105 protein-coding genes and 2 pseudogenes (2 of these 107 cut by a window edge) are annotated in these 112613 nt (G+C 72.1%); 49 read left to right on the plus strand and 58 right to left on the minus strand.

What is annotated here, in order from left to right:
- From ACWC97_RS00225 to ACWC97_RS00250, 6 genes are all read right to left on the minus strand, one after another.
- Nucleotides 1-32 carry the 5' portion of a hypothetical protein gene (locus ACWC97_RS00225; protein ID WP_450646456.1) on the minus strand. Its footprint begins 2965 nt before the window's first position, so 32 of the gene's 2997 nt are visible here — the first part of the coding sequence; its start codon is at nt 30-32; its stop codon lies beyond the left edge, outside the window.
- Between the two features lie 4 nt (nt 33-36).
- Nucleotides 37-195, minus strand: coding sequence for a DUF6760 family protein (locus ACWC97_RS00230; protein WP_352276778.1), 159 nt, complete (start codon nt 193-195; stop codon nt 37-39).
- Complete coding sequence (locus ACWC97_RS00235; RefSeq protein ID WP_352276777.1) at nt 192-692, minus strand: hypothetical protein; 501 nt, start codon at nt 690-692, stop codon at nt 192-194. Before ACWC97_RS00235 ends, ACWC97_RS00230 begins: the two co-directional genes overlap by 4 nt.
- Nucleotides 689-1129 carry a phage tail protein gene (locus tag ACWC97_RS00240; protein WP_352276775.1) on the minus strand — a complete coding sequence of 147 codons (441 nt, stop codon included), beginning with the start codon at nt 1127-1129 and terminating at the stop codon, nt 689-691. Before ACWC97_RS00240 ends, ACWC97_RS00235 begins: the two co-directional genes overlap by 4 nt.
- A 41-nt stretch (nt 1130-1170) precedes the next feature.
- Nucleotides 1171-2706: a phage tail sheath family protein gene (locus ACWC97_RS00245; RefSeq protein ID WP_352276773.1), complete on the minus strand. Its 1536-nt coding sequence runs from the start codon at nt 2704-2706 to the stop codon at nt 1171-1173.
- Nucleotides 2707-3355: 649 nt separating this feature from the next.
- Nucleotides 3356-4666 carry a COG1470 family protein gene (locus ACWC97_RS00250; protein WP_352276772.1) on the minus strand — a complete coding sequence of 437 codons (1311 nt, stop codon included), beginning with the start codon at nt 4664-4666 and terminating at the stop codon, nt 3356-3358.
- A gap of 203 nt (nt 4667-4869) precedes the next feature.
- On the opposite strand from ACWC97_RS00250, the gene ACWC97_RS00255 reads away from it, so the two are divergent.
- From ACWC97_RS00255 to ACWC97_RS00270, 4 genes are all read left to right on the plus strand, one after another.
- Complete coding sequence (locus tag ACWC97_RS00255) at nt 4870-5598, plus strand: helix-turn-helix transcriptional regulator (protein ID WP_352276770.1); 729 nt, start codon at nt 4870-4872, stop codon at nt 5596-5598.
- A gap of 263 nt (nt 5599-5861) precedes the next feature.
- Entirely contained in the window at nt 5862-8954 is a 3093-nt protein-coding gene (locus ACWC97_RS00260) for a hypothetical protein (protein WP_450647440.1), read from the plus strand.
- Nucleotides 8951-9655: a DUF4255 domain-containing protein gene (locus tag ACWC97_RS00265; RefSeq protein ID WP_352276768.1), complete on the plus strand. Its 705-nt coding sequence runs from the start codon at nt 8951-8953 to the stop codon at nt 9653-9655. The genes ACWC97_RS00260 and ACWC97_RS00265 overlap by 4 nt, the downstream gene beginning before the upstream one ends.
- The gene (locus ACWC97_RS00270; RefSeq protein WP_450646460.1) at nt 9652-11787 is read left to right on the plus strand and encodes an ATP-binding protein; all 2136 of its coding nucleotides are present in this window, start codon (nt 9652-9654) and stop codon (nt 11785-11787) included. The genes ACWC97_RS00265 and ACWC97_RS00270 overlap by 4 nt, the downstream gene beginning before the upstream one ends.
- Before the next feature lie 38 nt (nt 11788-11825).
- Here ACWC97_RS00270 and ACWC97_RS00275 read toward each other — a convergent pair whose 3' ends face one another.
- Nucleotides 11826-12326 carry a carboxymuconolactone decarboxylase family protein gene (locus ACWC97_RS00275; protein ID WP_450646461.1) on the minus strand — a complete coding sequence of 167 codons (501 nt, stop codon included), beginning with the start codon at nt 12324-12326 and terminating at the stop codon, nt 11826-11828.
- 120 nt (nt 12327-12446) lie between these two features.
- Between ACWC97_RS00275 and ACWC97_RS00280 the strand changes: the two genes are divergently transcribed.
- Together ACWC97_RS00280 and ACWC97_RS00285 are read left to right on the plus strand one after the other, a co-directional pair.
- On the plus strand, nt 12447-13412 hold the full coding sequence (locus ACWC97_RS00280) for a pirin family protein (RefSeq protein WP_352276762.1): 966 nt from the start codon (nt 12447-12449) through the stop codon (nt 13410-13412).
- 319 nt (nt 13413-13731) lie between these two features.
- Nucleotides 13732-14100 (plus strand): VOC family protein, encoded by a 369-nt coding sequence (locus ACWC97_RS00285; protein WP_450646463.1) that lies wholly within the window; start codon nt 13732-13734, stop codon nt 14098-14100.
- A 115-nt stretch (nt 14101-14215) separates the two neighbouring features.
- Here the strand turns inward: ACWC97_RS00285 and ACWC97_RS00290 are convergent, their stop codons facing one another.
- Nucleotides 14216-14623, minus strand: a complete 408-nt coding sequence (locus tag ACWC97_RS00290) for an SANT/Myb-like DNA-binding domain-containing protein (RefSeq protein ID WP_352276760.1) — start codon at nt 14621-14623, stop codon at nt 14216-14218.
- Between the two features lie 403 nt (nt 14624-15026).
- Here ACWC97_RS00290 and ACWC97_RS00295 point away from each other — a divergent pair, with 403 nt between their 5' ends.
- Both ACWC97_RS00295 and ACWC97_RS00300 read left to right on the plus strand, forming a co-directional pair.
- Complete coding sequence (locus tag ACWC97_RS00295) at nt 15027-16916, plus strand: ATP-binding cassette domain-containing protein (protein WP_450646466.1); 1890 nt, start codon at nt 15027-15029, stop codon at nt 16914-16916.
- Nucleotides 16917-17137: 221 nt separating this feature from the next.
- Complete coding sequence (locus ACWC97_RS00300; protein WP_450646468.1) at nt 17138-17938, plus strand: GOLPH3/VPS74 family protein; 801 nt, start codon at nt 17138-17140, stop codon at nt 17936-17938.
- A gap of 264 nt (nt 17939-18202) precedes the next feature.
- On the opposite strand, the gene ACWC97_RS00305 is transcribed toward ACWC97_RS00300, so the two are convergent.
- The 4 genes from ACWC97_RS00305 to ACWC97_RS00320 all read right to left on the minus strand — a co-directional run bounded on the left by ACWC97_RS00305 (nt 18203) and on the right by ACWC97_RS00320 (nt 23434).
- Nucleotides 18203-19063: a universal stress protein gene (locus ACWC97_RS00305; protein WP_450646470.1), complete on the minus strand. Its 861-nt coding sequence runs from the start codon at nt 19061-19063 to the stop codon at nt 18203-18205.
- Between the two features lie 119 nt (nt 19064-19182).
- Complete coding sequence (locus tag ACWC97_RS00310) at nt 19183-21585, minus strand: glycoside hydrolase family 65 protein (protein WP_450646472.1); 2403 nt, start codon at nt 21583-21585, stop codon at nt 19183-19185.
- Nucleotides 21582-22355 carry an HAD family hydrolase gene (locus tag ACWC97_RS00315; RefSeq protein WP_450646474.1) on the minus strand — a complete coding sequence of 258 codons (774 nt, stop codon included), beginning with the start codon at nt 22353-22355 and terminating at the stop codon, nt 21582-21584. Before ACWC97_RS00315 ends, ACWC97_RS00310 begins: the two co-directional genes overlap by 4 nt.
- Nucleotides 22352-23434 carry a zinc-dependent alcohol dehydrogenase family protein gene (locus ACWC97_RS00320; RefSeq protein WP_450646476.1) on the minus strand — a complete coding sequence of 361 codons (1083 nt, stop codon included), beginning with the start codon at nt 23432-23434 and terminating at the stop codon, nt 22352-22354. Before ACWC97_RS00320 ends, ACWC97_RS00315 begins: the two co-directional genes overlap by 4 nt.
- Nucleotides 23435-23623: 189 nt before the next feature.
- On the opposite strand from ACWC97_RS00320, the gene ACWC97_RS00325 reads away from it, so the two are divergent.
- Nucleotides 23624-24280: a CBS domain-containing protein gene (locus ACWC97_RS00325; protein WP_450646477.1), complete on the plus strand. Its 657-nt coding sequence runs from the start codon at nt 23624-23626 to the stop codon at nt 24278-24280.
- 221 nt (nt 24281-24501) lie between these two features.
- Here the strand turns inward: ACWC97_RS00325 and ACWC97_RS00330 are convergent, their stop codons facing one another.
- The 5 genes from ACWC97_RS00330 to ACWC97_RS00350 all read right to left on the minus strand — a co-directional run bounded on the left by ACWC97_RS00330 (nt 24502) and on the right by ACWC97_RS00350 (nt 30358).
- Nucleotides 24502-25407 carry a universal stress protein gene (locus ACWC97_RS00330; protein WP_352276746.1) on the minus strand — a complete coding sequence of 302 codons (906 nt, stop codon included), beginning with the start codon at nt 25405-25407 and terminating at the stop codon, nt 24502-24504.
- Between the two features lie 136 nt (nt 25408-25543).
- Nucleotides 25544-26263 carry a pyridoxamine 5'-phosphate oxidase family protein gene (locus ACWC97_RS00335; protein ID WP_450646480.1) on the minus strand — a complete coding sequence of 240 codons (720 nt, stop codon included), beginning with the start codon at nt 26261-26263 and terminating at the stop codon, nt 25544-25546.
- A complete protein-coding gene (locus tag ACWC97_RS00340) occupies nt 26250-26549 on the minus strand; it encodes a DUF1918 domain-containing protein (RefSeq protein ID WP_352276744.1) in 300 nt (99 codons plus the stop codon). Before ACWC97_RS00340 ends, ACWC97_RS00335 begins: the two co-directional genes overlap by 14 nt.
- 303 nt (nt 26550-26852) lie before the next feature.
- A complete protein-coding gene (locus ACWC97_RS00345; RefSeq protein WP_352276743.1) occupies nt 26853-27881 on the minus strand; it encodes a zinc-binding alcohol dehydrogenase family protein in 1029 nt (342 codons plus the stop codon).
- 152 nt (nt 27882-28033) lie between these two features.
- The gene (locus ACWC97_RS00350) at nt 28034-30358 is read right to left on the minus strand and encodes a heavy metal translocating P-type ATPase (protein WP_450646483.1); all 2325 of its coding nucleotides are present in this window, start codon (nt 30356-30358) and stop codon (nt 28034-28036) included.
- A gap of 474 nt (nt 30359-30832) precedes the next feature.
- On the opposite strand from ACWC97_RS00350, the gene ACWC97_RS00355 reads away from it, so the two are divergent.
- The gene (locus ACWC97_RS00355; RefSeq protein WP_450646485.1) at nt 30833-31717 is read left to right on the plus strand and encodes a universal stress protein; all 885 of its coding nucleotides are present in this window, start codon (nt 30833-30835) and stop codon (nt 31715-31717) included.
- Between the two features lie 45 nt (nt 31718-31762).
- Complete coding sequence (locus tag ACWC97_RS00360) at nt 31763-32488, plus strand: response regulator (RefSeq protein ID WP_450646486.1); 726 nt, start codon at nt 31763-31765, stop codon at nt 32486-32488.
- Nucleotides 32489-32527: 39 nt separating this feature from the next.
- On the opposite strand, the gene ACWC97_RS00365 is transcribed toward ACWC97_RS00360, so the two are convergent.
- A complete protein-coding gene (locus ACWC97_RS00365) occupies nt 32528-34249 on the minus strand; it encodes a GAF domain-containing protein (RefSeq protein ID WP_450646488.1) in 1722 nt (573 codons plus the stop codon).
- A 270-nt stretch (nt 34250-34519) separates the two neighbouring features.
- Between ACWC97_RS00365 and ACWC97_RS00370 the strand changes: the two genes are divergently transcribed.
- Nucleotides 34520-34975, plus strand: a complete 456-nt coding sequence (locus ACWC97_RS00370) for a Crp/Fnr family transcriptional regulator (protein ID WP_352276735.1) — start codon at nt 34520-34522, stop codon at nt 34973-34975.
- Between the two features lie 157 nt (nt 34976-35132).
- Here the strand turns inward: ACWC97_RS00370 and ACWC97_RS00375 are convergent, their stop codons facing one another.
- From ACWC97_RS00375 to ACWC97_RS00400, 6 genes are all read right to left on the minus strand, one after another.
- Nucleotides 35133-36275, minus strand: a complete 1143-nt coding sequence (locus ACWC97_RS00375) for a serine/threonine-protein kinase (protein ID WP_450646491.1) — start codon at nt 36273-36275, stop codon at nt 35133-35135.
- Nucleotides 36272-38059 (minus strand): serine/threonine protein kinase, encoded by a 1788-nt coding sequence (locus tag ACWC97_RS00380; protein ID WP_450646493.1) that lies wholly within the window; start codon nt 38057-38059, stop codon nt 36272-36274. The genes ACWC97_RS00375 and ACWC97_RS00380 overlap by 4 nt, the downstream gene beginning before the upstream one ends.
- A gap of 167 nt (nt 38060-38226) precedes the next feature.
- Nucleotides 38227-38478: a DUF6510 family protein gene (locus tag ACWC97_RS00385; protein ID WP_450646495.1), complete on the minus strand. Its 252-nt coding sequence runs from the start codon at nt 38476-38478 to the stop codon at nt 38227-38229.
- A gap of 20 nt (nt 38479-38498) precedes the next feature.
- Nucleotides 38499-39218 (minus strand): FAD-binding oxidoreductase, encoded by a 720-nt coding sequence (locus ACWC97_RS00390; RefSeq protein ID WP_450646497.1) that lies wholly within the window; start codon nt 39216-39218, stop codon nt 38499-38501.
- Between the two features lie 25 nt (nt 39219-39243).
- Nucleotides 39244-39843 carry a sulfite oxidase-like oxidoreductase gene (locus ACWC97_RS00395; protein ID WP_450646498.1) on the minus strand — a complete coding sequence of 200 codons (600 nt, stop codon included), beginning with the start codon at nt 39841-39843 and terminating at the stop codon, nt 39244-39246.
- 33 nt (nt 39844-39876) lie between these two features.
- Entirely contained in the window at nt 39877-40473 is a 597-nt protein-coding gene (locus ACWC97_RS00400) for a sulfite oxidase-like oxidoreductase (protein ID WP_450646500.1), read from the minus strand.
- A gap of 537 nt (nt 40474-41010) precedes the next feature.
- Here ACWC97_RS00400 and ACWC97_RS00405 point away from each other — a divergent pair.
- Nucleotides 41011-41745, plus strand: coding sequence for a ferritin family protein (locus ACWC97_RS00405; RefSeq protein WP_450646502.1), 735 nt, complete (start codon nt 41011-41013; stop codon nt 41743-41745).
- Between the two features lie 193 nt (nt 41746-41938).
- Here the strand turns inward: ACWC97_RS00405 and ACWC97_RS00410 are convergent, their stop codons facing one another.
- A complete protein-coding gene (locus tag ACWC97_RS00410; protein WP_450646504.1) occupies nt 41939-42550 on the minus strand; it encodes an Asp23/Gls24 family envelope stress response protein in 612 nt (203 codons plus the stop codon).
- Entirely contained in the window at nt 42547-43146 is a 600-nt protein-coding gene (locus ACWC97_RS00415) for an RNA polymerase sigma factor (protein ID WP_450646506.1), read from the minus strand. The genes ACWC97_RS00410 and ACWC97_RS00415 overlap by 4 nt, the downstream gene beginning before the upstream one ends.
- A gap of 166 nt (nt 43147-43312) precedes the next feature.
- Between ACWC97_RS00415 and ACWC97_RS00420 the strand changes: the two genes are divergently transcribed.
- The 5 genes from ACWC97_RS00420 to ACWC97_RS00440 all read left to right on the plus strand — a co-directional run bounded on the left by ACWC97_RS00420 (nt 43313) and on the right by ACWC97_RS00440 (nt 47055).
- On the plus strand, nt 43313-43798 hold the full coding sequence (locus ACWC97_RS00420; protein WP_450646508.1) for an Asp23/Gls24 family envelope stress response protein: 486 nt from the start codon (nt 43313-43315) through the stop codon (nt 43796-43798).
- Nucleotides 43799-43853: 55 nt separating this feature from the next.
- Nucleotides 43854-44039: a hypothetical protein gene (locus tag ACWC97_RS00425; protein WP_450646510.1), complete on the plus strand. Its 186-nt coding sequence runs from the start codon at nt 43854-43856 to the stop codon at nt 44037-44039.
- Nucleotides 44036-45016 carry a DUF6286 domain-containing Asp23/Gls24 family envelope stress response protein gene (locus ACWC97_RS00430; RefSeq protein ID WP_450646512.1) on the plus strand — a complete coding sequence of 327 codons (981 nt, stop codon included), beginning with the start codon at nt 44036-44038 and terminating at the stop codon, nt 45014-45016. Before ACWC97_RS00425 ends, ACWC97_RS00430 begins: the two co-directional genes overlap by 4 nt.
- Complete coding sequence (locus ACWC97_RS00435; protein ID WP_450646514.1) at nt 45013-45594, plus strand: hypothetical protein; 582 nt, start codon at nt 45013-45015, stop codon at nt 45592-45594. The genes ACWC97_RS00430 and ACWC97_RS00435 overlap by 4 nt, the downstream gene beginning before the upstream one ends.
- A gap of 420 nt (nt 45595-46014) precedes the next feature.
- A complete protein-coding gene (locus tag ACWC97_RS00440; protein WP_450646515.1) occupies nt 46015-47055 on the plus strand; it encodes an AI-2E family transporter in 1041 nt (346 codons plus the stop codon).
- A gap of 60 nt (nt 47056-47115) precedes the next feature.
- Here the strand turns inward: ACWC97_RS00440 and ACWC97_RS00445 are convergent, their stop codons facing one another.
- Complete coding sequence (locus ACWC97_RS00445; protein WP_450647442.1) at nt 47116-47961, minus strand: glycosyltransferase family 2 protein; 846 nt, start codon at nt 47959-47961, stop codon at nt 47116-47118.
- Nucleotides 47962-48376: 415 nt separating this feature from the next.
- Nucleotides 48377-48667, minus strand: coding sequence for an NAD-dependent epimerase/dehydratase family protein (locus ACWC97_RS00450; RefSeq protein ID WP_450646517.1), 291 nt, complete (start codon nt 48665-48667; stop codon nt 48377-48379).
- A gap of 380 nt (nt 48668-49047) precedes the next feature.
- Between ACWC97_RS00450 and ACWC97_RS00455 the strand changes: the two genes are divergently transcribed.
- The gene (locus ACWC97_RS00455; protein ID WP_450646519.1) at nt 49048-49953 is read left to right on the plus strand and encodes a polysaccharide pyruvyl transferase family protein; all 906 of its coding nucleotides are present in this window, start codon (nt 49048-49050) and stop codon (nt 49951-49953) included.
- A gap of 89 nt (nt 49954-50042) precedes the next feature.
- Here ACWC97_RS00455 and ACWC97_RS00460 read toward each other — a convergent pair whose 3' ends face one another.
- Nucleotides 50043-50372, minus strand: coding sequence for an ANTAR domain-containing protein (locus tag ACWC97_RS00460; protein WP_450646521.1), 330 nt, complete (start codon nt 50370-50372; stop codon nt 50043-50045).
- Nucleotides 50373-50793: 421 nt separating this feature from the next.
- Between ACWC97_RS00460 and ACWC97_RS00465 the strand changes: the two genes are divergently transcribed.
- Both ACWC97_RS00465 and ACWC97_RS00470 read left to right on the plus strand, forming a co-directional pair.
- Nucleotides 50794-51432, plus strand: a complete 639-nt coding sequence (locus ACWC97_RS00465; protein WP_450646523.1) for a Dps family protein — start codon at nt 50794-50796, stop codon at nt 51430-51432.
- 434 nt (nt 51433-51866) lie between these two features.
- Entirely contained in the window at nt 51867-53216 is a 1350-nt protein-coding gene (locus ACWC97_RS00470) for an MFS transporter (RefSeq protein ID WP_450646525.1), read from the plus strand.
- Nucleotides 53217-53428: 212 nt separating this feature from the next.
- Here ACWC97_RS00470 and ACWC97_RS00475 read toward each other — a convergent pair whose 3' ends face one another.
- Nucleotides 53429-53965, minus strand: a complete 537-nt coding sequence (locus ACWC97_RS00475) for a cysteine hydrolase family protein (protein ID WP_352276798.1) — start codon at nt 53963-53965, stop codon at nt 53429-53431.
- A gap of 418 nt (nt 53966-54383) precedes the next feature.
- On the opposite strand from ACWC97_RS00475, the gene ctaD reads away from it, so the two are divergent.
- Together ctaD and ctaF are read left to right on the plus strand one after the other, a co-directional pair.
- Nucleotides 54384-56099 (plus strand): aa3-type cytochrome oxidase subunit I, encoded by a 1716-nt coding sequence (ctaD, locus tag ACWC97_RS00480; RefSeq protein WP_450646526.1) that lies wholly within the window; start codon nt 54384-54386, stop codon nt 56097-56099.
- Nucleotides 56096-56485, plus strand: coding sequence for an aa3-type cytochrome oxidase subunit IV (gene ctaF, locus ACWC97_RS00485; RefSeq protein ID WP_450646527.1), 390 nt, complete (start codon nt 56096-56098; stop codon nt 56483-56485). The genes ctaD and ctaF overlap by 4 nt, the downstream gene beginning before the upstream one ends.
- A 21-nt stretch (nt 56486-56506) precedes the next feature.
- Here the strand turns inward: ctaF and qcrB are convergent, their stop codons facing one another.
- Complete coding sequence (gene qcrB / locus ACWC97_RS00490) at nt 56507-58138, minus strand: cytochrome bc1 complex cytochrome b subunit (protein ID WP_450647444.1); 1632 nt, start codon at nt 58136-58138, stop codon at nt 56507-56509.
- Nucleotides 58139-58404: 266 nt separating this feature from the next.
- Between qcrB and ACWC97_RS00495 the strand changes: the two genes are divergently transcribed.
- Together ACWC97_RS00495 and ACWC97_RS00500 are read left to right on the plus strand one after the other, a co-directional pair.
- Nucleotides 58405-58581: a hypothetical protein gene (locus ACWC97_RS00495; protein WP_352276700.1), complete on the plus strand. Its 177-nt coding sequence runs from the start codon at nt 58405-58407 to the stop codon at nt 58579-58581.
- 22 nt (nt 58582-58603) lie between these two features.
- Nucleotides 58604-58831 (plus strand): hypothetical protein, encoded by a 228-nt coding sequence (locus tag ACWC97_RS00500; protein WP_352276699.1) that lies wholly within the window; start codon nt 58604-58606, stop codon nt 58829-58831.
- Nucleotides 58832-58870: 39 nt separating this feature from the next.
- Here ACWC97_RS00500 and ACWC97_RS00505 read toward each other — a convergent pair whose 3' ends face one another.
- Both ACWC97_RS00505 and ACWC97_RS00510 read right to left on the minus strand, forming a co-directional pair.
- Nucleotides 58871-59962 carry a glutamate--cysteine ligase gene (locus ACWC97_RS00505; protein WP_352276698.1) on the minus strand — a complete coding sequence of 364 codons (1092 nt, stop codon included), beginning with the start codon at nt 59960-59962 and terminating at the stop codon, nt 58871-58873.
- A gap of 74 nt (nt 59963-60036) precedes the next feature.
- On the minus strand, nt 60037-60519 hold the full coding sequence (locus ACWC97_RS00510; protein ID WP_352276697.1) for a hemerythrin domain-containing protein: 483 nt from the start codon (nt 60517-60519) through the stop codon (nt 60037-60039).
- Nucleotides 60520-60825: 306 nt separating this feature from the next.
- Between ACWC97_RS00510 and ACWC97_RS00515 the strand changes: the two genes are divergently transcribed.
- Nucleotides 60826-61152, plus strand: a complete 327-nt coding sequence (locus tag ACWC97_RS00515; RefSeq protein ID WP_352276696.1) for a plasmid stabilization protein — start codon at nt 60826-60828, stop codon at nt 61150-61152.
- A 70-nt stretch (nt 61153-61222) separates the two neighbouring features.
- Here the strand turns inward: ACWC97_RS00515 and ACWC97_RS00520 are convergent, their stop codons facing one another.
- From ACWC97_RS00520 to ACWC97_RS00535, 4 genes and pseudogenes are all read right to left on the minus strand, one after another.
- Nucleotides 61223-61792, minus strand: coding sequence for a type 1 glutamine amidotransferase domain-containing protein (locus ACWC97_RS00520; RefSeq protein ID WP_352276695.1), 570 nt, complete (start codon nt 61790-61792; stop codon nt 61223-61225).
- A gap of 82 nt (nt 61793-61874) precedes the next feature.
- Entirely contained in the window at nt 61875-63353 is a 1479-nt protein-coding gene (locus tag ACWC97_RS00525; protein ID WP_450646531.1) for an aminotransferase class I/II-fold pyridoxal phosphate-dependent enzyme, read from the minus strand.
- 120 nt (nt 63354-63473) lie between these two features.
- Nucleotides 63474-63629, minus strand: a complete 156-nt coding sequence (locus tag ACWC97_RS00530) for a DUF6131 family protein (RefSeq protein ID WP_283850580.1) — start codon at nt 63627-63629, stop codon at nt 63474-63476.
- Between the two features lie 117 nt (nt 63630-63746).
- Nucleotides 63747-63929: pseudogene (locus tag ACWC97_RS00535) on the minus strand (molybdopterin dinucleotide binding domain-containing protein); the annotation flags it as partial.
- Nucleotides 63930-64202: 273 nt separating this feature from the next.
- On the opposite strand from ACWC97_RS00535, the gene ACWC97_RS00540 reads away from it, so the two are divergent.
- Both ACWC97_RS00540 and ACWC97_RS00545 read left to right on the plus strand, forming a co-directional pair.
- On the plus strand, nt 64203-64979 hold the full coding sequence (locus ACWC97_RS00540; RefSeq protein ID WP_450646533.1) for a VOC family protein: 777 nt from the start codon (nt 64203-64205) through the stop codon (nt 64977-64979).
- Nucleotides 64980-65065: 86 nt separating this feature from the next.
- Entirely contained in the window at nt 65066-65953 is an 888-nt protein-coding gene (locus ACWC97_RS00545) for a glucose 1-dehydrogenase (RefSeq protein WP_450646535.1), read from the plus strand.
- Between the two features lie 41 nt (nt 65954-65994).
- Here ACWC97_RS00545 and ACWC97_RS00550 read toward each other — a convergent pair whose 3' ends face one another.
- The gene (locus ACWC97_RS00550) at nt 65995-68067 is read right to left on the minus strand and encodes a catalase (RefSeq protein WP_450646536.1); all 2073 of its coding nucleotides are present in this window, start codon (nt 68065-68067) and stop codon (nt 65995-65997) included.
- Between the two features lie 313 nt (nt 68068-68380).
- On the opposite strand from ACWC97_RS00550, the gene ACWC97_RS00555 reads away from it, so the two are divergent.
- The 5 genes and pseudogenes from ACWC97_RS00555 to ACWC97_RS00575 all read left to right on the plus strand — a co-directional run bounded on the left by ACWC97_RS00555 (nt 68381) and on the right by ACWC97_RS00575 (nt 76833).
- On the plus strand, nt 68381-69565 hold the full coding sequence (locus ACWC97_RS00555; RefSeq protein WP_450646538.1) for an alcohol dehydrogenase catalytic domain-containing protein: 1185 nt from the start codon (nt 68381-68383) through the stop codon (nt 69563-69565).
- 60 nt (nt 69566-69625) lie between these two features.
- Nucleotides 69626-70663, plus strand: coding sequence for an NAD-dependent epimerase/dehydratase family protein (locus tag ACWC97_RS00560; RefSeq protein WP_352276691.1), 1038 nt, complete (start codon nt 69626-69628; stop codon nt 70661-70663).
- Between the two features lie 60 nt (nt 70664-70723).
- Nucleotides 70724-73831 carry an FAD-binding and (Fe-S)-binding domain-containing protein gene (locus tag ACWC97_RS00565; protein ID WP_450646541.1) on the plus strand — a complete coding sequence of 1036 codons (3108 nt, stop codon included), beginning with the start codon at nt 70724-70726 and terminating at the stop codon, nt 73829-73831.
- A 59-nt stretch (nt 73832-73890) separates the two neighbouring features.
- Nucleotides 73891-75699: a thiamine pyrophosphate-requiring protein gene (locus ACWC97_RS00570; protein WP_450646542.1), complete on the plus strand. Its 1809-nt coding sequence runs from the start codon at nt 73891-73893 to the stop codon at nt 75697-75699.
- Nucleotides 75696-76833, plus strand: a pseudogene (locus ACWC97_RS00575) (enolase C-terminal domain-like protein). The gene ACWC97_RS00570 and the pseudogene ACWC97_RS00575 overlap by 4 nt, the downstream one beginning before the upstream one ends.
- A gap of 36 nt (nt 76834-76869) precedes the next feature.
- On the opposite strand, the gene ACWC97_RS00580 reads toward ACWC97_RS00575, so the two are convergent.
- The 7 genes from ACWC97_RS00580 to ACWC97_RS00610 form a co-directional block, all read right to left on the minus strand.
- Nucleotides 76870-77247: a hypothetical protein gene (locus ACWC97_RS00580; protein ID WP_450646544.1), complete on the minus strand. Its 378-nt coding sequence runs from the start codon at nt 77245-77247 to the stop codon at nt 76870-76872.
- A gap of 165 nt (nt 77248-77412) precedes the next feature.
- Nucleotides 77413-79173, minus strand: coding sequence for a complex I subunit 5 family protein (locus ACWC97_RS00585; protein ID WP_450646545.1), 1761 nt, complete (start codon nt 79171-79173; stop codon nt 77413-77415).
- Nucleotides 79170-79520 carry a sodium:proton antiporter gene (locus tag ACWC97_RS00590; RefSeq protein ID WP_352276681.1) on the minus strand — a complete coding sequence of 117 codons (351 nt, stop codon included), beginning with the start codon at nt 79518-79520 and terminating at the stop codon, nt 79170-79172. The genes ACWC97_RS00585 and ACWC97_RS00590 overlap by 4 nt, the downstream gene beginning before the upstream one ends.
- Nucleotides 79517-80257 carry an MnhB domain-containing protein gene (locus tag ACWC97_RS00595; RefSeq protein WP_450646548.1) on the minus strand — a complete coding sequence of 247 codons (741 nt, stop codon included), beginning with the start codon at nt 80255-80257 and terminating at the stop codon, nt 79517-79519. Before ACWC97_RS00595 ends, ACWC97_RS00590 begins: the two co-directional genes overlap by 4 nt.
- A 79-nt stretch (nt 80258-80336) precedes the next feature.
- Nucleotides 80337-81395: an SDR family oxidoreductase gene (locus ACWC97_RS00600; protein ID WP_450646550.1), complete on the minus strand. Its 1059-nt coding sequence runs from the start codon at nt 81393-81395 to the stop codon at nt 80337-80339.
- Nucleotides 81396-81567: 172 nt separating this feature from the next.
- Nucleotides 81568-82242, minus strand: a complete 675-nt coding sequence (locus tag ACWC97_RS00605) for an HAD family hydrolase (RefSeq protein WP_450646552.1) — start codon at nt 82240-82242, stop codon at nt 81568-81570.
- Nucleotides 82243-82303: 61 nt separating this feature from the next.
- Nucleotides 82304-83269: an LLM class F420-dependent oxidoreductase gene (locus ACWC97_RS00610; RefSeq protein WP_352276670.1), complete on the minus strand. Its 966-nt coding sequence runs from the start codon at nt 83267-83269 to the stop codon at nt 82304-82306.
- 144 nt (nt 83270-83413) lie between these two features.
- On the opposite strand from ACWC97_RS00610, the gene ACWC97_RS00615 reads away from it, so the two are divergent.
- The 5 genes from ACWC97_RS00615 to ACWC97_RS00635 all read left to right on the plus strand — a co-directional run bounded on the left by ACWC97_RS00615 (nt 83414) and on the right by ACWC97_RS00635 (nt 86711).
- Nucleotides 83414-83584 (plus strand): CsbD family protein, encoded by a 171-nt coding sequence (locus ACWC97_RS00615; RefSeq protein ID WP_352276669.1) that lies wholly within the window; start codon nt 83414-83416, stop codon nt 83582-83584.
- Between the two features lie 148 nt (nt 83585-83732).
- Nucleotides 83733-84659, plus strand: coding sequence for a Rieske (2Fe-2S) protein (locus ACWC97_RS00620; RefSeq protein WP_352276668.1), 927 nt, complete (start codon nt 83733-83735; stop codon nt 84657-84659).
- Nucleotides 84660-84806: 147 nt separating this feature from the next.
- Nucleotides 84807-85769 carry an iron-containing redox enzyme family protein gene (locus tag ACWC97_RS00625; RefSeq protein WP_352276666.1) on the plus strand — a complete coding sequence of 321 codons (963 nt, stop codon included), beginning with the start codon at nt 84807-84809 and terminating at the stop codon, nt 85767-85769.
- Nucleotides 85770-85807: 38 nt separating this feature from the next.
- The gene (locus tag ACWC97_RS00630; RefSeq protein ID WP_450646555.1) at nt 85808-86497 is read left to right on the plus strand and encodes a HemK2/MTQ2 family protein methyltransferase; all 690 of its coding nucleotides are present in this window, start codon (nt 85808-85810) and stop codon (nt 86495-86497) included.
- Nucleotides 86481-86711, plus strand: coding sequence for a CDGSH iron-sulfur domain-containing protein (locus ACWC97_RS00635; protein WP_352276663.1), 231 nt, complete (start codon nt 86481-86483; stop codon nt 86709-86711). Before ACWC97_RS00630 ends, ACWC97_RS00635 begins: the two co-directional genes overlap by 17 nt.
- Nucleotides 86712-86785: 74 nt before the next feature.
- Here the strand turns inward: ACWC97_RS00635 and ACWC97_RS00640 are convergent, their stop codons facing one another.
- From ACWC97_RS00640 to ACWC97_RS00680, 9 genes are all read right to left on the minus strand, one after another.
- Nucleotides 86786-87616, minus strand: a complete 831-nt coding sequence (locus ACWC97_RS00640) for a DUF1295 domain-containing protein (RefSeq protein ID WP_450646557.1) — start codon at nt 87614-87616, stop codon at nt 86786-86788.
- On the minus strand, nt 87613-88899 hold the full coding sequence (locus ACWC97_RS00645) for a cyclopropane-fatty-acyl-phospholipid synthase family protein (protein ID WP_352276660.1): 1287 nt from the start codon (nt 88897-88899) through the stop codon (nt 87613-87615). The genes ACWC97_RS00640 and ACWC97_RS00645 overlap by 4 nt, the downstream gene beginning before the upstream one ends.
- On the minus strand, nt 88896-90215 hold the full coding sequence (locus ACWC97_RS00650; RefSeq protein WP_450646559.1) for a class I SAM-dependent methyltransferase: 1320 nt from the start codon (nt 90213-90215) through the stop codon (nt 88896-88898). The genes ACWC97_RS00645 and ACWC97_RS00650 overlap by 4 nt, the downstream gene beginning before the upstream one ends.
- Nucleotides 90212-90967, minus strand: coding sequence for a DUF1365 domain-containing protein (locus tag ACWC97_RS00655; protein ID WP_450647446.1), 756 nt, complete (start codon nt 90965-90967; stop codon nt 90212-90214). The genes ACWC97_RS00650 and ACWC97_RS00655 overlap by 4 nt, the downstream gene beginning before the upstream one ends.
- On the minus strand, nt 90961-92268 hold the full coding sequence (locus ACWC97_RS00660) for an NAD(P)/FAD-dependent oxidoreductase (RefSeq protein ID WP_352276655.1): 1308 nt from the start codon (nt 92266-92268) through the stop codon (nt 90961-90963). Before ACWC97_RS00660 ends, ACWC97_RS00655 begins: the two co-directional genes overlap by 7 nt.
- A 239-nt stretch (nt 92269-92507) precedes the next feature.
- Complete coding sequence (locus tag ACWC97_RS00665; RefSeq protein WP_352276654.1) at nt 92508-93257, minus strand: anti-sigma factor; 750 nt, start codon at nt 93255-93257, stop codon at nt 92508-92510.
- The gene (sigK, locus tag ACWC97_RS00670; RefSeq protein WP_450646561.1) at nt 93254-93847 is read right to left on the minus strand and encodes an ECF RNA polymerase sigma factor SigK; all 594 of its coding nucleotides are present in this window, start codon (nt 93845-93847) and stop codon (nt 93254-93256) included. The genes ACWC97_RS00665 and sigK overlap by 4 nt, the downstream gene beginning before the upstream one ends.
- 344 nt (nt 93848-94191) lie before the next feature.
- Nucleotides 94192-94983, minus strand: coding sequence for a hypothetical protein (locus ACWC97_RS00675; RefSeq protein WP_352276652.1), 792 nt, complete (start codon nt 94981-94983; stop codon nt 94192-94194).
- Nucleotides 94980-95813: a hypothetical protein gene (locus tag ACWC97_RS00680; RefSeq protein ID WP_352276650.1), complete on the minus strand. Its 834-nt coding sequence runs from the start codon at nt 95811-95813 to the stop codon at nt 94980-94982. The genes ACWC97_RS00675 and ACWC97_RS00680 overlap by 4 nt, the downstream gene beginning before the upstream one ends.
- A 215-nt stretch (nt 95814-96028) precedes the next feature.
- Between ACWC97_RS00680 and ACWC97_RS00685 the strand changes: the two genes are divergently transcribed.
- Both ACWC97_RS00685 and ACWC97_RS00690 read left to right on the plus strand, forming a co-directional pair.
- The gene (locus ACWC97_RS00685) at nt 96029-98383 is read left to right on the plus strand and encodes an ATP-binding protein (RefSeq protein ID WP_450646564.1); all 2355 of its coding nucleotides are present in this window, start codon (nt 96029-96031) and stop codon (nt 98381-98383) included.
- A 123-nt stretch (nt 98384-98506) separates the two neighbouring features.
- Nucleotides 98507-99112, plus strand: coding sequence for a CBS domain-containing protein (locus ACWC97_RS00690; protein ID WP_352276647.1), 606 nt, complete (start codon nt 98507-98509; stop codon nt 99110-99112).
- Nucleotides 99113-99137: 25 nt separating this feature from the next.
- Here ACWC97_RS00690 and ACWC97_RS00695 read toward each other — a convergent pair whose 3' ends face one another.
- Together ACWC97_RS00695 and ACWC97_RS00700 are read right to left on the minus strand one after the other, a co-directional pair.
- Nucleotides 99138-99698 carry an Rv1733c family protein gene (locus ACWC97_RS00695; protein ID WP_450646566.1) on the minus strand — a complete coding sequence of 187 codons (561 nt, stop codon included), beginning with the start codon at nt 99696-99698 and terminating at the stop codon, nt 99138-99140.
- Between the two features lie 41 nt (nt 99699-99739).
- Nucleotides 99740-100198 (minus strand): Hsp20/alpha crystallin family protein, encoded by a 459-nt coding sequence (locus tag ACWC97_RS00700; RefSeq protein WP_352276644.1) that lies wholly within the window; start codon nt 100196-100198, stop codon nt 99740-99742.
- Nucleotides 100199-100506: 308 nt separating this feature from the next.
- Here ACWC97_RS00700 and ACWC97_RS00705 point away from each other — a divergent pair, with 308 nt between their 5' ends.
- From ACWC97_RS00705 to ACWC97_RS00720, 4 genes are all read left to right on the plus strand, one after another.
- On the plus strand, nt 100507-101580 hold the full coding sequence (locus ACWC97_RS00705; RefSeq protein ID WP_352276643.1) for a DUF2776 family protein: 1074 nt from the start codon (nt 100507-100509) through the stop codon (nt 101578-101580).
- Between the two features lie 105 nt (nt 101581-101685).
- Entirely contained in the window at nt 101686-102024 is a 339-nt protein-coding gene (locus ACWC97_RS00710) for a GNAT family N-acetyltransferase (RefSeq protein WP_352276641.1), read from the plus strand.
- Between the two features lie 52 nt (nt 102025-102076).
- A complete protein-coding gene (locus ACWC97_RS00715) occupies nt 102077-102880 on the plus strand; it encodes an N-acetyltransferase (protein WP_450646569.1) in 804 nt (267 codons plus the stop codon).
- Between the two features lie 283 nt (nt 102881-103163).
- A complete protein-coding gene (locus ACWC97_RS00720) occupies nt 103164-104609 on the plus strand; it encodes a glyceraldehyde-3-phosphate dehydrogenase (RefSeq protein ID WP_352276638.1) in 1446 nt (481 codons plus the stop codon).
- 234 nt (nt 104610-104843) lie between these two features.
- Here ACWC97_RS00720 and ACWC97_RS00725 read toward each other — a convergent pair whose 3' ends face one another.
- The gene (locus ACWC97_RS00725) at nt 104844-106511 is read right to left on the minus strand and encodes an amidohydrolase (protein ID WP_450646571.1); all 1668 of its coding nucleotides are present in this window, start codon (nt 106509-106511) and stop codon (nt 104844-104846) included.
- Nucleotides 106512-106580: 69 nt separating this feature from the next.
- On the minus strand, nt 106581-107996 hold the full coding sequence (locus tag ACWC97_RS00730) for a purine-cytosine permease family protein (protein WP_352276634.1): 1416 nt from the start codon (nt 107994-107996) through the stop codon (nt 106581-106583).
- A gap of 177 nt (nt 107997-108173) precedes the next feature.
- Between ACWC97_RS00730 and ACWC97_RS00735 the strand changes: the two genes are divergently transcribed.
- From ACWC97_RS00735 to ACWC97_RS00755, 5 genes are all read left to right on the plus strand, one after another.
- Nucleotides 108174-108779 carry a TetR/AcrR family transcriptional regulator gene (locus tag ACWC97_RS00735; protein WP_450646573.1) on the plus strand — a complete coding sequence of 202 codons (606 nt, stop codon included), beginning with the start codon at nt 108174-108176 and terminating at the stop codon, nt 108777-108779.
- A 71-nt stretch (nt 108780-108850) separates the two neighbouring features.
- A complete protein-coding gene (locus ACWC97_RS00740) occupies nt 108851-110272 on the plus strand; it encodes an NAD(P)/FAD-dependent oxidoreductase (RefSeq protein WP_450646575.1) in 1422 nt (473 codons plus the stop codon).
- Nucleotides 110273-110690: 418 nt separating this feature from the next.
- Complete coding sequence (locus ACWC97_RS00745) at nt 110691-110990, plus strand: hypothetical protein (protein WP_352276630.1); 300 nt, start codon at nt 110691-110693, stop codon at nt 110988-110990.
- 60 nt (nt 110991-111050) lie between these two features.
- A complete protein-coding gene (locus tag ACWC97_RS00750; protein WP_352276629.1) occupies nt 111051-112259 on the plus strand; it encodes an MFS transporter in 1209 nt (402 codons plus the stop codon).
- Between the two features lie 64 nt (nt 112260-112323).
- A protein-coding gene (locus ACWC97_RS00755) for an NmrA family NAD(P)-binding protein (RefSeq protein ID WP_450646577.1) crosses the window boundary here: on the plus strand, nt 112324-112613 show its 5' end (the start). Its footprint extends 589 nt past the window's final position; the window shows 290 of its 879 coding nt (coding positions 1-290); it begins with the start codon at nt 112324-112326; its stop codon lies off the right edge, out of view.

Consider the following 112613-nt stretch of genomic DNA (forward strand, 5'->3'; position numbering starts at 1 on the left):
TCCGCCCTGCGGAACCAGCTTCCGAACCCCACACGATCACCCGCCTTCGTTGACGCGGGTGTTGATCCGCGCTATCTCCCGCACCCATTCCTGACGCTCACCGTGGGTGAGGTCGAGAATGTCCTCTCGCTGCCAGTGGAAGTGGTAGGCGATGTACGCGATCTCCTCCCGCAGGCGGGGAAGGGCGTACGTCACGATTCCCCCAGGCGCCCACCCGAGAGGTCCACCTCGAACGACCCCTGGCAGAGCGGACAGGTCACCGCCGCGTGGGTGTGGCCCTCGCTGTTGATGCGGCGGTAGAAGTCCTGGAGGAACGCCACGTCCGTGGCGTACATCCGCTCGACGACCCCTGCGTGCACGTCGGTGATGGTGCCGAGCCGGGTGATCACCTGGCTCAGCAGCACCACGCTCAGGTACGCCGGGTTCTCCTTCACCCGCAGATCGATCTGCGGGCGCAGTTCGTCGCGGGCCGTCGCCAGCCGCATGGAGCCGGTCCGGTGGACCTGGCCGTCGTCGTCGACGTATCCGCGCGGGAGCTCGAACTCGAACTCCGTACGCAGGTCCGGCTGGTTCCGGGCGGCGGGAGGCGCGGGCGTCTGGGCCGGCGCCTCCTCCCGCGCGGCGGACGTGGCCGAGGCGAGGCTGTCGAGGACTTCTTCGAGCCCGCCCGACGTAACGGTCCGTCGCCTCATTCGACCACGATCTCCTCGAAGGTGATGGTCACCGACTCGGTGGCGGGGCTGGACTCGCCGGCCTTCAGCGAGGGCCCCTCCCACTTGCTGGCCCAGCCCTGCATGAGCTGGATGCGCCGGACCGTGTCACCCTTCGAGTCCTTGATCTCGATGGTGAGGTTCTGGCGAGCGGTGTCGACCGCCCCGTTGTTGAGCGTTTCCTTGATCCACTTGGTGAACTCGCTGCTCTTGTCGAGCCCGCGGGTGATGGTCACCTCGCCCGCCTGGCGCGCACCGGGCTGCTTGCGGATGATCTGCTTGCCGTCGGAGGTCACCTGACGGACCTCGACGACCTCCTCCTCGACCGTCAGGCCGCTGATCTCCTGGATCGACTCGACGAGATAGCCGCCGAGCTGCACGCCGAAGACGTGAGTGGAAAGAGCATCGCCCTCTGCCATGACTCTGTGTCACCTGTTCCGTTCTTGCGGACCCTGCCGGGTCACTCGTTGACGAGGCTCGTGCTGTCGGAGAACTGCGCGAGGCGGAAGACCACGAACTCCGCGGGCTTCACCGGGGCGACGCCGATCTCGCAGACGACCTGACCGAGGTCGATCGACTCCTGCGGGTTGTTGTCACGGTCGCACTTGACGTAGAACGCCTCCTCGGCCGTGCGGCCGAAGAGGGCGCCCCGGCGCCACTCCTCGGTGAGGAACGCCGTGACGTTGCGCCGGATGCTCGACCAGAGGCGGTCGTCGTTCGGCTCGAACACCACCCACTGGGTGCCCAGGAGGATGGACTCCTCCAGGTAGTTGAAGAGGCGGCGCACGTTGAGGTAGCGCCAGGCCGGGTCGGAGGAGAGGGTGCGCGCGCCCCAGATCCGGATGCCGCGCCCGGGGAAGGCCCGCACGCAGTTGACGCCGATCGGGTTGAGCAGGTCCTGCTCGCCCTTGCTGAGGCGGACCTCCAGGTCCAGCGCGCCGCGGATGACCTCGTTGGCGGGGGCCTTGTGCACGCCGCGCTCGCCGTCGCTGCGCGCCCAGACACCGGCGACGTGGCCGCTCGGCGGTACCAGGGTGTTCTGACCGGTCGCCGGGTCGAAGACCTTGACCCACGGGTAGTACACGGTCGCGTAGCGCGAGTCGTATCCGGCGTCGTCGTTGCGCCAGGTGCGGACGCGCTGGGCGTTCATGCCGGGCGGGGTGTCCAGGACCGCGACCCGGTCGCCCATCTGCTCGCAGTGCGAGATCACCGCCAGCTGCACGGCCTTGACGCCGTCGGCGTCGATGTCGCCGCGCTGGTAGGCGCTCATCAGGTCCGGGACGGCGACCATGGTGATCTCGTCGATCGCTTCGAGGCCGGCGAACCCGGTACGGGCGGTGGCGTCGCCGACGTACTCGGCCGGGTCGAGCCGGGCGACCCCGGCGCCCGGCGCGGCGGCCGGGGCGAGGGCGAGGGTCTGGTTCTCCGGGCGGGCCGGGGTGGCGCCGGGCTGCTCGGTGACCTGGATGAGCTTGGACTGGCGGGCCTGGGTGACCAGGTAGCCCTTGACGTTCTTGCGGCTGGACGCCTCGAAGGTCTCCACGACCTTGCCGGCCTGCCGGACCAGGAGCCGGAACCGGTCCTCCGGGGGGTTCTCGCCCTCGGCGTCGGCCACCTCCACGGAGAGTTCCCCGCTCGCGCCGGGCCGTGCGGACACCTGGAAGCCGCCGAGGACGGTGGCCGGAGCCGCCTCCGCCGCCCGGCCCTGCTCCGTACCCTCGGCGCCCTCGGCCGGGCCGCCGATGCGCACGATGTAGGCCGCGCCACCGCCGTTGGCGAAGTAGCCGTAGACCGCGGGGGTCAGATACGTGTCGGGGGTGAAGGTGCCGAAGGTCTGGACGTACTGGTCCCAGTTGGTCACCAGCGTCGGCTGGTGGAAGGGGCCGGACTCCGCGAAACCGACGAAGGCTGCGACCGCGGTGCCGACTCCCTCGATGGGCCGCGCTCCGGACTGCACCTCCTCCACGTAAACACCGGGGGTGAGGTACGACGGCATGCTCGCTCCTTCGCGTGGTCGTTCGTTCGTCGCCGAGTCTTCCCCGGCGGCCATGGCGGACAGTAGGTCCCAAGGTCCTGGGCACGGGGCAAGTCCGCTGCCTTCCCGGGCACCCGCGCGGCGGGATTCGTTTCCCCTCGCGGACCGTTCGTGGCGTACGCCACATTTCACGGGCCGTCTTTATGACGGCCAGATGTACAACTCATTTCAGCAGGACTTTCTCCGCCGTCACCGGCGTGTTCACCCGCTGAATTGCCGAACGTTCTGCTAGCGCGATTCACGCCGCACCCCACCCCGCCAGCGATTCCCGCGGTTCCCCCGCCGACTCGCGCAACACCCCCGCCCCATAGCCGGACAGACGTAAACCAGCCATATTTCAGAGCGCGCCGAAACCCCCGACCGACCATTCGGAAACCACGACCTCGGCAGGCAGGCGGCCGTCCCACCCAGCCTTCCCGGCACTACCGGGAGGGTCGGGGACCGAAAGTCCCACGCCATCCGGGCGCCGGAATGCAACCGAGAGGTCCAGACCTCCCATCTGACCGGGCGAAAGAAACTGCCACATGCCCGACCAGCCGGGTTTCACTCGACGGGGTTTTCTGCTGTTCTCATCACACTGCGGGAAAGCCGGGGGGCCGACGTTCCGTTTCTACCGGGCGACGTCTTTCAGCTCACCGCTGACATTCAGCACCTGGTGGCACCCGGAAGCCTGGGTTCCGGTCGCGGGCGTGCCCGGCTTGGCGCAGGTCACGGACGCGGTGACCTTCTCGTTCTCCTGGATCTCGATGGGGGTGACCCAGTGGTAGTCCTGGTTGCGGAAGGTCTCCAGCGCGATGGTGGTGATCTTCCGGTCGCCGAAGTAGATCGTCAGCACCCCTTCGTCGCCCTGGAAGTTGGCCACGACGATGTCGGTGACCCCGAAGACCTTGCCCGGGTCGACCGGGTACGTCCCCTTGTTCTCGCCCCCGGCCTTGGTCTGCACGTCGATCGTCGCCGAGATCTGCTCGGGGTTGCCGTTCCCGCCGCCCGAACCCGATCCGCCCGAACCTCCGGAACCGCCGGACGAGTTGCCCTGGCCCTTGCCGTCCCCCTTGTTCTGGCCGTTCCCCTGGTCGCCCGTGCCGCCTGCCGCGGAGTCCTGCTTCCCGCCGGGCGGCGTCTTCTCCTGCGCGGCCTTCGCGACCGCCTGTTCCGCGCTGCTCTTGATCGCGGGGCGGACCAGCGCGAACCAGGCCAGCAACAGCGCCAGCAGCGCGGCCAGCACGATCAGCAACCACCGGGGCAGCACCGGGATCTGGGAGAACTCCCCGGCCACCTTCTCGCTCCGGCCGGGCTCCGCCTCGGCGGCACCGTCCTGGACGGGCTCGGCGGCCTCGATCTCGAACGGCCAGGCGACGGGCTTGCCGAACCAGATCAGCTTCCGGGTCCTGACCTTCAGCCCCACCTCGGCGGACTCGCCCGGTTCCAGGCGCTGTTCGGCCGGGGTGAAGGCGAGCTTCAGCTCCTCCCCCTCCTGCCTCCCGGTCAGTGCCACGTCGACCGCGGTGTTCCCCCGGTTCTGCACCGCGGTCCGGAAGCGTGCGCCGAGCCAGCCGGAGCGCCTGCGCGGATCGAGGTCCGCCCGCAGCTCGTGGAAGGGCTCGACGACCACCGTGGCCTCGGGCACGGCCACCGACTCGGGGCGCTCCGCGGGCAGTACCCGTACGCCCAGGGGGATTTCACCGGCGCGGACTTCGTGGGACCGGGGCGGCGTCAGCCGTACGGTCACCACTTCGGAGGTACCGGGGTAGAGGGAGACCCTCGCCGGCTCGACGGTGCTCCACGCGGCGCAGTCACCGACCACTTCGAGCGTGTACGCCTCGACGATGTCGCCGTCGTTGCGCACGGTCAGTGTGGTCGTCGCTTCGGCGCCGGGCGACACCGTCAGCGTGGTTGTTTCGAGTTCGGCAGATGTGGTCACGATGCGACGTTAGGCCGCGACCGGGGCCCGGCAGCAGAGACGCGAGGGCAACGATCGGGCAGGGGTGGTGCCCCGGGGGCCCACCGGACCGGTGTCCCGCCGACCCTCCCGCGGGCCCGTTCGCCATGCCGGACCCGGTGCGGCCGAGCGCGGCAACAGGGGTACCGAACGGAACATCCGAGGAAGACAGGCACGCAAACGACATGACGATCACAGCAGAGACGATGAACGGGGCGGCGGACCGCGGCCGTTACCGCAGGCCCACCGCGGCGGAACGCGCCGCCGCGACCGGCACCCGGACGACCCCCGGGGACCGGGTCTCGGTGGCCGTGTACGCGGAGGATCTGATCCTGCGGACCGGTGTGGTCCACCAGATACGCCCCCGCCCGGAGATAGAGCTTGTGGACGAGGCAGAGGCGGACCGCGCCCAGGTCTCCCTGGTGGTGGTGGACATGGTGGACGAACGCACCATCCAACTGCTCCAGCGCCTCCAGCGCAACACCGTGACCCGCACCGGACTCGTCGTCGGATTCTTCGAGTCGGGCGCCCTCCAGACCATGATCGAGTGCGGTGTCGCCGCCGTGCTGCGGCGGGCGGAGGCCGATCAGAACAGCCTGGTGCACCTGGTGACGGCGATGGCGAACGGCGAGGGTGTGCTCCCGGGCGACCTGCTCGGAAAGCTCCTCGACCACGTCAGCAGCCTCCAGCGCACCGTCCTCGACCCCCGCGGGCTCTCCCTCTCCACCCTCACGACGCGGGAGGCCGAGATGATCAGACTGGTCTCGGAGGGTTACGGCACCGCCGAGATCGCGCAGAAGACCTCGTACTCCGAACGCACCGTCAAGAACGTGCTGCACGAGGTGGTGACCCGGCTCGAACTGCGCAACCGGGCCCACGCCGTCGGCTACACCATGCGCCACGGGCTGATCTGAGCCCGCCGGCGGGCCTCCCCCGCGGAGGCCCGCCGGTCCGTACGCGGCCGTGCCGGTCCGTACGGTCCCGGGCCGGACGGGCCGCGGGGCGCCGCAAAGGGCAACCGTCGCTTCCCCCGGTCCGGGTACTTGGGACCTGTCCCCCGCCCGGCGCAGCCACGATGCTGTGCTTGGAGAGTCATCGAGAGACTGTGAGGTGGGCCGTGACCGGCACTGCTGGCCCTGCGGGACAGACCAGGCTGGGCCGACTGGTGGGCGCTGTGATGCTGTTGGCCCCGCTGCTGGTGGCGGGCTCCGCGTCCGCCCCGCAGGGTGCGCCGCGGCTGGCCGCCGCGGCGGACGAGAAGCCGGTCGACGCCGGACGCATCACCTACGCCGGGACCGAGCACCGCAGCATCGGCCGGGTCACCGGGAAGGACAACTCCGACCCGCTGTTCGGGGAGGGGCCGACCCACTACGACCAGGACCCGTTCGTACGCGGTGACCGGATGGTCTTCACCAGCCTGCGCGACAGCGTGCGGCCCCAGGTCTACGTGCGCGAGGCGGACGGAACGGTACTCAAGCTCACCAGCGACCGGGACGCGGCACACCCCGAACTCTCCCCCGACGGGCTGACCGTGGTGTTCGACTCCGCGGAACGGGGCGCGGACGGAAAGGTCCAGCGCGACCTGTGGGTCATCGGGGTCGACGGCGACGGACTGCGGCGGCTGACCGACACCCCGAACAACGAGACCTCCCCGACCTTCTCCCCCGACGGCACCCGCGTCGCGTTCTCCTGCGACTCCGGCACCGGCGGCGCCGGGATCATCTACGAGCAGGCCGTGTCCGGTGGACCGGCGAAGGTCGTCAGCAATGCGACCGGCAGCGCGACTGAACCGGCGTGGAACCCGGTGGACGACGATGCCCACCGCGACCAGATCGCGTACACCCTCAACCCCTCCCCCAAGGAGGACGACCCGAGGCTGTGGGTGACCGAGGGGCGTCCCGGCACCGACCGCGCGCTGCTGGGCGGCGGACTGGCGACCTGGCGCACCCGCTCGGCCGCCTGGCTGTCGGACGGATCGGGTCTGCTCTACCTCGGCCGCGACTGCACGTGCCAGTACGAACGTGTCTACCGGGGAACCGCCTTCGACGGGGCCGTGCCGAGGACCGAGCTGGACGAGAACCGCAAGGTCGACTCACCCACCTGGACGGGCCCGTTGGACGGCGGGACCGCCATCGTCTCCCGGCAGACGTCCCGCAGGCCGGGCAACGACAACGACGACAATTCGGTCGTCGCGACGCTCCAGGACGTCCGGCAGGACGGATCGGACCCCCGGGACCTCGGAGTCCCGATCCTGCACGAGGACCCCGATGCCGTCGGCAACGCGAAGCTCCTGTTCAACCCGAAGGCGGACTTCGACCCGTGGAGCGAGCGGCAGAGCTACACCCCGGACGGCCGCCGCATCGTCGTGACCCGGTTCGAGGGCGCCAAGCGGGCCCGCGGCGAGCAGATCTTCCTGGTGGACGCCGACGGCGCCAACGCGGCCCCGCTGCCGCTCGCCGGGCGCGCCCCCGGTGACTGGGACACCGACCCCGCGTTCTCCCCGGACGGCACCAAGCTCGCGTTCGCCAGGGTCTCGCCCGGCGGGACCGGTGGGAACGCGGGACCGAGCAGCGTCCTGATCGCGGATGTCGCGACGGGCGCGATCATCGGCCGGGTCGTGCCGCCGGCCGGTGAGCTGACGGGGCAGGACGCCCAGCCGGCCTGGTCGCCGGACGGCAAGACGCTCGCCTTCACCCGCAATCACGAGATCCGGGGCCTGGGCGGCATCAAGCACATCTGGACCGCGCCGGTGGACGCGCTCGGCCGGCAGAGCGACCTCAGCGCCAAGATCTGCCCCGGCGAGTGCAAGAAGCTCGACGACAGCCCCGCCTTCTCCCCGGACGGCACCAGCATCGCCTTCAACCGCAAGGACGGCGGCAACGACCAGGACAGCGGTCGCACCGGCGTCATCATCACGTCGCTGAACGGCGGCACCTGCCGGGTCGTGCTCCCCGACACCCGGCGGAACGACCCCGACGCCTGCCGCCAGGACATTCCGGAGCCCCCGTCGTACGGCCCCTTCCAGCCCCGTGACGTGGCCTGGTCGCCGGACGGCGAACGCGTCGTGCTGAGTTCGCGCCGCGAGGCCGACGCCAACTCCCCGGAACAGCTCTCCATCCTGGACCTGGCCTCGGGCGCCCTCACGCCGCTCGGCGGGGCGCTCGCGGGACGGCAGAAGGAGCCCGCCTTCCAGAAGTCCGTCGACCTGTCCCTGACCGCGCCGCCCACCGTCCCCTCGATCGAGACCGGCTCCACCGGTGAGACGACGGTCACCGTCACCAACCGGGGCCCCGCCGTCTCGCCCGGCACGGTGCTCACCCTCGACGCTCCGGCCGGGGTGCGCCTGGAGGAGCTCACCACCCCGGTCGGTTCCTGTGCCGCCGGATCGCCCCAGTGCGCGCTGGGGGCGCTGCGACCCGGTCAGAGCGTGACGGTCACCGCCCGGCTGACCGGGGTGACGGCGGGAGACCAGCGGATCGGCTGGTCGGTCGCCGGTTCCGTGGTGGACCCGAACCCCACGGACAACGCCAGCGCGACGACCGTCCCGGTCACGGAGGCCCCCGCGCCCACGCCCTCCCCGACCCCCTCGAAGCCCAGGCCCCCGGCCCCCGAGCCGCCCGCGCCGAAGGCCGGACCGGGCGTCACCGTGAAGGCCCGGCCGAATCCCGGATACGTGGGCGGCCGGGTCGTGGTGACGTACACCGTGCGCAACGGGCGAAACGCCCTGGCCACCGGGTTGCGGCTGAAGCTCGGGCTGCCCGGCAGCATCCCGGCGGGCCCGCTCCCGGCCGGCTGCGCGCGGGGCACGTGCGCGCTGCCCGATCTGGCGCCGGGCGCCTCCACGGTCGTCCGGGTCGTGCTCAAGCCCGACCGGGCGCTGACCGCGACGATCACCGGGACGCTGACCACCACCGGAACCGACGCGGACCGGAGCGACAACGTGTCCCGGCAGAAACTGCGCATCCTCCAGCCCCGGATCATCACGGTGCCCGAGGTCGGCAAGCCGGGATTCGTCACCTCCGTACGGGGCAAGGACTTCCCGCCCGGCGCGCCGGTGAAGCTGACGTGGAAGCCGGGGATCACGGCCGCCGCGGTGCCGACTCTTCCGCGCCGCGACGGCACGTTCATCGCGCAGCTGCTGATCCTGGCGAAGGACGAGACCGGACCGCGCACGATCACCGCGACCGGGCCGGGGTTCAAGGCGGCTCCCGTGGACTTCCTGGTGGTCGCGGGGACCATCGTCCCGCCGGACGAGGTGGGGCGTCGATGATCCACGAAGTGGACGAGGGACTGCGGCTGCTGCTGATCGACTCCGGGCTCCAGGAGAGCGGTGTCGACCTGGTCTTCGACGCGCCGACGAAGGAGTGGTCGGCCCGGCGCAACGCGCCCACGATCAGTGTCTTCCTGCACCGGATCCGGGAGGACGCGACCCGGCGCCGCACCGGAACCGCCGAAGAACACGACGACGAGGGCATGGTCGTCGGCTGGCGGACCCCGCCTCGCTGGTTCGAGCTGACCTATCTGGTGACCGCCTGGACCAACCATCCGCAGGACGAACACCGCCTGCTCTCCGAGGTGTTGCGCTGTCTCGTACGGTCCGACGTACTGCCCGACCGGATGCGGACGGGCAGCCTGGCCGAGCTGGGCCTGTCGGTGGAGATCGAGGCGGCGGGCCCCGGGTTCGACGGGCCGTCCGCCTCGGACGTGTGGTCCGCACTCGGCGGTGAGCTCAAGGCCGCGATCGACCTGCGGGTGTGGGCGCCGCTGGCCGGGGAGCGGACCCAGGCCGGTCCGCCGGTCACCGAGGGGCTGGTGGTACGGACCGCCGCGGCCCGGGACGGCGGGGAGGCGAGCCCGGGGCGCCGGTTGCGCTACGACGGTGTCTCCGACCCCGGCGAGCGCGGTTTCGCCGCGGAGCGCGAGCGGCAGCTGCCGCCGGGCCGGCGCCGCCGAGGGGGCGCCGCCCGATGACCACGGCACGGAGTACGGAGGAGGCGCTCCACGCGACGGCCGACGCCCCGGCGGCGGCCGTCGCGGACCTCTGGGAGCAGCTGGTCCACGTCGAGCAGCGGGTCAGGGAGTCCGTGGCGGTCCGGCGGGCGGCCGACCCGCAGCCGGACGACCCGTTCCGGGGGCAGTACCTCACTCCTGAGGCGGCGGCGCGGATCGTCGAGTCCCGCGACGCGTTCTCCCCGGTCCCCCCGTACGGCGGCGGCCCCGGTCCGGGGATCCCGTCCGGCGGCCGCCTCGGCCGGCTGGCCGACGCCTTCGGGCTGCTTCCGCTCGACGTCGATCTGCTGCTGGTCGCGATGGCCCCGGACGTGGACAGCCGGTTCGAGCGGCTGTACGGCTATCTCAACGACGATCTGACCCGGCGTCGGCCCACCATCGGTCTGGCGCTCGAACTGTGCGGGCTGCCCGCCGCGGGCGGCGGCCGGTTCCGGTTCGCGCCGTCCGCCCCGCTGGTGGCGGGCGGGCTGGTGGAGGTGGTGGAGCCGGAGCGGCCGCTGCTCTCCCGGGTGCTGCGGGTGCCGGACCGGGTCACCGCCCATCTGCTCGGCGACGACGTGGTCGACGGAAGGCTGCGCGGGCTGGTCCGGGCGGCCGGCCCCGGCGCGGGGGCGCACGACGGTCCGCTGGTGCGGCGGGTCGCGGCGGGCCTGGGCACCGGCGGCGGCCTGGTGCATCTGCTGGACCGGGGCGGGGACCCGGGCGGGGTGGCCGTCGAGGCGCTGGTCGCCGCGGGGCGCCGCCCGCTGGTCGTCGACATCGCCGCCCTCACCGCCCTGCCCGAACCGGCGGAGGCCGTGCGGATCCTGGCGGCCGAGGCCCGGCTGGACCGGGGCGGGGTCGTCCTCGGGCCGCTGGAGGCGCTGGCCCCGGAGCAGCCCGGGGGCGCCCGGCTGCTCGGGAGCCTGTGCGGGGCGCTCGACGGCGTCCCGCTGGTCGCGTACGGGAAGAAGCACTGGGATCCGCTGTGGGCGGAGGAGAGCCCCGTCGTCGTTCCCGTCCCGTCCCCCGGTCCCGAGGAGTCGGCGCGCCGGTGGCGCCGGGCGCTGGCCGGGGCCGCTGCGGCGACCGGGCTTCCCGGCGGGGGCGGACCGGACGTCGAAGCGCTGGTGGGGGCCGCCTCCTCGTACCGGCTCGACGCCGCGCAGGTACGCAGGGCCGCCTCGGTCGCCGCCCGGCTGGCGGCGGTGGAGGAACGCGCGGTGGACGTGCGGGACCTGCGGGCGGCGGTGCGGGCCCAGAACGGGGCGGGGCTCGAACGGCTCGCCCGCCGGATCGAACCGGCGGTCGGCTGGGACGATCTCGTCCTGCCCGACACGGCCCGGCGCGAACTGTCCGAGCTGGCGCTGCGCGCCCGCCACCGGGAGCAGGTCCTCGGGGAGTGGCGGATGCGGCCGGGCGGCGGGCGGGGGCGCGGGATCATCGCGTTGTTCGCGGGCGAGTCCGGCACCGGCAAGACGATGTCCGCCGAGGTGCTGGCTTCGGAGCTCGGCATGGAGCTCTATGTGATCGATCTGTCCACGGTGGTCGACAAGTACATCGGCGAGACCGAGAAGAACCTCGAACGGATCTTCGTCGAGGCGTCGGACGTCAACGGCATCCTGCTGTTCGACGAGGCGGACGCCATCTTCGGGAAGCGTTCGCAGGTGAAGGACGCGCACGACCGGCATGCCAATGTGGAGTCCGCCTATCTGCTGCAGCGGATGGAGTCGTTCGACGGGATCGCGGTGCTCACGACCAATCTGCGGGGCAATCTCGACGAGGCGTTCACCCGTCGCCTCGATGTGATCGCGGAGTTCCCGATGCCGGACGCGGCTCAGCGGCTCGCCCTGTGGGACCGCTGTCTCGGACCGGCCCTCCCGCGCGGCGCCGGGCTCGACCTGGAGTTCTGCGCGGAGCGTTTCCAGCTGGCGGGCGGGTCGATCCGGGCCTGCGCGGTGACCGCCGCCTACCTGGCGGCGGAGTCGGGGGAACCGCTCGGTATGGAGCAGATCGTCACGGCGGTGCTCCAGGAGTACCGCAAGCTCGGGCGGCTGGTCCGGGACAGCGAGTTCGGCCCCTGGCTGGAGCGGGCGCGGCCGGGCGGTTCCTAGAGGGTGTCCGACACATGCCTGCGGCGCCGGGGCGGCGCTCAGCGGCCCGGTGCCGGGATCGCGGGCGCCCTGCGCACCGGGTGCTTGCTGAGGATGGAGACCCGGTTGAAGGCGTTGATCGTGATCGCCACCCAGACGATCGCGGAGAGCCCGGTGTCGTCGAACTCCTCGCGGGCCGCCGCGTAGGCGGTCTCCTGCGCGGCGGCGTCCGCGGGGTGGGTGGTGGCCTCCGCGAGGGCGAGGGCCGCGCGCTCCCGCGCCGTGAACACCTCGGTGTCCCGCCACGCGGCCAGTACTCCGAGGCGCTGGGTGGTCTCGCCCGCGCGCAGCGCCGCCCTGGTGTGGACGTCCAGGCAGTAGGCGCAGCCGTTGAGCTGGGAGACCCGGAGGTTGACCAGCTCCACCAGGACCCGGTCCAGCCCCGCTTCGGCGGCGCTCGCGCGGACCGCCTCGGAGGTCTGGACCAGGGCCTGGTACGCCTTGGGGGTCTGCTTGTCGACGTAGACCCGTCGACCGTCCGCGGGTGTGGTGGCGCTCACTCTGGTCTCCTTCTGACCGGGGCGGCCGGGCACGCTTGCGGTGCGCCCCGGACCATGGTGTTCTATGATCCACCATGGTAGTTGAATATCCAACAATAATGGAGCCGAGGGCGGTCCACGATGAGCAACGCTGAGACGGAACCGGCCGAGGTGCGCTGCGCGGCCTCGGTGAGCGAGGAGCCCCGCGTCGAGGTGCTGTCGGCCCGCGACGTCCCGCTGGGCGGTCCGCGGGCGATGACGGTACGGCGCACCCTGCCCCAGCGGTCCCGCTCCCTGATCGGCGCCTGGTGCTTCGCCGACCATTACGGCCCCGACGATGTCGCCGCGACCGGCGGCATGGACGTCGCACCCCACCCGCACACCGGGCTGCAGACCGTGTCGTGGCTCTTCACCGGTGAGATCGAGCACCGCGACAGCCTGGGCAGCCACGCCTTCGTACGCCCCGGCGAGCTCAATCTGATGACCGGCGGCCACGGCATCAGCCATACGGAGGTCTCGACCCCGCGCACCACCGTCCTGCACGGGGTCCAGCTCTGGGTGGCACTCCCCGAGGAGCACCGGCACGCGGAACGCGACTTCCAGCACTACGCCCCCGAGCCGGTCCGGGTGGACGGGGCCCTGGTCCGGGTCTTCCTCGGGAGCCTGTGCGGCGACACCTCCCCCGTACGCACCTTCACCCCGCTGCTCGGTGCCGAGATCGCCCTCGACCCGCACGCGAGCCTCACCCTCGCCGTGGACCCCGCGTTCGAGCACGGCGTCCTCGTCGACCAAGGCTCCGTCCGCCTGGCCGGGACCGCCGTGGACCGGGCGGAGATGGGCTACGCCGGCCCCGGCCGCGAGGCGCTGGAACTCACCAACACCTCCGAAGAGCCGGCCCGGCTGGTGCTGCTCGGCGGTCCCCCGTTCGAGGAGGAGATCGTCATGTGGTGGAACTTCATCGGCCGGTCCCACGAGGACATCGCCCAGGCCCGTCAGGACTGGGCGAACGCCTCCGACCGCTTCGGCGAGGTACACGGCTACCCGGGCGACCGCCTCCCCGCACCCGAGCTCCCCAACACCCGCCTGAGGCCCCGCGGCCTGCGCTGACCTGCACATTCGATGGGCGGGACGTGCGGCGACCGGAGCCTCGCCGCACCCCCCGACCGGCACATCCCACGCAGACCTCGGCCGCCCCAGTCGCCCTGGGGCGGCCCTCACCTCCGCAGCTGGAGCCGTCACAAAGATTGAAGCTCCGCCATCTTGAAGTGGCTGGTCAGCGGGGTACCGTGCCTTCGTTTCGGGGTGCTCGTGCTGGCCGTGGGCGGCAGTCTGTGTTGTGGATCGTCCGGCGGGGTGGACGTGCCGATGAGTTCACCGTCCTCGAACGGTCTACCCGGCCGACACGACCGTTCTCGACAGGAGTGCCATGTCCACCATCCAGCCAGTGATCCTCACCGCTGACCAGGACGTTCTGCTCGGCTTCTATGCGGAACTGTTCGGCGCCGAGGAGACCTTCCGGGTACCGGAGGAAGGTCCGGCCTTCTACATCGGCTTGCGTATCGGCGACACCGACCTCGGGCTGGTGGCCAAGGAGGACGCGGGGACCGGGACGGTGCCGCGGATCCTGCTCAGCATCGGTGTCGACGACGTCGACGAGACGTTCGGCCGGGTGGAGGCGCTGGGCGGCTCGGTCAGCGGCGGCCCCAATGACATGCCGTGGGGACAGCGCGTCGCCCACATCAAGGACCCCGACGGGAACCCGGTGAACCTCACCCAGCCGATCCCGCCTCAGTGACGCCGTAGGCACGGAGAGGGGGCCGTCCCCAGTGGATCTCACTGGGGACGGCCCCCCTTCTCGTCGACAGGCGGCCTCCCTGTTCCGGGCAGGGGTGGCTCCGGTCGGCGGGCGGTCAGTCGACGTACCCCGATTCCGCCGGGAACTCCGGCGGCCAGGGCTGGTCGTACAACGACTGCCACTCACCCATCAACTCGTACTCCGCCTCCCGCCAGCTCGGGTTGCCGCCGACGACGAAGCTGTCGCCGTCCCGCTCCAGCATCCAGGTGTAGGCGGCGTCCTCCGCCGGAATGCCGTGCCGTTCGCTGAGCACGCCGAACTCGTCGGAGGTCGCCCGCCGGATGTGGAGCCCGTTCCGGTAGAGGGGCTTGAGGAACATCAGTTCCACATGCCCGACAGAGACCTCGACCTGCGTCGTGGTCCGGTCCACCAGCGTGGCGTGACTGGTCAGGAAGAGCTGCCGGTGCGAGGGGAGGAACCCGGTGACCCTGAAGAGCCGCCCCTCCCGGATGAAATCCGTCATGATCACCATCTTCCCCTCACTGGTTCACCCGCGTTCCGTTGGCGTAGGTCATCTTCTTCGGGAAAACCTGGATGACCTTCATGCCCTCATCCGCCTCCGGACGAGTGGCCAGGGGCCCCGGTTGGAAAGGTCCGTGGCGTACGGGGAGGCTCGCACCCTACAAGCCGGGCGCGAGCCGGCGCGGACCAACGCGCCCGTCCCGGTCCGTGAAGAGCATCATCGGCGATTCGGCCAACTCCCCGTGTGCGCACACCTGTTGTCGGAGTTGGGTCCATGCATCCTCCACACACCGCCGCCCGCTCCATCCCGGGATTCCAGGACCGACCGAAACACATGTGTTCGATATCCCGACCAGGTCGTTGAACCTCCCGACCACGCTGGACGACCGTCAAGGGAGACCACGTTGACCTCAGCCGCCGCCAACGAACAGCAAGCCACCGCACCTCCCCCGCCGCCACCGGCGGAGATCACCTACAGCGGGCAGTACTCCGTCAACCCGCTCGCCGAGGTGTCCTTCCGACGGATGTGCGGGCAGATCCCGGCCGTGCTGGCCCGGATCGCCCGCCTGTCGTGGCGGACCGACCGGCGCGCCGTCCAGCTGCTGCTGGGCTGCCAGGCCGTCACCGGCATGTCGGCCGCCGTGCTGCTGGCCGCCACCGCCCGGGCCATGAGGCCCGTCCTCGGCGACGGGTCGGCCGGCGACCGGCTGCACGGAGCCGTGTCGGCCCTGGTCGTGGTCGCGCTCGCGGCCGCACTCGGCCGCGGCACGGCGGCGGTGGCCGCGTACGCGGAGCGGCGGATCACTCCGCGGCTGACGACGGAGACGGACAGCGCGCTGGTCGAGGCGGTATGCAGGGTGGAGGCGTCCGCGTACGCGGAGGAGGGGTTCTCCGACCGGCACGAGGCCGCCGAGATGGGAGTGATGCGCACCCAGGTGATGGTCACCGACGCCCAGCGGTTCCTGTCCGCGCTGATCCGGATGGTCTCCGCCGCCGGGGTGTTGTCGGTGCTGAATCCGTTGATGCTGCCGTTGCTCCTGCTCGCGGTGGTACCGGCCGGGGTGGGGGCGGTGCTGACCGCCCGGGTCGACTACGAGATCCACTACGCCAACATCGCCGACCGCAACGTGCGGGGAATGATGCGCTGGTGGGCGACCGCGTCGAAATACGGCGACGAGGTCCGCGCCAACTCGATGACCGATTACCTCGTCCACTGGTACCGGGCCCTGTCCGACCGGTGCGACCGGCGCACTCTGGCCGCCGCCCCGCGGACCCTGCGGATCGCGGTGCTGTCCGCGCTCGCCGGCGGGGTCTTCCTGGTGGCGACCTGGGGAACGCTGGCGTGGCTGGCAGTATCGGGCCGGATCGAACTGGCGGTCGCGGCCACGGCCGTCATCGCCGTGCAGACCACACTCGCCGCACTCTCCCAGGTGGTCGTCAACGGCGCCGCGGTCTTCCACACCAGCCTCTACCTGAGCGACATGCAGGCATTCCTCGACGACGCCGCCGCCCGCACTCCCCAGCGTGGCCCGGGCGGCCCCGGCGACCGGGTCGAGCAGATCCGGCTCGACGAGGTCGTCTACCAGTACCCGGGCAAGGGCAAGCCCGCCGTCGACGGCGTCTCCCTCACCCTGGAACGCGGTCAGATCCTCGCCGTCGTCGGCGCGAACGGCTCGGGCAAGTCCACGCTCACCCGGCTGCTCACCGGCATCTACCTGGCCGACAAGGGCAAGATCACCTGGAATGGCACCGACCTGGCCGAGGTGGACCCCGCCAGTGTGTGGCAGCAGACCGGCCTGGTGCCACAGATCTTCGCCCAGTGGCCGATGCCACTCCGCGAGAACGTCACCCTCGGCCAGCCCCGCACCCACGACGACGGCCCCGTGTGGGAGGCGATCGACGCGGTCGGCCTGCGCGAAGCCGTCGACGACCTCCCCGCCGGCCTGAACACCCTGCTGTCCCGCGAGGTCTTCGGCGGCTCGGAACTGTCCGGCGGACAGTGGCAGCGCATCGCCTGCTCCAGGGCCCTGTACCGCCGCCCGGGTCTGCTGATCCTGGACGAGCCGACGTCCCAGATGGACCCGCGCGGTGAGCACCAGATCTTCGAGCAGATCAAGGCCATCGCCGCCGACCGCATCACCATCGTGGTCACCCACCGTCTGGAGAACACCAAGATCGCCGACCACATCATCGTGATGGAGCACGGCCGGATCACCGAGCAGGGCCGGTACGACGACCTCGTCCACGCCGGCGGAACCTTCGCCGAGCTCCTTCGCCTGTCCCAGGACCGATGAACACTGACCAGGAGACCCTCAAGACGTGGAACACCTACGGCAGCAACCACCGACTCGCACAAGGACTCCAACTGCCTGAACTGGCCCGGTGGGACTGGGGCATCCCCTTGCCTGTGCGTCCGGGCTTGGCCTCCCGGGGGCAGACGCTCCGGTACAGGCGGCACGCTGAGCATCCTGCGGGAGCTCTCCCTTCCGCGGACCGCCGCGCCTACCCTGCAGGCATGACTACGGGGGATGAGCTACTCCTGCTCGCGATAGTCCCAGGCAGACAGCGCATACGCATACGGAGCGACCATCGGCTTCGGTACGCCCTGCGGTCCTCGGAGTTGGCGGATCTGTGCCTGGCGGGACGGATCGCCGTCGGGCGCCGACGGATCGAGGTGTTGGACGCCCGGCCCGTCGAAGACCGTCGCCTGAGCAATGTCCTGCAAGGTCTCGGCGCGGCCACTCCCCCGCCCGACCTCAAGGACTGGCTGCGCCGGACACCGCGATCCCTGACCGTCGAGTACCTCTCCCGACTGGAGGACCAGAAGGCGGTCCGTGTCCGTCGGTGGCGCGATTCCAGCGGCCGTACCCGCAACGACATTCTTTCCGTGGACATGCCGCGCCGCCAGGCGCTGCTGAACCGCCTCGACAGCGTGGTCCGCTCCGGTTCCGCCAAGACCACCGCTGACCGTGACCTCACCCTCGCCGTGCTTGCCCAGGCCGCGGGCCTCGCCCCTGCCGCCTACCCTGGACTGCGCGGCATCACCGACCGCCGCCGTATGGCCGCCCTCGCCACAACGCACCGTCTCACCCCCTCAACCGCCGGAGCGGTCCCGGTCGCCGACGAGGAAGTCGCTGCGGCACTGACCACCGGCGCCGACGTCCTCACCCGCCAACTCCTCGGCGAGCTCAGTGACCTCTACGCCGACTTCACCACCGGTGGCCACGGTCTTGGCCACAGCTTGGACCCCGGCGGTTGGTCCGAGGGCGGCGCAGGCGGCACCGGCCACCACGGCGACGGGCACGCCGGCTGGTGACTCCGACATCGAACCCGCGCGGATGCCGTGGTGTGGTGGAACTTCATCGACCGGCCCCACGAGGACATCGCCCAGGCCCGTCAGGACCGGGCGAACGCCTCCGACCACTTCGGCACCGTTCATGGCTACGACAGTGACCCGCTCCCTGCCCCGAGCTGCCTACAACGCCCCCTGAAGCCGCGGAGGCCGGATTGATGATGCGGGGCGGTGAATCAGGGGTTCGGCGGCCCGGATGAGCATCAGTTCCTCGTCGGCGCGCGGCCGTCAGAGGCCCGGAACCGTGATTACGGGGCAGTGGGCCCGGTGCAGCAGTCCATGGACGACGGATCCGAGCCGCATCCCCGAATAGCCGCCTCGGCCCCGGCGCCCGACCACGACAGCCAGAGCGTGCTCGGAGGCCTCTGCGAGCAGTTCGACGGGCGACCCGATGAGCACTTCGTGGGTGATCCGGGTGTCGGGGTACCTCTCCGACCAGCCAGCGGTGGTCTCCGCCAGCAGGCGGCGCTCCGCGTGGAGCGACGTATCCTCCGGATGCCGGAAGAACACGGGAGGCTGCCAGACCGCGACGGCCCGCAGTTCGCAGCGCCTGAGGTCCGCCTCCTCGAAGGCGAAGGCCAGGGCGGAACGGGACGACTCGCTGCCGTCGACACCGACGACCAGGTACGGCGGATCCTGAGTGCCGTGTTCCGCGTCCCCGACGACCACGACGGGGCACCGCGCCTGCGCGGTGACCGGAACGACCAGGGAACCGGCGCTCAGAAACTCCTCGGTGCGGCTGAGGTGGCGGGAACCGAGCACGACCATGGCGGCCTGCCGCGACAGGTGGGACATGACGGGTGCCGGGGCACCGTCAAGGAGATCGGATGTGGTTCTCACATCCATGTGCCGGGCACGCGCCCAGTCGGCCGCGGTCCGCAACGCCTCGTTTCCCGCGCGTGTCTGCGCCCGATGCCGCGGGGTGTCGTCGACGAGCTGCGCTTCCCGCAGCGGTGGCACGGCGACGACGAGGTGGAGGGTCAGTCTGCGCCGGTGGGCCTCATCCGTTGCCCAGGCCAGGGCGAGAGGCCCGGTGCGGACGGGATCGATTCCGACGACGATGCCTTTGGCCTGTCCGGCTGTGCTCATGGCGTGCTCCCCTCTCGGGTCTCGTTCCTCTCGGGTCTCGTTCCAGTACCGTTCAGGGAGGTGGCGACCTGGCTGCCTGGCTGCGGCCCATCCGGGACGCCTCGCTGAAACGCCGCGGTTCACGACGCGCCGCCCCGCAACCGGAACCACCGTTCCTCCCCCGGTGCGACGGTACGCCGCCCTGTGGGCAGGGCGATGTCGAGTGGCCCCAGCGATGCCGCGGGCACCCGTATCCCCAGACGGCCCGGCAGCATACGCAGACGTATCCCGCGGTGCCCGCCGCAACAGAGCGTGAAGGCGAATCGAGGGAACTCCCGCAACGGCACCGGTGCCACGAGCAGTCCGCCCGGTCCCGCCTCCAGCCCGGTGATCCCGCGTTCGACCAGGTCGATCGTGCCGGCCATGGCTCCCAGGTGGATTCCCTCGCCGGTCGTCCCGCCCTGTACGTCGGCCACATCCGCCATCAGCGCCTCCTCGCAGTACCGCCAGGCGTCGGGGCCCTTCAAACGGGCAAGGACCCAGCCGTGCACCAGGCTGCTGAGGGTCGAACCGTGGCTGGTGCGCCTCAGGTGGTGGTGGACCGTGTCGCGCCAGATCTCGTCGTCCATCCGGTATCCGAGCCGGGCGAACAGCTCGGACAGCTCCTTCGCCCGAAAGAGGTAGCCGAGCATGAGGGTGTCGGCCTGCTTCGACGCCTGGTAGCGGTTGACGGTGTCGCCCTCGGCCTCCAGGATGCGGTCGAGTCGGCGGATGTCACCGTAACGGGTTCGGTACGCCGCCCAGTCGAGCTCCGCCAGCTCTCCGTATCCCGCGAACTGGCTCACGAGGCCCCGGTGGAACGGCACGTGGAGGCGGTGTGACACCTCGGCCCAGTGGTCGAGGGCCGTGGCGTCGAGCGCGAGCCGTTCGCACAGTTCCTCCCGCCGGGCGGCGGGCAGTTCGTCCAGCAGGTCGAGGCCGCGCGCGAGGACCCACGCGGCCGTCACGTTCGTGTAGGTGTTGTCGTCGATGCCCGGCTCCGTCGACCCCGGATATGCGTCGTGGTACTCGTCGGGGCCCACCACCCCGCGGATGCGGTACCGGCCCAGCGGCGCGTCGAACTCCGCCGAGGAGGCCCAGTAGCGGGCGATCTCCAGAAGTATCTCGGCACCTTCGGCATGCAGGAATCCACGGTCCCCGGTGGCCTGCGCGTACTTCCAGACGTTGTACGCGACGGCCGAGCCCACGTGGCGCTGGAGCCGGGAGTGGTCGGGCAGCCACCGGCCCGAACGCGGATTGAGGTGGAGCTCCTGGGTCTCCTCCTTTCCGGAACTCCCGCTCTGCCAGGGGCACATGGCGCCCTGTCGGCCGGTGCGGCGGGCCGCTTCCCGGGCGGCGGGGAGTCGGCGGTGGCGGTACATGAGCAGCGCCCTGGCCACCTCGGGGAAGTGGAGGTCGAGGTAGGGAAGGACGAAAAGCTCGTCCCAGAAGACGTGGCCCCGGTACGCCTCTCCGTGCAGGCCCCTCGCCGGGACTCCCACGTCGAGTTCGGCCGTGTGCGGGGAGACCGTCTGGAGCAGGTGGAACAGGTGCAGCCGCAGGATGCGGCCCGCCTCGCCCGGGACATGCAGTTCCCCCTCCGCCCAGAGGCGTTGCCAGGCGGCGTGGTGGGTGGCCAGCAGGACGGGGAGCTCCGGGGCACGCGCGGCTGCCTCCACCGCCGTCACGAGAGGGGAGCCGGACGGGCGGTCCAGCGACGTGTGCAGGGCCATGGTCTTCACCACGGTCGCCGACCGGCTCCGCCCGAGACGCAGAAGGTACGTCTGTACCGTTCCGGTCGGTGTGGTCACCGACCTGCCACCGCACCGAGGGCTGGTCACCGTACGGACCGCCATGGCGATCAGACGGCCCGGATCGCTCGTGCGGCAGGAGAGGAAGGCGACGCCGTCCGGTTCGAACCCACTTCGGTGACCGGTGAGGTGGCGGCCGTCCAGGGCCCGGTATCGCTCGACCCCGGCGTTGAGGACGGCGCCGTCCAGGACCGACTCGACCTCGATCGTCCCGGCCCAGCCGTACGCGTGGAACGTGGTGAGCTGGGCCGCGATCCCGGGGTCCCCCATGTGCACGATCCGCAGGTGGCTGACGCGCAGACCGCACCCTTCGGCATCCTGGAAGAAGAGGTGCCGGGTGAGCACGCCCCGTTCCAGGTCGAGCTGGACGTCACAGTGCCGCAGCTGGGCGGAGTCGGGCCCGAGCCACTCCCCAGGGGACTGGTCGTCGGGGAGACAGCGGTAGCGCAGGAGCGTCCAGTTCGGCAGGTTGACGAGGTCCTCGTTCTCGACGCGCTCACCGCTGACGTACGACGTACGGCGGTCGTAGCAGCCCGCCAGGTAGGTGCCCGGATAGTGCACGGCGTCGGCGACGCACTCGGGCGTGGAACCCCGGACGGCGAAGCGGCCGTTCCCGAGCGTGCAGAGCGCCTCCACCAACCGCTCCCGGGCCGGATCATACGCGTCGTACCGCCAGTTGGCCGCGGGGGTCATGGGTCCGCTCCCCACACGGCCGTCACGAGTTCCGTGAGGTCGGCGACGACGAGGTCGGCTCCGTGTTCCCGCAGTGGTGCGGTGCGGTGCCGGTCCGTGGTGCGGTCGACGCCGACGACGAGCCCGAAGCGGCCGTCATGGCCCGCCGAGACCCCGGCGAGCGCGTCCTCGACGACCGCGCCGTCCCCGGGCCGTGTGCCGAGCAGCCCTGCGGCCCGCAGGAACAGTGCGGGGTCGGGCTTGCCCGGAAGACCGAGTTCGGCGGCGTCGGCGCCGTCGACGACGACGGTCAGGAACCGGTCGAGTCCGGCTGTGCTGAGCAGCCGCCGGGCGTGCCGGGACGCGGAGACCGCGGCGCACGGCACACCGAGGGAGCGCAGGGCAGTGAGCGCGGGCACGACGTCCTCGAAGGGTGCGACCGGCTTCTCCCCCACCGCTTTCCGGTACTCCCGCTCCTTGCGCGCCGCCACCGCCCAAATCGTTTCACAGCCGGGGGACGCGTCCGCCCGCCCGGGCGGCAGGCGGATTCCTCGGGCGGTCAGGAACGCTTCCGCCCCGTCGTACCGGGACTTGCCGTCCACGAAGCGGCGGTAGTCGGCGTCCGCGTCGAACGGCATCCAGCTCTGTTCCCCGGAGGCCCACCGGGCGAGGCATCCGTCGAACGCGACCTTCCACGCCGCCGCGTGAACGGCTGCGGAGGCGAGCAGCACTCCGTCGGTGTCGAGGACGACGCCCCGGGGCGGTCGGCGTCCGGGACGGTGTCCGCTCATCCCCGCGCCACCGGCTGTGCGGCCTCGACGACCGTGTGCTGCGGGCTGCCGAGCGCGACCTTGACCGCGCCGGTCTCCGCCGCGCGGCCGAAGACGTCGTACGCCTCCTCCATCTGCCCGAGTTCGAAGCGGTGGGTCACCAGTTCCGCGGTGGGGAGCCGACCCGACGCCATCATGCTGAGCAGGACGGGGGTGGACACCGTGTCCACAAGCCCGGTGGTGAGGGTGATGTCCCTGATCCACAAGCTTTCGAGATGCAGGGCCGCCGGGCTGCCGTGGACCCCGATATTGGCGATCCGGCCGCCGGGCCGTGCCATCCGGGTGCACATCTCGAAGGTCTCCGGGACTCCCACCGCCTCCATGACCACATCGGCGCCCAGGCCGTCGGTGAGGTCGGCCACGAGTTGCTCGGGCTCCTCGTCCGCGGTGGCGGTGGCGTCCGCGCCCAGCCGACGGGCGGCTTCGAGACGGTTCGTCGCCAGGTCGACGACCACGATCCGCCCCGGACTGTACAGGCGTGCCGTGGTGATCGCGGCGAGTCCTATGGGACCGGCGCCGACCACCACGACCGTGTCTCCGGGCCGGACACCGCCGTTGAGGACGCCGACCTCGTAGGAGGTGGGGAAGACGTCGGCCAGCAGCACGGCGTCGAAGCTGTCGACGGCGTTCGGGAGCGGGTGGACGGACAGGTCGCCGAAGGGCACTCTCGCGTACTCGGCCTGCGTTCCGTCGATGGTGTGGCCGAGCACCCATCCTCCGCCGCCCAGGCACTGCCCGTAGCGGGACTCACGGCAGAAACGGCAACGTCCGCAGGGGGAGATGCAGGAGATCAGGACACGTTCGCCCGGCACCACGGTCCGGACGTCCTGGCCGGTCTCCACCACCGTGCCCACCGCCTCGTGCCCGAGGACGCGACCGGGCTCGACCTCGGGCACGTCCCCCTTGACGATGTGCAGGTCCGTGCCGCAGATGGTGACGGCCTCGACACGGACGATCGCGTCGGCCGAGTCCCTGATGCCCGGGTCCGGCACGTCCTGCCACTGGACGCGGCCCGTTCCCTGGAACACGAGAGCCTTCATGACAGCCGCCTTCCCGGTGTCAGCGGGTATCGCCCCGCAGGTGTCAACGTCAGGCTGGCGCCGGGCCCGGACACCGCGCATGGGCCGATCGGTCCCCGGAACGACCCCCTCGGGCCCGTCCTGCGCCGCCGTGCGGATGTGAAGGTGGATGCGGGCAGGTGCGTACCCGGCCAGCCGAAGGAGACCGCCATGGCCCGTCCCCCGTTCACCGTCGCGGACGTGATGTCCACGAAGGTCGTCGCCGTCCGGCCCGGTGCGGACTTCAAGGAGATCGTCACTGCCATGAACAGATGGAAGGTGACCGCGCTCCCCGTGATCGAAGGGGAAGGCCGGGTCGTGGGTGTCGTGTCCGAGGCCGATCTGGTTCTCAAGGAGGAACTCCACGATCGCCACCTCGGCTTCGTGGAGCAGCTGCGCAGACCCGGCGCCGTCGCGAAGGCGGGTTCCGGCCGGGCCCAGGACCTGATGACCTCGCCGGCCGTTACCGTCGACCCCGATTCCTCGCTGTCCCGAGCCGCGCGGCTGATGGCCACACGGCACGTCAAACGGCTGCCGGTCGTCGGCCCACACGGTCTGATCCAGGGCATTGTGAGCCGGTCCGACCTGCTGAAGGTCTTCCTCCGGCCGGACGAGGATCTCGCCGCCGAGGTCCGCGGCGAAGTCGTCGACCGGCTCTTCCCCCTGTCCCACGACCGGGTCGTGGTGCGCGTCGAGGCGGGCGTCGTCATCCTGACCGGTGAGGTGAGCGACGGCGCACTCGTCCCCGTGGCGGAGCGGCTGGCGCGCACCGTCGAAGGCGTGGTGGACGTGCGGTGCGAACTCACCGCTGAGGGGACGCAGCGGTGACGCCCCTCCGCGAGCTCGGGCGCCGGAGTTCCGTCGGATCGATGGTTCCCGACCGGCGTACGCGTCCCGCTGTCCGCCAGCGTCCGGTTCAGTCGTTGTCGGTCCGGCTCCGGGCCGCCCGACGGGCACCAGAACTCGGGCGTTCGCGTTTCGCCTCGGCAGTGGCCGGGGACAGTGCGGGACATCCGGGCTCCCGGGATCCACTCCGGGCAGAAGGCCCATCACGGCGTGCCGTCCATGGTCACGAACGCTGCCGGAACGATCTCCACGGGGCAGTGCGCGTGGTGGATGAGCGCGTGGGCGACGCGGCCGAGGGAGGGCCCCAGTCCCGTCGAAGGGTGGCCCCGGCCCATCACGAGGAGGTCGGTGTGGGCGCTCGCTTCGGTCAGGACGCCCGGGGTGCTCGTTCCTGCCTCCACATGATGGCCGACGACCAGGCCCGGGAACCTCTCGCGCACGCGGTCGGCGAGCTCCTTCATCTCCCTCACCCGCTGCTGCGCCATCTCGTCCAGGTCGTCGAGCATGGTCGCGACAGTGCCGACATGGGCGAGCACGTTCCACACGCTGATGATGCGCAGCGCCGCCCTGCGGGCATCCGCCTCCGCTGCGGCGAGCAGCAGCCACCCGAGGTCTGCGGAGTCACGTACGGCCGCGGTCACCGAGCCCGACTCCGGGCTTCCGGTCTCCCCGCGCACCACGACCACGGGCACCTCGGCAGAGGCAGCCACTCCCAGCCCGACGGAGCCCAGCAGCAGGGCGGAGAAGCCGCCGAGCCCCCTGCTTCCGACCACGACCGTTCCCCGGGAGCCGGCGGACGTGAGGAGTGCGGCGACCGGTTCGTGTTCATCGAGCTTCTGGGTGACGGCGAGGCCCGGGAAGCGTTCGCGTACGGCCTCCGCCGTCCCGGTCAGCACCTCATGGGCGGCTTCACGTGCCGTGTGCGCCGATTTCGCGTCGCGGGTGTGGACGCGCCGGCCGGTGTCGATGGCGTGCACGAGACACAGGGCGCGCGAGCGGCGGTCGGCCTCCTCGGCGGCCCAGAGCGCGGCGGTCCGCGCCGAGGGGGAACCGTCGATTCCCACGACGACCTCGGCGAGCCCGAGCGGGGCTGCGGTCTGCTTGTTCATAGCTCCTCCTTCGGTCCGCCCCGGGAGCCTGCGCGCACCCCGTGGCCGGCGATGGGTGTGCCGACTCCGTCGCGGCCTCGACCGCCATGGGCCGTTCGGGTCCCATGGCGTGCGGCCCGACCGCCCGGCCACGGGTTCAGCGCTCCCGCGTACCGGCCCCGTCGGCAGTGCCGGGCGCACCCGGCACCAGGATCCGGCGCCCCGTCACACGGTGCGGCAGGAGCAGAACGGGGGTGTCCCGCCCCTCCCCGGCCCACGACTGCGCCTGCGCCTGCGCCTGCGCGGCAACCCGGAGGGACTGGGACTCGGCCGAGTCCGAGACGATGCGCACCGGGCCGACGAGTAGCACACTCCAGCCCTGGCGGAACGCCTCGTCCACATGGTCCTCCTCGAAGGCGATCTCGGCACCGGCGGCTGCGGCCCGCCCGAGTGCGGACGTGGCCGTGGTCATGAAGAGCACCCGCCCGTCGATGACCCGGTAGTTGACGGGGATGACGTCAAGTGTGTCCGCCACCTCGATGGCGATCCGGCCCACGCCGTGGTCGCCGAGCAGCACCCAGCATTCCTTCTCGTCGATCCTCTCCAGCCTCGGCCGTGCTCCTGCGTGCCCTTCTCCGGACGGGAGGTCGGCCGCCATCCCCATCAGGTCCTGGACCGTGGTCTCCAAGGCGTCCGCGAGCCGGACCAGGAACCCCGTTCCCGGACCGGGCAACCGCTCCTCCACGTAGGTGATGTAGCCGACGGTGGATCCTGCCCGGTCCGCCACGTCCTCCCGGGAGAGGTTGAGCTGCCGACGCCTGGTCGCGACCCGGCGCCCGAAATCGCTCGGGTGCGGCACCTTGTCAACGGTGTTCATCGTCTTTCCTCCTGGACGGCCGACGCCGAGGTCCGGCGGAGGAGTCATCGGCCGGGTAGTGCCGGACCCGGGCGTCCGGGCCGGGGAACACCAGGGTGACCCGGCCGGTGTCCGACCAGCGGACATCGTAGGGCGGGGTGCCGTCCGTGTGGTGCAGTCCGACGATCTCTCCGTCCCGCCCCTCGTCCCCGACGGTGGCACCGCCCACCACAAGCCGGTCGCCCGTTCGGGCCCAGAGCCCCGCACGCGGTTTCACCGAGCCGTCCGGCACTTCGGTCCCAGCCATGACCGTCTCCCGTCGCCGTGCATCTCCGGGCTCCTCCTTGGGCGGCCCGCGTTCCCGAGCCCATGCTGCTCCTGTCCGGAGCTCGCCTCATAGGGGCCACCGGACCCGGAACAGGACCGTTCGGCACTGCCTGTCCGCGGCGCCGGTGCCCCAGGGTGGAATCCGCCGGGATTCCACGCTCCTCGAGGAGGACCGTCATGCAGCACCGCACGGTTTCCGAGGTCATGACCCACAACGTCGTCACCGCGACTCGTCACTGTTCGGGGACGCCTGCGGGACCCGCCGGACAGGGCAGGCCCGACGTCATCCGGGGACGAGGACGGCGGCACCGTCGACCCGGTCGGCGGCGAGGTCCCTGAGCGCCTGGTCGGCGGCGTCGAGCGGATAGGGGCTGGTCGTGACCCGTATACCGATCCGGGCCGCCGTCTCCAGGAAGTCCCGGCCGTCCTGCCGGGTGTTGGAGGTGACGCTGCACAGGCTCCGTTCCTCGAAGAGGTGGCGGCGGTAGTTCAGCACGGGAACGTCGGTGAGGTGGATCCCGGCGACGGCGAGTGTGCCCGAGCGGTCCAGTGCCTCCAGCGCCACGGGGACCAGGTCGCCGACCGGTGCGAACAGGATCGCCGAGTCCAGTGGTTCCGGCGGGCGGTCGTAGGCGCCGCGCGCGGAGGCGGCACCCAGTTCGAGGGCGAGCTCGCGGGCTCGCGCCGAGCGCGTGAGCACGTGCACCGTCGCTCCTTCGGCCAGTGCGACCTGCGCCGCCAGATGGGCCGAGGCCCCGAAGCCGTAGATCCCGAGCCGTCCGCCGGGGGGCAGGGCGCTGCGGCGCAGGGCCCGGTAGCCGATGATTCCGGCGCACAGCAGCGGCGCCAGCAGCGCGGCGTCCTGGTCGTCGGGGAGCCGGTAGGCGTAGTCGGCAGGTACGAGGGCGGCCTCGGCGAATCCGCCGTCCGCGTCCCAGCCGGTGTACCGGGAGTCCGGGCAGAGGTTCTCACGGCCCGCCCGGCAGTACCTGCAACGGCCGCAGGTCCCGCGGAGCCAGGCCCCGCCCGCGCGGTCACCGGCCCGGAAGTCCGTGACCCCTTCACCGACGGCGGCGACCCGCCCGACGATCTCGTGCCCGGGGACGGTCGACGGCCGGTGCGGGGGAAGATCGCCCTCGGCGAGGTGCAGGTCGGTACGGCACACACCACATGCCTCCACCATGAGCAGCATCTCGCCCGGGCCGGGGGAAGGGGCAGCCCGCCGTATCCGCATCAGTGGACCGCCCTCGATCGGGCCGGGGTTCCCTACGGCCCACCCGGTCAGCGCCTCCTCGTCCGGCACGCGCACCATGCTCCTAGCGTCACACCGGGACACCGGCCCGGCAAACGCTCACCGGGGAGGAACCGGCCGACCGCAGCGGGAAAGCGGGCACCCTCCCACGGCTTCGCGTCGTGAGCCCGGGTGAGTCGCATATCGGGTCTCTGCTCCGGCCCGGGAATCTGCTACGGCGCGAGGGAGAAGTAGTTCTCCTCCTCCTGGGTGAAGTGCAGACGCAGGACCGTGTTCAGGCCGTAGAGACAGGAGCGCAGGTCGTCGAGTTGCTCGGGGGCCAGGCCACCACCGCTCCGGGCGAGCTGCAGGTGGGTGGCGATACGGCGGGAGAGACGTTCGATCTCCGTGTGGGCACGGCTCATGGTCGCGGTCGCCTCGGGGCCTCCCAGAGTGGGAGCGAGAGCGGGATAGAGCTGGTTTTCCTCGGCTTGTTCATGGGGCAGGAGTCGTTCGGTGAGCAGGTGATGGGTCTGCTCGACGGCGGCGAGAGCCTTCGGGCCGGTGGTGTCGGAGAGCTGATCGGCGGCAGCACGTACGGCGTCGAGAACGTCCTGGAGGTCGTCGTGTTCCGCGGCGAAGCGGTGGATGAGTGCCTCGGCCTCGGGGGTGAGGGTCGGCCGCGCGGTCCGATCGACGCGCAGGGCACGGAGAGCGTTGACGATGACGGCGATGTCGATGCCTTCCTGCAGCAGCGCGCCGACGGCGGGCGGAAGCAGTCCGACGGCGGCTGCGGCCATCGCGGCGATGGACAGCAGCATGCCCCCGAGAGCGCTCTGGACGGCGATGCGACGCGACCGCCGGGCGATGGCGACGGCATCGGCGAGGCGGTCGAGGCGGTCGGTGGTCAGGACGATGTCGGCGGCCTCGGAGGAGGCGGTGGCGCCCCGTGCCCCCATGGCGACTCCGATGTCGGCGGCGGCGAGGGCGGGGGCGTCGTTGACCCCGTCGCCGACCATCACCGTGACCGCGTGCTCCCGTTCCGCGTGCACGGCGGCGACCTTCTCGGCCGGGCCGAGTTCGGCGTGCACCTCGTCGAGGCCGAGTACCGCGGCGACTTCCCGGGCGGGAGCGGCACGGTCGCCGGTCAGCATCAGCAGTCGATCGATCCCGGCCGTACGCAGGTGGCGCAGGGTGCGTGGGGCGTCGGGCCGCAGGGGGTCGCGCAGCAGGACGGCACCGGCGGGCCGCTCGTCGAGGACGAGCCAGGCGAGTGCCGCACCGTCGAGGAGCGCACGGTTCTCCACCGCCCTGGCCCAGGCGGGACGCACGTCCACGGCCCTGGGGCGGCCCACGCCGACCCTGCGCCCGTCCACGGTGCCGACGGCTCCCCGGCCGGGCTCCTCGACGACGTCCTCGGCGGTCGACAGCTCCAGTCCACGCTCCCGGGCCGCGTCGACGATGGCCCGGGCCAGTACGTGCGGTGAGTACTGGTCGACCGAGGCCGCCAGTCGCAGCACCTCTGCGGGCTTCAGCCCGGGGGCGGCGACGACATCGAGGACACGAGGGCGTCCACCGGTGAGAGTGCCGGTCTTGTCGAGCAGGAGGGTACGGGCGCGCCCGAGATTCTCCAGCGCGCCGCCGTCGCGGACGACCACGCCGAGGCGTGATGCCCGGGACAGCCCCGACACGACGGCGACCGGGGCGGCGAGCAGCAGAGGACAGGGGGTGGCGACGACCAGAACGGCGACCGCGCGTACCGCGGAGCCACTGAGCAGCCAGGCCAGTCCCGCCACCGCGAGGGAGAGGGGGAGGAACCAGGCCGCGTAGCGGTCGGCCAGCCGTACGACCGGCGCGGACTCGGCCCCGGCCTGCTCGGCCAGCCGCACGATGCCCGCGTAGGTGCTGTCCCGCTCGGTGGCGGTGGCCCGCAGTTCGAAGGCCCCGCCCGCGTTGACCACCCCGCTGCGCACCCCTTCGCCGTGGCGATGCTGGACCTGGAGGGGTTCGCCGGTGAGTGCCGACTCGTCCAGGACCGCGACGGCGCTTTCCACCCAGCCGTCGACGGGTACCACCTCACCCGGGCGCACCACGAGCAGGTCACCGACGACGGCTTCGCTCAGCGGCACGGTGTCCACTCCCGTGTCCGTACGGCGATGCGCCGAGCGCGGTGCGTGTTCGAGCAGGGCACGCAGGTCGTGGGAGGCCCGCCGTTGGGCGGCCGTCTCCAGGGCTCGACCGGTGGCGAGCATCAACGCGATCAGGGCACCCGCCACGTACTCGCCCACGGCCAGGGTGCCGCCGAGCGCGAGTACGGCGATCACGTCCACCCCGGCTCGGCCGCGCCGCAGAGCCGCCACCACCCAGCCGACCGCGGGGCCGATGGCGGCTGCGGTGCCCAGCGCCCAGAACAGGTCCGCGAGCGCGGGTGCGTCGGCCAGCCAGGCGATTCCTCCCGCTGCCAAGGCCGTGGTCGTCACTGCCACGAGCATGGGTTCGAGCCGCAGGAACGCGGTCGGGGCAGTCGGGCGGCGTGGCCGTGCCCGGTTGTGGTTCATGGCGTACCTCGGTCCTCGGCGGGGCAACCGTCTGGGTGGTCTCCTGCCATCGCATCACGGAAGCAGGTCGAGCGGCCGGGGCCGCGACCCGTTTGGCGGACCGCACGGTGGCGGGATGTGCTTCTGGCCCCTCGCCCGCTCGGCGGCGATGCGGACGGGGCGCGGGCTCCTGCGGTGGTCATTCCCGTTCCCCGGAGTCGCCCGCCCCGGTATGGCGGCGAATCAGGCACGCCCCGGGTGACATCCACCCGTACGTTCCGGTGGTCTCCCGGGAACAGCGTGCCGAGGACCTGCCGCCGCCCTACCCGTTCGTGCTCGCTCGAAGGCCCGGTGCGGACCGGTAGGGCCACGGAGCCGTCCCCTTGAGGAACCTTCCGGGCCCGGACGGGGGACGAACGGCCCCTACGCACCGGCCGACGAACCGCCCCATGCTGAAGACGGGGCGACGCCTCTTCGAGGAAGGTGGTAGGAGCCATGCAGTTCCCAATAGTCGCCGCGGTGGACGGGTCGGAGGGCAGCCTCCGGGCCCTGGACTGGGCCGCCTCGGAAGCGGCGCGCTCACGGCTCCCGCTGCGCGTCGTCCACGCGTCGTTGTGGGAGCGCTATGAGACCGCGTGGCCCACGTTCGACACCGGGCGCCCGGCCGAGCAGATTCTCGCCGAGCACCTCGTCGCGTCCGCGCAGGAACGGGTGGAGCGCCTCCATGCCGAGGTGAGGACGACCGCCGACGTGCGGCCCGAGGACCCGGTTCACGCGCTGGTGCACGAGAGCCACGAGGCCGCTCTGCTCGTGCTCGGCTCCCGTGGCCGCGGCCGGATCGCCGGAATGCTCCTGGGGTCCGTGAGCCTCGCCGTCGCCGGCCGTTCCCACTGCCCGGTGGTCGTGGTACCCGCCGCCGCACCGGAGATCCCGCCCGAGCCGGCCCGCGTCGTCGTCGGCATCGGCGACGCCGCGGGGCCGTCCGCGGCCGTCCGCTTCGCTCTCGCCCAGGCGGTCTCGCGCCACGGCGAGCTGATCGCCGTACGCGCCTGGCGCTCCCCCGCCCACGAAGCGGCGAAGCATCCGCTGCTCTCCGGCTCTCCGACCTCCGCACATCATCAGGAGGCCGCCGACCACCTGGAAGAAGTCCTGGCCGTACTGGAACGGTCCGGGCACGGAGCCGACATCCACCGGTCCGTGGTCCAGGGCCCCGCCCATCAGGTACTGATCGAGGCGGCCGAGGGCGCGGATCTCCTGGTCGTCGGTGCGCGGCGGGCCGACGGGCACCCCGGCTCGCGCCTCGGTCCGGTCAATCACGCGGTACTGCACTATGCGTCCTGCCCGGTCGCCGTCGTACCCGACGCCCCGGCCCCACAGTGAGGAACCGGGAGAACAGCGCGATCCTTGGAGACGAGGAGGGCCGTCATGGGCAACGGAACGGAGTTCTCCGCACAGAGTCCGATCCGCGTGTTCCTGCTGGACGACCACGAGGTCGTCCGGCGCGGTGTGCAGGATCTGCTCGACGCGGAGGCCGACATCGAGGTCGTCGGCGACGCGGGAACGGCCGACCACGCGCTGGCCCGGGGCCCGGCGCTCCGCCCCGATGTGGCGATCCTCGATGTGCGGCTGCCGGACGGCGACGGGATCACGGTCTGCCGTGAACTGCGTTCGCGCATGCCGGATCTGGCCTGTCTGATGCTCACCTCGTTCGACGACGACGAAGCGCTGCTCGACGCCATCATGGCCGGCGCGGCCGGATACGTGCTGAAGGAGATCAAGGGCACGGACCTCGTCGCCGCCGTCCGTACCCTGGCGTCCGGGCGGTCGACCCTCGATCCTTCGACCACGGCACGGCTGATGAACAGCCTGCGCGGGGAGGGCTCCGGTAGCGGTTCCGCGGAGGGCGACGCGCTGACGGCGCTCTCCCCCCGGGAGAAGGACGTCCTCGCTCTGATCGGCGAAGGACTCACCAACGGCCAGATCGGCAAGCGTCTCTACCTCTCCGAGAAGACGGTCAAGAACCACATCTCCCGGTTGCTGGCCAAGCTCGGTGTCGAACGCCGCATCCAGGCGGCCGTGATCGCCGCACACGCCGCGGACGACCACGCCGCAGGCACGTCCTCGCACACCACCGCACACCACACGGCCTGATCCCCTGTCCCCCGCGCTTCCCCCGCGCTCCGGGTGCTGTCAGGAGAGCCGCAGCGGAACCCGCCAACTCAGCCTGGTGCCACCCCGGTCCGCCTCCCCCACCGTCAACGCGCCGCCGAACTTCTCCGCGCGCCGCGCGAGGTTGTCGAGCCCGCTCCGGGAAGCGATGTGCCCGGGCATGCCGACGCCGTTGTCCGACACGACCAGTTCCACTTCGCCCTCCCCCACCACCAGCGAGATGTCCAGCGCCGTCGCCCGTGCGTGGCGGGCGACATTGCTCAGAGCCTCGCCGAGCACCGCGATCACCTGCTCGGCGATCGCGGCCGGAACATCCGTGTCGATCAGCCCTGCCAGCCGCAGCGACGGCTGGAACCCCAAGGTCCTGGCGGCCTGCTCGACCGTGGCCGCCACCCGGACACGCAGCCCCTGGCCGGCCCGGCCCGAGCCGGTGACGCGGAGACCGAAGATGGTGGACCGGATGATCTTGATGGTCTCGTCCAGGTCGTCCACCGCCCGCAGCAGCCGCTCACTCGCCTCCGGCTGTTCCACCAGGCGCACCACGCTCTGCAAGGTCATCCCCGTGGCGAACAGCCGCTGAATGGCCAGGTCGTGCAGATCCCTGGCGATACGGTCGCGCTCCTCCAACAGAGCGATCTGTTCGGCGGACTCACGTCGCTCGGTGAGCTCCATCGCCAGCGCGGCCTGTCCGGCGAACGTCAGCAGCGGCGTGGTCTCCGCATCGGTGAAGACGGGACGTTCCCGTGTCCGGGCCAGCAGCAGGACTCCTCGGGCCCGGCCCCCTGTGATCATCGGAACCGCGACAGCGGGGCCCAGTCCCGCCCATCGCCGTGGTCCCTCCGTGATCCTCGGGTCGTGTTCGACATCACGGCTGGTGATCGGCTCAGCCGCGTCGAGTGCCGCGCCTGAGAACGAGCCTTCCCGCGGCAGGACCAGCCCGCGGTGCGACTCCGCATCCAGCCCGGAGGCCTCCACCACGCGCAGGTTCTTCTTGTCGGCGACCAGTGCCAGCACTCCGAGATCCGCGGCCAGGATGCGAGCGGAGTGACCGACGATCATCCGCTGGACACGGGTTTGACCCGCCCCGCTCATCAGAGCGGCGACGACCTCGTTGTTGGCTTCCTGCCAGCGTTGGCGGTTACGCGTCTCCGCATGGACGCGGGCGTTCTCGATGGCCACGCCCGCCGCGACCGCCAGCGTGGACAGCACGGCCTCGTCCTCGGCGTCGAAAGCCCGGCCGCCCCGCTTCTGCGTCAGGTACAGATTGCCGAAGACCTCGTCGCGGACCCGGATGGGAACGCCGAGGAACGAGTGCATCGGGGGGTGGTTCGGCGGAAATCCGTATGCCGAAGGGTGCTCGGAGAGCTCCGCCAACCGCAACGGTTCGGGATGGCGGATCAGCTCACCGAGAATGCCGTGCCCCGTTGGCAGGTGCCCGATGGCTTCGTGCTGCTCCGCCGTGAGGCCCACTGTCAGGAACTGGACCAGTCGGGTTCCCTCACCGACCACTCCGAGCGCCCCGTACTCCGCATCGACCACGACAACCGCCGCTTCGACGATACGGCGCAGCACGCGGGGCAGATCGAGTTCCCGGCCCACGGACATGACCGCGTCCAAGAGCTGGGCCATCTCCACCGGCTCCCGCATCACTGCGGCGAGCCGTTCCTGGAGCCCGCCGGGGAGCGAGCCCAGCCGGTGACGTCCCTCTCCGCAGTGGTCACGTGACTTGTCGTTGTCGCCCACGATGCCTCCGTTACGGCCCCCGTGGGACGCGATGGGGCCACACCTTCACGGTAATGGCCGTGAGCCGGGAGGCATCCGGTGGCGGAGTACCGGTCGGACGCCGACGGCACGGGCACACCCCCCGCCCGTGGGGGAGCCGGGCGACGGGACACTGCGCGGCGGGCCGCGTACAGGGGCCGTTGGGCCTCCGAATCGGACCCGGGCGGCCCGTGGTGACGTGGCCCCTGAGCGTTCACCCTGGATGGAGTGATCACGAAGGGAGCCGCTGAGATGACTTCGGCCACCACCATCGGCACCGCGCTGCCCGCCGAGCACCGCGAACGGCTGTTGGGCCTCGCCCGGGAAACCTCCTTCGACGCCGGTACGCGTCTGTTCGAGGAGGGGCGGCACGCCGACCGATTCTGGATCATCCGCACCGGAACCGTCGCCCTCGACCTGCGTGTGCCGGGGCGTCGGCACGCCGTCATCGAGTCGCTCGGCCACGGCGAACTGATCGGCTGGTCCTGGCACTACCCGCCGTTCACCTGGCACCTGGGCGCCGAGGCGATGAGCCCGGTCCGGGCCTGGGAGTTCGACGCCGAAGCGGTCCGGTCGCTCTGCGCCGAGGACGCGGAGTTCGGCCGGTCGATCGCGGTCTGGGTCGGCCGCGTCGTCGCCCAGCGGCTGCACGCCGCCCGAGTCCGGCTCCTCGACCTCTACGCCCCCTACGGCAGCGGCGGAGCATGAGCGCCCATGCGCTTACGGTGACGGCACTCGCGCCCGAGGAGTCCGAGGCCGCTCCGTGGTGCGGCCTCGTGGGAGCCGGGATCGTCTCCGGTGCGGGACGGGAATCGACCGGGGAGAACGGCATGAGCGTGGGGAGGCCGGTCTGCGGAGTTCGGCGTCAGTCGGTGGCGACGGCGACCACGATCACGATCACCGTGGCGAGGACGGCCAGAGCGCCGAGAAGGAACAGGCCGAGGCCCGCGCAGTTCGCGACGAAGCCTCCTGCCGCGCGCCAGCCCCGGGGGGTCAGGCCAACCGTGCGACGGGGGAAGGTTCTGGTGTCCGGGGGGCTCTCGGCGGACATGGCCTCGGCGTCGTGCGGGGGGCTGTCGTCGTATGCGGGTCTATCGGCTCCTGGCACAGGGGCGCTCGCATATTTCTCGGCCAGTTCCCGCCCCTGCCGCTGGTACGCCAGGACGATCCCGGCCCAGCGGTCCGGCATCCGGGACGCGCCCGCTCGGCCCACCGCTTCCGCCCGCTCCCGCAGCTCGTCCGGACGCGGCCGGTCCGCCGGGTCGGCCGCGAGGCAGGCCGACACCAGCCCGAGCAACGGCTCCGGCACCTCCGCGGTGTCGACGGCGCCGCGTGCGACGAGCCCCAGCAGCTGTATGGGGTCGCCGACGTCGGGGTAGGGCGCCCGGCCGGTCGCCAGGGTGCACAGCGTCGCACCGAGCCCGTACACGTCCCCCGCCGGAGTCGCCGGTTCGCCGCGCGCCTGCTCCGGGGCGATGTACGCGAGCGTGCCCAGCGTCAGCCGCGTCCGGGTCAGATCGGTGGCGTGCGAGATACCGAAGTCGATGACCTTGACCCCATCGGCCGACAGCAGGATGTTCTGCGGTTTGAGGTCGCGGTGGACCACACCGGCCGAATGCAGCGCCGTCAGGGCCGTCGCGCATTCGGCAGCCAGCCAGGCGGCGGTCACGGCGTCCACGGGCCCGCCTCGGGCGACGAGTTCGCCGAGGGAGGGTGCCGGTACGTACTCCGTCGCCAGCCAGGGCCTCCGCTCTCCGGGTGCCGCGTCCAACAACCGGGCCGTGTGCCGTCCCGGGACCCGCCGGGCCAGGGCCGCCTCCCGCGCGAACCGCTGCCGGTCGGTGTCGCCGATCTCCTCCACCAGCAGCGTCTTGACCGCCGCCAGTTCGCCCGTGCCGGAGTGCACGGCGAGGTAGACGCGGCCCATACCGCCGACGGCGAGCCGGCCCACGAGCCGGTACGGACCGAGGCCCGTCGGATCGGACCGGTGCAGCGGGCTCGGGGTCACGCCCGGGTCAGGCACAGCAGGCGCCCCCGTTCGGTGAATCGGTACTGCACGACGGCCTCTTCGGGGCAGCCCTGCTCGACCTGCGCGGAGCTGATCACCCGCAGCACCGCCCACCCCCGGGGAGGCGCGTCGGAGCAGCCGACGGTGGTGGCGAAGACGGTGTCCTCGAGGAGGGGTGTGACCTGCAGGACGATGTCGTCCGTGGGCTCGGCCCCCAGTACGCACTCCCCGTCGGTGAACCGGCGCTCCAGACACAGGCTGACCGTGCCCGCACCGCTTTGCCGTGTCCACGCCATCGCTCCGTCACCGCCCATGCACCGCTCGACGAGCCCCCCTTTCTCCCGAGCGATCACCTTCCAGGGCGCGTTCGTCGCGGTGCGGCAATCAGCGGTCCGGGGTGCCTCGTCCGTCCAGCCGTGTTCGAGGTCGAGGTCGGTGGTGACGCAGTCGCCGGTGACGACGGCGTCGAAGGCCCGGTCCGTGGCGTCCGGGTCGTCCGCGTGACTGTACTGGTAGTAGCCGTACGTGGCGCCGACGGCGAGCAGCAGCAGGAGGGAGGCCATGAACACCTGAATGGAGCGGACCAGGATACGGGCGCCTCTGCCCGCGCCGGGCTGGTCGGCGGGTGCGGGGGTGGCGGCTTCCGCACGGGAGGGGGCTCCGGCCTCGGCCGCGACTTCCGCACGGGGCGGCCCTTCGATCTCCGCGTACGCGCGTTCCTCCTGCACGGTCCCGGCAACGGGCGCCTCCTGGAGCATCCGTGTCGCCGCCGTCCTGTCCCGTGTGCTGTCGTGCAGCACCCGCGTCCGTGCCTCGTCCTCCGGCGGCTCGTCACGCGGGTCGGCAGCCAGGGCACGGCCCTGGCGTGCGTAGCCTTCGATCAGCCGCGCCCACGGGCTCGGCAGCCATCCGGATGCGTCCGCGGCCGTCGGCATCTCGGCCAGTTCGAAAGCGAACCGGTCGAGCAGTTCCTCCGCGCTCGGCCGGTCCTCCGGCGAGAGCGAAAGGCAGGCGCGGACCACTGGCCCGAGTTCCTCCGGCAACCCGGCCAGGTCCGTGTCCGCCTCCGCCACGTACGTCAGCAGGAGCAGCATCTCGGTATCGGGCGGATACGGGGAGCGCCCGACGGCGAGGTGGAAGAGGGTGGCGCCGAGCGAGTACACGTCGGACGCTGCGGTGGAGGGTTCGCCGCGCGCCTGTTCCGGGGACGTGAACGCGATCGTGCCCAGGGTGAGCTGGGTACGTGTCAGGTCCGCCGCGTGCGAGATTCCGAAGTCGATGAGGCGCGGGCCGGAAAGCTCCAACAGAAGGTTCTGCGGTTTCACGTCCCGGTGCACGATGCCCTGCCGGTGCAGCTCCACGAGCGCTTCCAGCGCGCCGCGCGTCACCCAGCGGGCAGCCGTTCCGGTCAACGGGCCGGCACGGGAGACGAGTTCGGACAAGGACGGCGCAGGCACGTACTCCGTCGCCATCCACGGACGTTCCGCCTGCGGATCGGCGTCCAGCACCCGGGCGGTACGCACTCCCTCGGCGCGCCGGGCCACCTTGACCTCGCGTGCGAACCGCCGCCGGTCCGCATCACCGATGTGCCCCTCGGCAAGAAGCGTCTTGACCGCGGCCAGCGAATTGTCGCCCCGTGACCGGGCGAGAAAGATCCGCCCCATCCCGCCCGACGCGAGCCGTCCGATCAGTGTGTACGTACCGAGTTGTACCGGATCGCCCTCCTCCAGCGGCTGGATCCTCGCCCCATGGTCGGCCCCGAACATCTCTCCCCCAGCGGTCAACGCCAGTCTCCCCCGGCTCCCCGTTCGCCGCCATCCCCTGGTCGACGCCGCAGTGTAGCCAGGGGCACTCATCCAGCAAAGTGGTCCGCGATCGCGGTCGGCCTTGCCTCCGCACTTGAACGAGGAAACCCGGAGAGCATCTACGCGACAGCGGTGGCCACGGCAGATCAGGAGGTCGGGAAGCGCAGTGCCCCGCCCTGGCCGAAGTCGAACCAGAGCTGGTCGGGGTGGCGGGCGATACGGAAGGCGATCCCGGAGCAACGTGGGCAGCGGGCGACGGCGGCGGGGCCCTGATCGTAGACGTGCAGGGCGGCCAGGGCGGCGTCGGTCCCACATGCGGGGCACAGGCGCAGGGCGGTGGTGGGGTCGGGAAGGAACAGCTCGGACAGCGGACCGGCGAGGGCGTTTCCGTCACGCATGGGGTCTCCCAGGAAAGGTGTCAGCCGAACCGCTCGGTGCGGACGCGGTCGGCGCGATGGCCGAGGTGGACGAGGAGGTTGGCGGCCTTCTCGACGAAGGCGGTAGGGCCACAGACGAAGGCGAGCGCCTCGTCGGCGGGCCGGAAGCGGGGCAGGTCGAGGTCGGCCGCGGTGATCCGGCCGACGGGCCGGGGGTGCCCGGGCGGGGCGTTACGGGAGTACAGGCAGTCAGCAGTGACGGCGGGGTTGCCGGCCGCGGCGGTGCCGTCCAGCAGAGCGCCGAACCAGCGCTGTCCCGGATCGCGCAGCGAGTAGGCGAGGTGGAAGGGCGGTCCGTCGGCCAGGTCGAGCCGGGCGCGCAGCATGGCCGCGAGCGGTGCGATCCCGGCGCCGCCGGCAACCAGGAGGACGGGCTCGGGCCGTCCGGGTTTCCAGACGAACCATCCGCCGAGCGGGCCCTTGACCTCGATCCCGGCCCCGAGGGGAAAGTCCTCGGCGAGGTACGGGGAGACTTCGCCGTACGGGGCGGGCTGGACGGAGATCTCGATGCGATCGCCGTCGGCCGGAGCGGAAAGCGAGTAGCTGCGCACGGCTTGGTAGCCGTCGTCCGCGGTGAGCCGTACGTCGACGTGCTGGCCGGGCAGGTGGCCCGGCCAGTCGGCCGCGCGCAGGCGCAGCGTGCGGGCCGTCGTGCTCTCGGGGGTCCGGGCCTCCAGTTCGGCGGTCCTCCACTGCCCCATCGCGACTCCTCTCCGGTGCTCGGGTTCAGTCGTTCCAGGTGCGTTGCTCGCGCCACGGGTCGCCGCGGTCGTGGTAGCCGAACTGCTCCCAGAAGCCACGGCGGTCTTCAGTGCCGAGAGTGAGGCCGGTGACCCACTTCGCGGACTTCCAGAAGTACAGGTGTGGCACCAGAAGCCGCGCAGGGCCGCCGTGTTCGGCGGCCAGCGGCTCACCCTCGTAGGTGTGCGCGATCCACGCCTTCCCGCCCCGCAGATCGTCCAGCAACAGGTTGGTGGTGTAGCCGCCGTAGGACTCGGCGAGGGCGAAGCGGGCCGTGGTCGCGACGCCGTCGAGCAGGGTGTCGAGGCTGACGCCACGCCAGCAGGTGTCGAACTTGGACCAGCGGGTCACGCAGTGCAGGTCGGTGGTGAGCTCCTGCTGCGGCAGTGCTGTCAACTCCTCCCAGGACCAGCCGTGCCGCTCGCCGGTCTCGGTGGTCAGGGTGAACCGCCAGCGTTCGGTCGGGATGGTGGGAGTGGGCCCGGCGGACAGCACGGGGAAGTCCTCGGTGAGGAACTGGCCCGGCGGCAGGCGGTTGCCGCGGGTGTGGGGGTGGCCGTGGAATCCTGGGGTGAGCGTCGCCATCGGTGGGCTCCTCGTACGTCCGGAGAGTGCGGGTCAGTCCTGCCAGGTGCGTTGCTCGCGCCAGGGGTCGCCGTAGTTGTGATAGCCGGCCGCTTCCCAGAAGCCGGGTTCGTCGGACGTACTCAGGGTCAGGCCGCGCACCCACTTCGCGGACTTCCACAAGTACAGGTGCGGCACCAGCAGCCGGGCCGGCCCGCCATGCTCGGGCGAGAGCGGGAACCCGTCGTACTCGTGGACGATCCACGCCTGCCCGTCGAGGACATCCTCCAGCGGCAGGTTGGTGGTGTAGCCGCCGTGGCAGTCGGCTATCACGAAGTCCGCTGCCGTCTCGGCGTCCGCAAGCAGAGTGTCGAGGCTGACGCCACGCCAGCGGGTGTCGAACTTCGACCAGCGGGTCACGCAGTGCAGGTCCGTGGAGACCTCCCGCTGAGGCAGGGCCATGAACTGCTCCCAGGTCCAGCCGGCGCGCCACCCGGTCTCGCTGGTGACGGTGAACTCCCAGTCCTCGGTGTCGACCTCCGGCGTGGGGCCGGCGGACAGAACGGGGAAGTCGTACGTGGGGTACTGGCCGGGCGGCAGGCGGGAGGTGTCGAAGCCTCGGCGGCCGGAGAAACCGGGTGACGCGCTCATGCGGTCCTCCTCTCGGAACCCACGGGAGAGGGCACCCTCTTCCCATCAAATGCCTGTTTCGCCGGGCCCGCACATCGGCCCCTGGGCGCATACGCCGCGTCTGGCGCCCGGCGGAAGAACAGACCGGTCCGGCGGTGGAGGCCGTGCTGTCCAGCCGACGCCGGACCAGGCGTGGCACCGCGACGCGTGACCACTTTCTGTATTCACCTGGATGGTTGGCGTGAAGGGGCGGTGGTGCGGATGTGCGGGTGGCATGGGAGCGGGTCTGCGCACCCGAAAGGGTGCCCCCGGAAGGAGGACATCGTGATTCACCACTCGAAACGCGCGCTCGTAGCGGGTTTGTGCGCGCTGGTCGCGGCTACGCCTGCGGCGCCGGCACTGGCCGCCCCGGCCGGGGGTGCACCGCGCCCGGCTCCGCTCACTGCCGACCGCGCTCTCCACGCACAGACGCTCGCCGACCTGACCACCACGATGAAGGGCGAGGCATACGCCTAAGCCACCTACAATCTGTTCGCCACCGAGGCCGATCGACAAGGCTTGACGGCTGTCGGCAAGCTCTTCCGGAACACGGCACAGACCGAGCTCGACGAGCACCTGCACGAGGCGGCCGCCCTGGCGGGGACCGTCGGATCAAACGCGGCCAACCTGCGCCAGGCCATCAGCGGCGAGACCTACGAACACCAGGTCATGTACCGCCGCTTCGCCGAGCAGGCCAGTGCGGACGGGGACCTCGAAGCAGCGAAACTCTTCAGCGAGATCGCCGCGGACGAGGGCCGCCACCGCGACGCCTTCCGCACGGCCCTCACGGTCGTGACGACCGGTCACGGCACCATCCCCGCGCCACCGAAGGCCGACGAGGTATCCGTGCCCGCCGGGCCGCCGAAGGTGAAGGCCGCACGAACCAAGGCCAATCTGGACACCGCCCTGCACGGCGAGGCGCTCGCGCACGCCAAGTACATGCTCTTCGCCGCCCACGCCCGGCAGACCGGGAACACGGCGCTGGCCCGCCTGTGGGAGGGCACGGCCAGGGTCGAACTGCTCGAGCACTTTGCCGGCGAGGCGGTCCTGGCCGGGCTGGTCCGCACGACGCGGGAGAATTTGCGCACGGCAATCACCGGGGAGCACAACGAGGCGACCACCGTGTACCCGGAGTTCACCAAGCGGGCCACCGCCGTCGGTGACGACGCCGCCGCCCGTTACTGGCGCAACACCGCCGGCGACGAGGCCGGGCACGCCGCCGCCTTCCAGAAGGCGCTCAACGAGCTGCGCTGACCGCGCCGGCCGTACCCGGAGGCCAGCCCACGCGCCGTGGTCCGGCCGGCAGCACCCTCGGACTGCGCCGGCCGGACCGCCACCGGCGCCGCTGCCGCCGGGTCACCGCCCGGCGTCGGACAGGACCGACGCCTCCCGGCGGTGGCGACTTCCTTGACGAGCGCGCTGTGCGCGGTTCTCGCCCTACGTTCGGTCACGGCGTAGGGCCTTCCCGGCCGTCGTCGGCCGTCGGGAGGAGGTCGGTGACCCTGATGTGCATGGCCGCAACGGCCATGCCCAGGGCGAGGTCGGCCGCCTGCCCGACCTGTTCCCGCACCCGCGCGGTGAGGTCGGGCAGGCGGATGCCCCCCTGGGCGTGGATGTCGAGGCGGACCTCCACCATGCCGTCCTCGGGGCCGTCGAGGAGGCAGCAGGAGCCGGCGCGGACGCCCTGGACCGTCTCAGCCGCGGTACGCAGGGCGCGGGCCGCGGCCGATTCCGTGATCCACAAGCCTTCGGTGGGTCCGCCCAGCGGCAGGGGGCGGCCCGGAAGTGGTTGGAGGCGGAGCACGTCCATGATCCGGCGGGTCAGCGGCTCGGCGTCGTACGAGCTGGTGTCCGCCGTCGCCGTGCGCAGCCCGCGGACCGCGGACTCGAGTTCATCGAGTTCGCGCACCGCTTCCCGGCAGTGCGGGCAGGTCCGCAAGTGGGCGTCGCCGCGCTGGTCCTCCCAGTCGGACCAGGCTCGGGACAGCGGCCTTCCGCAGGGCAGGAGTTCGTCGTCGTGGGCGGATGTGCCGTGCGACGGATCGGTCAGGTCGGTCATCGCCAGGCCCCCAGTGCTCGTGTCAGACAACGGCGTGCGCGGAAGACACGGGCTCGGACGGCCCCCTGGCTGATGCCGACCGCTTCCGCGACGAACGCGTAGGATCTCCCATCCAGTTCCCGCAGCACCCAGCAGGCGCGCTGTTCGGCCGAGAGCAGGTCGAGAGCCTCGCGTAGTTCGCGAACCGCGTCCCGGCCTTCCGTAATCCGGGCCGGAGACGTGCTGTGCTCGGCCGCGGCCACTTCCCCGGCGGTCTCCAGAGCGGCAGTGGGCTTGCGGGCACGCAGCACGTTCAGACAGCGGTTGGTGACGATCCGGTACATCCAGGTACCGAAGGAGGAACGCCCCTGGAACTCGGGCAGCCGTCGCCAGGCGCTGAGGAGCGCATCCTGGACCGCGTCCTCCGCCTCGGTCCGGGTGCCGAGCAGTCGGGTGGCGAGCTGGGTGAGAGACGGCGCGTGCCGGTGCACCAGTACGGCGAACGCGTCCTCGTCACCTTCCGCGGCACGGACCGCCAGCAGGGCACTGTCCGTGTCGCGCCAGGTATCCGGTGGTGCGCTGCCGGGTGGTGCACTTGATGTGCGGACCCCCGCCACTGGGCGGCTCCTTTCGTCGGGCCTTCCGAAGACCGGCCTTCCCTGGGCCTCGGTGAAGTCTCACGACTCATCCGCAGCCGAAGCGGGCGCGGATTGGCGGGAAGAGCGCATTCGCCCGATCGTGGGAGCGACCCGTCCGGCGGGGTTTCGGCACCGTATTACCCACATGACCGAGAACGAGATGAAGGACCTGCCCACTCAGCCGGCCGGAAGGCCGCCCCGCACCACGGCCGTGTCCGGCGGCACGGCCGGAATCGACCAGCCCGCGCCCGACCGGGGCCGTACGTCGATCGCCGACGTCGTCGTCGTGAAGGTGGCGGGCATCGCGGCCCGGGAGATCCCCGGCGTGCACGACATGGGCGGCGGCCTCTCCCGCACCTTCGGCGCCGTACGCGACCGCGTGCCCGGTGGCCGCTCCAACGTGGGACGCGGGGTGAAGGTCGAGGTCGGCGAGCGGCAGACGGCCGTCGACCTCGACCTGGTCGTCGAGTACGGCGTCTCCGTCATGGACGTGGCGCGGGACGTGCGGGAGAACGTGGTCCACGCAGTGGAGCGGATCACCGGTCTGGAGGTCGTCGAGGTGAACATCACCGTCAATGACGTCCATCTGCCCGACGAAGCCGAGTCCGAGAACACCACGCGCGTGGAGTGACGGCGCCCGGGCACGGGGGCACACGGGAGTCGTACGGGGCGAGAGGCGAAGGAAGATGAGCACACCAGTGGTGGGAATGGCCGTGGGCATGGCTCTGGCGTTCGCCGGCTTCTTCGGCGGGTTCGGCGCCTTCCTCCTTGTGGCTGCACTAGGAGGCCTGGGCTGGGCGCTGGGCCGGTGGTTCGAGGGCGGCGGCAGCGTACAGGACGTGCGTGACGCGTTCGAGCGGAGCCGCCGGTGAGGGCCGCGGCCGAGCGGGGCACCACCACCGTCTCGGAACGGGCCGTGCGCCGAATCGCCGAGCGGGCGGCCACCGAGGCACTCCCGCGACGGGGCGCCTCCCGGGTGACCGGCGTCGCGGCGTCCGTGCGAGGCGGCCGGGCCGAGCTGTCCCTCGAGATGACACTGCCCTACCCGGCTCCCCTCGCCGAAGCCGTCCAGGATGTCCAACGCCATGTCGACGCGCGTGCCGCGCAGTTGACGGGACTGGACGCGGTGTCCACGCGGGTCACGGTCACCTCGCTGGCCCCGCCTCTCGCACCGCCATCCCCCGCCCCGCAGGGCGACGAGGCCCGCACGTCCCGCCGTACGTCCCGCCGTTGGTGGTCCCAGCGTCGAGTCCCTGCCGCCGTGCTCACGGCGCTGACCGCCACGGCCTGCGGTGCGCTTGCCCTCGACACGGTTCGGGTGCACACAACTCCTCGGGCGGCCGCGCCCTGGCGGGCGCGCGCCGTGGACTGGCTGTCGGGTCACGGAACGGGGGATCCGGCCGTGGTCGCCGTCGGCGCACTGGCCGCCCTGCTCGGTGTCGGGCTGATCGTGCTCGCAGTGACGCCGGGCCGACGCCACCAGTCCACGGTCCGGCCCCCCGCAGCCCGCGTGGAAGCGGCGGTGGATCGTTCGGCACTGCGATCGCTGGTCCGTGACACGGTGGCGGACGTGGCAGGGATCGGATCGGTACGCGTACGGGTCCGCAGGCGCCGCGTCACCGTCAGGGCCGGTCTCTGCTTCGGTGACCGCGCCAACACGCGGGACGCCGTCATGTCCGCCGCACGGGCCGCCCTGAGCGCCTGCACTCTGTGTCGCGTCCCACGGCTGCGGGCCACCGTCCTCCCGGAGCCGGTATGGCGCCCGTACCCGAAGCAGGAGGCGCCCCACGATCCCATGCTCCACCGGCCCATGCCGGTATCCGCGCGCACCCCGGACGGTGACATGTGACGGGACGTGTTCGTGCGGCTGCCAACCGGAGCGCCCTCGCCTTCGCCGGGCTCACCATGCTCCTGTCGGGCGCATGGCTCGCACTGACCGGCGGCCCCCTCCAGAAGTGGCTGCCGTCCTGGTGGCCAGCCCCGGACACCGTTCCGCTGGACCGCACCCACCTTGCACAGCTCCGCGCCGAAGGCTGGTGGACCCCCACCGTTCTGGCCGCGACGATCGCCCTGTGCCTGCTCCTCTCCTCCTCGTTCCTCGCACAGTTCCGCCCGGACGCGGCCCGACACCTCAGCCTGCCCTCTCCCGGTTCCAGGGTCCGCCCGCAGGCTCTCGCAGAGGCCCTGAGCACACGCGCCGCGACCGTGCCCGGAGTCACCCGCGCCCACGCCCGCGTACTGCCCCGCCGCCAACAGCGCCTGGACGTCGGTCTGCGGGTCTGGCTGCACCCGGGCACGTCCCCGGACTCCGTCCTGCCCGCGCTCCATGCCGTGACCGCGGAGGTCGAGCGGGCGACCGCGCCGTACACCTCCAATACCCGGATCCGGCTCAGCGCCTCCTCGCACCGGAGGTCCCGTGCACGCTGAACCGTGCGGGCGCCACTCTCACCGCGCACAGGAGGCACCGCGGCTGCGGCCATCCGTCCCACTCCGTGGCCTGACGGATGCTGGCTGAGGCCAGCTTCCCTGACGCATCATCAGCCACGAGAACCGGCCGCTCCGGAGTGGTACCGGCCGCCGGGCCCGGCTCCGCTCCAGGGGTGACACCGGGAGCGTGTCGCCGCGCGCCGCCGGATCGGCCGGGCCCCTTTCTGGTACCAGCGGGGAATGCCCAGGCCATCACGTTCCCGGCCCGACGACACGGGTTCCGGCGCTCCGTCCGAGGGGCGTCGGCGCCGGATCCGTGCCGCGTCGCGTCAGTTGCTGTCGCGGCGCGGCACGAACCGTACCGGCTCCCGGAGCGGACGGGCCCGGGATGTGCGGGCGGGGCCGCGCTACGAACTCCGGGTGAACCCCGCGCTGAGGACCGCCGCCGCCTACGCCTGGCGGATCCTCGTCGTGGGAGCGGCCGTGTACGCGGCGTTCGCGGTGCTGGGACGGTTCCACGAGGTCGCGGCGGCCGTCTTCCTCGGCCTGGTCGTCACCGCGGTGCTGGAGCCGGTCACGAACCTGCTGGCCCGCCGGATGCCGCGCCCGCTGGCCGTGGCCGTGGCCCTGATCGGCAGCATCGTCCTCGTCCTCGGCGTGCTGAGCCTGGTCGGCGAGGCGGTCGCCGGGGAGCAGGGCAGGCTGGAGAAGGAGTTCAGTGACGGGCTGGGCAGGATCGAGCAGTGGCTGGAGAGGCCGCCGTTCCGGCTCGCCCGGGGAACGCTCGACGATCTCCAGTCCCGCATCGGACAGTTCCTGTCCGGGCATCGCTCCACCGTCGTCAGCACCGCCGTCAGCGGTCTGGGGCGGCTGGTGGAAGTGGTGACGGTCCTGGTCCTCGCCGTGTTCTGCTCCGTCTTCTTCATCCACTCGGGCGACCGGCAGTGGCAGTGGTTCTGCGCCCAACTGCCGGAGACGGCCCGGGGCAGGGTGTCGACCGCCGGACGGGCCGCCTGGCGGACCTTCACCGGGTACACGCACGGCATCATCGTGGTGGCGGCGACCAACGCCGTACTCGTGGGCCTGGCGCTGTTCGCCCTCGGGGTGCCGCTGGCGCTCCCTCTGGCCCTGCTGGAGTTCTTCGCCGCCTTCGTCCCCCTGATCGGCTCGCCGATCGCGCTCGCGGTCGCCGCCGTGGTCGCACTGGCCGCGAAAGGTCCGGTCGTGGCGGCGGTCGTCGTCGCCCTGATCGTGATCATCGGCCAGATCGAGGGCCACCTCCTGCATCCCCTCGTGATGAGCTGGGCGGTCCGGCTGCACCCGGTCGTGGTCGCGCTCTCGGTGATCGGCGGCGCCATCGCGGCCGGGGTCCTGGGCGCGGTGGTGGCCGTCCCGCTCGTCTCGGTCGCCTGGTCGGTCCGGCAGGCCCTCCGCCGGGCAGAGGGGCCGACCGGGACGTGAATCCGTGCCCCGAGCCCCGGCCGCGGTGCCGTCCCGGGCGGTCCGTCGGGCGATTGCCGGTCAGCCCACGTACCGCCTCGCGGTGCCCTTCCGCTGGGCCTCCTCCAGGGCGGCCAGCCGCGCCTCGATCGCGGGAGGCACCGGTCGCCGCTGACGGAGCACCCAGGGCAGTCCGCCCGCCGCGAGCAGGAAGGCGCGGAGGGAGGCACGGTCCCTCGGAACCGTGGTGAGCAGATACACCGTGCGTCGCAGGGCCGCGCCCGCAGGACGCCGGAGCCAGGTGAACCAGAGCGTGTTGCGGAGCCCGACCACACGCCGGGCGGTGCTGTCGCGCACCGTGGAAGGAGCGTGGTGGACGACCGCTTCCGGGATGTAGGCCAGCCACCAGCCCATCCGCATGAGATCGGTCGCCAGCAGTTCTTCCTCTCCGCCGAGCCAGAGACCCGGATGGAAGCCGCCGGCGGCCCGGAACGCGTCCGTGCGCATCATGGTGGCGCCGGCCAGGAAGGAACCGATGGCCGGGCCGGGAAGCCAGTCCGGCCCGCTGAGGGGTGACTCGCGCAGTTCGGCCACCACGGGGTCGTCCTCCCCCGCCGGTTCGACGACGATCCGTGCCGTGACGGCGGCGAGCCGGGGGTGGCGGTCCAGGTGGTCGGCCGCCACCCGCAGGGCGCCGGGCTCCCACCAGGTGTCGTCGTCGCAGAACGCCACGTAGGGTGTGGTGGCGTGGCGGACGGCCAGGTTCCGGCCCATCGCACCGGTGTTGCGGCCGGGGCTCAGCAGCCGGGCCCCCGACGCGTGGGAGCGGACGGCTTCCGCCGTTCCGTCGGTCGACCCGTTGTCGACCACGACCACGGGTGGTCTCTCCGGAAGCGCGCCGAGATGGTCGAGGGTCCGCACGGGCAGTCGCTCCTTCGCGGGGACCGGCGCTTCCCAGCGCGTCGAGGGAGGCGCCGAGCACGGTGTCGGCGCCCAGGCGCAGAAGGCAGGGGTCCGGCTCGGCGGCGTGCGGGTCGCCTGCCGGTACGCAACTCGGCGGCGCCGACGATCCGGGTAGACGCTGCGCGGACCCACCGGGTTGACGTTGCCCCAGACGATTCCGGCGTTCGTTCCCTCGGCCGCGGCGTGCGCGGTGACCAGGGCTTCGGAGAAGCGTTTCGACTCGTGCCCGCCGTCCCGCACGGTCCGGGACATGCTCCGCGACCGGGTCCGGCTCGCTCGTCCGCCCGCCAGCGGGGCGGTGCGGGGTGCCCGGGTTCGGGCCGGGCCGGGGAGAGCAGGCGGGCCGGGGAGAGCGCCGCGGGGCACCGGGTCGTCGTCGTCACCGGACCGGGCGAGGAGGAGCTCTGCTGGTCGGTCGCGGGCCCCGTCGGCCCGCCGGCGAGGCGGGGCAGGCGAAGTGGAGGACGAGGTCGTAGGGGCCGGGAAGCTGCCGCGCGCACGAGGCGTCCACGACATCGCAGTTGACGAATCGGAAGCCGGGTACGCCGATGAGATGGGCGATGTTCTCCGCCGATCCGGTCACCAGATTGTCGGCGCAGTCCACCTCGACCCCGCCCTTGAGGAGGCGCTCGCAGAGATGGGAGCCGAGAAAGCCGGCGCCGCCGGCCACAACGGCTCGTCGCCACGGCCAGGGTTCAGCCGATGAGGGCATCATGGGGCGGACTCCTCTTCCACGGGGGTGCGGCGGACCGGAGCGGACCGGCCGGCTGTTCGGCGTTCCGCCCGGTGTGTCACTGGATCGAGTACGGGCCGTCGTGATCGGGTCACCCGGCTGCACTGTGTACGGAGAGACCGGGACCGATGTCCGGGAGCCGCGTCCGTGGTCCTCGCCACGGCCCGCCCGCTCGCCCCGTCCCGTCCGCGCCGCCGCTTCCTGACGGCCACCGGGCGCGCACTCACGGCGCCCGGTCACAGGAACTGATTCTGCCGAACCACGGCCCGTTCGCATCCCGGGCGTACCGTGGGAACGGATCGACGAAGGGACTGCCCATGCACGAAGACATTCGCGCCGCCCTCGACGACCTCCTCTCCCCTCGCGCCCCGACGGGCCGGGTGCTGGTCACCGGATGGTTCAGCTTCCCGGACGGAGAGGTCACCGCCGGGGCCGCGCTGGCCCAGCGAACCGTGTCGCGGGCGCTCGACCATCTGGGTGTCGGACACGACACCGCCTGGAGCCCCGTCTTCGCACCCGGCGAACTCTCGCTGGAGTCGGCCCTCCCCGGCCGCTACGAGCAGGTGCTGTTCGTCTGCGGCCCCGTGCACGGGGAGCAGGTGGCCGGACTGCACCAGCGGTACGCCGCCTGCCGACGGCTGGCCGTGGGGGTGAGCGTCGTGGATCCCGGGTCGCCCGCGGTCACCGGCTTCCACCGCGTCCTGCCACGGGACGCGCCCGGGCGCGGCTCCCTGCCGGACCTGGCGACGGCCGCCGGCGTCGGCCCCGGACGCCCGCTGGTGGGAGTGGCCCTGACGATGAGTCAGGGAGAGTACGGTGCGCGGCGGCGCCACACCGAGGCGGGTGAGGCCGTGCTCCGCTGGCTCGCCCGCAAGGACTGTGCCCGGGTGGAGGCCGACACCCGACTGGCCCGTGACGACTGGCGCCTGTGCCGGAGCGCGGACCAGTACCTCTCCCTCGTGGGGAAGCTGGACGTCATGGTCACCAACCGTCTGCACGGGCTGGTGCTGTCGCTGCGCATGGGCGTGCCGGTGCTGGCGCTCGACCCGGTGCGCGGCGGCGCCAAGGTCACCGCCCAGGCCGACGTGCTGGGTTGGCCCGCCCTGCTTGCCTGCGACGACATCTCGGACCGGGCGCTGGACGGCTGGTGGGAGTGGTGCCTGTCCCCCGCGGGGAGCGCCGCGGCCCGCCGACTCGGGGCTTTCATGGTACGGAACGCGTGAGCGCCGACGCTTCCTCCGTACCGCGATCCGGTCCGGGCGCGGGGCCGTGCACCACCGGCGGCGGGTGACAGGTCACTTTCGCCGCCGCTTCACGCGCGTCCGAGCCGCTTCAGCGCTTCGCGGAGGTCGTCGCGGACCGCCGCGGGCAGCGTTCCGTCCGCGTAGCTGCCGACCAAACGCTCGGCGATGTCGCGGAGTTTGACGTTGGTGCGTTGTGAAACCTCCAGGAGGACGGACCACGCGCGCTCCGAGGAGCACGACGCCTCCGCCATGACGATGCCGCGGGCCTGGTCGATGACCGAACGGGACTTCAGTGCTTCGCGAAGTCCCCGCACTTCCCGGCTGAGGGTGGCGACCTGGTCCCAGCCGTCACCGGACGGCCCGATGGGATCCGGTCGCGCGGGGGTGGACGTGTCCATGGGACGGCACAACTCCTGTGCCGCGCTGCCGTGCAGCGCATGGGGCCGGCTCGGCATGGCGCGAACCGACCGCCCGCACGACCGGCCGTCGGACCGCGCTCCCACGCTTTCCATCCGGCGGCCGCAGGACAAGTGCACCGAACCATTGACGTGACGGCACCACCGCATTGCCCCAATCATCGGGGGTCCGGGGTCCTCCCGGCGTGGGAGCGGGAACCCCCACGTGTCCGGAACCGGTTCCCGGCGGCCCGCCTGTTCGCCAGCGATCCCCCGCCGCCGGACCCGGGTACCGGACACTGTCCGAGGGGGCCGATCGTGAGCAGTGGTTCCACCAGTCAGGTGCCTCTCGCAACAGTCGTACGCGGAAGCGGGCGCCCCCTGGGACACATTGAGGAACCACGCACTCAGCACAGGAGCTCCCATGCCCCCCAGCAACACCACCGCCCCCCGCTACACCGTCCCCGGCCTCGACACGGCCCAGGGCGAGAAGGTCATCGAGCTGTTGAGGCCGCGTCTCCACGCGCTCAACGATCTCGCCCTCACCCTCAAGCACATCCACTGGAACGTCGTCGGACCGCATTTCATCGCCGTCCACGAGATGCTCGATCCGCAGGCGGCGGCTGTGCGGGAGATGGTCGACGGCATCGCCGAACGCATCGCCACGCTGGGCGGCGAACCACGCGGAACGGCCGGAGCCCTGGTGGCCGAGCGCACCTGGGAGGACTACGGCCTGGGACGGGCGGACGCGATGACGCACCTCGGCTCCCTCGACCTCGTGTACTCCGGCGTCATCGAGGATCACCGACGTGCCGCGTCGGAGGCGGCCGAGATCGATCCCGTCACCGAGGACCTGCTCGTCGAGCACCTGCATGCCCTGGAGCAGTTCCAGTGGTTCGTACGCGCACACCGGGAGAGCGGCTCCGGCGACCTGTCCGGGGCGGAGACGGGGCACAAGGGGGCGGACGCGGGGTCGCCGCCCTCCGCGCGCAGGACGGCGAAGAAGGCGACGAGCACGAAGCGGGCACCCAGGAAGACGGCCACGGCCAAGCGGACGCGTTGACGCCCGTCCCGTTCCCCTCTGCGCGTGCCCGCTCACGGTCCGTCCCCCACGGGGGGGGCGGGCCGTCGCGCCGGTCGGCCGCGTGTGAGCAAGGACACCGGACCGCTCACGCCGCCCGGCCTCACGGGAGTTGGGCCGGGCGGTCCGGTCCCGGGGGCCGTTCCCGGCGTCGGACGCGTCCGGCGACGGCACGGCGTTTGCGACGATGGGTGCGCGCCGGCGGCCGGGGGCGGCACCCCACCCCGCCTTCTCGCCCGGCAGCCCGGGCACACCCACCGATACGCCCCCGCCGGGGCCGACGTGTGCCTTCCCCCAGCCCTCATGTGCCTGCCGTGCCCGCTCCCGCCGTCCCCGTCCCCGAGCCCCCCACCCGGCCGAAGCGGTTCGGCCGACGGGGCGGCAGCAGCCCGTGGCGGTGCCTGAAGGTGCCGAGCATGCGCTGGTGGTCCGTGGCCAACCTGGTGTCGAACACCGGCACATGGATGCAGCTCACGGTCCAGAACCTGCTGGTGCTCCAGATCACGGGGTCGGCGGCGGCCACCGGGCTGTCCCCGGCCGTGCAGGCCGGCCCCGGCCTGCTGCTGGGTGTTCTCGGAGGGGCCGCGGTCGACCGGTGGCCCCGCAAGATCACCGCGGCGGTGAGCCAGGCCGTGCTCGGTCTGATCGCCTTCTCCACGGCGGTCCTGATCGGTCTCGACCTGCTGAACGTGCCGGTCCTGCTCGCCCTGGCGGCGGTGACCGGCATCGTCAGCACGATCGACGGCCCGGCGACCTCGCTGCTGGGCAATGATCTGGTGCCCAGGGAGGACGTGCCCTCGGCCATATCGCTGGGGGCGATGGTGCACAGCACCGGGCGGCTCGCCGGTACCGCGCCGGCGGCGGTCGCCGTCGGCGCCTTCGGCACGGCGTCCGCCTACGTGGTCAACGGCTTCTCGTTCCTCTTCGTGACCGCCGTCATCCCCTTCCTGCATCCGGCTTCCCACGCACTGCGGGAAGGGGTACGCAGAGCCGCGCCCGCTGTGCGCGGACCGGGGACCGATCGGGCGGCGCGTGTCCCCGAGCCGCGTGCGGGCGGGCGGTCCGCCGATGCGTCCGCAGGTGCTCGGGCCGGTCTCGCCTACTTCCTGGGGCGGCCGCGCCTGGTCGCCCTCGCCGGGATCACCGCGGTCAGTTCGGTCTTCGGGCGGAACTACCAGCTGACCCTCGCCGTCCTGGTCATCGGACCGCTCCACGCCCGGCAGAGCGATTTCGGCACGGTCTCCACCGTGCTGGCCGTGGGCGGCATCCTGGGCGCGCTGCTCGCCGGGCGGCTCCGGAGCCCGACCGTGCGGCTCGTGGGTGTGCTGGCCGCCGCCGGGGGTGTGCTCCAGATGGCGGCCGGACTCTCTCCCGGACTGGTCGTGCTGATCGCGCTGGTCATCACCATGGCCGTGGTGGAGTCCGTCTCGGACACCGCCGGGGCGGCGATCCTCCAGACCGACCCCGACCCGGAGATGCGCGGCCGGGTTCTCGGGGTCTGGCGCAGTGCCAGCACCGGGTGGCAGTTGGCGGGCCCGCCCCTGCTCGGCGTGCTGCTGGAGTTCGCGGGCGCGCGCGGCGCCCTCGTCTCGGGCGGGCTGTTGATCGCCGGGGTCGTGTTGATCGGCGGGTTGCGTCACCGTGCGGCCGGTCGGCGCGCGGTCGGCGCCCCGGTCCCGCTCGTCCCGTACATCCGCCGGGAGCGGCCCGTCGTCCTCCCCTCCCCGTGTCCGTCCATGTCCGTGGCTTCCGGCGAGCGGTCATGACAGGAGTCGCAGGGCCGCTTCCTCGACCGCGCCCTGAGCGGCGGGCCGGCCGAATGGGGCGTCGGCGCGCCGCAGGGGCGCCGAGGTAGGCACTGGCCTAGCGAACGGCCCGGAGGACGGCTGGTGCCGGGCCCGGGTGGACCGCTCGTCCTGAGCCCCGTGTCCCGCCCGGTCGAAGAGTGCCCTGCGTCGGCGCCCGTCGTGGTCCGGCCTCACCACGCGACGTCGGCGGCCCTGGTGAGCCGGGCGCCCATGTTCCTCCGCATCATGGTCAGCGCGGCCTGCGCGAGGTCGGGGTGGATGGCGGCCACCGCGTCCACGGGCACCGTCACGTCCAGGTGCCGGATGTGCGCGTCGAGTGCCGAGTACAGCACGCACTGTTCGGTCACCTGACCGGTGAGGACCACCCGGTCCACCTCGAGGGCCCTCAGCAGATGGGCCATCGGGGTCTCGTAGAAGATGGAGTGCCTGGCCTTGACGATGAACAGGGACTCCGCGTCCGGCCGGATCGGATCCACGAGCGCGGCGTGGGGCGCGGCCAAGGCCGCGTCGAGCAGTTCCCCCTGATGGGAGCGCCACTGGCCCCAGTTGTCGTTGGCGTAGATCACCGGCGTCCCTGCCGAACGGGCCCGGCCGAGCAGATGCTCGATCCCCGGCAGCGCGGCCTCGGCCGCGGGCAGGAGAAGTTCCGCGTCCTTGTGCTCGTACGTGTTGATCATGTCGATGACGACGAGTGCCGAGCCGCTCACCTCTATCACGCCTTCCGTCCGCTCCTGCCCCGCCCGGGGAATCGCGCGGCCGTCCGCGGGTCCGGGAGCGGTCCCCGGTACGCCGTGTTCCGGCCCTTCGCCCGCAGCACCGCCGGTGGGTGGGCCGGGGCGGGGAGCGCGGCGTCCTGCCGGCGCCTCGGGCCATCCCCTGTCGTCCACCGTCTCACGCCGGGGCGGACCTGTCCCACGGTGGCGCGGCATGCCACGTCCGAGGGCTCGGGAGCACCGTCCGGAGCCGGTCCGGGAGCCCCGGCTCACCCGTTCGGCAGCGAATCACCGGCGGCCCGGTTTCGTTCTCAGGTGGGAGAGCCGGGGCCTCGGTCCGACGCCGGGCGTCCCCGTTGCCCGGTGCTGTCGGCGCAGTCCCTCTCCGCCCCCCGGAACCGCGGAGGCACGCATGTCATGGCTGGAGCAACCACGACGGACGCTCTCGGAGGAGGACGAGCCCGACAGTTCCCGGGTGCTCCTGGGCAGTCGGATCCGGGAGATCGTGACGACCACCGATCACAAGACGATCGGGAACATGTACCTCGTCACCTCGTTCGCCTTCTTCCTGTTCGCCGGGGCCCTGGCGATGGTCATGCGTGCCGAGCTGGCGCGTCCGGGTCTGCAGTTCGTGAGCCCTTTCCAGTACAACCAGCTCTTCACCGTGCACGGCACCGTCATGATGCTGCTGTTCGCGACGCCGACCTTCGCCGGGTTCGCGAACGCCGTCATGCCGCTCCAGATCGGTTCGCCGGACGTGGCGTTTCCCCGGCTCAACGCCCTCACCTACTGGCTCTTTCTCTTCGGAGGGCTGATCGTCGTCAGCGGGATCATCGTTCCCGGCGGCGCCGCCTCCTTCGGCTGGTTCGCGTACGCCCCCCTGAACAGCGCCGTCCGCTCCCCGGGGGCCGGCGGTGACCTGTGGGCCATGGGCCTGGTACTGAGCGGTGTCAGCACCACGTTGGGATCGGTCAACTTCATCACCACGATCGTCTGTCTGCGCGCCCCGGGGATGACCATGTTCCGGATGCCGATCTTCACCTGGAACGTGCTCTTCACCTCCCTCCTGGTGCTGCTGGCGTTCCCGGTCCTGACGGCCGCCCTGCTCGCGCTGATGGCCGACCGCAAGTTCGGCGCCCACGTCTTCGACCCCGCCAACGGCGGCGCGCTGCTCTGGCAGCATCTCTTCTGGTTCTTCGGGCATCCGGAGGTCTACATCGTCGCGTTGCCCTTCTTCGGCGTGGTGACCGAGATCCTCCCCGTGTTCAGCCGCAAACCCGTCTTCGGCTACGTCGGGATGGTGGGCGCGACCGTCGCCATCACCATGCTCTCGGCCACGGTCTGGGCCCATCACATGTTCGCGACGGGGGCCGTGCTCCTGCCGTTCTTCTCCCTCATGTCGTTCCTGATCGCCGTGCCGACCGGTGTGAAGTTCTTCAACTGGATCGGCACGATGTGGAACGGCAGCCTCTCCTTCGAGACGCCGATGCTCTGGGCGATCGGGTTCCTCGTGACGTTCCTGCTCGGCGGGTTGAGCGGTGTCCTCGTCGCCTCGCCGCCGCTGGACTTCCATGTCACCGACAGTTACTTCGTCGTCGCCCATCTGCACTACGTCCTGTTCGGCACGATCGTCTTCGCCATGTTCGGCGGCTTCTACTTCTGGTGGCCCAAGATGACCGGCAGGTTGCTGGACGAACGGCTCGGCAGAATCCACTTCTGGACGCTTTTCGTCGGGTTCCAGGTCACCTTCCTCGTCCAGCACTGGCTCGGCGAGATGGGCATGCCCCGGCGGTACGCCGACTATCTGCCCGCGGACGGGTTCACCCTGCTCAACTCCGTCTCCTCGGCCGGAGCCTTTCTCCTCGGCTTCTCCACCCTGCCCTTCCTCTACAACGTCTGGAGAACCGCCGTCCACGCGCCGCTCGTGACGGTCGACGACCCCTGGGGATACGGCCGTTCCCTGGAGTGGGCCACCTCCTGTCCGCCGCCGCGCCACAACTTCGACGCCCTGCCGCGGATCCGGTCGGACTCACCCGCCTTCGACCTGCACCATCCGGAGGCGCACGCGCCGGGAGAGGCAGCGCGCGACTCGGCCACCCCGGACACGATCGAAGGGCGGAACGCATGAAACCGGAAGCCCGGCTCTTCGCCGGTGTGGCCGTCTTCTTCCTGGTCACCGATGTCGTCTACGCCTGGTTCGCGCGCGAACCCGCGGGCGTCGCCGCGCTGACCGTCTCCTTCCTCATGTCCGCGCTCATCAGCCTTTTCTGCGTGACGAACCACTACAAGAGGGGAACGAGGCCCGAGGACCGCAAGGGCGCGGAGATCCGGGAACGGTCCGGCGCCCTGGGGTTCTTCCCCCCGCACAGCGCCTGGCCGGCGATCATCGGCGTGGGCGCGGCACTGATCGGCCTGGGGGTGGTCTACGCCCTCTTCCTGTTCCTCATCGGGCTGGGCGTGCTCCTCGCCGGGGTGCTCGGCATGACGTTCCAGTTCGCCGGCCGGGACGGCTGACGGCCGCCGGGAGGAGCGGGGCTACCTCCGCTCCCGGTCCTCGGCCGGCTCCCTGAACACCTCGTCGATCCGCTCGCGCTGTGCGGAGGTTGTCGGCATGTCGACCCGGTCGCGGTAGTACCAGCGGCTCAGCGACGAGCGGATCCGCGCGCGCCGAGCCGCTCCGCCGCCCGGGGAGCCGAGGGGCCGGGGAACGTCCCGCACCAGGGCCCGACGGAGCCGGGCGGAGTCGAGCGGTCGGTGGCCCTCATGGATCGCGCCGTAGACGTTCTGCCCGACCTGCCCCGTTTCCGTACCGGTGCGTACGAGCCGGCGCTCACGCGCCTGGAGCGCGAGGCACACGCGGGTGGTGACGGCGTAGGCGAGGAGCGGGCCGACGATCAGCGCGACCCTGAGGATCCACGTCAGCGCTTCCACGGAGACGTGGAAGACGAGGGCCGTGACGTCGTTGCCGCCCGCCATCAGCAGCACCGCGTAGAAAACGATGGCCGCCACACCCAGTGCGGTGCGCGTGGGGCGGTCCCGCGGCCTGTCGCAGAGGTGGTGCTCGCCCGGGTCGCCGGTGACCCACTCCTCGAAGAAGGGGTACGCGTAGAGGACCAGGAAGAGCAGGCCGGGCAGCAACACCGCCGGGACGAGCACGTTCCACATGAGCGTGTGCCCCGCGACCTCGTTCTCCCAGGGGGGCATGAGCCGCAACGCGCCCTCCAGGAACCCGACGTACCAGTCGGGCTGGGAGTCGACGACGGCCTGGTCCCCCCGGTACGGGCCGTAGCTCCAGACCGGGTTGATCTGGGCGGTGGCGCCCAGCCACACGGTGACAGCGGCGACCATCAGGCTCAGCCCCGCCGACTTCGCGGCGAAGTGCGGGACCATCGGCTGCCCCACCGCGTTGCGGTTGGTCCTGCCGGGCGTCGCCCACTGCGTGTGCTTGAGGTAGAGGACCAGCATCAGGTGCACCACCACGAGACCGAGGAGGAGGCCGGGCACGAAGAGGACGTGGACGATGTAGAGGCGCGGAAGGATCACCTGGCCCGGGAACGGGCCGCCCCACAGGAGGTCGCTCAGGTACGTGCCCACGACCGGGAGGGACATCACGATGGTGTTCGCCGTGCGCATGCCCGTCCCCGACAGCAGGTCGTCGGGGAGCGAGTAGCCGGCGAACCCCTCCAGGAGGGCGAGGAGGAACAAGGTCACCCCCACCATCCAGTTGACCTCCCTGGGCCGGCGGAACGCGCCGGTGAAGAACACCCGGAGCAGGTGGACCCCGATGGCCGCGACGAAAATCAGGGCGGCCCAGTGATGCACCTGCCGGATCAGCAGCCCGCCCCGTACGTCGAAGCTGATGTGCAGGGTGGAGGCGTACGCCTGCGACACGGTCAGACCCCGCAGGGGTGCGTAGGAGCCGAGGTACGGGCCGGACTTCATGCTGGGGTCGAAGAACAGCGTCAGAAAGCTGCCGGTCAGCACCAGAACGACCAGCGCGTACAGGGCGATCTCCCCCAGGAGGAACGACCAGTGGTCGGGGAACGCCTTGCGCATCACGGACCGGGCGGCCTCCGAAAGAGGCGTACGGCGGTCGATCGCGACATAGCCCGCCACCCCGGCCCGACGGACCCCTTCCTTGATCGCGCGCCTGCGCCTGGCGAACAGAAGCACCGGTCGACTCCCTCTCCGGCTTGCGAGTGGTACGCCGAGCAGCGCGACCACGGACCACACCTGCTCTCTGCGCACTATGCGGTCTGTTCCGGTGCGCACGGCCGCATTACGCGCATCAGGGGCACGGCGCCCCCGCCACACCGATATACGCCAAGAAATCAGAGCAATACCACGGATATCGCGACAAAGGCAGAAGTGGGAGCATGGAGAAGCAGGGCGCCCCGATCGGGACGCAGACGTGCGAGAGGAGGATCCCTCCCATGACCGACCTGCAGTTCTACCGCCGCGACCGGCCGAAGAACGCCAGTCTTCCCGAGGACCGACCCCGGGGAGGAGGTCCCGAGGATCCGTCGCCCGGACACCGGACTCCATGGGTGTGGATCATCGTGCTCGTCGTCATCATCGTGGCGGTCGCCGTCGTCGTGCCGCTGATCTAGGGAGAAGGATCGAGGGCAGCGCATGGTTCGGTCCGGGGAGACCAGGGCTCCCGTCGTCGTGCACCGCCTCTCCGGCGCCGGTGGGCGGAGAGTGGCCATCAGGGGCAAGGTCGTCGGACGGGCCCACAACGACAGCGACCTCGTGGAGTTCCTCAGACGTGCCGGGCTGGACGACGCGTGGGAGCTCGTCGACGATCCCCACTGGGTCGAATGGAGCGGTGGCCGGGCACATTGCTATGGAGCGGCATGAGGGAGCGTCCTCCGGGGACCGCGGGTCACAGAGGGAGGTTCAGCCTCGTGTTCTGGCCACGCATTCGGTCACCATGGCGCCAAGTCTTCCGGTGCGGTCGAGCAGTTCGCGCTGGGTCCTCGCACCGGTCCCCCGTTCCAACAGCCTTTCGAGCGCCGACTCGGCGGACCTGTGGTCGTCCGTTTCCTCCAGGGCCTCGCGCACGTGGGTGAGCAGGGCTCTGGTGACATCGGCGGCGGGCTCGGGGCGCATCGTGAGGGGGTGAAGGAGTTCCCCGTCGAGACCCGACCGGGCCGCCTGCCAGGCCGCCATGCGCAGGAGGCTCACAGCGACGGCACGCGGTTCCTCGCCCGCCCGCCACTCCCGTGCCGCCGTCTCGACCAGCCCTCGTGTCAAGGTGGCGAGGAGCACGGTATCGGCCGGATCCAGACAGACGTCCGCGACCCGGACCTCGACCGTCGGGTACCGGTGGGAGAGCCTGGCGTCGAAGTAGATCATCCCCGGGTCCCGCAGGACACGCGTCTCCATCAGGGCCCTGACCTGCTCGTGGTAGCGCTGCGCCGTGCCGAAGACCTCGACCGGTCCGGCCGACGGCCAGCGCCCCCACACCCTGCTGCGGTAGCTGTCGTACGTGGTGTCGCGGCCCTGCCAGAAGGGGGAGTTGGCGCTCAGCGCGAGAAGGACCGGCAGCCATGCCCGCACACGGTCCAGTACGCCGACGCCTTCCTCGTCCGATGCCACGGAGACATGCACGTGACATCCGCAGGTCAGCTGTTCCTGCGTGAGCTCACCAAACCTCTCGGCCAGCCAGCCGTGCCGCTCCCCGTCGCCGAGCGAGGGCTTGACCAGCGTCGGCGCGGTCGCGAGGGCCACGACGGCGGCATCGGCGCGGGCCGCGCTCTCGGCTGCCTCGGAGCGCCCGCGGCGGATGTCATCCCCGAGGTCCCCCATGGCGCTGTGCGGCTTCGTGGCGAACTCCACCTGCTGGTGCTGGAGCTCCGCCTCGAAGGCCGATTCCCCGTCGGCCCGGCGATCCGCCACGGCCAGTACGGCGGCGGAGAGTGCTCGTGGTTCACCACTGCGCGGGTCGACGAGCAGCAGCTCCTCCTCCACTCCGACGGTCCGCGCCATCGCTTCCTCCCTGCGACACACCTTCATGGGAACGGGTCCTGCTCACAGTCGGCGGCGTCCCGCCGCCGACACCGCTACGCGCCCGAGGACCTCGCGGCCCGTCGTACGGCCGGACGCAGGCGGGCGAGGCGGACCCGCCGGCCGAGCTCCGCGCGCTCCTCGGGCGGAAGCGCGGCGGCGAGCTTCGGGAACAGGTCGTGCTCCTCCTCGCGCACATGGAAGGCGATCGCGAACTTCAGCCTCGCGAGGGTGTCGTTGAAGTCCGGATCGCCCACGCTGAGCCCTTCGAGCCGGCCGAGCAGCCGCTCACCCTTGGCGTGATCGGCAAGCTCCTTGTCGGCCAGTGCCTGCCCGTGCGGCAGGTACTCGCGCATCGCCGGGTGCAGATGCGCCTCCTCCGTGGCGGTGTGCCGGACGACTTCCGCGATCAGCCGGTCCACGAGTTCCCCGCGCCGCGGGTGGTCCACCGGCTGCAGCTCGATCTCCCAGAACATCGCCTCCAGTTCGCGGTGGTCGGCCGCGAGTTCGTGGAGCACGTCGCCTTCGGGCTGCGTCACGGCACCCTCCTTCCCTTCGCCTCCCGGTAGGAGGGGCCAGGACAGACAAGCAGGTCCGGAGCGAGGAACCCGTGCCCCTCGCGCGGCGACACCTGTACGGTCACCTCCTCGGCGGAGTCGTCCCGCGGCTCCCGGCGGGCGCCGGAAAGCCACTGGTGCCGGGCAAGGAGCGCACCGGCGCGGCACGTCCGCCCGTGCGCCGCCGCACCGCTCGTGTGGCGGGCCGCGGAATCCGTGCGTCGACTGGAGGGGCCCCTCTTCGCCCCTGTGCGGCCCGCGGGCCGCACCGACACACCGGAGACACCCATGCCGGCCGGATCGAACAAGAAGCGTGAGCGCCAGTACGAGCACATCAAGGAGAGCGCCGAGGAACGCGGCGCCTCGGAGAAGCGTGCGAAGGAACTCGCCTCGCGCGTCGTCAACAAGGAACGCGCCCGCTCCGGCGAGGCCAAGACGTCCAGCAAGACGTCCACCCGCGACCCCAAGTCCGCCTACGAACGGGGCGGCGAGCGTTCCCACAGCGGATCGCAGGGCCCCACCAAGGACCAGTTGTACGAGGAGGCCAAACGCAAGAACATCGAAGGCCGCTCGACCATGAACAAGCAGGAACTGCGCCGGGCCCTCGGCCGCTGAGGCGGCACACCGCACGGATCGCCGTCCGGCCACGTCGGTGCGGGCGGGCCCTTCCGTATCGGGCCCGGCCTCACCGCGTGGCCACCGCGAGGGCCGCGTCCACTTCGCCGAGGAACGGTTCCAGATCTCCCGGGTTGCGCGAGGTGATGAGCGGCCAGCCGTGGCCGTCGTCCGTGACGACCGGCTCGTCGGTCCACTCCCCGCCGGCGTTGCGGATGTCCGTCTTGAGCGAGGGGTAGGACGTCAGCCGCTTCCCCGCCACCACGTCGGCTTCGACCAGGGCCCACGGCCCGTGGCAGATGGCCGCGACGGGCCGCCCGGACGACGTGAACGCGCGGACGATGCGCGTGGCGTCGTCCTGCTGGCGCAGCGCGTCGGCGTTCAGCGTTCCGCCGGGGATCAACAGCAGATCGTAGGCGGCCGGATCCGCTTCGGCGAGCGTCAGTTCCGGTCGGACCGCCCTTCCCGGTTCCTCGTCGCCCACCAGCGTCCGGACCTCGTCCATGAACACGGCGGCGACCGAGACCTCGGCGCCCCAGCCGCTCAGATGCTCCTGGGGAACGAGAAGCTCGTCCTGTTCGACGCCGTAGTTCGTGACGATCGCCAGTACCTTCCGTGCGCTCACGTCGTCGGCAGTCATGGGGGATCCCTTCGGTGGTGAGGTTGGAACGTGCCCGACGGGCCGTACGCCGGGGTCTCGTCGACGGATTGCCCGTCGCGGCTCAGGTGTCGTCGTCCGTCGCGCAGACGCGGATGGTGCGCAGTTCGGGGTCGGCGGGGTCGGGGAGGTTCATTCCCGCCTCGATCCCCGAGCGGAGGTAGTGCAGGACGGGTTCGTTCAGCCGTTCACCGGGCAGGACCGCGGGGATGCCCGGTGGGTAGGGCGTGATCATTTCGGCGGCCGTGCGGCCCGCAGCCTTCTCCAGCGGTACGTCCTCGGTCACCGAGAAGTAGGCGTCGCGCGGCAGACGGGCCTGGGTCAGCCTCAGTTCACCGGGGTCCGGGAGTTCGACGGGGCGCCCGGACGGCAGCGTCTCCACCCGGTCGGCGAGGTCGCGCAGCGCGGTCAGCAGGCGGCCGGTCGTGAGGGCGTCGTCGGCGTGGGTGAGTTGTGCGCTGATGCGGCGGTGATCCATCAGGTGGGTGTCGATCCGGTGGTTCTCGCGGAGCCAGTCGGCGGCGAGATAGCCGGACGTGCCGAGTCCGGAGATGTCGATCACGATCGGCAGCGGATCGAGATCGGCTCCCGCTCCGGGGCCGCAGAAGTCCTCCCGGTCGTTGACGTGCATTCCCTCGATGGTCTCGATCTCCTCGCGGACGGATCTCGCCAGCTCCAGCGCACGGGTCAGCAGGGCGTGACCGCGCAGGACCATCTGGCGCCGGCCGTCGATCCCGGCGTAGAGCAGGACCGACGGGCTCGTGGTCCCCAGCAGATCGGCCCGGGAAGCCAGGGTGGCCCGGTCGATCAGGTCTCCCTGGAGGTGGAAGACCGAGCCCTGCTCCAGACCGCTGCCCATCTTGTGGATGCTGGTGACGCACACGTCCGCGCCCGCGTCCATAGCCCAGGACGGAAGTTCGTCGTGGAACGGCAGATGGGCACCCCACGCCTCGTCGACGAGCAGGGGCCGTGAGCGGCGGTGGCACACCTCGGCCATCGCGGAGAGATCCGCCGTGGTCCCGTACGGGGTGGGGCTCGTCACCAGGGCGCCACGGGCGTCCGGATGCTCGTCGAAGGCCCGCGCGAAGGAGTCGACCGAGGGCGGATGGGCGAGGTGCCGTCCGGTGTCCCACCGGGGCTCCACCCACACCGGTTCGATGCCGGACAGGATCAGGCCGGACACCACCGACTTGTGCGCGTCCCGCCCCACGAGCAGCTTCTGTCCGTGCGCGGCCACACTGAGCATGGTGGCCTTCACGGAGAGCGAACTTCCGCACGTGGAGAAGAAGGTGTGCTCCGCGTGCACGGCCTCCGCCATCAACTCTTCGGCGTGCCCCAGCACGTTCCCCCGCTCCCGCCGGTCGTCCAGACCGCCACTGGCCAGGACGTCGCCGAGGAAGACGGCGTCCCCCAGTACGGCACGCACGGCCGGGTCGGCTCCCCTGGCCCGTTTGTGACCGGGCGGCGAGAACCCCAGCTCGTCCCTCTCGGTGAACGCGGCGAGGGCGTCCAGGACGGGCGCCTCGGTATGGTCCATACGCATGTCGACGCCTTTCTGGGCACGTCGGACGGCGTTACCGCCGACGTGCCCAGTGCAGGTGGTCGGTTTCTCGGGCAACCACCAGTGACACGCTTCCCGGGTGACGAGAACTCTCCGGAAGCGTCACCAATAGTGTCTGCGTCCTGCCACGGCGTGTCCCATCCCACCGAGGATCCACAGGATCAGGCCGATCACGGCCAGAATGATCCCGATGGTCCACAGGATGGAAATGCCCGTGACGAAACCGATGACGAGCAGAATGACTCCCAGAATGATCACAACACGCTCCGTTCTCGTGTGTGTTCCTCTTCCACTCTGTTCTTGGTGAGCCGTCGTGGCAACTGGCCAGGATTTCAGGTCGAACCGTCCCGCGTGACGGCGAGGGTCCGAGAGGAAGAGCAGTCCGGGGCGGATGCCGGTGACCCGTACCCGTGCCGTCACCGTTCCGCGCGGGGTCGCCACCTCGGCGAGGTCTCCCTCCGCCAGTCCCCGGTCGTCGGCGTCCTGGCGGGAGACCTCCACCTGTACGTCGGCGGCGGCGTTGCCCCTTCCTCGATTCCGCCCGGCGCACCGCGACAGCGCGTCGCGTCACCACACCGGCGCGCAATCGGGTGCGTCGGCGGCGACGCCGAGGTGCGGCATGGCGTGGGCAGGGGAATGGTGGGCAGGTAGGGGAATCCGGTCCGGACACCGGAAATCGGCCACACGGCACGGGCGGCCCTCCGTGACGGGTCCGGGCCTCCGAAAGCGTCGCCCCGTGGATTCGTCGGGCCGGTCGTTGTGCGTACGGCCCCCGGAACCCGTGGGGCCCATGCCTTCCTCCGGCTGCTTCTCCGTCCAAAGGCGCGTCGTATGTCGAACGTCGAAGACACCACTCCTACCCCCGGCACACCGTGCTGGGTCAACCTGATGGCGCGGAACCTGGAAAAGGCACAGGGCTTCTACTCCGAGATCATGGGATGGGAGTTCCGTAGGAGCACGCTCGACGACGATCTCACGGTCGCGCTGACCCACGGCGAGCGCGTCGCCGGAATCGGATGCTGCCGCGAGGCCGGTCAGCCGGTCATCTGGACGCCGTACTTCGCCGTCCGGGACGCGGACGAGACCGCGGGCAGGATCAGCGAGCGCGGCGCCACGCTGGCCGTCGGCCCCCTCCCGCTGGGGAACGGGCGCGCGGGCGTCGCCGCCGACCGCGACGGGGCCGTGTTCGGCTTCTGGGAAGGGCCCATCGCGGCCTGGCGCGTGGGGCACGGCAACGCACCCGCCCGCCTGGACCTGGAGACCCGCGACGCCTTCGACGCCGCCATCTTCTACGCGGAGGTCTTCGGCTGGGCCCAGCCGCCCAGTGCGTGCACGGTCGATTACGCGCACGACCGTGTGCTCGTCCGGTCGGCGGGCCACACCCTCGCCACCGTGCACAGCCGGACGCCGGACAGCGATCCGGAAGGGGCGGCGCGCCCCCGCTGGGTCGTCGACTTCCGAGTCGGGAACCCGGCGAGGACGGCTGCGGCGGCCGTCGCCGCCGGCGGGAACGCGGCGCCGGTCACCTCGCCGCTCTCCGCCGCCTCCGGCAGCACCTTCGTCATCCACGACCCCGAAGGCGCGTTCTTCACCGTCTCCGGCGGCTGACCCCGCCGGAGAGGTACCGCTCCGGGGCCGTTCCCCGACGCACCGCACACGCCAGGCCGAACCCCCACGCCGAGGAGGACAGAGCCATGAGCACAGCCCCGTGGCCGCGGGACCCCGCGCAGGACGCTCGCCGGCAGCGGCTTCCGCAGCAGAGCCAGCCGTATCCGGGATGGACCGAATCCATGGACCCACGCCCCGACCACGGTGAGGACAGCTATCGGGGCAGCGACCTGCTGACGGATCGCGTCGCGCTCCTGACCGGCGGGGACTCCGGCATCGGCCGGGCCGTGGCGCTGGCCTTCGCCCGTGAGGGCGCCGACGTCGTCTTCACCCATCTCGAGAAGGAGGCGGAAGAGGCCCGGACGACGGCCGACCTGGTGGAGGCGGCGGGCCGACGCGCCGTGCCGGTGCTCTGCGACATCCGCGAGGAGGCCTCGTGCCGCGCCCTCGTCGACACGACGGTGTCGGAGTTCGGCCGTGTCGACGTCCTGATCAACAACGCCGCCTACCAGATGGCGCAGCCGGAGGGCATCGCGGGCATCTCCACCGACCAGTTCGACCGTGTGGTGCGGACCAACCTGTACGGCATGTTCTGGCTGTGCAGGATGGCACTGCCGCACATCCCCACCGGCGGCTCGGTCATCAACACGGCGTCGGTCCAGGGCTACCGGCCGAGTCCGCACCTCCTGGACTACGCGATGACGAAGGGGGCGATCGTGACGTTCACCCAGGGCCTCGCCCAGGAGCTGGCCTCCGGGGGAATCCGCGTCAACGCCGTGGCCCCGGGGCCGGTGTGGACCCCGCTGATCCCCGCCACGCTGCCCGACACCCGTGAGTTCGGGAAGGAGGCCCCTCTCGGACGTGCCGCCCAGCCGTCCGAGATCGCCCCCGCGTACGTCTTCCTCGCGTCGTCGAGGGCCTCGTTCATCACCGGTGAGGTCATGAACGTGACGGGCGGGACTCCGCTTCCCTGACCGCTCCGCGTCGACGCGGGTGCGCACCGGCCGGGTTCGCCTCAGACGAGCCCCGGCCGGTCCCAGTGCCGGTGCGCGGCGACGGCGGAAGCGAACGCCGCCGCGAAGCGGTCGTCACCGACGTCCGCCGTCACCACCCCGTGGATGCCGACCGGGCCGCCCTCCTCCTCGGGCGGACGGCTGGTCACGGCCCCGGGGAGGAGTTCCGCCAGCGCGGCGACCCCGCCCCCGTAACCGCCGACGGGCTTGCCGTGCCGGTAGGCGTCGCGTACGAACCGGCGCACGGCGTCCTCGGTGAACTGCGCGCCGTCCGGCAGCAGGACCGCGTCGTAGAGCACGGCGGCGACGGTCGGGAGGGCCCGGTCGACCTCCAGTGTCCCGCCCTGGCTGGTGACGACGATGCCGTCCTGCGGGGCGAGGAGTTCGACGATCGCCCCCCCGGCGACCAGGGGGTCCCTGACCGCGTCGATCTGCGTCGCGTCGGCGCCGCCCGTGACCAGCACGGCGATCTGCCGGGAGAGGATGGAGCCGTCGCCCCGATGGTTCTCCAGGCTCAGTGCCGGGGAGGGGGCGGGCTCCGGCGTCACCGTCGGCTCGGGCAGCGGCACCCCGACGCCCTGTGCGACGCTCTGGGCGAGTTCGGTGTCCACCTGGACCAGTTGGGCCACGGTGCGGGCCCGGACGTCCATCGCCGACACCTTGCCCAGTTCGAAGCGGAAGGCGTCGACGATGTGGTCCCGCTCCCAGTGCGACATGCTGCGCCAGAAGAGGGCCGCCTGGAGGTAGTGGTTCTCGAAGCTGGGACTGCGGCGGCGGACCGTGGTCCCGTCCACTCTTTCGGTGAGGTGCCGATAGGCACCGGAGTCGACGTCGGCGAGCACGGGACAGCCGACCCCCAGGGTGTTGGGGGTGTAGTTGGTTCCGGTGTGGATCTGTTCCTGGTGGAAGCCGTCGCGCTGGTTGTTGCGTACGTCGACGACCGGCCGGTTGACCGGGATGTGGGCGAAGTTGGGGCCGCCCAGCCTCAGCAGCTGCGTGTCGAGGTAGGAGAAGTTCCGTGCCTGGAGCAGCGGGTCGTTGGTGAAGTCGATTCCGGGCACCACGTTGGCGGTGTGGAAGGCGACCTGCTCGGTCTCGGCGAAGAAGTTGTCGGGGTTGCGGTCGAGGACCATCCGGCCGATCGGCCGCACCGGGACGAGTTCCTCCGGCACGATCTTCGTCGCGTCGAGGAGGTCGAAGTCGAAGGAGTGCTCGTCCGTCTCCGGAATGAGCTGGACCCCCAGCTCCCACTCCGGGTACTGGCCGGCCTCGATGGCGTTCCAGAGGTCGCGCCGGTTGAAGTCGGGGTCGCGCCCCTGGACCTCCTGCGCCTCGTCCCAGACCAGGGAATGCACACCGAGCCGGGGTGTCCAGTGGAACTTCACGAACGTGCCCCGCCCCTCGGCGTCCACGAACCGGAACGTGTGGACGCCGAACCCCTGCATCATCCGGTAGCTGCGCGGGATCGCCCGGTCCGACATCAGCCACATGATCGTGTGCAGCGTCTCGGGCTGGAGGGACACGAAGTCCCAGAGGGTGTCGTGGGCGGACGCGCCGGTGGGGATGTCATTGTGCGGTTCGGGCTTCACCGCGTGCACGAAGTCGGGGAACTTGATTCCGTCCTGGATGAAGAAGACGGGGAAGTTGTTGCCGACGAGGTCGTAATTCCCCTCGGACGTGCAGAACTTCGTCGCGAAGCCCCGCACGTCGCGCACCGTGTCCGCCGAACCACGCGGGCCCTGCACGGTGGAGAACCGCACGAACACCGGGGTGCGGACGGCCGGGTCCTGGAGGAAGGCCGCCCGGGTGAACGCGGCACAGGATTCGCACGGTTCGAAGAATCCGTATGCCCCGGCCCCGCGGGCGTGGACCACCCGCTCGGGGATGCGCTCGTGGTCGAAACGCGTGATCTTCTCGCGGAAGTGGAAGTCCTCCAGCAGGGTGGGGCCCCGGTTGCCGACCGTCAGTGAGTCGTCGGTGTGCTCGACCGCGACCCCCTGGTCCGTGGTCATCGGCCCGTCGGCCGGATCCGTGACGCGTGCGCCGTCCCGCTGGATCTGTTTGGCGTCGGTCATCTGCAACTCCTGTGCGCATCCGCGCTCGCAGCGGGTATCCGGTGACCACGGTCGGTAACGCCGCCCGGGACCCGCTCCCTCCAAGGGCCCCGGCAATCGGGCGGGTACAGGGCCAAGTGGGCCTCCCCGTCCCGCAAGGCGGTTGTGGGCGACCGGATCCTGCCGTGCCGCACTCTTCGTGTCCCTCGCCTGCCCTGCTGTGAACGTTCGCGCCACGGGAGGCGGGACCGGCCGGTCCCTGATTGGCTGGTTGGAGGGGCTCGAACCGCCACGCCCGACCGCGATCCACCGGCACCACCCCGAGGAGGGCCGCATGCGTGCACTCACCTGGCAGGGACGACGGGACGTCCGGGTGGAGACCGTCCCCGATCCCCGCGTCGAGGACGCCACCGACATCGTCGTACGCGTCACCTCGACCGGGATCTGCGGCTCCGATCTGCATCTGTACGAGGTGCTCGGGCCCTACCTGGAGCAGGGTGACGTGCTCGGTCACGAGCCCATGGGGGTGGTGGAGGAGGTGGGCCGCGACGTCACGGCGGTGCAGGTGGGCGACCGCGTCGTGGTCCCCTTCAACGTGTCGTGCGGCACGTGCTTCATGTGCGGGGCCGGCCTGCACTCGCAGTGCGAGACCACCCAGGTCCGCGAGCAGGGCACCGGCGCCGCGCTGTTCGGCTACACCAAGTTGTACGGGCAGGTGCCCGGCGGGCAGGCGGAGCTGCTGCGGGTGCCGTTCGGGAACACGCTGCCCATCCCCGTCCCGCACGGCCCGCCCGACGACCGCTACGTCTACCTCTCCGACGTGCTCCCCACCGCCTGGCAGGCCGTCCAGTACGCCTCCATACCTCCCGGGGGAAGCGTCACCGTGCTGGGGCTCGGCCCCATCGGTGACATGGCGGCCAGGATCGCCCGGCACCTCGGCGCCGGTCTGGTCGTCGGCGTCGACCTGGTGCCCGAACGCCTGGCCCGCGCGGCCTCGCGGGGCGTTCAGGTCTTCGACGTGAAACGCCTCGGCAAGGGGCTGCCGGACGCGATCCGGGAACTGACCGACGGCCGGGGGACCGACGCCGTCATCGACGCGGTCGGGATGGAGGCCCACGGCGCGCCGTTCGCGAAGTCCGCGCAGTGGGCCACCGGTCTGCTGCCCGACCTCGTCGCCCGGACCCTCATGGAGCACGCCGGGGTGGACCGCCTCGCCGCCCTGTACACCGCGATCGACGTGGTGCGTCGCGGCGGGACCATCTCCCTGTCCGGTGTCTACGGGGGCGCGGCGGACCCGCTGCCCCTGCTGACCCTGTTCGACAAGCAGATCCAGCTCCGCATGGGTCAGGCCAACGTCCTGCGCTGGGTGCCGGAGATCCTTCCGCTGCTCGACGACGAGGACGTGCTCGGGGTCGAGGGGTTCGCCACCCATCACCTGCCCCTGGAGGACGGTCCGAAGGCGTACGCGATGTTCCAGGAGAAGGAGGACGGGATGGTGAAGACGCTGCTGCGTCCGTAGGGCCTGTACGGCGGACGGCACGGACACGATCCTCGCAACCCTCCGGAAGGACGGAACACCATGGGCACACCCGTGGGACTGCGCGTGGTGGTGACGGGAGCCACCGGCAATGTGGGAACCAGCGTCGTCGAGTCGCTCGCGGCGGATCCCGGCGTGGCGGAGGTCGTCGGCCTGGCCCGCCGGCTGCCGTCGATCTCCGTGCCCAAGGTGCGGTGGGCCGCCGTGGACCTCTCCCGCGAGGACAGTCCGGCGGCGCTGGACGGGCTCCTCACCGGTGCGGACGCGGTCGTCCACCTGGCGTGGCGCTTCCAGCCGACGCATGATCCGGTGGTCACCTGGCGCAGCAACGTCCTGGGCTCCGTCCGGGTCTTCGACGCCGTGGCGCGGGCCGGGGTCCGGACCCTGGTGCACGCCTCGTCGGTGGGCGCGTACTCCCCCGGCCCGAAGAGCGTGCGGGGCGTGGACGAGAACTGGCCGACGCACGGGTGGCCGGATGCCGCCTACTGCCGGGAGAAGTCCTATCTGGAACGGGTGCTGGACTCGTTCGAGCTGCGTCGTCCGGACGTCCGGGTGGTGAGGATGCGTCCCGGCTTCCTCTTCAAGGAGCAGTCCGCCAGCGAGCAGCGCCGCATCTTCGCGGGCCGCCATCTGCCCGGTGTCCTGCTCCGGCCGGACCTGCTCCCGTTCGTCCCGGACCTGCCGGGGCTGCGGTTCCAGGTGCTGCACACCGATGACGCGGCCCGGGCCTACCGGGCGGCCGTGCTCACCGACGTGCACGGTCCGTTCAACCTGGCGGCGGAGCCCGTGCTCGGCCCCCGCGAGCTCGCCGACCTGCTCGGCGCCCGGGTGGTGCGCGTCCCGCCCGCCGTGGTCCGGACGGTCCTGTCGGCAGCGTGGCACGGCCGGGCCGTGCCCGCTTCCCCGCATCTCTTCGACGCGGTGCTCCGCCTCCCGGTCCTCGACTGCTCCCGCGCCCATGAGGTGCTGGGGTGGCGGCCGACCCGGTCGGCCCAGGAGGCGCTGTCGGAGTTCCTGCACGGCGTACGGACCGGGTCGGGCCTGGACACGCCGCCTCTGGTGGGCAGCACGTGGAAGTGAACGCGTCCGGGGGATGAGCCCCCTCGTGCCCGGAGTGGCTCACCGGAGAGAGGAACCGTCATGGAACCCCAGACCTCCTCGCGGTCGCCGTCGCCGGATCGCGGCTCCTTCGACGGCGCGCCGATCGATGTCGTCGGCCTGGAGCGGGCGCTGCGGGCGGGCGTGCGGGGCGAGGTCCGGTTCGACGCGGGGAGCCGCGGCGCGTACTCCACGGACGGGTCGAACTACCGTCAGGTGCCCATCGCCGTGGTCGTGCCGCGCGACATCGACGCCGGGGCGGACGCGGTGCGGGTCTGCGCGCGGTTCGGCGCGCCGGTGCTGTCCAGGGGCGGCGGAACGAGCCTGGCCGGCCAGTGCACCAACGCCGCGGTGGTCATCGACTGGACGAAGTACTGCCACAAGCTGGTGTCGGTGGAGCCGGACCGGGCGACCTGCGTGGTCGAGCCCGGGATCGTCCTGGACGAACTGAACCGTCAACTCTCCTCGTACCGGCTGAAGTTCGGGCCGAAGCCCTCCACGCACAGCCACTGCGCGCTGGGCGGGATGATCGGGAACAACTCCTGCGGGGCGTCGGCCCAGGCGTACGGCAAGACGGTGGACAACGTGCGCCGTCTGGAGATCCTCACGTACGACGGAACGCGCTGCTGGGTCGGGCCCACCTCCCGCGAGGAGTACGAGGCCGTGCTGCGTTCCGGGGGCCGGCGCGCCGAGCTCTACGCCGGGCTGCGCCAGGTGGTCGACGAGCACCTGGCCGACATCCGCCACGGCTATCCCCGCATTCCGCGACGGGTGTCCGGCTACAACCTCGACTCGTTGCTGCCGGAGAACGGTTTCGACGTGGCGCGCGCGCTCGTCGGGAGCGAGGGCACCCTGGTCGTCGTCCTGCGCGCCGAGCTGGACCTGGTGCCCGTGCCCCGGTGCGAGGCGATGGTCGTCCTCGGTTACGACGACATCTGCGCGGCCGCCGACGACGTGCCCCGGGTGCTGGGCCACGGCGAACCGGAGCTGCTGGAGGCGCTGGACGGACGGATGGCCCAGCTCATGCGGGAGGAGGGCTCCCATCTGGAGTCGTTGGACACGTTTCCCGAGGGGGACAGCTGGCTTCTCGTCCAGTTCGGCGGGGACGGCCAGGACGACGTGGACGCCCGGGCGCGGGGACTCCTCGACGCGCTCGGCCGCGGCCCGGACGACCCGCGGGTCTCCTTCTCGGACGACCCCGGACGCGAACAGAAGATGCTCCGGGCGCGGGAGGCGGGGCTGGGGGTGACCGCGCGCCCGCCCGACGACCGGGAGACCTGGGAGGGGTGGGAGGACTCCGCCGTTCCACCGGAACGGCTCGGTGACTACCTGCGCGACCTGAAGGACCTGTTCGCGGAGTTCGACTACGACCACCCCTCGCTCTACGGACACTTCGGGCAGGGCTGTGTCCACACGCGCATCCCGTTCGACCTCACTCACGCCGAGGGGATCGCCACGTTCCGCGTGTTCCTGTTCCGCGCGGCCGATCTCGTCGTCTCCTACGGCGGTTCGCTCTCGGGGGAGCACGGCGACGGGCAGGCGCGGGGCGAACTGCTGGAGCGGATGTTCGGCCGGCCACTCGTCGACGCGTTCGGCGAGGTCAAGCGGCTCTTCGACCCGGGCGGCAGAATGAACCCGGGGAAGGTCGTCGCCCCGCACCGCACCGACGAGAACCTGAGGCTGGGCTCGGAGTGGCACCCGGCGGACCCCGCCACCCACTTCGGGTTCCCGCAGGACGACGGGTCCTTCACCAGGGCGGTGAAGCGCTGCGTCGGCATCGGGAACTGCCGGACCCACTCCGGCGGGGTGATGTGCCCGTCGTTCCGGGCGACGGGCGAGGAGGAGCACTCCACGCGCGGCCGGGCCCGGCTGCTGTTCGAGATGCTCGGCGGGCACGACGACTCCCCCGTGACCGGCGGCTGGCACTCCCCCGAGGTCCGCGACGCGCTCGATCTCTGCCTCTCCTGCAAGGGGTGCCGCTCCGACTGCCCGGTGGGCGTCGACATGGCCACCTACAAGGCCGAGTTCCTCTCCCACCACTACGCGCACCGGCTGCGCCCGGCCGCCCACTACTCCCTGGGCTGGCTCCCGGTGTGGGCGCGGCTGACGCGCCTGGCACCGCGCGTGGTGAACGCCCTCCTCCACGCCCCTGGCCTCGCGCGCGCCGGGAAGCGGCTCGCGGGGGTGGCCGGCGAACGGAGTGCGCCGGTGTTCGCCCGGGAGTCCTTCCGGCAGTGGTGGGACTCCCGGGACGTGCCCGGGCCCGAGCCGGGGGACGAACACACGGTCGTGCTGTGGCCGGACACGTTCAGCGACTCCTTCCACCCGGCCGTCGCGAAGGCGGCGGTGCGGGTCCTGGAGGACGCGGGATTCCGGGTGGCGGTCCCGGACCGGCGGGCGTGCTGCGGCCTCACCTGGATCTCGACGGGTCAACTCGGTGCGGCGCGGGCCGCGTTGCGCGGGACGGTGGAGGCGCTCCGGCCGTGGGTGGAGGCAGGCACCCCCGTCGTCGGGCTGGAGCCGTCGTGCGTCGCCGCCCTCCGCGTCGACGCCCCGGAGCTGATGCCGCAGGACCGGGACGTCCAGCGGCTGTCCCGGCAGGTGCGCACCTTCGCGGAAATCCTCGTCGGGGAGCTGCCCGACCAGGACTGGCAGCCGCCGAGGCTCGCCCGGTCCGCCGTCGTGCAGACCCACTGCCATCAGCACGCCGTGCTGAAGGACGACGCGGACCGCGAGCTCATGCGCCGCGCGGGCATCGAGGCGACCGTCCTGGACGAGGGGTGCTGCGGGCTCGCCGGGAACTTCGGCTTCGAGCGGGGGCACCACGGGCTCTCGCTCGCCATCGGCGAACTGGGGGTCCTGCCCTCCGTACGCGCCGCGCCTCCCGGGGCGCTCGTCCTGGCGGACGGCTTCAGCTGCCGTACGCAGATCGAGGAGGGCGGCACCGGCCGCCGGGCGATGCATCTGGCGGAGGCACTGGCCCTCGGGCTGGACGGCGGCCTTCCGTCCGACCGTCCGGAGCGGCTCGTCGCGCGCCCCGAGGTGCCCGAGGGGGACGCCGGCCGGGCGACGGCCGTCGTCCTCGCCACCGTCGCGGCGGCGGGAGCGGGCGCGTACGGCCTGCTCCGGCACTGCCGTTCACGTACCTGAGGGAAGCCCCGGCCCCACCCGCGCGGCACGGCACACCACACGACAGGAGACCAGGCCCCATGAAGGTGTCCGACTACGTTCTTCAGCGTCTGCGCGAGTGGGAGGTGGACCACGTCTTCGCCTACGCGGGCGATGGCATCAACGGCCTCCTCGCCGCCTGGGGGCGCGCGGACAACGACCCGGAATTCGTCCAGGCCCGTCACGAGGAGATGGCCGCGTTCGAGGCGGTGGGCTACGCGAAGTTCTCCGGCAAGGTGGGGGTGTGCGCGGCCACCTCCGGCCCCGGCGCGATCCATCTGCTCAACGGTCTGTACGACGCGAAGCTCGACCACGTCCCCGTGGTGGCGCTCGTGGGCCAGACCAACCGCAGCGCGATGGGGGGCTCCTACCAGCAGGAGGTCGACCTGGTCAGCCTGTACAAGGACGTGGCGTCGGAGTTCTGCGAGATGGTGACCGTGCCCGAGCAGCTCCCCAACGTCATCGACCGGGCGTTCCGCACCGCGTACGCCGGGCGCACGGTGACGGCGGTCATCCTCCCCGCGGACGTCCAGGAACTCGACTACTCCCCGCCCACCCACGCCCTCAAGATGGTGCCGTCCAGCCTGGGACTGGCGTCCTCGGCCGCACTGCCCTCGCCCCAGGACCTCGCACACGCCGCCGACGTGCTGAACGCGGGCGAGAAAGTGGCCGTGCTCATCGGCCAGGGCGCTCGGAACGCTCGGGCGGAGGTCGAGGAACTCGCCGATGTGCTGGGGGCGGGGGTCGCCAAGGCGCTGCTGGGCAAGGACGTCCTCTCGGACGAACTCCCCTATGTGACCGGCGCGATCGGACTGCGAGGCACCCGTCCCTCGTACGAGCTGATGCGGGACTGCGACACGTTGCTGGTGGTGGGGTCGAGCTTCCCGTACACGCAGTTCCTCCCCGAACTGGACCAGGCGCGCGCGGTGCAGATCGACATCGATCCGCGCATGATCGGGCTCAGGTATCCCTTCGAGGTGAACCTCGCCGGTGACGCCAAGGAGACCCTCGGGGCGCTGCTCCCCCTGCTGAAACGGAAGAAGCACGGCGCCTGGCGCAAGAAGATCGAGAATGACACCGCCCGCTGGTGGGAGGTGATGGGGCGGCGCGCCGCCGTGGCCGCCGACCCGCTCAACCCGGAGTACGTCGTGCACACGCTCGACGCCCTGCTGCCCGACGACGTCATGATCTCCGCCGACTCCGGTTCCGGAGCCAACTGGTACGCGCGCCATCTGCGGATGCGCGGGCGGATGCGCGGCTCGCTCTCGGGAACGCTCGCCACCATGGGGCCCGGGGTCCCCTACGCGATCGGGGCCAAGTTCGCGCATCCCGACCGGCCCGCGCTGGCGCTGGTGGGGGACGGTGCCATGCAGATGAACGGTATGGCGGAGCTGATCACCGTCGCGAAGTACTGGTCGCAGTGGCGCGATCCGCGGCTGATCGTCGCCGTGCTCAACAACCAGGACCTGAACCAGGTCACGTGGGAGATGCGCGCCATGTCGGGAGCCCCGCAGTTCCTTCCCTCCCAGTCCCTGCCCGATGTCCGGTACGGCGACTTCGCGCACCTGATCGGACTGGTCGGGACGCGGGTGGAGAAGCCCGAGGACGTCGAGGAGGCCTGGCGCCGCGCGCTCAGTTCCGACCGCCCCTTCGTCATCGACTTCGTCACCGACCCGGCCGTCCCCCCGATCCCTCCGCACGCCACCCGGGAGCAGGCCGAGGCGCTGGTCGCCGCCACCGTCAAGGGCGACAGCGACCGCGGCGGCATCATCAGGCAGGGGCTCAAGGCCAAGGTGCAGGAGATGCTGCCCGGACACCACCGGCGCGGCGAACCGCCGGAGGCCGGATGACCGGGCCGAACGCGGTTCCGGCGGACTCCGGGCCCCGAGTGTCCGCCGTCGGGGCCGCGGCGTACACCGTGCCGACGGACAGTCCGGAGGCGGACGGCACGCTCACGTGGAAGGAGACCACACTGGTCGTCGTCCACGCGCGCTCCGACGGGGCGACGGGGCTCGGCTACACCTACGGCGCCGCCGCGGCCACGGCCGTCGTCGAGGACCTGCTGGCCGGGGTGGTGACGGGTCTGCGCGCCTGGGATCCGCCCGGCGCCAACGAGGCGATGCGCCGCGCCGTACGCAACGCGGGGTACCCCGGGCTGGTGGCGGGCGCCGTCTCCGCCGTCGACATCGCCCTGTGGGATCTGAAGGCGCGGCTGTTGGGGCTCCCGCTCGTCGATCTGCTGGGCGCCGTCACGCCCGACGTCCCGGTGTACGGAAGCGGCGGGTTCACCACGTACTCCGCGCGCCAGCAGGATCATCAACTCCGCGGCTGGGTCGAGACGCTGGGAATTCCCCGGGTCAAGATGAAGATCGGAGAGTCGTGGGGCAAGGAGGAACGACGGGACCGGACGCGGATCGCCGCCGCGCGCTCCAGCATCGGCGAAGCCGCGGAACTGTACGTGGACGCCAACGGCGCCTACACCCGCAAGCAGGCGATCCGGCTGGCCTCCTTCCTCGGCGACGAGGCGGTGACCTGGTTCGAGGAGCCCGTCTCCTCCGACGACCTGGCGGGGCTGGCCCGGGTCCGGGCGGCCGTACTCCCCGATGTGACGGCCGGTGAGTACGGCTGCGCACCGGCCTACTTCCGCGCGATGGTCGACGCGGGCGCGGTGGACTGCCTCCCAGGCGGACGCGACCCGGTGCGGGGGCGTCACCGGATGGCTGCGCGCCGCGGCCCTGGCCGACGCCGCCGGTCTCCAGCTCTCCGCCCATTGCGCCCCGCACGTCCACGCCCACACGGCCGCCGCCATCCCCAACCTGCGCCACGCGGAGTGGTTCCACGACCACGTACGCGTCGAACAGCGGCTCCTGGACGGCGTGCTGTCCCCCGCCGGCGGCACGGTGTGTCCGGGCGGCACGGGGCGGCCGGGGCTCGGCCTGGAGCTGCGCGAGGAGAGCGCCGAACGTTACCGCGTCGGCCCGTGATAACGGCTCGACCGCGCATCCGGAGCACCCTGCCCGTCACCTGTCCCCACGACCGCGCGCCAGGGCCTCGCGGGCGGCGAGGCCGCCCGCGACCCGGAAGGCCAGTTCGTGCGAGCCGAATGTGTCGGTACGGATGCTCCGCAGCACCACCCGCACGGAGACCACGAGTCCGTGCCCGGGCGCGCTCAGCTCCTCCAGGATCCCGGCGGCGGCAGCGGCGACGAGGCGCGACAGGTCGTCCGGGGGCTCGCCCGCCGACGGCAGCCCTTCGGGCACCTCGAAGGCGAAGCCCTCGGCCGCGGGCTCGAAGTCCACTTCCAACTCCGCGAACTGCGGGGCGCAGTTCTGCCTCCGGTGCAGCACACGCACACCACGGATCGGACGGGGCGGGAACAACGGCGGCGCTGACGTCATGCCGGAACGGTATCCCCACCGGGCCGCACCGGGTGGGCCGAGCGGAGTGCACGCGAGGTGGGTCCGTCACGGCCTTCGGGCCGCCCTCGTAGGAGACGTATCACCGCGGCACGCGCGGTAAACAGCGCTCATCCCATCGGGCCCGGTGCCGGACCGCCTCCGCCCTCATCCGGCGCCGAGGGCCGGCCATGCGAGCGCGCCGAGCAGAGCGGTGCCGACCAGCAGCCAGGCCACGTAGTCGCCGACGTGACCCGAGTGCAGGCGCCGCAGCGGGGCGATCCACGGATGCCCTTCCGCCGCCGCCCGCCCGCGCAGGGCCGCGGCCGCGGTCACGACGGCCAGCAGGGTCGAGATCCCGCCGAGCGCCAGTCCCGCCGCGGTCCAGTGCACGGGCTCCACCGGCGCGCCGGAACCCATGTCGGCCACGGCTCGCGCGACGGCCCCGGCGAACCCGGGTGCCAGCCCGGCGGCCAGCGCCCCGAGAAGCAGCGCGACCGGGACGGCCAGCATGGTGGCCGGCACCCGGCCCAACGGCCCCTGGGTCTCCGGTTCCTCGTCCGTGCCCGTCGTCTCGTCCGCCCGCGCCCCCTGCGGTCTGCGGCCGAGCCCCCAGAAGACCCGGGCGGTCACGCGCAGCACGGCCGCCCCCGTGGCGGCGGAGACGGCCACGCAGAGCACGGTCAGCAGGGCGCCGCCCTCCTCCTCCACGGCCGCCTTGCCGAGCCCGGTGCCGAACGGCGGCATCCCGGCGAGAGCCAGGCCGCCCATGGCGAACAGGGCAGAGACGAGGGGGAGTTCACGCGCCTTCGCGAACAGGTCGTGCTCGTCGATGCTGCCGTAGCGGTCCAGCAGGATTCCGGCGCAGGCGAACAGCGCGGCCTTCGCCCCGGCGTGCCCCACGACGGACAGGGCGACGCCCTCGGTCGCCTTCGGCGAGGTCAGCCCGAGGCCGACGAGGAACAGGCCGGTGTGGGCGACCGTCGCGTACGCCAGCAACCGCTTCACGTGCCGCTGCTGCCAGCTCATGACGGCACCGACGAGACCGGTGACGGCGCCCAGCACGACGAGGGCCCGGCCCGCGTCGGCCGGGGGGACGCCGCCGGGTCCGTCGAACACGGTCCCGTACACGCGGGCCACACCGTACACACCGAGTTCGACCATCACCCCGGACAGCAGCATGCAGACGGGGGTGGGGGCGACGGCGTGCGCGTCGGGAAGCCAGAAGTGGAACGGGAAGGCCGCGGCCTTGACCAGCAGCCCCGTCAGGACGAGCGCGAACGCGGCGAGGACCAGGGCGTCGGGCCCCTCCCGCTCGTCGAGCCGCTGTCCGATGGCGTGCATCGAGAGCTCCCCCGTGCGGGCGTACAGCAGGGCGATGCCGACGAGGGTCGCGTACGCCCCCAGCGAGATCACCACGCCGAAGGTGAGCGCGCCCTGCACGGCTTTCGGCTCCTCCACCCGGTGGCCGGTCAGCGCGTAGGCCACCACGCCCATCAGCTCGAAGAAGACGAACGCGTTGAAGAGGTCGCCCGCCAGCACGAAGCCGCACATGCCCGCCTGGAACAGCAGGATCAACGCCGGGAAGGCGCCGATGTGACGCAGTGTCCGCTCGTCGAAGTACCGCCACGAGTAGATCACGACCGCCGTCGTGAGCAGCGAGATCAGCGTCACGAGGCCGAGCGCCACACCGTCGCCGACCAGGACGATGCCCACGGCGGGTCCTCGCGCCGGCTCCCAGCCGCCGACCCATTCCTCGTGGACCGGTGAGGGGCGGACCAGCATCGTCAGCGCGAGGGCCGCGGTGGCGGCGGCGAGCACGCCCGCGAACGCCTCGGCGGGAAGCCGGGGAAGTCGGCGCCCCGCCGCGACGAGCAGGGCCGCGCCGAACAGGGGGACGGCGACGAGCAGCGGCAGCAGTCGGCTCATCCGCGCAGCTCGGACAGTTCGTCCGGATCGAGTGTCCGGTGGCGTTTGGAGATCTGGACGACCAGGGCGAGCAGGAGCGCGGTGACGGTGGCTCCGACGACCACGTCGGTGAGCGCCAGCGCCTGGACGACGGGGTCGACGACCGGGCGGGCTCCGGGTTTCACGTCGGAGAAGACGGGGGCCGTGCCGCCGTCGCGGTAGCCGATCGCCAGGAGCAGGACGTAGGTCGCCGACTGGCAGACCGCCAGACAGCCCACGGAGCGCACGAGGTTGCGGCTGGTGGCCAGTCCGTAGGCGCCGACGAGGAAGATCCAGGCGGCGGCGAGGTAGGGCAGCACACGCGTCACGGGCGGTTCTCCTCGATCTCCAGGGCCTGGTCCAGGAACTGGGCGAGCAGCACGACGACCGCGCAGGCCACCTCCACGCCGATCGCCGCGTTGAGCAGCGGCACGATGCCGCCGGAGGCCAGGGTGTTGAAGGTGCCGTAGGGCAGCAGTGTGTTGGCGAGATACGCGGAGCCGAAGGCCAGCCCGGCGGCTCCGATCAGCAGGTAGGCGGCCTCGCCCGCGGCGTCGCCGAACTCGTACAGCGGGACCGGGCGGATCGCTTCCAGCGCGCGGTAGTCGACGGCGATGTAGAGGAGGTGGAGCCCGGTGGCCACGACCACGCCGCCCTGGAATCCGCCGCCGGGGCTGAGCTGCCCGTGCGCGACCACGTAGAGACCGACGAGCACGGTGACCGGGAGGGCGAGCAGCGCGTAGCGGCGCGGGCGGGACGCGACGCGGAGCGGTTCGGGTGCGACGGTCCGCTCGTCACGGGTCTGCCGCAGCAGGACGACGGTGCCGAGGACGGCGGCGAACAGGATGCTCTCCTCGCCGAGTGTGTCGAAGGCCCGCTGATCGAAGTTGACGGAGGAGACGACGTTCGCCGTGCGGTGGGACAGCGCGGCCCGGACCGCCCGTTCGCCGTACGGATGGACGTCGCCCCCGAAGCCGGGGAGCCGGAAGCAGGCCGCTCCCAGCAGTGCGGCGATGCCCGTGGCCCCGACGGCGAGCTGCGAGAGCGCCACGTCGGGACCGCCCACCACAGGACCGTCCGGGCCACGGTGCTTCCCCGCCGCCCCGGGCGGTCCCCTCCGGCGCGGCCGTCCGTCCCGGTCCGTCTCACCCGGACCACCTGCTTCGCCGCCCGGCGATGTCACCGGCGGTGGTCCGTCCCGCCCGCCTGCGGGCCCCCACGGCCGCGGCGCCGAGGGCCAGCGCGAGCACCGGTCCGGCCGCCCGGGCGTGCCGGGACCACCATGCCTGGGCGGATCCCTCGCGGGCCCGGTCGTCGAAGACGCCGTGGGCGCCGTGGTCGCGCGCGTCCTCGTCGTCGCCGTCGAGCGGGTGCCAGAGGTTGTGCGGCCGGTCGGCGGGGACGGGCCGGCCGGTCTGCTGCGCGTCGTACCCGGTGCGGGCGAGGTAGCGGTCCAGCAGCCCTGCGGCGACCTTCTCGCCGAGGATGGTCAGCAGGGTGGAGGAGCCCACGTAGTACTGCTTGCGCCGGGGGTGGTCCGCGGCGAACACGATGGCACGGGCCGCCACCTCGGGCTGGTAGATGGGCGGGACGGGCTGCGGGTGGCGGGGCAGGCGCGACAGGGTCCAGGAGAACTGCGGTGTGTTCACCGCCGGCAGTTGGACCACGGTGATGCGCACCCGGCTCTTCTCGTGGAGCAGTTCGGTGCGGATCGACGAGGTGAACCCGTTCACGGCGTGCTTGGCACCGCAGTACGCGGACTGGAGTGGGATGGAGCGGGTCCCCAGCGCGGATCCCACCTGCACGATGGTCCCCGTCCCCCGGGGTTTCATGCGCGCCAGTGCCTCGCGGGTGCCGTTGACGTATCCGAGGTAGCTGACCTCGGTGACGCGGCGGAACTCGTCCGGCGCGATCTCGGTGAACGGGGCGAAGACCGAGGCGAAGGCGACGTTGACCCATACGTCGATCGGGCCGAGGAGACTTTCGACGTGGTCGGCCGCGGCGCGTACGGCCGTGTCGTCGGCCATGTCCGCGGGCGCCACGACCGCCTCGACGCCCATCTCGTGCAGTTCGGCCGCGGCGGCACGCAGCCCGGTACGGCCGCGTGCGACGAGTCCCACCCTGTCCCCTCTGCGGCCGAACTCGCGGGCGACGGCCCGTCCCACACCGGCGCTCGCACCGGTGACCAGTACCGTTCGGGGCATTGCGCGGCCTCTCCTGACGATGGGGCGACGGGGACACCGGGGCGCGGGGTCCGCATGCGAGCGCGCCGCACCGGTCACGGCACGACACCGGGGCCTACCCGCCCCGCGAAGCGGCCCGCACACGGGACGGCGGAACGTACCGCAATGGCCGATCGCCCGGTGCGTCCCGGGATCAGTCGTTCTGCTCCAGCCGGGCGAAGACGCTGGTGTCGAGGCGTGCGAGGAGATCGGACGGGCTCCGGTACGTCTCGCCCGCACCGGCCTCCGTGAGCGCGGAGCGGCAGATGCCGCCGCTGAGCAGGCCGACGGTGGCCGCACCGGCTTTCACGGCGGCGCGCATGTCCCACACCGAGTCCCCGGTGAAGACGGTCTCCTCGGGCGTTCCTCCGGCGATGTCCATCGCTCGACGCACCGGTTCCGGCGCGGGTTTCCCCTCCTGTATGTCGTCGGCGCTCGTGGCCCCGGCGATGGCCTCGTCCGCGTCGAGCGCCCGGCGCAGCGCTTCCAGTTCGTGCGCCGGGGCCGACGTGGCGAGGACCACGGTCCATCCCCGGTCCGCCAGCGCCCGCAGGAGGTCGCCCGCCCCGCCCAGCGCGGGAAGCCGCTCGAAGCAGGTGGCGTAGAGGGCGCTGTGGGCGTCGGAGAGGTGGGGGCCCTCTTCGTGGTCCCGGTCCTCGCCGAGGAGCCGGTCGAGGAGGTCGTCGGAGCCGAGGCCGATCGCGTCGTGTATCTCCGTCATGGCGACGGTGTGCCCGCCCTGTCTCAGCGCTTCCCACCACGCCGCGACGTGGAGGTAGTTGGTGTCGGTGAGTGTGCCGTCGACGTCGAACAATGCGGATCGTGCCATGGCTGCGCCCTTCGTCGTGGCGTCGGTGCGGTGGCTCCGGCCCTCCGCGCGGGCGGAGCCCTCAGAGCTCGCGCAGGGCGGGCAGCAGTTCCCGCTCCGCCCAGCGGATGAACGGCAGTTGGTGCGCGCCGCCGATCTGCACGAGGGCGATCTCGGTGAACCCCGCGTCGGTGTAGCGGCGTACCGCCCCGACGAACTCGTCGACGTCGTTCCCGCAGGGCACCGCCTTCGCCATGTCCTCGGGGCGTACGTACGTGGTCGCCTGCGCGAAGGCCGTGGGGTCCGGCAGCTCGGAGTTGACCTTCCATCCGCCGACCGACCAGCGGAACTGCCGGTGGGCCCGCTCGACCGCCGCGTCCCGGTCGTCGTCGTGGCAGACGGGCAGCTGTCCCACGCGCGGCTTCCCCGCGCCGCCGGACCGGTCGAAGGATTCGAGGAGTTCACGCTCGGGCTCGGTGGCGATGACGAGGTCGGCGAGGCGTCCGGCGAGGTCGCAGGAGCGCGGGCCCGAGACCGCGACCCCGATCGGCACCCGGGTGGCGGGCAGGTCCCAGAGTCTGGCGCGCTCGACGGAGAAGTGCGGCCCGTGACGGTCGACGTAGCCGCCGTCGAAGAGGGCCGCGATGATCTCCACCGCTTCTTCGAGCATGTCCAGCCGTACGGAGGCCCCGGGCCATCCGCCGCCCACCACGTGCTCGTTGAGGTTCTCCCCGGACCCCAGCCCGAGCCGGAACCGCCCTTCGGAGAGTTCCTGGACCGTCACGGCCATCTGGGCCACCACCGCGGGGTGGTAGCGGCGCGTCGGGCACGTCACGTACGTCATCAGCGGGATCGTCGACGTGGCCTGGGCCGCCGCGCCCAGCACACTCCATGCCTGGGGCGCATGGCCCTGGGATTCCAGCCAGGGAAAGTAGTGGTCGGAGGTGACGGAGAAGTCGAAGCCGGCCCGCTCGGCCGCCACCACGTGCTCGACGAGGGAACACGGTCCGGCTTGTTCGGTCATCATCGTGTATCCGAATTGAGCCATATAAGACCTTTTGCCAGCTTTGCTGGCTTGAAACCTCCCTTGCGCCCCCGCGCCCCCCTGTCCGGCGCTTGCCCCACCGCGCCCGCACGGCCGGGAGGAACTACGTTGGAAGGGGCAGAACGCTACACGTTCGGAGGGTTAGGCATGACCCAGGGAAGCGGCAAGGACAAGATCCAGGGCAAGGCGAAGGAGGCCATGGGCAAGTTGACCGGTGACCGCCGCCAGAAGGCCGAGGGGAAGATGCAGCAGGCCAAGGGCGAGGTCAAGAAGAAGATGAGCGGTGGCCACGACCAGCCTCCGCCGACCGACCGGTAACGGCTTCCGCCACTGCCCCGCCCTCCGGGTGGGGCAGTTCCGCGACCGTCCGCCGCTGACGGAGTGGGAGCCGGACGGTCGGCGTTTGGCCACGGCACGCGCATGGCAAACGCCTGCCATGAGCCTCTCGCGGACCATCCGGAAACACATGTCGCCCCGTACCGGGAACGGCTCGGCGGGAAGCCGCGGGGCCGGGAGCGAGAACCCTCTTCTGCGGTTCCTCGACGCACTGGGCCGGCAGGAACGGCTCGACGTGCTGTCCGGGCCGGTACGACAGGCGGTGCAGGCCCTCCCCCTGGGCCGGGCGCGTGATGTGCTGCACGGGCTGCCGATCGGACACCCCCTGCACCCCGCCCTGGTCCAGGCCCCGCTCGGCGCCTGGTTGTCGGCAGCGGTACTGGACTGCCTGCCCGGCAACCGTCGCGGGGCCAGGGTGCTGATCGGCATGGGTCTGCTGACCGCCGCGCCGGCCGCCCTGGCCGGGTGGGTGGACTGGGCGGAGCAGCACCCGCAGCAGAAGCGCACCGGACTGGTCCACGCCGCGTCCGTCTCCACCGCCGTCGCGCTGTACGCCCGTTCCTGGACCCACCGAGGGCCCCACGGCCATCCGGTCAGAGCGAGGGCGCTCGGGTTCGCGGGTCTGGGCGCCGTCGGCTTCGGTGCCCTGCTGGGCGGCCATCTCGCCTATCGGCAGGCGGCCGGTTGCGACAAGGCCGGCGCTCTCGCGTTCGAGCTGGACGACGGATGGCACGCCGTGGGGCGGACCGAGTCGTTCCCGGCCGGAACGGCGGTACGGCGTCAGTTGGGTGAGGCCGCCGTGCTGGTCTTCCGCGAGGACGACGGCCGGATCCACGTGCTGGCGGACCGGTGCAGCCATCTGGCGGGTCCCCTGTCCGAGGGCAGGATCGTTGACGGCTGCGTCGAATGCCCCTGGCACGGCAGCGTCTTCCGCCTGTCGGACGGTGCCAACGTGCGCGGGCCCGCGACCGCGCCCCAGCCGGTCTTCGACACCCGGGTGACCGACGACGGAATGGTGCAGGTGCGGCTGCCGGGCGCGGTCCGGAGCAGTGACTGACCCCTCGCTCCGCCGACCCCGACCGGCCCACGGCGCCGCGGATGCGGGATTCCCCGGGCGCGGGCAGCATCGTAGGTGGATGTGAACGTCTCGCCCGACGGGCGTTGCCGTGTTCCGCACGCCCGGAGCGGGCCGGAGGGAAGCGCGATGCACGAAGCCCCCACCACGCCGCCGCTGCCGCGCCCCAGAGGGGTGCTGTCGGCAGCGGTGACCGACGCGCTGCTGAGCCGGTCCGCACCGCCAGGGATCACGACGGCGTGTCCGGGCGACCCGTACGGCGAGGATCTGCAACTCGCCCTGTACACCGCTTACGAACTCCACTACCGCGGCTTCCAGGGCGTCGATCCGGGGTGGGAGTGGGACACCGGTCTGCTCTCCCTGCGGGCTTCGCTGGAGGACCGCTTCCTCACCGCGCTGCGCCGGGACGTGCCCGCTCCAGGACCGCTGGCCGACGTCCTGGCCGAACTGCTGGTCCAGCCCGTCGATCCCGACGGAGTGTCCCAGTTCCTCGCGCGACGGGGCACGTTGGAGAATCTGCGCGAATACGCGCGGCAGCGTTCCCTCTACCACCTGAAGGAGGCCGATCCGCACGCCTGGGTGCTGCCCCGGCTGAGCGGACGGGCCAAGGCCGGGATGGCCGCCGTGGAGTTCGACGAGTTCGGCGGCGGCAGGGCGGACCGCGTCCACGCACGGCTGTTCGCGGACCTCATGTCGGACCTCGGGCTGAACACCGGATACGGGTACTACCTGGACCACGGGTACGCCGAGATGCTCGCCCTCGTCAACGCCATGTCCCTGTTCGGGCTGCACCGGTCGCTGCGCGGCGCCCTCGTGGGGCACTTCGCCGCCGTCGAGATCACTTCGTCTCCGGCCTCCCGGCACCTCGCCCGCGCAATGGCCCGTACCGGCGCGGGACCGGCCGCACAGCACTTCTACGACGAACACGTCGAAGCCGACGCCGTGCACGAACAGGTGGTCCGGAACGACGTGATCGGCGGGCTCCTCGACGACGAACCCGAGCTGGAGCCGGACATCGCGTTCGGCATCGCCGCCACCTCGTTCCTCGAGGACCGCCTCGGCCGGAGGCTCCTCGCAGGGTGGGGAGTGTGACGCGCGTGCGTCACCGGAACGGGAGAGGGCGGGACGACATGGACGCCGAAGCCGACCGCACACGCACCCACGCACAGCCGCCGTTCCTCGTCACGCTCCCCGGGGTCTACGCACCGCAGAGCGACACCCGGTTGCTGCTGGCGGCACTCGAACGGGAACGTACCGGCCCCGGGACCCACGTGCTGGACATCGGGACGGGCAGCGGCGCCCTGGCCCTGCGAGCCGCCCAACTGGGCTGCGAGGTGACGGCCGTGGACATCGCACTCCGGGCGGTCGTCACCGCACGCCTCAACGCGATGCTGCACCGCCGCCGGATCACCGTACGCCGCAGCGATCTCACGTCCGCCGTCGGAGCACGCTCGTTCGACCTCGTCCTGTGCAACCCGCCCTACGTTCCGGCACCGGGCATCCCCCGCCACGGCGCGGCCCGCGCCTGGAACGCGGGCCGCGACGGCCGGGAGCTGATCGACCGTGTCTGCGCGGGGGCGCCCTCGGTGCTGCGGCGCGGTGGCGGGGTCCTTCTCATGGTGCACTCCGGGCTCTGCGGCGCCGAAGCCACCCTCGGCAGGCTCGAACGCGCGGGGCTGAACGCCACCATCAGCAGCCGGGTCCGCATCCCCTTCGGTCCCGTGCTGCTCTCGCGGCTCCGATGGCTGCGCGACCACCGGCTGGTGCGCCATGACGACACGAACGAGGAACTGGTGGTCATCCGTGCCGAACGCCCCTGACGCACCGTGCCGCGTCACCCTGACCGAAAGCGGCCCCGTCCTCGTGGAGGGGCCGGTGGAAGTCACCGCACCGGACGGGTCCGTGCACTCCTCCGACCGCTTCGTCGTCGCGATCTGCACCTGTCGGCGCAGCGCCATCTTCCCCTGGTGCGACACCAGCCACCGCACCCGGCCCTGTCTGCGCGACGCCGCCCCGCGAACGACGAGAGCCTGAGGCCCCCTCACGGAACGGCCGTCCCGGCGGGCCGGGAGCACGGCGTGCGTCCCTCAGGTCCAGGACGGACCCGCTCACTCGATGCCCGTCGGCCCGGCGGGACCGGGCCTCTTCGGGGGCAGCGGCAGGAAGCCGCTGGTGCGGGCGGCGTAGTCGGCGTAGCCGGGACGGTGGGACATGTGCTTCTCCAGAAGGCGTTTGCCGCTGCCGACGGTCAGCAGCAGGGTCATCAGGACCGGGGAGAGGAGAACGGCGAGGGCCGGCTGCCAGGCGGTGCAGGCCAGCAGGTACAGGCCCCACCAGACGAGGCTGTCCCCGAAGTAGTTGGGGTGCCGGGTCCAGGCCCACAGGCCCCGGTCCATGATCCGTCCCCGGTTGGCGGGATCCTCCTTGAAGCGCGCCAGTTGGTGGTCCCCCACGGATTCGAAGCCGAGCCCGAGGGCCCAGACCGCGATCCCGCAGAAGGCCGGCAGGTCCAGGGGCCGGGAGCTGTAGGAGGCGGCCTGGACGGGGAGGGAGATGATCCAGACGAGGGCCGCCTGGGCCAGGTAGACGGTGCGCAGCGCGTAGCGGGTCCGGTTGCCGGGGGCCTTGTCCAGGAGGGCGGTGTAGCGCGGGTCCTCGCCGTGGCCGCGGGAGCGCCGTGCGATGTGCGCGGAGAGTCGCAAGCCCCAGACGGTGGTGGCTGCGGCGACGAGCAGGCGTCGGCCGTCGTCCCCGTGTCCGTCGGAGAGAAGCCAGGTGACGACGGCGACGGCACTGAAGGCGAGGCCCCAGGCGATGTCGACGAGGCGGTGCAGGCCGCGGCGGGCGGCGACGGCGAACGTGGCGAGGAGCACTGCCCCCGCCGTGGCCGCGCAGGCGGCGAGGTTGACGGCGAGGGCGCCCCAGTCGGTGCCGGTCATGCCGGGCTCTGGGCGGTGTACCAGGTGGCGGGGGTCGCGGGCATGGCGGAGGTCCCCTCGCGGGTGGGGCGCACGGCGAGGATCTGGTCGACGCCCATGCGGCGTTCGGTGAAGGCGAGCGAGGCCCCGGCCAGGTAGAGGCGCCACACCCGCCCGGTCGTCTCCCCGACGAGGGCCCGGACCTCGTGCCACCGGTCCTCCAGGGTGGCGCGCCAGGCGTCGATGGTGGCCGTGTAGTGCTCGCGGAGGGATTCGGCCGACCGGACCTCCAGGCCGGCGGTCTCCAGCAGGTCCACGGTCCGGCCGAGGGGGCGCATGTGCATGTCGGGGGCGATGTACGTCTCGATGAAGGCGCCTCCGCCGGGTGCGTGGGCGCCGCGCGACATCTGCTGGATCAGCAGCCGGCCTTCGGGGCGCAGCGCGTCGTGCAGCTTCGTGGCGAAGGCGGGGTACTCGGCGTCGCCGACGTGTTCGCCCATCTCGACGGCGGCGGCCGCGTCGTAGCCGCCGCCGTCGATGTGCCGCCAGTGCCGCAGCCGGACGTCCACCAGGTCGGCGACCCCCTCGCGCGCGGCCCGCTCGGTGACGAATTCCTGCTGGGCGCGGGAGAGGGTGACGGCGGTGACGCTGACCTTGTGTTCCCGGGCCGCGTGAACGGTGAGGGAGCCCCAGCCGCAGCCGACGTCGAGCAGCCGGTCCCCGGCGCGCAGTCCGAGCTTGCGGCAGATCAGTTCGAGCTTGTCCCGCTGGGCGTCGGCGAGCGTGTACGCGGGACCTGCGGGCCGGGTCCAGTAGGCGCAGGAGTACGCCATCGACTCGTCCAGCAGGAGCGCGTAGAAGTCGTTGGACAGGTCGTAGTGATGGCTGATCGCCGCCCCGTCCCGGGAGGCGCTGTGCAGGCCGCCGGTGAGGCGGGCCCGCCCCTGGGGACGGGGCGGGGGCGGACCGGCCGCGCCGAGGCGTAGGGCGAGCGCGGCCGCCGCCGCCACGCCCGTGGGCCCGAGGCGGGCGACGGGACGGGCTCGGACGGTCCGGCCGGCCCGTGACAGGGCGTCGGCGAGGTCGCCGTCGACATCGAGGTCTCCGGTGACATACGCCTCGGCGAGTCCGAGTTCGCCCGGCTGCCACAGCACGCGGCGCAGGGCGGCGGGTGAGCGGAGCGTGACGAGAGGGGCGTTGGCGGGGCCGGCCTGGCTGCCGTCCCAGGCGCGGACGCGCACGGGGAGGGGGCCGGGGAGGAAGTGGCCGATGAGCTGGGCGAGTCGGTCGGCGGCATGCTTCATCGGTGGGTCCCTTCGGTGAGGAGCAGTTGGCGCACGTCGAGGTAGCCGGAGCGGAATCCGGCTTCCGAGTAGGCGAGGTAGAACTCCCACATGCGCTGGAAGACGGTGTCGAAGCCGAGGGCCGTGACGGTGGGCCGGGCCGCGGTGAACCGTTGCCGCCACAGGCGGAGGGTTTCCGCGTAGTGGTCGCCGTAGCCGTGGTCGGCGGCGGTCGTCAGTCCGGCGGCGGCGGAGTGCCGGGCGATGGCCCGGCGGGAGGGGATCAGGCCGCCGGGGAAGACGTACTTGCTGATCCAGGTGTGGGTGGCGGCGGTGCGCCGCATCTGCCGGTGGCCCATGGTGATGGACTGCAGGGCGATCCTGCCGCCGGGGGCGAGCGCGCGGCGCAGCGCGGTGAAGTAGGAGGGCCAGAACTCGGCGCCGACCGCCTCGATCATCTCGACGCTGATCACGGCGTCGTGGCGGCCCTCGGCGTCGCGGTAGTCGCGTAGTTGGACGTCCACCAGGTCGGAGAGCCCGGCGGCGGCGATGCGCGCGCGGGCGAGGCCGGCCTGTTCGGCGGAGAGGGTCAGGGTGGTGACGCGGGCGCCGCGGGCTGCGGCGCGCAGGGCGAGTTCGCCCCAGCCGGTGCCGATCTCCAGCAGCCGGGTGCCGTCGCCGACCCGGGCCAGGTCCAGGAGCCGGTCGATCTTGCGGTGCTGGGCGTCGGCGAGGGAGGCGAAGTCGGCGGGTAAGCCGGTGAAGACCGCGGAGGAGTAGGAGAGGGTGGGGTCGAGGAAGGCGGCGAAGAGGTCGTTCGACAGGTCGTAGTGGTGCTGGATGTTCTCGCGGGACCCGGTGCGGGTGTTGCGGTCGGCGGCGGGTCGGGCGGACGTCCACACACCGCGCAGCCGCCGCAGGGGGGCTGGGACCAGCTCGTCGACGTGGCGTGCGAGGACGGTCAGTACCCCGGCCAGGTCGTCGCTGTCCCATTCACCGGCCATGTAGGACTCGCCGAAGCCGATCAGGCCGTGGCGGCCGATGCGCCGGTGGAAGGCGTCCGGGTCGTGGAGGGTCAGCCGCGGGCCGGGGGCTCCGGCGCCGGGCGCGGTCAGGCCGAGCCGGTCCAGGGCGCGTCCGACCAGGAGTCCGGCCAGGGCGGTCCGGGCGGCTCCGGACGCCGGAAGCAGGGCCACGTCCGGCCAGCGGCCGGTGTCGACCTCGCTGCGGCGCGCGGCGGGGACGGTGGCACGGGCGGGATGGGTCCGTTGCCGGGGGCCGGTACGCGGGGGGTTTCCGGCGGTGCGGCCGTGGGGCGTGGTGGCGGGCTGGGTCACGACGGCGTGCCTTCCTGAGGGGCGGTCCGGGGACGGGGATGTACGGGCAGGCCGCGGAGCAGCAGGTGGATGCCGTGGCGGCGGATGCCGGCCCAGACGGCGGCGGTCGACCAGGGGCTGCGGGCGGCGGCGGACAGCAGGGCGGGGACGGTGGCGGGGCGTCGGCGGCCCCGGACGACGGCGGTGAACGCCCGGCCCTCCTCGTTCTCCAGGTGGACGGCGAGCCGCAGCCGGTCGTCGGGCGGCGGCAGCCGCATCCGGTAGTGCCCCTCGACGGCGAAGAAGGGCGAGACGTAGAACGCCTTGTCGGTCTCCGCCCCACCGGTGGCGTCGGTGCGCAGCAGGTAGCAGTGGCGTTGCCCGTAGGTGTTGTGGACCTCGGCCACGACGCAGACCAGGGCGCCGGAGCGGTCGTGGCACCAGTAGACGGTGAGCGGGTTGAAGACGAAGCCGAACACCCGGGCGTGCGCCAGCATCGTGACGCGCCCGCCGTCGAGGTCGATGCCGTGGGCAGCGAGGTGTGCGTCGAGTCCGGCACGGATGGAATCGGTGCCGCCGCCGAAGTGGTCGCGGGCGTCGAACCGGGCGAGCGGGCGCACCGGCCGGGGCAGCACCGGCAGCCGGTCCAGGTCCACGCACCACAGGTAGGTGCGGTGCCGGAAGGAGTGGCGCAGCGGGGTGGTGCGGGCATGTGTGATCACGCACTCGTAGAGCGCCGCGGGGGCGGCGGGTCGCGCGGCCCCGGTCACCAGCGCACCCCCAGGGACCGGGCGGCCCGTACGCCGGAGCGGCAGCCGTCCTCGTGGAAGCCCCAGCGGTGCCAGGCCCCCGCGTAGGCGGTCACCCCGTCGTTCAGGCGCGGCAGCCGTTTCTGTGCGGCGACGGAGGCAGCCGTGTACACCGGGTGCTCGTAGACCATCCGCTCCACGACGCGGTCGGCGGCGATGCCGTCCTCCCCGCCCAGGGTGACGATGTAGTCGGCACCCTCGGGCAGGTCCTGGAGACGCCGCATGTCGTAGCTGACGCGGACGGGCTCCGCCGAGGGGTCGCAGCCCGGCATCCGGTAGTTCCAGGAGGCGCGGGCGCGTGGCGAACGCGGCAGGACCCGGGTGTCGGTGTGCAGCACGGTGGGGTTGCGCGAGTAGGTGAACGAGCCCAGGAGCAGCTGTTCCTCCTCGGTCGGGTCGGCGAGCACACGCAGCGCCTGGTCGGGGTGCGTGGCGATCACCACGGCGTCGAAGGCGTCGGTGCCGCCGTCCCCGGTGGTGATCAGCGCGCCCCGGCCGGTGCGCCGGACGGTGTCGACCGGGCTCGAGGTGCGGATGCGCTGGACGTGTTTCGCGGCGGCGGTGACGTAGGCGCCGGAGCCACCCGTCACGGTCTTCCACTGCGGGGAGCCCGTGACGGACAGCAGGCCGTGGTGGTGGAGGAAGGCGAACAGGTAGGCGGCGGGGTAGGAGAGGGCCGTCGTCGCCGGGCAGGACCACACCGCGGCGACCAGGGGCAGGGCGAAGTGGCTGACGAAGTAGGGGGAGAACCCGCCCTCGCGCAGGAAGTCCCCGAAGGTGACGCCGGGGTGGACCTTGCGGGCGAGGAGGCGGCGGGCGCGGCGGTGGAAGACCGGTACCTCCGCCAGCAGCCGTACATGGCGGCCGCGCCGGGCCGCTCGGGAGGCGAACAGGGCAGCCGGGCCACGAGCCCCCGCGTACTCCAGGTCACAGCCGTCGCAGCGGACCGACATGCTCATCTCGGCGTCCTGCGTGCCGATGTCCAGTTCACGGAAGAGCCGGAGCAGGGTGGGATAGGTGCGCTCGTTGTGGACGATGAACCCCGAGTCCACGGCCACCGTGCCCCCACCGGGTTCCGGCAGTTCGCGGGTGTGGGCGTGACCGCCGAGCCGGTCGTCCGCCTCGTACAGGGTGACCTCGTACGAGGACGCCAGGATGTAGGCGGCGGTGAGACCCGCCACGCCGCCTCCCACGACAGCCGCTTTCCGCGCTTCCCTCACAACCGCTCCCACCCATCGGTACGCCGCCAGGCCGCTGCGTCTCATCCGTACTTCGCAGCGGCCGGGCGGTCGGATTGGGTGAGATCCACGGCGGTGTGACGTCGTGTCGCGGGAATCGTGCGTGTGTTCAGGCGGAGAGCCCGGTGAGCTGTGCGGTCGGGGTGGCGGCGGGCGGGCGGAACCCACCGACGGGGTCCCCGGTCCCCGGGGTGCGGGGCATGGGGGATCTCGATCCGGTGCGTCGGTGGCGGCACACCGCCGATGATCGCGGTGGTCTGCCCCGATCAGGTGGGGAAGGCCATCAGGAGCAGAGGATCGGTGGTGGGCCGGGGGGAGCCTCCGGCGGGTTCGAGGGTGAGGCCCACGGCGCCGGCGTCCGCGGGGTCACCGTCGAGGACGACGGTGCCGTCGTGGTCGATGAGTCCGGCGGGGCGCATGGTGCCGTCGTGGTCGAGCCACAGCTGGTAGGTCCTGCCCGCCCCGGGTGCGGGGAGGCCGGCGGCGGTGAAGACGGCCTTGTTCTGCCGTCCGGAGGAGACCACGGTGGTCAGGGCTCCGTTGGCCGCCTTTCCGTGGAGGGTGCGGGCGTCGGGGGCGGCCAGGACGGCGCTGACTGTGTCGAGTTGCTGCTGGGCCCGTCGGGCCTGCTGCTTGAGCCCCTGTCCGTTCTGCGCCTGCCACACGGCGACGCCGCCGAGTGCGGCGGCGGCGACACTGGCGGCCAGGGCCAGGGGCACGGCACGGCGGCGCAGCATGTCGCCGAGCGCGGGCACGGCCGCGGGGGCGGGCACGCGCGGGGGCAGTTGACGGACCCCGTCGATGGCTTCCATGACCCGCTCCTTGGCAGCCACGGGCGGCGGCTGGGAGACGGCCGCGGCCAACCGGGCTGCGGTGGCTTCGAACTCGGCCGCTTCCTGCCTGCACGCCTCGCAGGCGTGAAGATGGGCGTCGAAGGCTTGCCGCTCGTCGTCGTCGAGGGCTCCGAGGGCGTAGGCGGCGGCGAGGGTGTGGGCGTCGGTGGCGTGGTGTTTCATGTGGTCACCCCCATGCAGTCGCGGAGCCGGATGAGCCCGTCGCGCATGCGTGTCTTGATGGTGGGAAGAGGAGCGCGCAGGGCTTCGGCGACTTCACGGTAGGTCAGCCCCCGGTAATAGGCCAGGGTCACCGCCTGGTGCTGCAGCTCGGTCAACCCCTGCAGGCAGCGGCGGACCTGCTCCGATTCCAGGCGGGTCTCGACCTGCTCGGCGACCTCGTCGAAGGCGGTGGTGTGCTCGCGGGCGGCCTGGGCGTGCTCGCGGTCGGTGGCGGCCTGGGCGGAGCGGACCCGGTCCACCGCGCGCCGGTGGGCGATGGTGGCGGCCCAGGTCGTCACGGAGCCGGCGTCGGGGCGGTAGCGGGCGGCCTGCCTCCACAGGTCGATCATGACCTCCTGCGCGACCTCCTCGGACTGTGCCCGGTCGCGTACGACTTTGACCACGATCCCGAACACCATGGGTGCCAGGGCGTCGTAGAGGGCGGAGAACGCCTCTTTGTCGCCGTGGGCGACCTTCTGCATGACGTCGTCGAGGTCGCGTCGGGCAGGGTCGCAGGCGCGGCGGGCGCTGAAGGGGACGGGTTGGTTCACCTCTGGGGCTCCAGCTGTGGGGAGAAGGCGAATAGGCGGCCTGGTGCGGCCGTCTGGGGGCGGGGCGTCCATCGCATGCCGGTCCTCGGGTTGTCGCTGAGCGGAGCCGGACCGGCCCGGGGATGGTCCGGCCTCGGGGAACATGTGCTGTGTCGCTCGTTCTTCGTAGCCGACAGGCCCGCGGATGGGGTACTTCTTCGCCACCCGCCCGCCGCTTCCGACGAACCGACCTCGACGCACCTGCTCCGGCTCGCCCGGACCGTCGGCGCGGCCGGCACCGGCCGGGGCACCGCCGCTCCCCTCGTGGTTCCGCCTGGCGGCCGCCGCGCCGCGGACCGGGCGGGTCAGCGGTAGGCCCTGCCGCGCACGTAGGCGATGACGAGGGAGATCGCGGTGATCGCGCACACCAGCATGCCGATGGACAGGAACGCGTAGCCCGCTTCGCCGATGCCCGGTTCGGTCCGCACCATGGTCATGCCCGCGCCCGTGGTGACCCGGTGTTCCTCGTCCGGGTGGTCCAGGATGTAGAGGATCATCGCGGGGATCGCCGCCGCGCACGCAGCGGCCGCCGCCAGCAGCCAGGCGCCCGCCCGGCCGTACCAGGGGGTCCGCGGTTTCAGAGCGACGTGCGGGCACCGGGCCAGCAGGACCCGTCCCAGGTCACCGGCGCGTTCGGCGAGTCCGTCGGTGCGCAGCCGGGTGCCGTCGTCGAGGCCGATCTCTATGCGGTAGCCGTTGCCGAGCCGGGTCGCGAGGCCGTTCACCGCGTCGCCGTCGACATGGAGCGAGGTGACGCGGTTCCAGGACCAGCCCGTGGTACCGCGCCGGGATCCATGGATCAGGCCCTCCTCGTGTGTCTCGAAGTACTCGCCCGGCTTGCCATGCAGCGCCCGGACGATCTGGGTCACCGCGACGATCACCGCGCCCAGGCAGAGACCGAGGACAAGGCCGACCGCCTTGTTGCCGCCGGGTGTGCCCTCGTCGGTCGCGGGCAGGGTCCCTGCGCCGAGCAGGCCGGACACAACGGCCACGAGCAGGGCCCAGCCCGCGTTCACCCATCGTTTCCGGTGGTCGACCGGATGGCGGCCGATCACCGGGCCCAGATCGCCAGGAGTGTTCCGTCCCGGGCCGGTCACCGGTCGGGGTCCTGGTGCCGCAGGTCGGTCAGGGCGGCGCCGTTGGCGAGGACGCGCTCCAGGGCCGCGTAGTCCGACCCGGGACGGCGGACGGGCCTGAAGACCTCCAGGCGGTCGCCTTCGGTGCTGTAGCCGGCCCTGGTGGCGCGCGGCTTCAGGGCCCGGCTGCCGACGTGCCCGGCCAGGCCCCGTACGTCGAGGAGGACGCCGGTGTTCGGACCTCCGGACACGAAGGCGATGCGGGACCACTTCAGCAGGCCCGGGAACGGATCGAGGGTCAGGCCGTCACGGGTGAACGTCAGGGCGCCCCAGCGGAACTCGCCGCCCTCGCCCAACTCTTCAAGGTGCCGTGCCGCGACGGCTTCGGCCACTTCCCTCGTGGCGCGCGTGGTGAACGGCCGGGCGTTGTCGACCGGGCCCCGGGTGGCCAGGCGCCAGAAGCCTGATTCCTGGCGGACCTTGATGTAGTCCAGGTCCTTGAGCCGGATCGGGCCGCCCTCGTACGGGCGCAGGACGGTCTTGACCACGTCGTGGGAGTGGCTGAAGTTGATGCGGACGGACACCTTGGTCGACTCGACGGAGGCGATCTCGTCCCAGGTGCGGCGCAGCGTCCGGCGTCCGGGGCGGCGGAACTCGAAGCCGTGCTCGTACTCTCGGAGCCGGATCCTGGTGTGCCGGACGCAGAGCGCGGCGCACCCGGCGGCCGCCGCGGGGACCGCCCACATGGCGACGAGGAAGGAGCCCTCGACGGCGTGGTCGCGGGCGACGACGCACATCACGATGAACACGATGACGAGTACGACGAACACGCTCAGGACCCGTCTGGACACCGCTCCCTGGTAGGTCCACACGCGCTCCCCCAGGCGCCCTGCCCGTTCGCCGTTCCCCGTTGCCGCGTCCGCCGTCAACGCACACCTCGCATGATCGTCCGATTCCACGTCGTCGAGTGTCGGACCGGTGCGCGTGCGGGGATACGGGAGAACTACTCAACTCTGCCCGCTGATCGGCCGGTCCCGGTCGTCGCACGTCCGTATGATGGCCGCCCATGAGGGCGGGGGCAGGCGAGTTGACGTCGCTTATCGGGCGACGGGCGGAGTGCTCGCGGATCGCGGGGCTGCTCTCCGGCGCCCGTCTGGTGACGCTCACCGGGGTCGGCGGTGTGGGCAAGACGCGGGTGGCGCTGCGGGTGGCCTCGGATGTGACGGGTTCGTTCCCCGACGGGGTGCACGTCGCCGAGCTGGCCGATCTGCGCGATGCCGAGCTGCTGGCGACGAGTGTCCTGGGCGCCCTCGACGCCGGCCGTCCGGTGCGTCCGGGGGCCGGGACGACGGCCGCGCTGGTGGACCGGCTGGGCGAGCGGCGCGTCCTGCTCGTCCTGGACAACTGCGAGCATCTGGTCGACGCCTGCGCCCGGCTCGTCGACACACTGCTGCGGGCCGCCCCCGGACTGCGTGTGCTGGCGACGAGCCGGCAGCCGCTCGGGATCGCTGGCGAGCAGGTGTTCCCGGTGGAGCCGCTGCCCGTGCCGGAGACCGGTGACGTCGCCGGGGCGGGGCGCCGGGCGCGTACTCCGAGCGGCAGTCCGGCGGTCGCGCTGTTCGCCGAGCGGGCCGCCGCCGTGCTGCCCGGCTTCACGGTGACGGAGGCCGACGCCGACGCCGTCGCGGAGCTGGTCCGCCGTCTGGACGGGCTCCCCTTCGCGATCGAGCTGGCCGCGGCGCGGGTCCGGAGCCTGACACCGCAGGAGATCCTGGAGCGGCTCACGGACCGGTTCGCACTGCTGACCGGGGGCAGCCGCGTAGCCGTCGACCGGCAGCGCACCCTGCGCGCGCTGATCGACTGGAGCCACGAGCTGTGCACGGAGCACGAGCGGCTGCTGTGGGCGCGGGCCTCGGTGTTCCGGGGCGGCTTCGACCTCGAAGGGCTGGCGCGGGTCTGCGCGGACGACCGGCTGCCGGCCGCCTCCCTGCTCGACGCCCTCGACGCGCTGGTGGCGAAGTCGATCGTCAACTGCCGGAGGGACAATGGGCGTTCGACCTACCACATGCTGGAGACGGTCCGGGAGTACGGACATGAGCGGCTGGTCGCGTCGGGCTCGCTCGACGCGCTCCGCGCCCGGCACCTGGACCACTACACGGAGCTGACCGCGCGGGCCGGGCAGGAGTGGTTCGGTCCCCGGCAGGTCGACTGGTTCACGCGGCTGCGGACGGACCGTCCGAACCTGCGCGCGGCCCTGGAGTTCTGCCTGGAGCGGCCCGGCCGGGCGCGGGCCGGTCTGGCGCTGGCCGTGTCGCCCCGGCACTACTGGCTCACGGCGGGGCTGCTGTCCGAGGGGCGCCGCTGGCTGTCGCTGCTGCTCGCCGCCGACCGGGCCCAGGGCGGCCCGGACACGGAGGAGGCCCGGGTCCGGGCCCTGGTCACCGACACCTACCTGGGCATTCTGCAGGGCGCCCCGGACGACGAGGTGGCCGACGCGCTCGCCGCGTGCGAGGGGGCGGCACGGCTCGGCGGTCATCGGCGGGAGGCGGCATGGGTCCGGCACCACCACGGGATCCTCGCCGTCTGGCGCGAGGACTTCGCGGGCGCCGCCGGGCTGTTCGTCCGGGCGTACACCGAGTTCCGTGCGCAGGGATGTCTCGACGCGGCACTCGAGTGCCGGGTCAAGTTCGCCATCGCGCACGCCTACGGGGGTGACGTCGCGACGGCCGCCGAGGCGTGCGGCGAGGTCGAGGACGCCGCGCGGGAGCGGGGCGAGTCGTGGCTGCGCGGGATGGCACTGCTCGCCCGTGCCCTGCTGGCGCGGCGCGCGGGTGCGCCCGGGGAGGCGATCGGACACGCCCGGGCGGCCATCGGCCTGCTGCGGCCCTTCGAGGACTGGTGGGACGTGGCCATGTGCGTGGAGGTGATCGCGTGGAGCATGCGGGACGCGCCACAGTCCGCGGCCCGGCTGCTGGGCGTGCTGCACCAGTTGTGGGGGTCGCTGGGCGGGCGGCTCGGCGCGGCGCCGTTCATGCGCGGGCAGCACCTGCGCTTCGACGCGGGGGTGCGGGAGGCGTTGTCCGGGGCGGTCTTCGAACGGGAGTTCCGGCGCGGGGCGCGGGCCACGGTGGACGAGGCGATGGCGTACGCACTGGACGATCCGGCCGGGGCGCCGGGGCTGACACGGCGGGAGAGCCAGGTCGCGGAGCTGGTCGCCGCGGGGCTCACGAACAAGGAGATCGCGGTGCGGCTGACGATCGCGCAGCGCACCGCGGAGAACCATGTCGAGCGCATCCTCGGCAAGCTGGGGTTCACGTCCCGTACGCAGCTGGCGGTGTGGACGTACGAGCAGCAGGGAGTGACCGCGCCGCGCGCCGACGGCGGGCGGCCCCGGCCCGTGGGCTCCGGCGGCGGGCGGTAGCGCACGATCCGCCCCGCCCGGGGCGGATCCGCGGGCGGGGCCGGACGGCCCTCGCCGGACGGGGCGGGTACCGGCGATCCTGAGAGGTGGCAGTACGGCACCGAGCACGGGAGGGAACCCGCCATGAGGCACCGAAGCGTCGCCGAGCTGATGACGCCGGCAGTCGTCAGCGTCGTACCGGAGACAGGCTTCAAGGAGATCGCCCGGCTCCTGGACGAGTTCGACATCACCGCGGTCTGCGTGGTGGACGGGTCGAACCGCCCGCTGGGGGTCGTCTCCGAGGCCGATCTCGTGCGTCGGCGCGCCGTCGGCTCCGGACGGGAGACCGCCGGGGCTCTCATGTCGAGCCCCGCGGTGGTCGCCCGGCCCGGCTGGAGCGTGGTGCGGGCCGCTCGTGTGATGGACCGGGAGCGGGTGAAGCGGCTGCCCGTGACCGACGACTCCGGGCGGCTCGTGGGCGTGCTGAGCCGGAGCGATCTCATCCAGCTCTTCCTCCGCAGGGACCGGGCGATCCAGGAGGAGATCATCGAGGACGTGATCACCCGCACGCTCGGCCTGAGCCCCTCGGATCTCTCCGTGGACGTCGAGGACGGCCTGGTCACCCTCAGCGGAACCGTGCGCCGCCCCGGGCTCGTCCCGGTCCTCCTCAGGCTCTGCAACAGCGCCGACGGGGTGGTCGGGGTCGTCGACCGGCTCCGCCACGAGGACGGCACCGACGCCGGTACGTGACGTCCGTGCCCGGGACCGGCCCGGTTCAGTCGTTGTCGGTCCCGCTCCGGGGCCGCCCGGACCACACGGGTTCCACCCGGGCCCACTCCCGGTCGAGCGCCGCGAAGGTGCGGGCCTCGGAGCGTCGCCGCATCACGAGGAGAACACCGGCCGCGGCCGCCCCGGCGGTCCCCGCCGCCGCGGTACCGCCGCAGAACGAGGTCAGCACCCGTTCCGTCCCGTCGTCAGGCGGCCGGGCCGGGGCACCCGCCGCGTCCACCCACACCGCAACCGTGCGCCCCTCGGGCGTCCGGGGCGGGACCTCGACCGTCCCGGAACGCCGGACGCCCTCGGGATAGACCCAGACCGCCGAGGCGACGGAATGCGGCCACCCGTCCTGCCCGGCCAGGGGCACCGAGGGCTCGGCCGCCCCGGTGGTCGTCGCCGTCACCCGGTGCAGCCGCCCGGTGTACGCACGCTCGGCCCGTACCCCGGCAGCCCACAGGAGCCCCGCCGTGACCACACCGCAGACCAACGCCACGACCAGGACCAACACCACGGCAACGCGCCCGTGCACGTACCGGACCGGCTGCTCGTGGACGCTCATCACGCACCTCCCGACGGGACCTCACACACGTCCGGCCCGGCTCACCCCCGGTCGCCCCCGCCCGTGGTCCCGGCCCGCCTCACCGGAATGGTCCGCGCTTCCCGGACCCGCTGGTCGGGCATCGGGACGCGGACGGTGAGGATGCCGTCCGCGTAGGAGGCTTCGACGCCCTCGGCGGGCACCGGGTCCGGAAGACGCACGGTCCGGCGGAACGATCCGTAGCGGAACTCCGAATGCTCCGTGTCCCGGGTGCTCTCGCCGTGCTCGGCGCTCACCGTGACCAGGTCGTCGTCGACCGTGATCGTGATGTCCTTCTCCGGGTCCATTCCGGGAAGCTCGGCCCTCAGGACGTACGCGCCGTCGCCCCGGGTGACCTCCACCGGAATCGAGTGGGCCGCCGCGTCGGGGCGCCAGCCGGGCAGCCCGGGGAACTCCCTGCTGAACCAGTCGTTGAAGTCGGGGAAGACCTTGTGCCTGCGTTCCACCTTCGCACCGGTCATCGTCCTGCTCCTCGTGTACGGGCCCCGGGGCCTTCGCCCACGGACGGGCCGGTTCACGGAGCCCCTCCGGCCCCGCTCCTTCAAGCCTGCCTCCGACGCGGTGCGGTGCGCAGCGTCAGAAGGGGGCGCCGCCCGGGTGTCCGGTCGGTGCGGCCAGGCCGATGCGGGCCGGTCGTACCCCATACGCCGGCCCCTGATGGCGGAATCCATCGGCGTCCGCCCGGGGAAGCGCTCCTCACGCCGGGCCCGGTGGCAGCGCGGCACGGCGCGCATGAGGATGATGGGGATACCCATCGCCGGGAGGCCTGATGAACTACAAGGTCAGTGTCCTGTTCCGAGCCATTCCTCTGCTGATGGGCGCGGTGTCGGCCGCGCTCGGCGGATACGTGCTCGCCCACGCGTCCGGCCCGGCCGCCCACGTCGCGGGTCCGGTGCTCATCTTTCTGGCGGCCATCTGCCTGTGCCTGTTCGCGACCGCGGCGACCATCATCAGGCAGCTCATCGGCCGGTACACCACGCTGGACCGGTTCCTCTACCCGGTCTTCGGGTTCGCGGTCAGCGGGGTCACCGTGGGATACGGGCTCTCGCTGCTCACCGAGAGGCCGCGGCCGCCTCCCGACTTCGTCGCCGGGCACGTGATCTTCGGGGTCGGCATGATCTGCGTGTGCGTGTCGTGCGTGGCCACGGCCTCCACCCGCTTCGTGCTGATCACCGAGAACTCGGCGCTGCCGGAGGGCTCCGCACCGCGTTCGCCGGCGCCGTTCGGCCGGCCCGCCGTCCTGGCCCTGTCCGCGCTTCCGGTCCTCGCGTCCCTGGTCACCTGGGCCTGGGCCCTCACCCTGCTGGCCGGCGGGGGTGGCGGCCAGGCGGCGGGGCGGTTCACCGCCGGGCACGTCATGGCCGGGCTGGCGCTCGTCTGCACGTGCCTCATCGGCCTCGTGGCCAGCATCCTGCGGCAGATCCAGAACACCTACACCCGTCGGGAACGCGTGCTGTGGCCCGCCGCGGCCGCCGCCCTGGGTGCCATCGGTATCGTCTGGGCGCTGATCGTCCTCGCCGTGCACACCCGGCCCTCCCAGCTGGCCGCCCCCTTCGTCATGATCGGGCTGGGGCTGATCTGCTGGAGCATCCTCAGCAAGGTACTGCTGCTCGCGCTCGTCTGGCGGCGCGAGGCCCCGCTGGCGAACCGGGTCCCGCTGATTCCGGTCGGCACCGCGCTGCTCTGCCTGTTCCTCTCCTCGTTCCTCTTCGAGTCGGCCGATCCCGCCGTGGTCGTCGCGGCCCGTGTCCTCGTCGGCCTGGGCGCCATCTGCTTCTCGCTGTTCTCCATCGTCTCCATCCTGGAGAGCGGCACCGGAGGCGGGGACGACGCGCCCACGTGACCCGTGCACCGGCCACGAGCAGGCATCCGAACACCCGGGCGAGGCTCGGGGCTACCCTGATGATCAGCTTCTCATCCCCACCCCGCGTCCCAGGAACGGACCATCATGACCCAGGACACCCCCGCCCCCGTTGTCGAGCGCGTCGACGCACGGCACCGGTACACCATCCAGGTCGACGGGGAGCCCGCGGGCTTCACCGTCTACCGCGACCGGGACAAGCAGCGCGTCTTCTACCACACCGAGATCGACGACGCCTTCGCCGGCCGCGGCCTGGCATCGGTGCTCGTGACGGCGGCTCTCCAGGACGTACGGAACAGCGGCATGCGCATCGTCCCCGTCTGCCCGTACGTGGCCAAGTACCTCCAGAAGCACGACGGGTTCGCCGACATCACCGATCCGGTGACTCCGGAGATCCTCCAGTGGCTCCAGGGCGACCACGCCTGACCTGGGGTATTTCCCTTGGCGCGGGGCACGGCCCGTGGCAGGGTCCTGCGCCATGACAGAGAAAGAGACAGCGCTCGGGACCGCGACAGCCACGACGGACGAGGGCATCCGGATCACCCGGCTGGCCGAGCGCCCCGCACTGGCCTCGCGGCTCTACGAGATCGACGACTCCTGGCCCGTGTTCACCCACCACGAGCCGGTGGCGAACGCCCTGCTGAGCAGGGTGCCCGTGGAGTTCCCGGAGTACTGCGTGGTCGCGACGGACGGGGACCGGATCGTGGCGCGCGGGTTCGCCGTGCCGTTCGCCGCCGGGCTCGACGGCCGTGAGGAGATGCCCGACCAGGGCTGGGACCGGGTGCTGGTCTGGGCGTTCCAGGACCGGCAGGCCGGGCGCACACCGACGGCGGCCAGCGCGCTGGAGATCACCCTGGACGTCGGCCACCTCGGCCGGGGCCTGTCCTACCGGCTGCTGGCGGCGCTGCGGGAGGCTGTCGGCCGGCAGGGCCACGACGCCCTGCTGGCACCGGTCCGCCCCACGGCCAAGCACCTGGAGCCGCGCCTCCCCATGGCCGATTACCTCCGTCGGCGCCGGGACGACGGGCTGCCGGCCGACCCGTGGGTACGGGTGCACGTCAAGGCGGGCGGCACCGTCGAGAAGGTCGCGCCCGCCTCGATGACGGTGGCCGGTTCACTGGCCGAGTGGCGGCGGTGGACCGGGCTGCCGTTCGACCGGGACGGTGCCGTCGACGTACCCGGCGCACTGGCACCGGTCCACTGCGACACCGCGCGCGACCACGCCGTCTACGTCGAGCCCAACGTGTGGATCCGGCACGCCACCGGGCCGCGTACCGACTGAGACCCCGCACTCCCCCGCCTCCGGCACGCCGGCCGCCGTCGCGGCCGGGGCGTCCGTCGGGCGCCGTCCCGTCCGAGGACGGATCCGGCCGCCCTGCCGGAGGTGGGTCCGGGCGTTCCGTCCGAAGAGCGCCGCAGGTCGCGCGGGGCGGGCCCGAACTGTCCGAGGAAACGGGCCCCTCGGGGCATACGGCATATCTCGGCCATCCCCGCACGGCCCCCTTGGATGCCCGTAGGACCATCGGGTTACCATATGAGCGCCGCCTAGCTCGAAAGATAAACCTGTGACTGTCAATGACGACTCGTTCACCAGCTGGAAGAACCGCGAGGAGATCGCGGAGTCGATGATCCCGGTCATCGGGAAACTGCACCGCGAGCGGGACGTAACGGTTCTGCTCCACAGCCGGTCCTTGGTCAACAAGTCGGTGGTCAGCATCCTGAAGACCCACCGGTTCGCCCGCCAGATCGCCGGCGAGGAGCTGTCGGTCACCGACACGCTGCCGTTCCTCCAGGCCCTCACCACGCTCGACCTCGGTCCCTCCCAGATCGACATCGGGATGCTCGCCGCGACCTACGCCGCCGACGAGCGCGGCCTGTCGGTGGAGGAGTTCACCGCCGAGGCCGTCGCCGGGGCAACGGGCGCCAACAAGCTGGAGCGCGGCGAGGGACGCGACGTCGTCCTGTACGGTTTCGGCCGCATCGGCCGCCTCGTCGCCCGGCTGCTCATCGAGAAGGCCGGCTCCGGCAACGGACTGCGGCTGCGCGCCATCGTCGTCCGGGGCGGCGGTGACCAGGACATCGTGAAGCGTGCCTCGCTGCTGCGCCGCGACTCGATCCACGGCCAGTTCCAGGGCACGATCACCGTCGACGAGACGAAGAACACCATCGTCGCCAACGGCAACGAGATCAAGGTGATCTACGCCAACGACCCCTCCGAGATCGACTACACGGCGTACGGCATCAAGAACGCCATCCTCATCGACAACACCGGCAAGTGGCGCGACCGCGAGGGGCTCTCCCACCACCTGCGCCCCGGTATCGACAAGGTCGTCCTGACCGCCCCGGGCAAGGGCGACGTGCCCAACATCGTGCACGGCGTCAACCACGACACGATCAAGCCGGACGAGCGGATCCTGTCCTGCGCCTCCTGCACCACCAACGCGATCGTGCCGCCGCTGAAGGCGATGGCCGACGAGTACGGTGTGCTCCGCGGCCACGTGGAGACCGTCCACTCGTTCACCAACGACCAGAACCTGCTGGACAACTACCACAAGGCCGACCGCCGCGGCCGTTCCGCGCCGCTGAACATGGTCATCACCGAGACCGGTGCCGCCTCCGCGGTCGCCAAGGCGCTGCCCGAGCTGAAGGCGCCGATCACCGGCAGCTCGATCCGGGTCCCGGTGCCGGACGTCTCGATCGCGATCCTCAGCCTGCGGCTCGGCCGTGAGGCGAGCCGCGAGGAGGTCCTCGACTACCTCCGCAACGTGTCGCTGACCTCGCCGCTGAAGCGTCAGATCGACTTCGTCACCGCTCCCGACGCCGTGTCGAGCGACTTCATCGGCTCGCGTCACGCCTCGATCGTCGACGCCGGTGCCACCAAGGTCGACGGCGACAACGCGATCCTCTACCTCTGGTACGACAACGAGTTCGGCTACTCGTGCCAGGTGATCCGCGTCGTCCAGCACGTCTCCGGCGTGGAGTACCCGACGTTCCCCGCCCCGGCGGTCTGATCCCGGGCCCCGCGCCGAGGAGGGCGCCCCGGGCGAGCGGTTGCTCGCCCGGGGCGCCCTTCGCACGTCTCCGGACGGCCACCCCCGTGAGCGCTGTGGCGCGATGCCCGGGTGACCACCGAAACGCCCCTCCCCCGGTCGTCGCCGCGGGCCGGCGGACGGAAGGCACGACCGGCATCTGCACGCCCGCCTTCGCGGTGACGTCCCGGGCCCGCTGTGATCACGCCCGGGACGTCACCGGGCCGGTCGCAGGGAGTGCTCGACGACCCCGCCGACCACGACGGTCTCCGCGACCGTGCCGGGGATCTCCTCGGGGGCGACGCGGAGGATGTCGCGGGAGAGCACCACGAAGTCGGCGGCCTTGCCGACCGTCAGCGAACCGCGCTCCGCCTCCAGGAAGTTGGCGTACGCCGAACCCATGGTGTAGCCGTGCACGGCGGTCTCCACGCTGATCGTCTCCTGCGGCATCCAGGGCTCGCCCCCATGGAGCGGGCGCCGGGTGACGGCAGTGTGGATACCGATCATCGGATCCATCTCGGCGACGTTCCAGTCGCTGGAGAGGGCGAGCACCGCACCGGCGCGGTGCAGACTGCGCATCGGCCACGCCTTGTGCCAGCGCTCGGCGCCGACGTTCTCCGCCCAGTCCTTGCCCGGGCCCGCGACCTCCGGCGCGCTGTGGCGGGGCTGCATGCAGGCGACCACGCCCAGCTCGGCGAAGCGGGGGGTGTCCTCGGGGTCGAGGCATTCGACGTGGACGATCTGGTGGCGGGCGTCCCGCTCCCCGTTCACCGCGCGGGCGTGCGCCACGGCGTCCAGCACGGTGCGGATGCCCCGGTCCCCCGTGGCGTGGACGAAGCACTGGAAGCCGCGGGCGTCCAGCTTGGCCAACAGCCCGGCGAACTCCTCGGGCGGGTAGAAGGTGTCGCCCCGGTGATGGCGGCAGCCCGCGTACGGCTCCAGCAGGGCCGCGGTCCGCGGCTCCACCACGTCGTCGATGTAGAGCTTGAGCGGGGCGACCCGGATCCGGTCGTCGGCGTAGTGTCCGGCGGCGGCCGCGAAGTCGTCGAGGTCGGCGTCGGTGGTGCCGCGCGGGTGGAAGAGCGCGGCGACGACACGGGACCTGAGCCGCCCCTCGGCGCGGGCGCGCTCGAAGAGGGGGAGGTCGTCCAGCGAGTTCTGCGGCTCGACGACCGTGGTGATCCCGAAGCCGATGGCGTCGTCGAGGGACCTGGCGAGCCGTCCGTACTGCCGGTCCGGGGAGGCCCACGGCAGGCCCAGCTCCCGCAGCGCCCGGTGGCCGTCGCGGGAGAGGCCCCTGACCGCGAAGTCCTTGATGAAGCCGGTGGGTTCACCGGTGGCCGGGTCGGTGGCGGCCCGGCCGAAGGGCAGGTCGGTGTGGCCCCGGTCGATGCCGAGGCGGCGCAGGCCGGCCGTGTTCACCCAGGCGGTGTGCACGTCGTAGCTGAGCACGAAGGCCGGTACGTCGCCGGTGGCCGGGTCGAGGTCGGCGGCGGTGGGCATCCGGCCGTCCGGGACGGCCGAGTAGTCGAAGGCCTCCGCCTCGATCCACTCCGCGTCGGGGCGGGCCGTGTGCCAGGCACGGATGCGGTCGTGCACCTCGTCGAGGGTGCCGGCTCCGGAGAGCTGGACGCAGGCGTCGTCGGAACCGAGCCGGACATGGTTGTGGGCGTCGATGAAGCCGGGGAGCACGAGCTTTCCGCCGGCGTCGATCAGCCGGGTGTCCGGGCCGGTCCACGCCGACGCCTCGTCGTCGTCGGGGCCGAGCCAGGCGATACGGCCGTCGACCACCGCCATGGCCTGCGCCTCGGGTAGCTCCGGGTCGACGGTGTGGATGCGGGCGTTGCGCAGGACGAGCTGGGCGGGGGTGGCGGGGCTGGACATCTGAGGTGACTCCTTGTGGTGCGAGTGGTGCACGTGATGCGAGCAGCGCGGGTCGGTGTTCCGCGCCGGTCAGGCGGGTCCGTGGTGGGGTACGACGGTCCGGCGGGCGAGCGCCCAGTAGACGAGCCCGGAGACGACGGAGCCGAGCAGGGTCAGGTCGGCGCCGCCGAGCGGGGCGACCAGCGGCCCGGTCCACAGCTCGGAGTCGCAGGTCAGAGCGGCGAAGACCATCCCGATGAGCAGTGCGGCCATTCCGGCGGGGTGGTAGCCGGAGCGGTACCAGTAGGTGCCGTCCCGGCCGGTGTGCAGGGCGTCCGCGTCGTAGCGGCAGCGGCGCATCAGCATGTCCGCGAGGAACACACCGCCCCAGGGCGCGAACACGATGATGAGCAGGGACAGGAAGGACAGCAGCGAGCTGGTGAAGTCGGTGAGGAAGAGCGCGCAGAGTGAGCCGCCCGCGGTCACGGCGGCGCTGATGACGATGGCCCGGGAGCGGCTCCAGGGCACACCGAGCACCTGGAGGTTCAGGCTCGACGAGTAGAGCGTGACGATCGAGTTGGTGACCGAGCCGCCGAGCACCAGGGCCAGGAAGAGTGACTGGAACCACCCCGGCAGCAGCTTCTCCACACCCGCCACGGCATCGGTCATGTCCGTCCGGGTCGCCGCGGCCACCCCGGCCACGCCCAGGGCGACCGAGGAGACGAAGCCGCCGAGCGCTCCGTACCAGGTCAGCGACCGCATCGAGGTGGTCCTCGGCAGGTAGCGCGTGTAGTCGGCCGGCATCGGCACGTACGAGAACGGCCCGGCCAGCATCACGACGAAGGCCAGGCTCCACCCGGAGGCGCCCGGGTGGCCCGCCGCCCCGCCGGTGTGGGCACCCGGCAGCAGGAGCACCAGCATCACGGCGAACCCGGCGGCGAGGACGTACGCGATCCAGCGCTCGGCGAGCTGGACGGTGGCGTGCCCCCAGAGCGCGACGACGAAGGTGAGCGCCAGCGTGACCAGCAGGGCGAGGGCCCGGCCGGTGTTCCCGGAGGCCCACCCGAGATCGCTGAGGAACGCTTCGAGAGCGAGCGTGCCGACGACCGTGTTGAGGATGGTGTAGCCGATGCTGACCACCCAGTTGAGCATCCCGGCCGGCCAGTTGCCTCGGATCCCGAAGGGGGCCCGGGAGACGACCAGGGTGGCGGTGCCGGTGCGCACCCCGCTCAGCCCGGCGGCGCTGATGGCGAAGAACGCCAGACCGCCGATGACGACGACCCCCGTCGCCTGCCAGAAGGAGAGCCCGAAGGCGACGGCCAGGGCGCCGTTGATGACATAGGTGAAGGTCAGATTGGAGCCGAACCAGAGCCAGAACAGGTCCTTCGCGCTGCCGTGGCGGTCCGCGTCGGGGATCGGGTCGATGCCGTGCGTCTCGACCTGGAACGCCTGGTCGACGACGGCTCCCCCACCCGGTGCCCCCGCGGCTGTCTCCTGTTGCGCCATGCGACCTGCCCCTCATCCGTGCGTGGTCCGGGAGCACCGGATCAAGACTTTGAATGCCGTTCTAGGAATTAGAACGGCATTCAAGATGTGATCCTGGGTGCCCGTCAAGACCTCCGGGAAAACCGATGGCCTAAGGTCGGCAGCGGGATTCACCGCAGAGCAGTGACGGAGGGTGGCGTGGCAGTGACGGCGCGACGGCGCGACGGGCACCTGGCCCGGGAACGGATGCTGGAGGAGGCGATGACGGCCATCGCCGAGGACGGCCTGGCCTCCCTCACCATGTCGGCGCTGGCCAAGCGGCTCGGCACCAGCGGCGGCCACATCCTCTACTACTTCGGGAGCAAGGACCGGCTACTCCTGGAGGTGCTGAGCTGGAGCGAGAACACCCTCACCGAGGAGCGCCGGACACTGCTGGCCGGCCGGGCCGGCGCCGGGCGCAAGCTGGACCTCTTCCTCGAGCTGTACCTCCCGCGCGGACCGCGCGACCCGCGCTGGACGCTCTGGATCGAACTGTGGGCACGCACCGCGTCGAACGAACCGCTGCGACAGGCCCAGGCCGAGATCGACCGGGGCTGGCAGAAGGACCTCGAAACGCTCCTCGCCCAGGGCGTACGGCAGGGCCGCTTCGCCGCGGACCTCGATCCGTCGGCACGCGCCGACGAACTCCTCGCCCTGCTCGACGGGTTGAGCACCCGGGTGGTGCTCGGCCAACGGGGGGCCGACCGGGAGAGGGCGCTGCGGATGGCACGGTCGGCAGCCGAACGGCTGATCGAACGGGCCTGAGAACCGGGCGACTTCACGCCGCACACCCCGGGGATAGGGTGAGTCCGCAACACGGCGTGGAGGGGACCACATTGACACGGGTTGCGATTGTCGGCGGTGGCATGGGCGGCCTGGCCGCCGCACTGTTCCTGGGACGCCGGGGCCATCGGGTGACGCTGTTCGAACGGGACGACCATCGACCGGGACACGATCTCGACCGGGACTTCTTCCACTGGAACCGCCCCGGCGTCCCGCACGCGGTCCAGCCGCACGGCCTCCTGGCGCCGGTACGGACCGTGCTGCGCGCGGAAGCTCCGGACGTCTACCGCGCGACGCTGCGGCGAGGGGCCCGCGAGCACAACGAGCTCGACTGGTTCGACACACGTCCGCCCGCCCGCCCCGGCGACGACGACCTGGTGACGCTGCGGTCCCGGCGGATCGTCCTGGAGGCCGCCCTGCACGACGCGGTGGACCGCGAGCCGGGCATCGACGTACGGCTCGGGGAGGCGGCCGAGGGGCTGCTCCTCGACCGGAGGGGCGTGGTCCCGCAGGTCACGGGGGTGCGGTCCGGAGTACGGGAGTATCCGGCCGAGCTGGTGCTCGACGCCGCCGGGCGGCGGTCGCCGGTGCCCGGGTGGCTCGCCGGGGCGGGATGCCGGAACCCGGTCGTGGAGAACCACCGCGTGGGCATCGCGTACTTCTGCCGCTGGTACCGGCTGCGCCCGGACGGCCCACGCGACCCCGGGCGCGTCCGGGCCGGGTCGGTCACCCCCTTCGCGGTCGGCGGGGTCTTCCCGTCGGACAACGGTGTCCTCGCCGCCTCCCTGACGGTCTCCACCGCCGACCCGACCCGTACCGCGCTGCGCGACCCCGAGGTGTTCGAGCGGGCCGCCCTCACGTTCCCGGCCATCGCGGCCTGGCTGGCGCTGACGCCCGAGCCGCTCTCCGGGGTCCTGGCCATGGGCGGCCTGCACAACCGCTGGACCTCACTGAGCGACACCGACGGCCCCGTGGTCACCGGCCTGGTGGGGGTCGGGGACTCGGTCGCGTACACCAACCCCACGATGGGGCAGGGCGTGTCCATGGCGCTGTGGGCGGCGCAGTGGGTGGCCCACCACGCCGACGGGGCGAGCGACCCGGCCTCGTTCACCGCCGCATACCACCGCTGGACCCGGCGGACGCTGCGCCCGTGGTTCGACCGCCAGGTCGCGGCGGACCGGGCCGAGGCGGACCGGCTCGCGCACCCGGCTCGCACACCGTCCGGCCCCGCCACCCCGGCCGCCCGCGAACGTGCCGCCCTGGCCGCCTGCGCACTGGAGGACCCCCTGGTCATGCGGGCGCGGGCCCAGGTCCGCCATCTCGTCCTGACCGCCGATCAGGCGTACGGCACCGAGGAGGTACGCGCCCGGCTGGCGCACTGGCTGGACCAACACCCCGGCTTCACCCACTCGTTCGACGGCCCGACCCGCGCCGAATGGGAGGCGGTCACCCGCCGCCCGGCCCCCACCGCCTGACCTCGGACCGCCCGTCGTCCGCCGCCCTTCGTCCGCCGCTCGTCGGCCGCCGCCCGGCGGCGAACGGCGGGCGACAACTCGAATACCTTTCGCCCCATTTTTACACTGTTCTCACCCGTACGGGTGGTGTATCACTGGGTGTGGCCATATTGTCGATGCAGGAACAACGGCTGGAAGAAGGGCGACGCGCCCGACGACCGCCCCGGGCGGCGTGGGCCCGGGGCCAGGCAGCCGAGGAGCCGACATGCAAAAACACCAGCTCAGGACCGCTTTCACGCTGTGCGCCACCGCAGCGCTCGCCACGGCGATTTCCCTTCCGGCATCCGCTTCCGCCGCCGCTCCCCCATCCGCGGCGGCGACCGCCCCCTCGCACGAGACGGCCCGTGTAGTGGCCATCGACTGCTCTTCGAACCCGCAGGTGCGTCCGGGAGACTTCCTGCTCGCCTGCGGGGACGGCAACAACCGCCTCACCAACATCCACTGGTCGCACTGGGGACCGTCTTCCGCACTGGGGACGGCGCTCGACAACGTGAACGACTGTCAGCCGTACTGCGCGGCGGGCACGTTCCACGCGTACCCCGTCATCGTGCGGCTGGACGGTCCGGAGTCCTCCCGGGCCCGTCCCGATGTGCAGCGGTTCACGCGGATCACGCTCGTCTACACCGACGGCTCGCCCGCCGCCACCGGACGGGTCATGACGCAGCAGCTCTGGGACTGACCGCCCGACCGGGCGGCGCCGGATCCACGGCGCCGCCCGCCCCGGCCGTGAGGGGGATGTGTGAGCGTCCGTGGGTCCGCGTCGAAACCCCGGGGCCGGTGGCGCCCCGGCTATCCGGCGGCGGCCGCGGTCTTCGCGATCGGGATGGCCGGGACCACCCTGCCCACCCCGCTCTACGGCCTCTACCAGCAGCGCATCGGGTTCTCCGAGCTGACGGTGACCGTGGTGTTCGCCGTGTACGCCGTCGCGGTCATCACGGTTCTCCTCCTCGCGGGAAACCGATCCGACGTCGTCGGGCGCCGCCCGGTGCTGCTGTGCGCCATGGGCCTGTCCGCGGCGAGCTCCGGGTGCTTCCTGCTGGAGCACGGGCTGCCGCTGCTCTTCGCCGGACGACTGCTCTCCGGCTGCTCGGCCGGACTGCTGAGCGGCGCGGCGACGGCCGCCGTCATCGAACTGGCCGGCCCCGGGCGCCGGGCCCGCGCGGGCTTCGCCGCCACCGCGGCGAACATGGGAGGTCTGGGCTGCGGCCCGCTGCTCTCCGGGGTGCTCGCCCAGTACACGCCCTGGCCGCTGACCCTGCCGTTCTGGGTCCACCTCGGGCTGGTCGCGCTCGCCTGCGGGATCACCTGGCTGCTGCCGGAGACCGTCGACCGGCCCCGGCACCGCCCGCCGCCAAGACCGCAGGGGCTCTCCGTCCCGCCCGAGGTCAAGGGGGTCTTCCTGCCCGCCTCGCTGGCGGCCTTCGCGGGTTTCGCACTGCTCGGGCTGTTCACCGCGGTCGCGCCGAGCTTCGTCGCGCACACCCTTGAGGTGCACAACCTGGCCGTGGCGGGTGCCGTGGTCTTCTCCGTGTTCCTCGCCTCCACCGCCGGGCAGTCCCTGACCCGGCGGATCGGCGCGCGACGCGCGCTCCCGGCCGGCTGCGGTGTCCTCTTCGCCGGACTGCTGCTGGTCGCGTCGTCGCTGCTCGCCGCCTCGCTGCCGCTGCTCGTCCTGGGCGCCCTGACCGGCGGCACCGGCCAGGGGCTGGCCTTCCGGGCCGCCCTCGCCCTGATCAGCGACGCCGCCCCGGCCCGCCACCGCGGCGGCACCATCTCGGCGTTCTTCGTCGTCGCCTACGCCGGGATCTCCGTACCGGTGATCGGGGTGGGCGCCCTGGCCACCGGGCTCGGGCTCCGGCCGGCCGGTCTGATCTTCGCGGGGTGCGTGATGCTGCTGGCGGCGGGCGCGGGAACCTACGCCGCGCGCAGACTCCCCCGGGCCCCGTGACACCCCCACCGGGCGGAACCACCGCACGGTGGCGGACACGGCGGACTGCGGTCAGCATGGACGCATGCCACTCGATCAAGCAGACCTCATGCCCGTAGCCGTGCTCGGTGCGACCGGTGGCCAGGGCGGCGCGGTCGCCGCCGCCCTGCTGGAAGCGGGACGGCCGGTACGTGCCGTGGTGCGCGACCCGGCCGGCGGGCGGGCCCGTGCGCTGGCCGGGGCGGGGGCCGAGCTCGTACGGGGAGACCTGTCCGACCCGGCGTCGCTGGCCGCCGCCTTCCGGGGCGCGTCGGCCGCGTTCGCCGTCACCACCCCGTTCCAGGACGGGCTGGACGCCGAGGTCGCCCAGGGCGC

This window comes from Streptomyces sp. NPDC001108, from assembly GCF_053598535.1.

Bases quoted from the DNA above. Each gene is read 5' to 3' on its own strand.
- ACWC97_RS00260 (WP_450647440.1), top strand. From the start codon at position 5,862: ATGCTGTTGGCCCCGCTGCTGGTGGCGGGCTCCGCGTCCGCCCCGCAG.
- ACWC97_RS00265 (WP_352276768.1), top strand. From the start codon at position 8,951: ATGATCCACGAAGTGGACGAGGGACTGCGGCTGCTGCTGATCGACTCC.
- ACWC97_RS00280 (WP_352276762.1), top strand. From the start codon at position 12,447: ATGAGCAACGCTGAGACGGAACCGGCCGAGGTGCGCTGCGCGGCCTCG.
- ACWC97_RS00525 (WP_450646531.1), bottom strand. From the start codon at position 63,353: ATGCGTATGGACCATACCGAGGCGCCCGTCCTGGACGCCCTCGCCGCG.
- ACWC97_RS00645 (WP_352276660.1), bottom strand. From the start codon at position 88,899: ATGAAGCATGCCGCCGACCGACTCGCCCAGCTCATCGGCCACTTCCTC.
- ACWC97_RS00540 (WP_450646533.1), top strand. From the start codon at position 64,203: ATGTCGAACGTCGAAGACACCACTCCTACCCCCGGCACACCGTGCTGG.
- ACWC97_RS00420 (WP_450646508.1), top strand. From the start codon at position 43,313: ATGACCGAGAACGAGATGAAGGACCTGCCCACTCAGCCGGCCGGAAGG.
- ctaF (WP_450646527.1), top strand. From the start codon at position 56,096: ATGAAACCGGAAGCCCGGCTCTTCGCCGGTGTGGCCGTCTTCTTCCTG.
- ACWC97_RS00340 (WP_352276744.1), bottom strand. From the start codon at position 26,549: ATGGCTGGGACCGAAGTGCCGGACGGCTCGGTGAAACCGCGTGCGGGG.
- ACWC97_RS00410 (WP_450646504.1), bottom strand. From the start codon at position 42,550: ATGACCGACCTGACCGATCCGTCGCACGGCACATCCGCCCACGACGAC.
- ACWC97_RS00730 (WP_352276634.1), bottom strand. From the start codon at position 107,996: ATGGCGCAACAGGAGACAGCCGCGGGGGCACCGGGTGGGGGAGCCGTC.
- ACWC97_RS00285 (WP_450646463.1), top strand. From the start codon at position 13,732: ATGTCCACCATCCAGCCAGTGATCCTCACCGCTGACCAGGACGTTCTG.
- ctaD (WP_450646526.1), top strand. From the start codon at position 54,384: ATGTCATGGCTGGAGCAACCACGACGGACGCTCTCGGAGGAGGACGAG.
- ACWC97_RS00715 (WP_450646569.1), top strand. From the start codon at position 102,077: ATGACAGAGAAAGAGACAGCGCTCGGGACCGCGACAGCCACGACGGAC.
- ACWC97_RS00705 (WP_352276643.1), top strand. From the start codon at position 100,507: ATGAACTACAAGGTCAGTGTCCTGTTCCGAGCCATTCCTCTGCTGATG.
- ACWC97_RS00390 (WP_450646497.1), bottom strand. From the start codon at position 39,218: ATGGGGCAGTGGAGGACCGCCGAACTGGAGGCCCGGACCCCCGAGAGC.
- ACWC97_RS00245 (WP_352276773.1), bottom strand. From the start codon at position 2,706: ATGCCGTCGTACCTCACCCCCGGTGTTTACGTGGAGGAGGTGCAGTCC.
- ACWC97_RS00495 (WP_352276700.1), top strand. From the start codon at position 58,405: ATGACCGACCTGCAGTTCTACCGCCGCGACCGGCCGAAGAACGCCAGT.
- ACWC97_RS00515 (WP_352276696.1), top strand. From the start codon at position 60,826: ATGCCGGCCGGATCGAACAAGAAGCGTGAGCGCCAGTACGAGCACATC.
- ACWC97_RS00255 (WP_352276770.1), top strand. From the start codon at position 4,870: ATGACGATCACAGCAGAGACGATGAACGGGGCGGCGGACCGCGGCCGT.
- ACWC97_RS00520 (WP_352276695.1), bottom strand. From the start codon at position 61,792: ATGACTGCCGACGACGTGAGCGCACGGAAGGTACTGGCGATCGTCACG.
- ACWC97_RS00665 (WP_352276654.1), bottom strand. From the start codon at position 93,257: ATGAAACACCACGCCACCGACGCCCACACCCTCGCCGCCGCCTACGCC.
- ACWC97_RS00690 (WP_352276647.1), top strand. From the start codon at position 98,507: ATGAGGCACCGAAGCGTCGCCGAGCTGATGACGCCGGCAGTCGTCAGC.
- ACWC97_RS00610 (WP_352276670.1), bottom strand. From the start codon at position 83,269: ATGGCTCAATTCGGATACACGATGATGACCGAACAAGCCGGACCGTGT.
- ACWC97_RS00355 (WP_450646485.1), top strand. From the start codon at position 30,833: ATGCAGTTCCCAATAGTCGCCGCGGTGGACGGGTCGGAGGGCAGCCTC.
- ACWC97_RS00325 (WP_450646477.1), top strand. From the start codon at position 23,624: ATGGCCCGTCCCCCGTTCACCGTCGCGGACGTGATGTCCACGAAGGTC.
- ACWC97_RS00580 (WP_450646544.1), bottom strand. From the start codon at position 77,247: ATGACGTCAGCGCCGCCGTTGTTCCCGCCCCGTCCGATCCGTGGTGTG.
- ACWC97_RS00500 (WP_352276699.1), top strand. From the start codon at position 58,604: ATGGTTCGGTCCGGGGAGACCAGGGCTCCCGTCGTCGTGCACCGCCTC.
- ACWC97_RS00605 (WP_450646552.1), bottom strand. From the start codon at position 82,242: ATGGCACGATCCGCATTGTTCGACGTCGACGGCACACTCACCGACACC.
- ACWC97_RS00455 (WP_450646519.1), top strand. From the start codon at position 49,048: ATGCACGAAGACATTCGCGCCGCCCTCGACGACCTCCTCTCCCCTCGC.
- ACWC97_RS00310 (WP_450646472.1), bottom strand. From the start codon at position 21,585: ATGACCCCCGCGGCCAACTGGCGGTACGACGCGTATGATCCGGCCCGG.
- ACWC97_RS00345 (WP_352276743.1), bottom strand. From the start codon at position 27,881: ATGGTGCGCGTGCCGGACGAGGAGGCGCTGACCGGGTGGGCCGTAGGG.
- ACWC97_RS00710 (WP_352276641.1), top strand. From the start codon at position 101,686: ATGACCCAGGACACCCCCGCCCCCGTTGTCGAGCGCGTCGACGCACGG.
- ACWC97_RS00370 (WP_352276735.1), top strand. From the start codon at position 34,520: ATGACTTCGGCCACCACCATCGGCACCGCGCTGCCCGCCGAGCACCGC.
- ACWC97_RS00570 (WP_450646542.1), top strand. From the start codon at position 73,891: ATGAAGGTGTCCGACTACGTTCTTCAGCGTCTGCGCGAGTGGGAGGTG.
- ACWC97_RS00300 (WP_450646468.1), top strand. From the start codon at position 17,138: ATGACTACGGGGGATGAGCTACTCCTGCTCGCGATAGTCCCAGGCAGA.
- ACWC97_RS00625 (WP_352276666.1), top strand. From the start codon at position 84,807: ATGCACGAAGCCCCCACCACGCCGCCGCTGCCGCGCCCCAGAGGGGTG.
- ACWC97_RS00465 (WP_450646523.1), top strand. From the start codon at position 50,794: ATGCCCCCCAGCAACACCACCGCCCCCCGCTACACCGTCCCCGGCCTC.
- ACWC97_RS00600 (WP_450646550.1), bottom strand. From the start codon at position 81,395: ATGCCCCGAACGGTACTGGTCACCGGTGCGAGCGCCGGTGTGGGACGG.
- ACWC97_RS00395 (WP_450646498.1), bottom strand. From the start codon at position 39,843: ATGGCGACGCTCACCCCAGGATTCCACGGCCACCCCCACACCCGCGGC.
- ACWC97_RS00330 (WP_352276746.1), bottom strand. From the start codon at position 25,407: ATGAACAAGCAGACCGCAGCCCCGCTCGGGCTCGCCGAGGTCGTCGTG.
- ACWC97_RS00615 (WP_352276669.1), top strand. From the start codon at position 83,414: ATGACCCAGGGAAGCGGCAAGGACAAGATCCAGGGCAAGGCGAAGGAG.
- ACWC97_RS00315 (WP_450646474.1), bottom strand. From the start codon at position 22,355: ATGAGCGGACACCGTCCCGGACGCCGACCGCCCCGGGGCGTCGTCCTC.
- ACWC97_RS00585 (WP_450646545.1), bottom strand. From the start codon at position 79,173: ATGAGCCGACTGCTGCCGCTGCTCGTCGCCGTCCCCCTGTTCGGCGCG.
- ACWC97_RS00555 (WP_450646538.1), top strand. From the start codon at position 68,381: ATGCGTGCACTCACCTGGCAGGGACGACGGGACGTCCGGGTGGAGACC.
- ACWC97_RS00695 (WP_450646566.1), bottom strand. From the start codon at position 99,698: ATGAGCGTCCACGAGCAGCCGGTCCGGTACGTGCACGGGCGCGTTGCC.
- ACWC97_RS00725 (WP_450646571.1), bottom strand. From the start codon at position 106,511: ATGTCCAGCCCCGCCACCCCCGCCCAGCTCGTCCTGCGCAACGCCCGC.
- ACWC97_RS00550 (WP_450646536.1), bottom strand. From the start codon at position 68,067: ATGACCGACGCCAAACAGATCCAGCGGGACGGCGCACGCGTCACGGAT.
- ACWC97_RS00385 (WP_450646495.1), bottom strand. From the start codon at position 38,478: ATGCGTGACGGAAACGCCCTCGCCGGTCCGCTGTCCGAGCTGTTCCTT.
- ACWC97_RS00360 (WP_450646486.1), top strand. From the start codon at position 31,763: ATGGGCAACGGAACGGAGTTCTCCGCACAGAGTCCGATCCGCGTGTTC.
- ACWC97_RS00240 (WP_352276775.1), bottom strand. From the start codon at position 1,129: ATGGCAGAGGGCGATGCTCTTTCCACTCACGTCTTCGGCGTGCAGCTC.
- ACWC97_RS00400 (WP_450646500.1), bottom strand. From the start codon at position 40,473: ATGAGCGCGTCACCCGGTTTCTCCGGCCGCCGAGGCTTCGACACCTCC.
- ACWC97_RS00505 (WP_352276698.1), bottom strand. From the start codon at position 59,962: ATGGCGCGGACCGTCGGAGTGGAGGAGGAGCTGCTGCTCGTCGACCCG.
- ACWC97_RS00320 (WP_450646476.1), bottom strand. From the start codon at position 23,434: ATGAAGGCTCTCGTGTTCCAGGGAACGGGCCGCGTCCAGTGGCAGGAC.
- ACWC97_RS00660 (WP_352276655.1), bottom strand. From the start codon at position 92,268: ATGAGACGCAGCGGCCTGGCGGCGTACCGATGGGTGGGAGCGGTTGTG.
- ACWC97_RS00270 (WP_450646460.1), top strand. From the start codon at position 9,652: ATGACCACGGCACGGAGTACGGAGGAGGCGCTCCACGCGACGGCCGAC.
- ACWC97_RS00565 (WP_450646541.1), top strand. From the start codon at position 70,724: ATGGAACCCCAGACCTCCTCGCGGTCGCCGTCGCCGGATCGCGGCTCC.
- ACWC97_RS00630 (WP_450646555.1), top strand. From the start codon at position 85,808: ATGGACGCCGAAGCCGACCGCACACGCACCCACGCACAGCCGCCGTTC.
- ACWC97_RS00700 (WP_352276644.1), bottom strand. From the start codon at position 100,198: ATGACCGGTGCGAAGGTGGAACGCAGGCACAAGGTCTTCCCCGACTTC.
- ACWC97_RS00620 (WP_352276668.1), top strand. From the start codon at position 83,733: ATGTCGCCCCGTACCGGGAACGGCTCGGCGGGAAGCCGCGGGGCCGGG.
- ACWC97_RS00545 (WP_450646535.1), top strand. From the start codon at position 65,066: ATGAGCACAGCCCCGTGGCCGCGGGACCCCGCGCAGGACGCTCGCCGG.
- ACWC97_RS00235 (WP_352276777.1), bottom strand. From the start codon at position 692: ATGAGGCGACGGACCGTTACGTCGGGCGGGCTCGAAGAAGTCCTCGAC.
- ACWC97_RS00560 (WP_352276691.1), top strand. From the start codon at position 69,626: ATGGGCACACCCGTGGGACTGCGCGTGGTGGTGACGGGAGCCACCGGC.
- ACWC97_RS00425 (WP_450646510.1), top strand. From the start codon at position 43,854: ATGAGCACACCAGTGGTGGGAATGGCCGTGGGCATGGCTCTGGCGTTC.
- ACWC97_RS00685 (WP_450646564.1), top strand. From the start codon at position 96,029: ATGAGGGCGGGGGCAGGCGAGTTGACGTCGCTTATCGGGCGACGGGCG.
- ACWC97_RS00460 (WP_450646521.1), bottom strand. From the start codon at position 50,372: ATGGACACGTCCACCCCCGCGCGACCGGATCCCATCGGGCCGTCCGGT.
- ACWC97_RS00305 (WP_450646470.1), bottom strand. From the start codon at position 19,063: ATGAGCACAGCCGGACAGGCCAAAGGCATCGTCGTCGGAATCGATCCC.
- ACWC97_RS00350 (WP_450646483.1), bottom strand. From the start codon at position 30,358: ATGAACCACAACCGGGCACGGCCACGCCGCCCGACTGCCCCGACCGCG.
- ACWC97_RS00335 (WP_450646480.1), bottom strand. From the start codon at position 26,263: ATGAACACCGTTGACAAGGTGCCGCACCCGAGCGATTTCGGGCGCCGG.
- ACWC97_RS00640 (WP_450646557.1), bottom strand. From the start codon at position 87,616: ATGACCGGCACCGACTGGGGCGCCCTCGCCGTCAACCTCGCCGCCTGC.
- ACWC97_RS00470 (WP_450646525.1), top strand. From the start codon at position 51,867: ATGCGCTGGTGGTCCGTGGCCAACCTGGTGTCGAACACCGGCACATGG.
- ACWC97_RS00290 (WP_352276760.1), bottom strand. From the start codon at position 14,623: ATGACGGATTTCATCCGGGAGGGGCGGCTCTTCAGGGTCACCGGGTTC.